Raw genomic sequence first — 115,343 nt, 5'->3', positions numbered from 1 at the left:
TGGATTTACGAGGGGTGCTTGATAAACAAAGTTTTGCAAGTTTACAGGCACAGATGAAAATATTAGTGCCAAATTTTACATATATTTGTGAAGTGGTCGAAACTTGCCATGAGGTTTTTCAGTCTGAACAAGAAGATATTTTTGTATTTTATAGTCTGGGTGTATGCGTTGAAAACTTGGATCATGCTTTGCGGTTGGGGGAATCATCGCTGCATATTTTTAAAGAAATGCAGTGGCTGATTGATTGTTTACAACAAAAAGGTTGGTCCACATTAAATAAACCATGGCAGTTGTTAAAAACTGATTTTAATCAGGCAAGCTTTCACCAATTTTGCGATCAAATCCAATATTTATTTGAGGTAGATGTATGAAACTTATGATCAATCATCAGACACATTATCAATATACGGATTATGCAAAAAATAGTATTCAATACATCAAAATGATGCCACAGAGTAATGCTCATCAACAGGTTCTGGCTTGGGATATCAGTGTGCCTGGTGAAAAAACGCTAAATCGTGATGCTTTTAATAATCTTTGGGTGACTAGCACACAAAGATTTTCTTATTTGCAAATGGTGATTATGGCACAAGGAATTGTTGAAATTCAGCCTAATAGTGATTCTATTTCACATGATTGTTCACTCAATCCATTGGTTTTTTTGCAACCTACATTAAGCACCTTCTTTAATCAAGAAATGCATGAATTTGCACTTAAATATGTTCCCATTACCAATCGGAAAAACTTGATTTCGTTGGCTCAAGCCTTATTGGCATATATGCCATATTCGAGTTTTAGCACCAATGTACATACTTCTGCAATTGATGCATTTCAAGCAAGACAAGGAGTGTGCCAAGACCATAGTCATGTGTTTATCGCGATGTGTAAGTCACTCAACATACCTGCACGTTATGTTTCAGGGTATTTGTATGTAGAGGATAAAACACACCTTGCGAGTCATGCATGGACTGAGGTTTATCTGGATCATTCATGGTATTGTTTTGATATTAGTAATCAGCTATTCACTCCTAGTTCACATATTTATGTGGCAATAGGGCGCGATTATTGGGATGTTGCACCAGTACGTGGGGTGCGACAAAAAGGGGGGATTGAAAGTATGCAGTCGATTGTGCAAGTGCTTCCTTGTTAATTGATTGATATTTTTAATATTTCATGAGAATAGTTTTAGTTAATTTCAACTGCTTTATAGCATGGATGAAGGATGTCTTATGACGTATTGTTGTGCGCTACGCTTAAAAGAAGGCTTGGTTTTTATTAGCGACACCCGTACCAATGCAGGTGTGGATCACATTTCGGTATTTAGAAAGCTTTATACGTTCGGAATTGCTGGAGATCGATTTATTACGATCCAAACTTCTGGGAATTTAGCGACAACGCAGTCTGTCATTGGGCATCTCAAAAATCAACTCGATACTCATCAAGAACAGAATCTTTACAGTGTCAACACCATGTTTGAAGTGGCTGAATTGGTCGGGAAAACACTGAAAGCGATTATTTCTGATGTGACCGCAGACACCCAAGACCAGAGTAACTATTATTGTAGTTTGTTGGTCGGTGGTCAGATTAAAAATCAAGAGATGCAACTTTATAATATTTACCCTCAAGGTAACTTTATTTGTGCGACGAGCGATACGCCTTATTTTCAGATAGGTGAAAGTAAATATGGTAAACCGATTTTGGATCGGGCATTGCGTTATGATATGCCACTTGATGAAGCATTGCGTTGTAGTTTGATTTCTTTTGATTCAACTTTGCGTTCGAATGTTTCAGTTGGGATGCCTTTAGATGCTTTGATTTATCACAAAGATCGTCTAAATGTGCCAATCGGCAAACGGATTTATCAGGAAGATCCGTATTTTGAAAATATTAGTAAAGCATGGTCAGATACTTTAAAAAAAGGGCTACAGGATTTACCAGTGCCAACAGCTGATTATTTTGAATAATTCTTTTTACTAACTCATGAAGAATCCAAGCCTAAGCTTGGATTTCTTATACATGTTTAAAATACGGCTTAAAGTTTTTTACGAATTGGGCGAGCGCTCATACGACAAAGCAATTCATAGCCAATCGTACCATTGGCTTCTGCAACGTCGTCCACTAAACGGTCTTTACCCCATAGTTCAACGACGGTACCAAGCGGTGCTTTCAATCCAGTAACATCAATAGCGATCATATCCATCGCAACGCGGCCGATTACACGAGTGGCTTGACCATTGAGGCTGACATAGTTTTGTTTTGGAAATGCACGAGGGTAGCCGTCACCATAACCAATCGAAACAATGGCAATATCCATTGCTTGATCGGCAACAAAAGTAGAACCGTAGCCGACCGACTCACCCGCTTCGATATGGTTTAAAGCAATAATTTCAGCTGTAAAAGTCATGACAGGCTTAAGATCAAGCTCATGGACTGACTTATCCGCAAAAGGAGAAGCACCATAAAGCATGATACCGGGACGGACAAAGTCAAAATTTAACTCAGGCCATTTTAAAATAGCTGCAGAGTTACAGCATGAACCCATGATCGGTGCACAAGCTTCTTTCACGTGTAAAAACTGGTTTTTTTGTTGTTCATTTAATGGATGATGGTCGGCATCAGCATTGGCAAAGTGCATCGCAAGTACGCAATTAAAACCTTGCTGTTTTAGATCATTAATCACTTGAATAATCTCAGGAACTTTAAAACCTAGACGATTCATGCCGCTATTGAGTTTGACCCAAACTTTTAGATTTTTTGCGAGATATTGTTCTTTGTTTGCGAGTAACCAGTCTAGTTGAGCTTGATGATGTACAATAACTTCAATTTCATTTTCAATGACTTGAAGCATTTCATCAGCGCTAAAAATCCCTTCAATTAGCGTTATAGGTTGGGTGTAACCTAATTCACGAATTTCTAAGGCTTCTTCTAGGCAGGCGACACCGAAGGCATCTGATGAACTTAAGGCGGCTAAGCAGTCCTTGACTCCATGACCATAAGCATTGGCTTTGACCATGCTGACGATTTTTGCTTTGGGTGCAAGTTGTTTGACTCGGTTTAAATTATATCGAAGGGCTTCGCTATCGATATAAACAGTTGCTTGACGCACCTTAATTGCTCCTTGAGGCATGATAGGTCGCTGAAATATAGAGATTCAGCGTAAAAAACTCATTAAACCTAAACATTACATTTAGATATGTTAACGACGAAATATTGTAGTCCTATCAAGCCTAAATAAACATAAACATTTAACGAATGTTAAATGAAAATTTAGATGAAAAAGGAGAGATATTAGATTTATCTCATTGAGAATGTTTGAAAATTGGACATTTTAAAAATTAAATATGCATTTGATGAGGGCAAATGTCTTATCAAAATTTACGTGGGTTTGGAGGTTTTTTTTAATTAGAAAATATATCCAAGATGGTAGGAAGTATAAGCTGTAAATTATCTGAAAAATTGATTAAAAATTCATTCAAATAGTCTTATTTATTTTTAGTATGCTAAGTATTTTGTATAAAAATCAATAAATTATAGCCAAAATAAAAGCCCCTAATGTGTAGAGGCTTTTAATATTTATGTTACATTTGCTTTGCCTTAAGCATAAGGCTAGGGCGACCGTAACAGTTCAATGTTGCATTAACTCTTGGAGGTCGACGATGCGACAGTTCGGAACCATCGTTATCGTTCTGGTGCTTATATTGATTTCTCAATCAGTGTATTAACCTGAACGGATTGGGTAGTTACAGCTACTCAATCTCTCCAAGTAAATCATAATACAAACAAAATTTGTATGCAATATGATCATTTGATTGGCCTTTATTCTTCATCATCATACTGAGCATAGTACTCAGGCGATAAGTTACTAAAGCGGGTGTATTGACCTTCAAAAGCAAGACGAACAGTACCAATAGGGCCGTTACGTTGTTTACCAATGATGATTTCAGCAGTTCCTGCTTCTTTAGATTCTTTGTTATAAACTTCATCACGATAAATAAACATGATCAAATCGGCATCCTGCTCGATCGCACCCGATTCACGCAAATCTGACATCACAGGGCGTTTATTTGGTCGGTTTTCCAGAGAACGGTTCAACTGTGAAAGTGCAATAACAGGGCACATCATTTCTTTGGCTAAAGCTTTTAAACTTCGTGAAATTTCACCAATCTCACCAACACGGTTATCACCCATGCCTGGCACTTTCATCAATTGTAGGTAATCGATCATGATACAACCGAGTTTGCCCCCATGCTGCTTGGCTATACGTCTCGCTCGTGCTCGAACTTCCGTTGGAGGTAGGGCAGATGAATCATCAATATATAGATGTTTTTCTTGAAGTTGTAAAATGGTGCCAGTAACTTTAGACCATTCATCACCATCTAATTTCCCTGAACGCAAATGCCCTTGGTGGACTTTACCGTAAGATGAAATCAGACGCATAGCAATCGAATCTGCTGGCATCTCCATCGAAAATACCAGTGCAGGTAAGTCGCAGTTAAATAAGACACTTTCTACCAGATTCATGGCAAATGTGGTTTTACCCATCGAAGGACGAGCAGCGACAATAATCATATCACCCGCTTGCATCCCTGACGTTTTATTATCTAACTCAAGGAAGCCCGTCGTTAAACCAGTAATATTGCCTTCCATTTGGGAAAGTTCATTTAACTTATCAAATACATCTGCCACGACTGAAGTAATCGCTTTCGGACCTTGCGCCTTGGCATTGTTGTTATGTTGTTCAGCGATAGAGAAAATATTGGTTTCTGCCAAATCCAAAATTTCACTGACTTCACGACCTTTGGTGTCATAAGCATTTTGTAGGATTTCATTGCCGACTTTGATCATGCTACGTAAAGTCGCAAATTCCTTAATTTTATTGGCATAGGTTTCAAGATTATAAAAACTTGATGGAGAATCAGCCATCAATTGCATTAAATATTCTTCGCCACCAATCGCATCTAAGAGATTTTGTTTGATTAGCCAATCATTTACCAAGACCGCATCATAGGGCGAACTTTCTTGGGCTAATTTTTCAATTGCACGATAAATGTATTTATGTCTTGTTGCATAAAAGTCATTTTCATTTAATACATCACTGACTTGTTCAAATGATTCGGCAACTGTCATCAATGCTGCGAGTACCGCTTGCTCAATGGCTAGGTTATGCGGTGGTGTGCGAAATTCCTTCAATTGATTGGAAGTTTCATTATTCTTATTGTCTGATTTTGAAGAAGATGGAGCTGCTTTGGCAGTTGCCTGTGACATATAAAACCTTAAATAATGAGTAATGCAAAATTCAGTGGGAACTGAACTGACTATCTTAATGCAAAAGCTGCGAAGTTTCTAATTGAAAAGTCTGATATGTCAAAGTAAAAGTATTTTAAAAGAGCATCTTTGTATTTATGTGATTTAGAAACTATTTTAAATGTCATGCAAATGAATATTCATGCTAGAAATAGCGATTTTATCTCGTTTTATATTCATTTTTGTATTAAGTAAAATGGTGAATAAGTTGTATTTTGAAATAGAAGGGCTTTCGGCCAGATGAAAGCCCATCAATCAATAGCTCATCAGTGATGATGAACTATTTAAAATCTATTAGTTGGTTTTATTTTCAAAGATCATGATGACTTTACGATCTTGATTTAAAAACTCAAGTTTATCGTCAGAAGCTTTATAGCTTTGTACGTCGTTCAGTGCAACTTTGAATTTTTCAGGCAAATCAGTTGCATTTAAACAGGCTTTAGCTGTTGAGCTGATACTTGAAAATTTGATTTTTTGACCTTTAACAGCATAACCGCCATTAAAAGAATTACATCCGTCAGTACCACTCATTTGCAAATTATTGAAAGTGATTTGCGGTACGCTTGATTGATTTGGATCAGCTTTATAAGCTGTGCCACCAAGTTGGCTCAATACCCAATTTTTATTTTGCAATTGGTTAAGATTACGTTCTGTAGAAGGATTCACGCTTGCACAACCAACCATGCTTACTGATGCAATTAAACCAGTTACGATTAAAGTATTTTTTAACATAGATATCACTCCTCATAATTGGCTGGCATTATAAATATGTGATATTCATCACAAAATATCTTTTAATATTTGTTTAAGAAAAATCACATTTGAATGGTTTAGTGAATACAATTAATTACATATGAGAGGGTATGTTTATTTTATTTATAGCTGATGTAATGTTGTTTTAATCATGAATTATTTATGTGAAGAATCTATTAAAAAAAGTAAAAAGCAGTTGAACTACTTTTTACTTTATTGAAGCGGATACAGGATTAGCTTGCCATTGCATCGACAGTAAGTTCAGCAACCGTTGGCTTTGCTTTTTCAGCTTTTAAGCCGAGTTTAGAAAATAATTGGCGATCTTTACCTTCACCAGCATTAGGAGTCGTTAACAGCTTTTCACCTGAAAATAGTGAATTTGCACCAGCCATAAATGCAAGTGCTTGATCTGAATCAGTTAATGATTCACGACCTGCGGATAGACGGATATAACTTTTCGGCATAATGATACGTGCTACTGCGATCGTACGAATCCAATCAGTGACATCTAACTTTTCTACATCTGCAAGCGGTGTACCTTCGATTGGCACGAGCATGTTGATTGGCACTGATTCTGGATGAATAGCAAGTGTCGCAAGTTCATGCAATAAACCGATACGATCACTTTCATTTTCACCTAATCCAACGATGCCGCCACTACATACTTTCATACCAGCTTTACGTACAAAATCTAGAGTATTTAGTCGGTCATCAAAAGTACGGGTACTAATAATGTTGCTATAGTATTCACGAGAAGTATCTAGGTTGTGATTGTAATAATCCAAACCTGCATCTTTTAAACGCGATGCTTGAGATTCATTGAGCATGCCCAGCGTCATACATGTCTCAAGACCTAAGGCTTTAACTTCACGAACCATTTCTAAAACATAAGGCATGTCGCGTTCATGCGGGTTACGCCAAGCAGCGCCCATACAAAAACGAGAAGAACCCGAAGCTAAGGCTTCTTTTGCTTCACTAATGACTTTATCTACAGCGATACGCTTTTCAGCTTCAAGCTTTGAGTCGTAGTGTGCTGATTGTGAACAATATTTACAGTCTTCAGGACATTTCCCTGTTTTGATCGACAGTAAGGTACTGACTTGAATCGTATTTGCATCAAAATATTGGCGATGAACTTGCTGTGCTTGGAAGACCAAATCCATAAATGGCTGATTATAAAGTGCCTGAATTTCTTCACGACTCCAATCATTGCGTACTTGCATGTTTTATCCAAACTTATTTTAAGATTAATAACATCTTACCCGAATATTTTTTTGAGAAAAGGGTAAATCATCTCAAAATACATCAATTTTACTGATTGAAAATTGGAAACTTTTAGATAAAAACTATTCAATATTTATTTGCAATATTTACCATATATTGCGATATTTAGTCACAATATATGTTTTTATAAAAAATTAAAATTTCTATATTTGTTGCTAAAAGTCATAAAATTTGCAAATTTTGTAAGAAATAGGTCAGTTGATTTCTACACGCAGTTTTTTGCACGTTCCTTACAAAGTTTGTTTTAATTTGAGTTGCTGTTCTTGTAGAGCCCAGTCAACATGGACTTGCACAATATCATCATGAGCAGGGAAGTCTTGCTCTAATGCCTGAACAATTTCTTGTGAAAATGGCGCATTTCCCAAGCCAATCGCAATATTACGTTTAAAGCTTTGAAAGCCAGTACGTCGTATCGGGCTACCTTCGGTGCAGCTTAAAAAAGTTTCTTCATCCCACTTCCATAAATCCAAAAGTGAAACCTGATCCAGACCATGCCGTGGATTGAAATCCTCAATACTGGCTTTTTTGGCAAAACGATTCCAAGGGCAAATGAGTTGGCAGTCATCACAACCAAAGACCCGATTGCCAATGCCTCTGCGTAAATCTTCAGGAATAATGCCTTTATATTCAATGGTGAGGTAGGCAATACATTTTCTGGCATCCAGCATATAAGGTTCAACGATGGCCTTTGTCGGGCAAATGTCGATACAGGCTGAACAGGAGCCACAGTGTTTCGTTGCAGCTTGATCGAATGGTAATTCAAGTGAAGTGAACAGTTCGCCCAAAACAAAAAAAGAGCCTGATTTTTTGTGGATAAGTAAAGTGTGTTTGCCCGTCCAGCCCATTCCCGCATTTTCAGCCAAAGATTTTTCAAAAACTGGCGCAGAATCTGCAAAAGGACGAGATTCAAATTCACCTACTTTTTCACGTATTTTTGTTGCTAATGTTTTTAAACGTCCACGCATGATTTTGTGATAATCACGTCCACGCGCATAGCGTGCGATAATCGCTGAATTGGGTTCATCTGGAACAAAGCGGGGCTCAGGTTTTTCTACTAAATAATTCATCCTGACACAAATCACACTTTTTGTACCAGGTACAAGCAGTGTGGGGTCAGCACGTTTTTCTAGATTTTCCTCTAAAAATTTCATATCACCATGATATCCACGTTTAATATATTCTTTAAAACGTGGCAATTCTGCTTGAGCATCTGGCTTGGCAATGACACAATCAGCAAAGCCTAATGCTAAGGCTTCAGCTTTAATCCATGATTTTAATGCTTCTGGATCAATAAGTTCGCTGATGAGTTTTTTAGAAGATGAAGATGCCATAAATCAGATCAAAAGGAAAAATAATGCATCAACAAGTTTATCATAGCCAGCAGATACAAGCATGGGAACGTCGTTGGTTTGAGCAGCAAAATAGTTCCTATGGTTTGATGCAGCAAGTGGCTTGGAGTATTGCTCAGCGCCTGCATGAGCAATTTCAATTACTCAATATTAAAAAAATCGCAGTGTGGTGTGGTGCTGGAAATAATGCGGGTGATGGTTATTGTATTGCGACTTATTTAAGTCAGTGGGGATATCGGATTGCAGTTTTTGCAACTGAGCTCGGCACATCCAAAGATTTACATGCAGCCTATGAAACAGCACTGCAAAATCAGGTCAATATTCACAAGATTAATCTATCAAATGATCAGTTCGATCATCACTTGGATCAGCAATTCGATTGTCATATTGATGCACTATTTGGCATTGGTTTAAACCGAGATTTGGATGAGAATTGGCAGCGGATCATTCAATGTGTAAATCGTCAGGACGGTTTAAAAGTTGCGATTGATATCCCAAGTGGGCTTAACGCAAATACAGGGCAAACCCTACCGATCTGTATCAAGGCGGATTTTACATTTACTGTTTTAGCATTAAAAGCAGGTCTTTTTACTGGAAAAGGCAAGGAATATGCAGGCAAGGTTTCGGTTGTTTCCTTGATTCCAAATGATAATGAATTAAGTCCAATTGCAAAGCTTGCACCTGAAAATGTCCATTTAGCCAAAAGAGCAGCTTATGGGCACAAGGGAAGTTATGGTCATGTTTTGGTGGTGGGTGGTCATGCTGAAATGGGTGGAGCGGTGATGATGTCCGCAGAAGCAGCCTTTGCCTCTGGTGCTGGTAAGGTCACTGTCGTATGTGATGCTAAACACCATCAAGCGATTCTTTCTCGTGCGCCGAATATCATGCTTCGCGATATCAATCTACTTGAAAAACAAGAGATTGAAGCTTTGTTGGATCATGTCGATGCCGTATGTTTTGGCATGGGGCTTGGTCGCGATGATTGGGCTGAAAGTCAGTACCATCAATGGTATCCACTGATTCGTCAGGCTAAAAATTTAGAAATCGTTTTGGATGCTGATGCACTTTGGTTTTTGGCTTTAAATCCTGAACTTTTGGATTCGCATTATTATTTGACTCCTCATCCGGGGGAAGCTGCAAAATTACTGGATTGTTCAATTGGTGAAATCGAAAATAATCGTATAGATTCGATTCATTTATTACGTGAAAAATATCAGGGACAGTGGGTACTTAAAGGCTCTGGTAGTTTAACTTATGATGATGAGTTATGGATTTGTACTGTGGGAAATGCAGGGATGGGTACAGGTGGAATGGGGGATGTGCTCGCGGGTATGATTGCGAGCTTAAAAGCGCAGTTACATACAGAAATCAGTTTACATGATATTGTGACTTTACATGCTAAAGCAGGCGACATTTTAGCAAAATCAGGACAGCGCGGTTTGCAAGCGCATCATATGAATAGTGCAATTTATCAGGTGGTGAACTGATGAAAACCATTAAATTGATCATCCGTGGGCGTGTTCAGGGCGTGGGTTATCGCCGTTGGTTTGAACAAAATGCTCAAAACATGTAAAAAACTTGGAAAATGGTGATGTAGAAGCTGTGATCCAAGGTCCAGAAGCTGATTTGCAAGCGATGATTAAGCTGAGTTATATCGGTCCACTCCGCGCGAATGTGGAAGGTATCGCCCAAGAAGTTCTATCAGATGCTGAACCATTTGCGCATTTTAAAATGCTTCGTTAGTTCTTTTGTCGTTATCTTATAAAGGGGAAATAGGTGGATAAATATGTGATTATCGGTATCGTTTTAGTGCTTTGTGTGCTGATGGTGATCTATACCCAAACTGGAGGGAATAGCACTCCAAAACTGAGCCTGAAACAACAAATTGAAAAAGCTTTTCCTCAATATAAAGTGATTGATAAGTTTAATGGCGTGGCGATCTGTAAAGAAGACTCACGCAAGTTTTTAGAAGAATTGGTGATTATCCGAGTTGATGCTGAACAGAGTAAAAATATCAGAGATACAGGTATAACCAAGATTTTAACCTATTCTAAACAACCATCTTTGGCGCAAATTCGTAAAGATATAGCAGGGCATCTCAGTTAATTTTTAGTCCTAAATATAGCTTTTTAAAACCGAGATTAGCGTCTACGTCCACTATAACGACTGCGTCCTCGTGCCATGCCCCCTAATGAGTTGAGTACTGCGAGTTTGCTCATACTTCCAGAGGCATGTGCATGACAAATAGCTGCTGCAAGTGCATCGGCAGCATCGGCTTGTGGGCGAATAGATAAATCTAATAATTTCATCACCATCATTTGCACTTGCTCTTTATCGGCAGCACCGTAGCCAACCACAGATTGCTTGATTTGGCGCGCTGTGTATTCAGCAACTTTTAGATCAAGATTGACCAATGCAGCAATGGCAGCACCACGTGCTTGTCCAAGTTTAAGTGCAGAATCTGGATTTTGAGCCATAAAAACTTGTTCAACGGCAGCTTCCGTAGGACCATGAAATTTTACAATACGATCAACGCCTGCAAATATTCGTTTGAGCCTTTCAGGAATTTCAGTGGTTTCGGTACGAATCGTACCAGCATCGACAAAGCGTAGTTTACTACCGTCACGTTCGATAATGCCGTAACCTGTTAAACGTGAACCTGGATCAATACCAATAATCAATGACATAGTAAAACTTTGCGAAAAATAACCAGTCTATTGTTACATAAGATTTGTGTTATATGCATGTCATATTTTCAAGCTATAAAATGCGAATGGATTTTATGCTTTAAAATTAGACAAAATTGATCCTATTTGCTTCGAATAATAAACAATTAAAGAGGTGTGCTATGCAAATACAAGGTTTTGAAGATTATTCTGCGCAAGCTTTAGCAGAACACATCAATCAATGGATCGCTGGTCGTTTACGTGACGGTTATCGTGTGCAAATGCGTAATATAAAATACCAAACGATGGTCAATAGTGAAGGGCTCAATATCTATTCAGCATTGGTTGTTTTTGATATGGAGAAAGTCGCGTAGAAAAGGTAGCAAAGAAAAAGTAGCATAGTTATCGAACTGTATTACAAAGTGAGTTAGATATTCACTCTTGAAACTAAAGAGCATCTTATTATTAGATCACTTGCATAAATAGATATTAAATTAAAATTAGGTTTTACAATGAAATCCACTCTCCTTTTTAAAGGATGAGGAAGATATTCCGCAAGAGGGTGAGGATTCTATCCGAAATTTCCCCTCATTCTAAGCTTTTCCCGAAGGAGAAGAGATATCCAACATCCACTTTCAAAATAATGAATGATCGTATATTTTCGATTTATGAAAGAGATCTATTGATCTAAAAAATGCGAAGCTATGCATCGTCATGATTAAAGAATCGATAAAAGTTTGTGAATTTTCTCGAAAAAAACTTGAGTTCGTAAAATTCGTACCCATAAACAATATTGTCTGTTTTATTTTAACAGATCGAGCAGCTTGAACAGCGGTAAGAGTTTAGGCTGAGCATTTTCAAATTTATAGACGATAGACATTCAATGAAATTATTTCCGCTTATTCTAATCTACTTTATTTTAGAAATTGCTGTATGGATTGGTGTAGCACAATTCATTAGCGGTTGGTACGTCTTTTTCTCGTTCTTTATCACATTCTTTATCGGTTTAAGTATGATTCGCTCAAGCACTGCGACCATTATGCCTCAGATGCAACAAATGCAAATGACAGGCCAAATGGGAATGGATGCAGATGTGAGTAAAAAATTGACCGTAGCGATTTCTGGTTTCTTATTGATGATTCCGGGTCTGATCACAGATGCTTTGGCGATCATTATTTTGATTCCAGGTGTACAAAAACTCGCACGTAATTTTGCGATGAATATGATTGCAAAACGCCAACAAGCCATGATGAACAAAATGATGGGTGGCATGATGGGCGGATCAATGGGAGATATGGGCGGTCAAGCTGGACAAAACCCATTCGCTGATTTGATGCGTCAAATGCAAGATATGCAAAATCAACAGGGCGGTGGTCAATACCGTGATTCTTCAATTATTGATGGTGAGGCACGTGAAGTAGAGCCTGAACGCAAACAAATTGAATTGAAAGACGTCAACCAAAAATAAGAAATTGTATAAAATACGGCCGAATCATTGATTCGGCTTTTTTATTTGTTGAATAATTCTCACATGATGATGATTTAGCTTTTATACTATTGGCACATTTTTATTCATTAAACGCTTATGTCAGTTTTATTGACGATATGTGCTTTACATTTTATTGCACAGTTAAGTCCTGGTCCAGATGTGCTCTTGGTTGCAAAAAGCTCAGCTTCAACTACTCGTAGCAATACCCTAAAAATTATCTTAGGAATTTCTGCCGGTGTCGTGGTTTGGGTTGCATTGACATTACTTGGTTTTACTGTGTTGATGCAGAACTGGCCGTGGATACAACAGATTCTCATGTTGATCGGTGGTTTCTTTTTGGCAAAAATGGGCTATGCCATGCTAAAAGGTGGTCTTGCTTCTTTGAAAAATGAAGCCCAACTCGATGGCACATTGGCGGAGCAAAAAAATTATTTTCTTATGGGATTGTTTACCAATCTTGCCAATCCGAAGATTTTAATTTATTTCAGCAGTGTTTTTTCATTGGCGCTGAGTTCTACCGCGAGCGAACACCTCAAACCATTGTTAGCCGTGATTATCCCAATTCAAACATTAGTGGTCTTTTCTTTGTTGATGATGGTGATGTCGATTCCTAAAATTAAGGCTTTGTATCAACGTTCGGGGAGTTATATCGATATTTTGTCAGGGATCTTATTTTTGTTTTTTGCCATATTTTTATGGTTTGATGCGATTAAAATGCTGGGCTTCTTTTAAAAGTAAAATATTTGAAATTTATAAAATCTGAAATGAATATTGTACCCGCAGTTCAATCTTGAGTTTTATTTTCTAACTCGGCTTGATTTGATGAGGTTTTTGAAGGCGATGTTTGATCATCGTCTTTTTTTTGTTGTGGTTGATAGCTATTTGGATTGAGTACTGTTTGTTGGTTTTCAGACTGACCATATTTACGACTACGATTGGCACGTTCGCGAAAACCACCTTTATTGATCAATTGTACCATGATGAGCAAGCCCTAAATTGTCATGAAATAGACTGTATTCTGTCATATAAGTGATAAATAATGCCATTATACTAAAAAAATATAAAATGAATTGGTTTGAAAATATTCACATTTTTTTTGATTTTCTCATTTGTTTTGTGATCTGGTTGACAAAATATTCGGCTATAGCTAATCTTAAAGCATGTCATTGGAGTTGGATATTTCGATTCAATCAATTTGGAAAATTGATTCGATGACGGTCAAGGAATATTGAATAAACAACCAATAAATATAATAAAAGGAGATCAATGATGATATTACGTTACCATTGTGCTTGTTGCGAACATGTGCTGACAAATGCGCATAAAGAATGTCCTCATTGTGGTTCACATCACATTCGTAGTCCCATCAGTATGTGGATTTTTTGTGTCGTGGCTTCACTCGTTGTCGTTGTTACACTGAGTCTGATCCATGCTTATATCAAAAATCATGAAGATACGCCTAGACAGCAATCACTTCTAGAGTTTTTAAATCGTGATAAAGCAATGCAAAATCATGATTCAAATTAAAAGAAATCCTGCAAAAAGCAGGATTTCTTTTGTGAAAAATTATCGTTTTTGATAGGCAAAACAGGGCTTGGTTTTGTTTAGATTATGATTAAAATGATTTCAAACTCAGCGATGAAATGTACACATGGTTTTTTCATTTACAGTATTTTCTCACGCGCGTAATTCGTAATTTTAGTCAGTACTACAATTTCAGTTATGATCTGAGTGCTATGATTAATAGTTCTGTAACGGGATCAGCTTTTAAATTGGTGCGTGATTAATCTTTGAAAGTTCTTGATTAATTTCGAAAATTTTAGCTCGAATATCTGTTAGACCAAAACTTTCTAAACGTGCTGTATGCATTTTTAAATAAGTTTCTGCATTGGCTTGATTATCAAATAAATACACGCCACCAGACTCTAATGTTTCGCTATTTTCAGTCCAAATTTTCCAAATCATTCCATTTTCCAGATTGATGCTTTCAGCCAATGCCTTGAAAGCAATCGCCATCTCTTGTTTAAATGGACCTTGGCTTGGGAAATCAACTTGCAGCAGTACAGCCATTTTGCTCATCCTCAAATGAAAATAAGTATAACATCTTACAAAAATATAGCAGGGAATGGGGATTTTAAAGTGGCTTAGATTTGATATTTTTAAATTATTTATTTTATACATTTTAAAGATTTATCATTCGGCATAAAAAAGCCCGCAATAATGCAGGCTTTTAAAATATTTGATTTTACTGAAAAGATTACAGACCAGCAGATGCTTTTAATGCTTCAACTTTATCTGTTTTTTCCCAAGTAAAGGCATGATCAGAACCTTGACGACCAAAGTGACCATATGCAGCAGTCTGTTTGTACATTGGTTGAAGGAGATCAAGCATACGTGTGATACCAAATGGACGTAAATCAAAATGTTCACGAACCAATTGCACGATGACTTCATCGTCAACTTTACCAGTGTTAAATGTATTGATCGAAATAGAAGTCGGCTCAGCAACACCAATTGCATAAGACACTTGGATTTCACATTTATCTGCAAGACCAGCAGCTACGATATTTTTAGCCACATAACGACCTGCATAAGCAGCAGAGCGGTCAACTTTTGATGGATCTTTACCAGAGAAAGCACCACCACCGTGACGAGCCATACCGCCGTAAGTATCTACAATAATTTTACGACCTGTTAAGCCACAGTCACCTACAGGACCACCGATCACAAACAAACCTGTTGGATTGATGTGGAATTTGGTGCCTGCATGGAACATTTCACTTGGAATCACTGGTTTGATAATTTCTTCAATGATTGCTTCTTTCAAAGCAGTTTGAGTAATTTCAGGATCATGTTGAGTCGAAAGTACCACAGCATCTAAACGAACTGGTTTGCCATTTTCATAAGCAAATGTCACTTGGCTTTTAGCATCTGGGCGTAACCAAGGTAATGCGCCAGAACGACGAAGCTCAGCTTGGCGTTCCATCAAACGATGCGCATAAGAGATTGGAGCAGGCATTAAAACATCTGTTTCACGGCTTGCATAACCAAACATTAAGCCTTGGTCACCAGCACCTTGATCTTCAGGTTTTTGGCGATCGACACCTTGAGCGATTTCAGGAGATTGTTTACCGATCATATTGATAACGGCACAAGTTGAGCCATCAAAACCAAGATCAGTGTGATGGTAGCCAATACCGTTTACGGTTTGACGAACAATTGCTTCGAAATCTACATTTGCAGTCGTGGTAATTTCACCTGCAAGCACGACCGCACCAGTTTTTACTAATGTTTCACAAGCAACCCGTGCATAAGGGTCTTCTTTTAAGATTGCATCCAAAATAGCGTCACTGATTTGGTCAGCCATTTTATCGGGATGACCTTCGCTTACAGATTCCGAAGTAAAAACAGCGTACTCGCGCATGAAAGTCCTATTACAGTTATACAAAAGACGCGTTATGTTACATCGACTTCGGCTTAAGGACTAGCAGAACCTGACTAAAATGCATGAAAATATTTCAATTCGTAGACTTTTTAATTGATATGCTCATCAGAAATCATGATATAGAGCAGGGATTGTTGTGATAAAAAGTGAAAAAGATAATAAATTGATCAATTTCATGGATGAAAGAATAAATGATTAATTTAAGAAATTAAAAGTAAAAATCAAATGAAAATTATATTTTTATTAATGTACAATGTATCAAATTAAAATATTAATATGTGATATATATCAAATTAAAGCATTGTGACTAAAAATTTAAGTGATTAAAAAATAACAAGATTCAAAATAATTTGATTTATATTATTGTTATTTCATATATTTGTTATAAAATATGCTCATATTTTAACACTAAAATAGGCATTAATATCTTAATGAATCCTTTTTTAAAATTGATGGATCAACGGATAGATCAATTATTCAGTGATCATCGAATCTTAAATTGGAATCCGATTAAAAAGTCTATATTTGTCTTTGCTTTCTTTATTTTTATCAAAATTTTATGGATTTTATGGAAAGGGGTGATTTACTTTACACCCGAATACCATCCATTTATTCATTTGCCTGCGATGTTGTATCAGCTCAGAATTGAGTTGATTGAGATCGGTGTCGCATTTGCTCTCATTATTTTGGGCTTTTTTTGTATTGATCAAAGAAAATTTTATCATATAGCCCCTTATTTTACGGTACAAATATTTGGGCTAGCCCAGTTGTACGATGCCTATATGTCAGGCATTTTTTCAGCCAGCACCATTGTCAATGCCGCATGTTATTTATTTGTTGGACTAATTTTATTTAATAGTCGGATTATTTTTTCAGTGATTGTCTCAGTATCAATCGTTTCTGGGATCATTGGACATTTAACACTACAAAATCAATTGGTTTATGCGCCTCTTTTCAATTTTGAAAATATTGGACAGCCTTATTATCGAAACTCTCTTTGGTTGGGTACCATGGGGTACTTTTGTTTCCCAGTTTTGTTTATATCATTGTATTTGTTGAATATGATTATTAAGCAATGGCGTGAAAGAGAGATGTATATTGCGCATCTGGTGCAGTTCGATTCTTTAACGGGTGTCTATAATCGTCGCAAACTGACAGAGCTGTTATTGCAAATGGATGATGTTCAGCATCATGCAATTATCATGTTGGATTTGGATAATTTTAAACAAGTGAACGATCGTTATGGTCATTTGATTGGTGATCAAGTGCTGATTACTGTTGCAAATACGATTCAAGAGAACATTCGTGGTACGGACATTTTAGGGCGTTATGGCGGTGAAGAATTTTTGATGATTTTAAAAAATACGGACGAAAAAACAGCGCGGATGATCGCACAGCGTTGTATACGTGCTTTATCTGAAATTGATCATAGGCTTGCAAAAAATACGACTTTTAAAGTGACTGGAAGTATGGGCATTGCATTTATTCGCAATGATACTAAAGTGACTGAGGCTTTAAATGCGGCTGATATTGCTTTATATCAAGCCAAGGCTCAAGGCCGTAATCGAATTTGCTTTGCAGAAAATTTTGCTGAATAGCAGGGTGATTGCATTTTTTTGACTTAAGGTTGATTATTTTTTGTTCTTTTGTGTATAAGGACGTTAAATATAGATTATTAGTCTTTACGCTTTAATGATTTTTTAAGACAATAGACCCTCATTGAATTTGTATTCATCTTCCACATTTAACCAATTATTGGACTGAGATTTATGACAACCCCGCTTAATGAACGTCGTTTTGCCAACGCAATACGTGTATTAGCAATGGATGCTGTGCAAAAAGCAAATTCTGGACATCCAGGTGCTCCAATGGGGATGGCAGATATCGCTGATGTCGTTTGGCGTGAATTTTTAAATCATAATCCGCAAAACCCAAATTGGATTAACCGTGACCGCTTTGTGCTTTCAAATGGTCATGGTTCAATGTTGCAATACGCACTTTTGCATTTGACAGGTTATGATCTTTCTATCGAAGATTTAAAACAATTCCGTCAGTTACATTCTAAAACGCCTGGTCACCCAGAATTGGGTTATGCACCTGGTATTGAAACTACGACAGGTCCGTTGGGTCAAGGGATTGCAAATGCTGTAGGTTTTGCATTGGCAGAAAAAACTTTGGCGGCTCAGTTCAATAAAGATGATATCCAAGTTGTAGATCATTTTACTTATTGTTTCTTGGGTGATGGTTGTTTGATGGAAGGTGTTTCTCATGAAGCATGTTCTTTGGCAGGCACTTTAGGTCTTGGAAAACTTGTTGCGTATTATGATGACAATGGTATTTCGATCGACGGTGAAGTAGAAGGTTGGTTCTCTGATGATACAGAGCAACGCTTCAAAGCTTATGGCTGGCAAGTTCTCAAAGTTGATGGTCACGATGCTGATGCGATCCGTAAAGCAACTGTAGAAGCAAAAGCTGAAACAGCTAAACCAACATTGATCATGTGTAAAACTGTGATCGGTTTAGGTTCACCAAACAAACAAGGTAAAGAAGATTGCCACGGTGCACCACTTGGTAATGATGAAATTGCATTAACTCGTCAAGCATTGGGCTGGACAGAAGAAGCATTTGTTATTCCTGCTGATATTTATGCTGCATGGAATGCTAAAGAAAAGGGTGCGACATCTGAAGCGAATTGGGATAAAACATTTGCTGCTTATCAAGCAAAATACCCAACTGAAGCTGCTGAATTGCTTCGTCGTGAAGGTGGTGTGTTACCTGCAGACTTTGCTGCGAAAGCCGATGCTTTTATTGCTGAAACAAATGCTAAAGCAGAAACAATTGCAACACGTAAAGCAAGCCAAAATACTTTGCAAGCATTTGGTCCATTACTTCCAGAATTGTTGGGTGGTTCTGCTGACTTAGCCGGTTCAAACCTTACACTTTGGAAAGGTGCGAAAGGTGTAGAATCAGATCCTGCTGGTAACTATGTTCATTATGGTGTACGTGAGTTCGGTATGACTGCAATTGCCAATGGCGTAGCATTGCACGGCGGCTTCATTCCTTATGTAGCAACATTCCTTATGTTTATGGAATATGCACGTAATGCCGTACGTATGTCAGCATTGATGAAACAACGTGTGATCCATGTCTATACACATGACTCAATTGGCTTGGGTGAAGATGGTCCTACACATCAACCTGTAGAACAAATTGCATCTTTACGTGGTACGCCAAACTTAAATACATGGCGTCCTGCGGATACTGTAGAAACAGTTATTGCATGGAAATCTGCGGTACAACGTAGCGAAGGTCCTACTGCGTTGATTTTCTCTCGTCAAAACTTACCATTCCAAACACGTACTCAAGCGCAAATTGAAAATGCTGCGAAAGGCGGTTATGTATTGGCTGAAGAAAAAGGCGAATTGAAAGCAATCATTATTGCAACAGGTTCTGAAGTTTCATTGGCAATGGAAGCATATGCACAATTAGAAGGTGTACGTGTGGTTTCTATGCCGTGTGCTGAAGAATTTGTAAAACAAGATGCTGCTTATCGTGAAGCAGTTTTACCTGCACATATCCGTGCTCGTGTTGCAGTTGAAGCAGCTCATGTTGACTACTGGTGGAAATTCGTTGGTCTTGATGGCCGCGTGATCGGTATGACAACTTATGGTGAATCTGCACCTGCCAAAGATTTATATCAACACTTTGGTATCACGACTGATGCAGTGGTGAATGCTGTGAAAGAATTAACAGCTTAAAATTTAATAAACCGAAAAAACGCTCCATTCGGGGCGTTTTTTTATTGTGTAAAATTGATCGACGTTTAACCAAATTTCACTGGCGATTTTGAATAAAAGGTATATAGTTGTGCCATTCATTCTGTATGCATGAAATATGGTGAAACACATACCATAAGTGAGGAAAATATGAGCCTTTATGATCAAATTAATGATGAAATTATTCTCATGGATGCGGGCGAACAAAAGTGGATTGGCCCTGATCTACCTCTAGAATCGATGATGGCAGTTGAGCTGATGTTGCAAGACTTGCAAGAAGATAAAGTCATCAAAATTCGTCGTAAAAATCACGAGAAACATTCAGGTTTGAAACAAGTTGATCGTGTGTTGGTTGAAAAGTTATAAAATGCTGTTTTTGTAATAAACCTAAAGCTCTCACTAAAAGAGGGCTTTTATCATTTTGCGATGTCGTGTTTTTGAAACGGCTAACTTTTAAATCGTCTTACTTTTGTGTTGTTGTAATCAAATCATCAAGATTATATCCGAGTGACTTTGCATAATCTAAATATTCATTGACGATAGATTGATCAGGATGAGCATCACGACTGAGTACCCATAAATATTTCTTATTTGGGCTACCCACAAGTGCGGTTTGATAGTTTTCATCAATTTTTAATATCCAGTAATCCCCGCGACCGATAGGAATCCAACGAATTGCACTTGGCAGAAAACTCACTTTTAAAATAGAGTTTTGCGGTGCATTTTTTACATAAGCCTCACCAATCGATTGTTTCAATTTATCGTTTTTATCAAAACATCGATTATCGACTTTTATATTGCCATTTTCTTTTAGTGAGTAATTCGCAGTGACATTATGATCACAAACTTTTTGGAAATATAAAGGCTTACGGGCGACCTCATACCATTGACCTAAATACTTTTGTAGATCAATTTGTTGTACAGGTTGTATAGAGTTATTCGATTTATTTTCAGCTTTTGCAAAAGTTACAAATGTTGCAAGCGCTACTCCGACAATCGCTATTTTTGTAAAGTTAATTTTCATATTTTACAACCGTATAAAATCAAATAATTCACATGATAAATCTATAAATGAGCTTAAAGCGTAATCATTTGTTGGTTTTAATTTCAAGTGATTTGCTGTATCTATATATCCTCAATGGCCCCAGTTGGGGCTTTGGGCATTGTCTTAAAATTTACGATTTAACCAGTCAAACAGATTTTGATAAACGTTATGTCGAACATCTTTAGCAGATAAAACTAAATCGTGTAAGCCATTTTGAATTGGGTTAATGGTGACATCACCATCAATTTTTTTTGCATATTTAGCAATATCTTTCACATTTAAAATAATGTCACTGGAGCTTGCATCTTCACACCATTTTTTAGGTGATTTAGTCTGACTCGAATGCATAACTAACGCTGGGATCGTCAAAACTACACCTTGGTGAATTTCTTTTTGCGCCTCAACAATTGCATGAATAAAACTGAGTGAAACGAAAGGATAATCTTTGGGTTTCCACGCTAGATTGAAATCCCATTCACCATAAAAATCATGATGCAAACTAGGAACATACCATTTATTTAATCCACCGGGAAAACTCAATTTAGGAAAAACTTTACCAACATGGCTGATTTGGGGAAGTGCGAGCTTTTTGGTCAGTAAATTCATATTGAAGTCATAAAATGGACTATTTACCCATAAGCCTTTGATTAATGGGTGGTTGGGATAATGTGCTGCAAACAGGGTTGTAATCAATCCACCAGTAGAATGTCCCGCAAGCAAAACACGGTCATGACCTTCATGGGCAATAATATCGAGGGCTGTATGAATTTCAGCTTCATATTCATTGATGTCGCGCACATTATAAAATTTTTGATGTGCTAGATGAGAGCGACCGTATTTTCGTAAATCTAATGCATAAAAATCAAAACCTTGTTGATTAAACTGTTCAGCCATTTCTGTTTGAAAAAAATAATCAATAAAACCATGGATATAAAGCACAGCTTTTTGAGTAGTTGTCGCAGATTTTTTTCGGACTAAAGTTGCCGTGACTTTTCCCTCATAATCGTCAGGGAAATTTAAAGTCATTTGCTGATATTCAGCACCTAAAATGTCTGGGAAATAGTCAGAATGTTGATTATTCATATTCTTTACTCTAAAAAAACGTGATTTTTATATAAAACATGATGCGCATTATGCAAATTCGTCCAAGATCTTACCGGTCAAATTGCGATTATAAATACGAGTTTAGTAGCTTCTGTGTTGTATCAAATAATGTTTGGGCGAGAGCAGTATTTTTTGCTTTCGATGATTGGAAAGCGGGTGTTTGCACACTGGCATATTGTCCATTTTTATTTGCCCATTTTGAATCTAAAGCCATTTCGCAAATCAGTTTAGTAGGCTTCGATGGCGGAATAAGTACTAAAGAAACAAACATATATTGATATTTGGGTAGCTGGCGATAAAGTTCAGAGTCAACTACGCCTGGGTGTAGGGCATTGCTCGTTACATTTGTGCCTTCAAGTAGTCGAGCCAAATGGTGACTAAACAGTAAATTGGCAAGTTTGCTGTTGGCATAATAAGGGAACGTATGAAAATGTTTGATATTTTCTGCTTTAAATTTATTTGGATTGATCGTTCCACCCAAATGGGCAATCGAAGAAAGATGAATAATACGTCCTTGTTCAGCATTTTTCAGTAGTGGTAATAGTTTCATTGTCCACAAAAAATGTCCTAAATAATTGACACCAAAATGCTTTTCAAATCCATCCTCAGTTGCTTCTAGTTGAGTGTTAATCAAGCCTGCATTGTTGATGAGGACATCGATGTGGTCGAGGCGATTAATCAGTTCGTGTGCTGCTTGTGTGACTTGTTGCAGGCTATTAAGATCAAGTTGAATGATTTCAACTGGTTCTTTGCCTATAGCATCTAACTGTATTTTTGCTTGATTTGCTTTTTCTAGATTTCGACATGCAAGGATAACCCGATGACCAGCAGAGACGAGCGACTGTGCTGTTTCAAATCCAATTCCCGCATTTGCCCCTGTGATGACAATATTTTTCATTTATAAATCCTCAAGCTGATTTAACGTTTATAAACGAGTTAGAGAAGAAATAACGTTGAAAACTGTAAATATTTTTATCAAAGCTCTAAAGCACATTCTTCTGTATTTGTGAATTTAAGCAATAAAAAAAAGAGCCACAATTGTGACTCTTTCTATTAAGACTTACATGAATTACATTGCAGCTTCAAAAATCGCAATCACTTGTGCATCTGTTGCTTTACGTGGGTTAGTCAACATACAAGCATCTTTTTGTGCATTCGATGTCATTACAGCATGATCAGCTGCTTTCACACCAAGCTCAGTTAAACCTGAAGGGATACCGATAGACGCAGATAATTCACGGATTGCAGCAATTGCTTCGTAGCCTGCTTCAGTTACTGTCATGCCTGTTGTGTCAACACCCATGAGTTGAGCAATTTTTGCAAAGCGATCTGGACATGCGATGAGGTTAAACTCACATACGTGCGGAAGTAAGATTGCATTACAAACGCCGTGTGGCAAGTTATAGAAACCACCTAATTGGTGTGCCATTGCATGAACATAGCCGAGAGATGCGTTGTTAAATGCCATACCTGCAAGATATTGTGCATAAGCCATTGCATCACGAGCTTCGATGTTTTCGCCATTTGCAACTGCAGAGCTTAACCATTCACTGATCATGCTAATTGCTTTTTCAGCACATGCATCGGTAATCGGGTTTGCTGCTGTAGAAACATAAGCTTCAACTGCGTGAGTCAATGCATCCATACCTGTAGCTGCGGTTAATGCTGCAGGCTTTGCAATCATCAGTTTAGGATCATCAATCGCTACAAGCGGAGTACAACGCCAGTCTACAATCGCCATTTTAACGTGTGTATCTGTATTGGTAATGATACAGAAACGTGTCATTTCTGAAGCAGTACCCGCAGTTGTATTGATCGCAATAAGCGGAGTCATTGGTACAGAACTCTTGTCAATGCCTTCGTAGTCACGGATATTACCGCCACCAGCAGTCACTAAACCAATACCTTTAGCGCAGTCATGTGATGAACCACCACCAAGTGAAACGATAAAATCACAACCATTATCGTTATATGCTTGCACGCCATTTAATACGTTGATATCAGTCGGGTTTGGTTCAGCACCAGGGAACACGTGACTGTCAACGCCAGCATCTTTTAAATAACCAACAATAATGTCAGCAACCCCAAATTTAAATAAGCCAGCATCTGTTACGATTAATGCTTTTTTTGCACCTAAATTCTGTGCTTTCGCGCCAACTTCTTTGGCACAACCAGGACCGAAAAGCGATACGCAAGGGATATAAAAGCCATTTGTTTGGTCTGCAAGATTTTTAAAAGCCATGGGTCGATTCCTTCTACCATCATTTATTTTAGAATAGGTATTATTACCTGTGCTTTGAGTATCTAAAGATCAGTAGAATTTTTATACCTACGAAATACCTACCAAAAAAATGATCAATTTATTTATTGATTTTGAACAATTTTTAAAAAAACAAACGATTTGTATTTCCCCTTTTTCGTTAAAGTCGTTAAGCTATGCAGTGATTTTATAAACTGACCATTTTATTTATATATGAAACAAGAAACTGCCCTGAAATTGATGAAATCTGGTGAAAATGTCTTTTTAACAGGCTCAGCAGGTGCAGGTAAAACGTATACGATTAATCAATATATTAATTATCTAAAAGCGCGAAAAGTTCCTGTTGCGATCACGGCTTCGACAGGTATTGCAGCTACGCATATGAATGGGATGACCATTCATACTTGGGCTGGGATAGGCATTAAAGATGCTTTATCTGAAGATGAACTTAAGCGTATGAAAGAACGCAAATATTTAAAAGAGCATTTGGAAAATGCCCAAGTTTTGATTATTGATGAAATTTCGATGTTACATGCTAGACAACTTAATCTGGTCAATCAGGTTTTAAAGTTTTTCAAAGAATCTGATGAAGCATTTGGTGGCATTCAAGTCATTGCATCGGGAGATTTTTTTCAGCTTCCTCCAGTCGGAAAAAATGAAGAAAAAAACCGTGATAAGTTTTGTTTTATGTCAAATGCTTGGGTCGAAGCAAAATTCCGTGTGTGTTATTTGACTGAACAACATCGTCAAGATGATTCGGCATTGAACGGTATTTTAAATGCCATTCGTGCTCAAAATATTCAAGCAAGTCATATCGCAGCTTTAAAGGGTACACGTCATCAAGATATTGGTGAAACATTCACACGTTTATATACGCATAATATGGACGTAGATAATATTAATTTTCAACATTTAAATGCGATTGATGGACATGAGCATAAATTTGCTGCCGTGTGTGATGGAAATGAAAAACTGATCGAAACTTTAAAATCGTCAGTACGTGCGCCTGAAGAATTAAATCTCAAAAAAAATGCCAAAGTGATGTTTGTCAAAAATAATTTTGATGTGGGCTATATCAACGGTAGTTTGGGTGAGATCATCGGCTTTGAAGAAGATGATGAATTTGGGATTTTACCGAAAGTTAAATTGACTGATGGCACTGTATTGGTCGTAGAACCTGAGACGTGGTCTGTAGATAATGAAGCCGGGAAAACCATTGCGAGCTTTCAACAAGTTCCATTGCGTTTGGCTTGGGCGATTACGATTCATAAATCACAAGGGATGACGCTTGAAGCCGCTGAAATCAATCTCAGCCATACTTTTGAAAAAGGTCAGGGCTATGTTGCGCTTTCGCGCTTACGTTCATTGGAAGGCTTAAGATTGTTAGGTTTTAATGATCAAGCGCTTGAACTCGATTCACTTGCGATTAAAGCAGACAGACGTTTTCAAGAACTATCGACTGAAGCTGAAGCACATTTTGCCGATCAAGATTTAACTGTGCAGCATAATGCCTTTATTCGACATTGTGGTGGAACTTTAAATGCCACAGAAATTGAACGTAATGAAAAGAAAATCGCACGTAATGCGGGCAAATCCAATTTTGGTTCTGCAACATTGGATGAAACACGTGAATTATTTGAAAATGGTTATGAAATTCAAGATATTGCGGTAGAGAGAGGCTTAACCCCAGCTACAATTATCAATCATTTGGCACGTTTACACAAAGAGCAAGGTTTGGATATTTCAATTGCAAGTCCGGGTGAGGAAGTGGTTGAGCAAATCCGAAAAATTTATAAAAAATTGAAAAAGCGCCAAGATCCGAGCCATTTCAGTGAAGATGGAGCAATTAAGTTACGTCCGATCGTTGAGTCAACTAGTCCACGTATGGGATATGATCAGGTACGTTTAGCTTTATTGTTTATTGAATAGAGAAAATGAAATAGATGGATCAATTTCCTAAAAAATTAATTCAGGCAAATTTAGCAGTATTGTCAAAATCTGATGATTTATATGGGCTAAGTTTCCAATTGAATCCATTTATTTTAAATAAAGAACTGGTCAATTCGAGTATAAGTTTTGAAGGCTTACAATTGCCATCATCAAATTTGAAAGATTTAGTTCGGCTTAAGTTAAAATTTGATGAAGAACAATGTCAAGATTTCAATGGCTGTTTCACTTTGGATGGTGTACACAATCCAGTTGATTTGCATCAGATCGAATTTATAGAAAGCCGTAGTGGTTATTTGACAGTGCTTGCAAAGATAAGCATTGATTTTGAATATGAAATGCACGATTGTTATGAAAATCTTGATTTAGTAATCAATAGCATGGTTGCTTCAGTTATTCTTGAATAATATTTTTTATTTAATATCTAGGTAAAATCGCATGCCACAAATGATCGTAGAATATTCAGATAATATTCGAAATTTACAAAAACAACAGCTGCTGCTTGATTTAAATCAAGCATTATTTGCTACCGGCTTAGTTGATTATCCTAAAAATATTAAATCACGAATCCGAGAAAATCATGATTTTTTAATCGGTTTTGGTGAGGATGCACAAGCATATATTCACGTGCATATTTATATATTAACAGGGCGTAATGCAGCAGAGAAAAAGCAAATTGCAGATGCTTTGAGTGATGCATTAACAGCCTTTAAAGCTTATCAAGCAAAAGATGTGGAAATCCAATTATGTGTAGAATTGACGGAAATGCCACTACAAGACTATCGTAAAGTGTCAATTCGTTTCTAATCTGATGGCATCATCAAGAGCTGGTTCGCTAGCTCTTGTAATAAAATAAAAAAGCAATCTCGGTCAAGACGAAAAAAATATACCGAAGGATAATAACCTTATCAAGCAACGCAGAGCTTATATGAACATTGAATATAAAATAAAAGCGGTGAGTGACTATATTCAATTGCATTTAGATGATGAACTAAATATTGATTTATTGTGTGAAATAGCACATTTATCAAAATTTCATTTTCATCGAATTTTTTCCAGTTATACGGGAATTACACTCGCAAAGTACATTCAAATTTGTCGTTTAAAAAGGGCATCATTTCAATTGGCTTTTGATTTGGATCGAAAGATTATTGATATTGCTTTTCAAGCAGGATTTGAGAGTCCAGAAGCTTTTACACGTGCGTTTAAGCGTTGCTTTGATCAAACGCCAAGTACCTTTCGGGAGGAACCTGACTGGCAATTTTGGCATCAGCAGTTTAATTTTATTTTGCCGAAAATTGAGAAGAATATGATTGTAAATATAGTTGAAAAATCAAGTGAAAAAATTGCTTATATCCGGCATCATGGCGCGCCAGAACGTGTCTATGAAACGGCTGCGAAGTTTATTGAATGGCGCAAAACGACAGGCTTATCGCCGATTAAAACGAGTCATACTTACGGTATCCCTTACTCGGACCCAGAGTTGACATCTGCAGGACATTTTGTTTTTGATATTGCGGGTCAAATTGATCAAGAAGTACCAGAAAATGAGTTTGGTGTAAGTACTGCCAGCCTACCTGCTGGAAAATATGCGGTTGTTCGGCATTTTGGTAGTCATGACCAACTTAAAGACTCTGTACTCGTATTTAGAAAATGGTTGCCTGAACAAAATTATGAAATAGGAGATTTTCCAATTTATTTTCATTATTTAAATTTCGTTCATGAAGTTAATGAACACGAATTGATAACAGATATATATTTGTTATTGAAGGATAAAAAATAGATTGTATCAGTCGCTTGTTTATTGAAATACAATGCCGAGAGAACTTGGGCATTGTATGAAAATATCATTTGAATAACTGGTGTTATGCACTTAAAAAAGATGTTCCAATTTTATCGAGAAACAAAAGATATTTTGATGTTACTGTCTATCATCAGTTATGAACTCAATATCAGCATTTTTAATCAATAATTCACTATTCATTTCATATAAATAATCAAGAAAAGCGACATTAAAACTACCAACACTTTGTGCTTTTTTATAAGCCAATTTACCTGCGACTGCAAAATGGACATGTGCTGCTACAGTCGCAATTGTTGGGGGAGAGACGGCACTATATGCAGCAATCAATGCACCTAAAGCACAACCTGTTGCTGTGATTTTCGGTTGTAAAAAACTTCCTCCATTGATCTTAATCACGCCATTTAACGGTCTGGATAAAATAAAGTCAGATTCACCTGAAATGGCGATACATTCAGCGTATGCCAATAAACTTTCTGCTTGTTGATACACTTCATGGCTTTCCAAAGTGCTATCTACGCCTTTGGATTGGACTTGATTACCTGCTAGAATACTGATTTCAGAGGCATTCCCTCGGATAATGGTTGGGTTAAAGCTCAGTAATTCATCCACTTTTTCACTACGCCATTGTAAAAATGGACCATAGCCGACTGGGTCAAGCACCCAAGGTGTATTTTTTTCAGTGACAGTTTGTGCAGCAATGCTCATCGCTTGCATCTGCTCAGATGTTGGTGTGCCCACATTGATACTCAAAGCTCCACAAATCTCAGCGAAAGTTCTGGCTTCAAATGGGTTATCAATCATGGCAGGCGATGCGCCACAAGCGAGTAGAACGTTGGCGGCATAATTGCTTGCAACACTATTGGTGATGCACTGTACCAGAGGTTGTTTGCTTTGCAACTCAGTCCAAGCCTCGATAACTTTTTCAAGTAATGTACCCGTTTGACTGAGTAATTCATCAGTTTCTTGATTGAAATTTGCTGGATAATTCATGCTATCCCTTACTTGGTAAAATAGTGATCTTGGTGTTTACAGTTGCGACAAAATAGACTGACATAGCTTTCAGCATCATAATCTACATCGAGTTCATTTGAACCACAGTACATACAACGTTTCACCGAATAGAAACTCAGACGAGGTTCGATTTTTTTCCAAGCGCGCCAAACTGGTTGGAAAAAGATACTTTCATCGTAACCTAAAAAGCGGAAAAAAAGAATTTCACTCATTTTGCTGAGAGGAATATTAGGCGGTCTTGGTAAGGTTGAAGTTTCCCATTTTTCAGCTAAAGTACGTTCACGATATTGTTGTAACGTTTTCTTTAAAATATTGGTATTGATAAAGTTCTCATTACGGATTTGCAGTGCTTTTTTTTGATAGAGATATTCAAGAGCAGTTTGGATGAGATAATAGATCTGACCGACTGCCAATGAATCAAGTAATTGGTAACAAAAACTTTGAAAACCTTTATTGCCTGATATTTGAATGCCCCAAGTACGGCAATAATGCTGTGTGAACTGGACAATTTCTTGATAAAGAACCACATATAATACATTTTTAACTTCATCAGAACTTTTGAATGGGATCCCCATACTTAAGTTTTCATAAAACCATTGACGCAGTTGATAGGTAATACTAAATAGACTCGGTTCTGAATATCCATCCAATCGAACATTGATATAAAACTGAGAGGCTTGATCTGAAAAGCTTTTCGAAATTAAAACATTGTCCTTAATCAATTGATTAATCAATTGACTTTGAAAATAATAATTAGGTGTTATGTGATGGTATTTTATTTTTTCCCAATCAATAAATTCTTCAAATTGCTGACCTTCTTGGACTTGATTATCCAAAAGGCTCAATAAAAATAACTTGTGTAAAAAACTTAACTGATCGAGGCTAAGCTCATATTGTTCTTTTGCTTTGAAATGTCGCTTTTCTTCTAAGCGCGCTTCTTTGATCAATTTTTTACGCTTACTAGTGCAGTTTTCACATTGGCAGCTGCGTTGATTGTTTTGAAAAACTTGATGATGGCAGTGGCTACATTCATAAAATTCGAGTTCTTGTTCAAACTCTTCTGCCTCAACCAAATACATACTCGCCTGACAAAGCGGGCAGAAGGTACTTTCATCGAGTTGTTTGCGAAGAATTTGTAGCAGCATAAAAATCTTAAACTTATGTGATGTTTAAAGTGATTATACACAAAGCCACTCTACAATACTTGAGCGGTCATTTTCTTTCATATTTACAGCTTATTTTTGGCTGAAAAATAGTCATGTTTGAAAAAAGTGCCAATTCCAAAACAAGTAGAAATCAGTAGTGTAGATGGACCTCGATATTTTATAAATTTCTCCAAGCTACATAAGCAAGAGGGAAATCAGTTAGGAGGGGGCTTATGGCACATTTAACCAGATTTTTTTCAATGCTTGTTTTTATGATTTTAACTCCATGTGTTGATGCAAAGGATAACCAAATGACAAGTTATACAGAACAAAATGTGTGGCAGGAAATACAACAATTTTTACCTGAAAAATATCGTTTAAATTCAACCAATGTCCCCACTGAAGAATGGTGGGATTGGAATGGTAATAAACTGCATCTTGATACCTACCGCAATCCTCATGCGAAAATAAAAGTCATTTTATTTCATGGTGTTGGGACAAATGGTCGGCAAATGTCACTCATTTTAGGGCATCCTTTGGCTGAGAAAGATTATGAAACAATCGCAGTTGATATGCCAGGCTATGGGCTGACACAAGTTGCAGCTACGCAGACGATTCGCTACGAAGACTGGGTGCAAGCGGGGAGTGATTTGATTGATGCTGAACTTGCCAAAGATGATCGTCCGATTGTTTTATATGGCTTAAGTGCAGGGGGAATGCTGACATATCATGTGGCATCAAAAAATAAAAAAAGTAAAAGCAATCGTTGGTATGACTTTTTTAGATACAGAGTCTAAGCAAGTCAAAAATGCGGTTTCAACCAGCCCCTTTATGGCACAAGTCGGTGGATTTTTTGCAGGAATTGGAGCACATACGCCATTTAAACGTATGAATATTCCCATGAAAATGGTGAGTAAAATGGATGCATTGGTCAATCAGCCTGAAGCGTTAAAGGTTTTTCTTAAAGATAAAACGTCAGCAGGCAATTCTGTTTCAGTGGCATTTTTACACTCCTATCTAAACTATAAACCTGAGGTACAGCCTGAAGATTTTAATATTTGTCCTGTTCTTTTGACTCAACCTGAAAATGATCATTGGACACCATTAAGTTTGAGTACACTATTTCTAAATCGAATCACTCAAGTTCCAGTAGAAATAAGACTTTTAAAAAATGCAGGGCATTATCCGCTTGAGCAACCCGGATTGGATGATATGGTGAATATTATTGATGAATTCTATAAGAATAATGCTTTGAAATAATTTTAGAGTTAGGCAGCTTGTGTGTAGCTGCCTGAAGCATTTTATTTGCAATAGTAATCAGTGCTTTTTAGTTTTGAGTTGATTTCAGCTTTTTGCTTTGCCGTTAAAGGAGTGGAAAAGCTGATAGTTTTATTGTTTCGTTTATTAAAATAGATGACCGAAACAATCCGATGATTACGTGAAACGGTTTGATATTGTCCTGTGATTTTTCCATTGACAATTTCATCATAATTATCATTCATGACCATGTCAGTATGCTCATCTCCAAACCCTACACCGCCACCACTTGATATTTCAATCTCTTTTAAATACGGATAATACATCAAAGGGTTAAAGTCGATTGCTGCATTTTTTTCATCGAGTGTGGTCATCAAGATATTTTTGGTTTCCCCAGAAGCTAAGCATAGATATGCTTGACGATAGTCTGCAAAACTGTTTTGCGCACAAAGACTTGCGATAAAAAGCAGAAAAGTTATAGATTTATTCATAAATTTGCCTAATTTTTTTGTGAAGTATTTTATTTGAAGTTTATAAAAGATGCTAAGCCATATAGATGTTTGGCGTGATGTTTAAAATAGCATATTAAAAAAGCTTGTTTTGTAGTCAATTCATCAAGTCAGATTAAATAATCAATTGAAAAGTCACTCAACAATCCCCATTACATTTTCTAAACGAACAGTACGGACAGTTGCTCGAAGTTGACGTATGATCAATGTTATTGATGCTATCTCTGATAGAAAATCAAAGTCATGAATCACTATAAATAACTGTCTAGCATAGACTTTAAATCAGGACTTTCTATGAATATCGCGGCAAATCCAGTGGTCGAAGCAGATCAAACCGTTTATTTAAAAGATTATCAAAAACCAACTTTTGAAGTGCTATCTATTGATTTAGATATTTCTGTTTTTGATGATCATACCCAAGTTAAATCTAAATTATTGATGAAACGCCAAGCGGTTGGTGATTTGGTTTTGCTCGGGCGTGATCTTGAATTAAAGAGTATTCACTTGAATGATCAAGCTTTATCTCAAGCGGATTATCAACTTGATGCTGAAAAATTGGTGATTAGCAATGCACCAGATGCAGTTACGCTTGAAATAACGGTAGTCATTCATCCTGAAACCAACACCATGCTTGAAGGTTTATATAAAGCTGGTGATTTGTATGTGACTCAAAATGAGCCTGAAGGTTTCCGTAAAATCACCTATTACCCAGATCGTCCCGATGTTTTGTCAGTCTTTACTACACGTGTAGAAGCGGATAAAAAATATCCTGTTTTATTGGCAAATGGTAATTTGCTCGAAACAGGTGAGGCTGAAAATGGTCGTCATTATGCGATTTGGCAAGATCCAACCAAAAAACCAAGCTATTTATTTGCTTGTGTGATTGGTGATTTGGCTGTTTTAAAAGATCATTATGTGACTTCTGAAGGGCGTAATGTTGCTTTGGAAATTTATGCGATCGAAAAAGACATTCCAAAATGTCATATCGCTATGCAAGCATTAAAACATTCTATGCAATGGGATGAGGAACATTACGGACGACCATATGATCTTGATAATTATATGATTGTTGCTGTAAGTCAATTCAATATGGGGGCAATGGAAAATAAAGGTTTAAATATTTTCAATACCTCATGTGTTTTAGCCGATGAAGAATACACCACTGATGCTGCGATTATGCGAGTTCAGTCAGTAATTGCACATGAATATTTCCATAACTGGACTGGTAACCGAATTACATGTCGTGATTGGTTCCAATTGTGCTTAAAAGAAGGATTGACTGTTTTCCGTGATCAATCATTTTCAGAAGACTTACAGTCTGCTGCTGTACAACGTATCGACGATGTAGCTGTACTTAAAGCACATCAATTTCCAGAAGATGCGGGTCCGTTATCACACCCACCACGTCCAGATCATTTTGTAGAAATTAATAACTTCTATACTGCAACTGTGTATGAAAAAGGTGCAGAAATTAACCGTATGATGTCGACACTGCTCGGCAAGGAAAAATTCCGTAAAGGTACGGATGAATATTTCCGCCGTCATGATGGGCAAGCGGTGACAGTTGAAGATTGGGTTGCAGCATTGACTGCGGGTTCTGGTGTTGATTTATCAGCATTTTTAAAATGGTATAACCAACCGGGTACACCAAAGCTAGAAGCACAAGGTGAATATGATCAGGCGACACAAACTTATCGTTTGACATTTAAACAAAGTTTGAAAGCGCATGCTAAATATCCAAACTTACAAGCAGTACCGATTCCAGTTGCACTTGCTTTGTTTAATGCAAAAACAGGTGAGCAATATACACTTCATTCTGAAAGTTTATTTGAAAATGCTGTTAAAGATGGCGTGTATTTGTTTGATCAAGCTGAGGCAAGTATCGAGTTTACAGGTGTAAGTGAAAAACCTGTGGTTTCATTACTTCGCAATTTCTCGGCACCAGTCAATTTGCAATTTAACTATTCTGATGAAGAATTGGCATTTTTATTGAAATATGAAACCAATGGTTTTAACCAATGGCAAGCGACTCAGACCTTGCTAGAGCGTATTTTGCTCGAAGGTCATGATGCAAAAGTGTATTTGGATGCGATCCAACAAACTTTACCATTTGTGATTAGCAAAGATCCATTGTTGGCTTCACGTTTGTTTGATGTGCCTACTGAGGGTTATTTGGGTAGTCGAATCGATGAAAATTATCAGCCAGAAATAGTACATGAAGCACGTGAAACTTTACTTGAATCACTTGCACGTGGCTTGGGTGATTTTTGTAAGGAGACCTATCTTGCGCTTGATCCAGTCGCTCAGAAAGATTTCTCTCAAGCGATGGGTGTGCGTGCGCTGAAAAATATTATGTTGAGCATGATGGCACGTCAAGGTGATCCTGAAGCATTTGATTTGGCCACAGCTCAATACAACGAAACAGGCAATATGTCTGAACGTTTAGGCGCTTTACGCGTACTTGTATGGAATGACGCACCACAAGCGAAAGAAGTGCTACAAGACTTCTATAATCGCTTTAAAGATGAACCTTTATCACTCGATCAATGGTTTATGTTGCAAGCTGCACATCCAAATGCTGGTCCTGAAACAATTCAATACTTAACCAATCATGTGGATTATGATCTAGGTACACCAAACCGTATTCGTTCAGTGAGTGGTGGGCTCAATGCCAATCCAGTCAATGCATGGGGTTTTGGTATTCAGCATTTTATTGATTTAGCAAAATATTTAGATGAAAAAAATCCGATCGTAGGTTCTCGTTTGTTGCAAGTATTGACGCGTTGGTACACTTTGGCTGAGCCTAAACGTAGCGCGGTAAAAGCACAGCTAGAGGGGCTCAAGTCAGAAGTGAAATCTAAAAATGTGGTTGAGACGCTAAATAGCATGTTAAATGTATAGGTTTTATTGATCTTTTCAATGTGTAGTTATTGAGTTTAGAAAAGTGCTGCTGACTTGATTGTTTGAGTGAGCAGCATTTTTTTGTTTATAAAAAATACATAATAAAAATATAGAACCAAGCAAATTATAAATTTCTACAAAGTCAGTTATAAATCATGATCTAACCCCAAAAATCTTAGATAAAAAATTTAAATAATCCAAAAAAACACATTTATATAAATACTTATAGATTCGCAAATTACTATTTAGACGATGCCCAATTGCTAAGAAAGGCTGTTATGTACTTGCTATATTGAGATAAAGCTGGAGGTACATGATGAAAGTTGATAAAAAAATTAAGCAAATATACTTTAGACAAGGTGAACATCCGATGATTTTGTTGTCTATATTTATCTATAGTGCAAAAAGACAAAATTGGCATTTTAATGAGATTAAAACAGTGGTTACTGAAGCCAGACGCAAAGATTATGCACACTTAGTAAAGACATTAAAATCCTATGCATGATTCAAATTCACATTAAAAAAATTAAAATAAATCCTTTTTATATTTAAAAGGATTTATTTCTTCAAATTAGATATTTTTTATTTCACAAAAATATCTCAATGTATTGAGTAAATGTAAATAGTCATGTTTTCTCGCTTCACAGATAACCTGCTGTATTTCATCAGAAGTCCAATTTTGTCTTTCTGCTGCATGTGCAAATATACTGAGTAGAACCATATGATGTTCTCCATTTCTAAAATAAACATTTTTTACTTTTTTGAGTGGGAGATCTGTCTTCATAATAGTTCCTCGAGTTAATGTGTGAACATATTTATATGATTAATAAAAGAAGATTAAGTAACAATTTGTAATTTTTTATAGTGGTTTATTTAATTTAAAATTAATGATTTTTTGATAAATTTTTATATTTGAATATAAAGATTAAATTTCGCAGATTCAAATCCCAAGTGCAACACACTTGTAGTTAGTTGAAAAAGTTAGGTGTATTCATAGAATCATTAGACTTTTTCAACTCGCAATTGGAAAGCACACAATGAAGAAATACACCCAACTTTCTCAAGATGAAAGATACGAAATTTATGCTACTTTGAAAAGTAAAAGTTCAATCGCTAGCCTTGCTCGGGAGTTAGGGCGTTCACGATCAACCATCTACCGTGAGTTAAAAAGAAATACTGGGCAACGTGGATATAGAGCTCAACAGGCAGCGAAATTTGCAAGTCAAAGACGGTACCATCCTTCATCATCCATGACAGCATTTGCCTTCGCTTATATTGATTACTTAATTGGCTTAGACTGGTCACCAGAACAAATTTCAGGTGCTTTAACACAACGCGGTTGGCTGGATGTACCTTCACATGAGTGGATTTACCAGCACATTTATCAAGATAAATCACAAGGAGGTAACCTCCATCTACACTTAAGGCATCAGAAGAAATATCGAAAACGAGGTTACAAAAACACGGATCGTAGAGGGCAAATCATTGATAAAACAAGTATTCATTGCCGAGACCAGGTCATTGATCAGCGACAACGTTTAGGAGATTTCGAAGGTGATACGGTGATTGGTAAACATCATAAAGGAGCTTTATTAACCCTCGTTGATCGAAAGAGCCTGTACGTACATATTGTTCATTTAGGGTCAACGAGAGCATCCTCTAAAACGATTACTTGTGCATTAGATCGTTTACGAATGAGCCATGCTTATAGTGTAACATTTGATAATGGAAAGGAATTTGCCGAACACAAAAGAATTACTGATGTCGGCATAGATACTTATTTTGCTGATCCTTACAAGTCTATTCAGCGAGCTAGAAATGAAAATACGAATGGTTTAATCCGGCAATATCTGCCAAAATCATCATCGTTTGATGACGTGTCAAACGATGAAATAGAGCAGATAGAATTTTCACTCAACCATCGTCCTAGAAAAACACTAGGCTGGTATACGCCAAGTGAAGTTATGGCTGGTTTTTATACTGTTGCACTTGCTGCTTGAATCCGCCTTTAAAAAAAAGTATAAATATTTAAATAAATAAAAAACAATATTGTTTTATAAAATATAAATAAATATATTGATAGAAAGGATTTTATAACTTATTTTAGTGATTTATTTTGCATTATTTATAAAAATGGATGATAGAGTTTTAATGGTTTAAATAGTTATTATATTCACTATATATCAAATTTTGTATATTTTTAAATCATTTTTATTTTTTTAGGCTTGATATTTTAAAAATAACAAAAATACCGAAATATGAAATTGAAAAAATGCCTAATATATGTACTGAATTTAAATATCTTATATATTTTTAAATGACTAAAAAGTGAGTTTTATTTGAGCTGATTGGCACGTATTTGCAAGAAAATAATCAAAATTTTTTTATTATTCATATGAATTCAATATTTTTGATGCATACTAACAACGATCGCGAACTACAAAAAGAATTTTCAAAGATGCAATTACAATTCATGCAGCACTTTAGTGTCTCTAATACGGTTGATACCTTGATTAGCTTATTTACAGCCTTTGTCTTGGGCGGTTTAATTGGCTTTGAGAGACAATATCGTCAGCGTACGGCAGGGTTAAGAACCAATGTTTTAGTTGCAGTTGGTGCTGCAATTTTTGTGGATATTGCAAATAATTTGTCGGGTGCTGATGGTGCTGTAAGAGTCATTGCTTATGTGGTATCTGGAATCGGTTTTTTGGGCGCAGGCGTCATTATGCGTCAAGAAGGCAGTATCCATGGTTTAAATACAGCAGCAACGTTATGGTGCTCGGCAGCTGTAGGTGCGGCTGCTGGTTCTGATTTAATACTGGAAGCGTTACTTGCAACCTTATTTATTATCGCTGCAAATACGTTATTGCGTCCTATTGTACATATGATTGATCGAAGTCCTCTTGATGATGAGTCAGAAGTACTTCACGTGATTTATATTGTTTGCGATAAAATGGCAACCAAGAAAGTGATGGATGAATTGAATTTGGCACTGACCCGTCATCATTTTCCTGCAAAAGATATCAATGTTCATCCTTTCGGGGAAAAAGATGTTGAAATTGAAGCGATGCTGATAGCAAGCTCAATTGAAACCGAGGAAATTCAACCAATTATAGAATTGTTAAATGCGATGCCTGAAGTTCGACAAGCTTTTTGGGATAAAAATACTATAGATTAGTTTTTGATATTAAAATTTCATGAAATATAACGTAAATATTCTCATTTTATTTGCGCAATTTTTTAACAAACTTATACTATCGCCATTGTCGTATTTTAAAGAGAAACTTGATGAATCCAGTAGTATTAGCCTATATCTATCTTGGTTTTGCCATTATTTCTGAAGTTATTGGATCAACTTTTATTGTTAAATCTGAAGGTTTTACAAAATTACTTCCTTCGATCGCTGTGCTGTTCTTTTATTGCATTGCTTTTTATTTATTATCACATGTGGTTAAAGTCATTCCTCTTGGTATTGCTTATGCGATTTGGGCTGGGGTAGGTATTATTTTGACAGCTATCATTGCATTTGTTGTTTTTAAGCAGAGTTTGGATTTGCCAGCAATGATTGGAATAGCCTTGATTATATGTGGAGTAATCGTGATTAATTTATTTTCAAAAACAGCTGGGCATTGATACCTAAATGATCAAGATGAAATGCTGGAAATATACTGTTAATAAAGGATGTTTTCAGCATTTTAAAATGAGTGAAATAATCGCTTGATGATTTGAATTAAAACTTTATAAAGTGGAGGTTGCGAGTTTTAAGCCAAAACCACAAAATAATATACCGACGCACGCTACACCAATAGCAGCAATTTTATATTGTGTATTAAAGAAATTGGCTAGTTTGACCCCCGAAAAAATTAAGATGGTTAGATAGGTCAAACTAATAATCTGTAAAATAACAGACAATGCAGCAAAGCTTAATGCAGGATAAGTATAGTTAGGATCTACAAATTGCACAAAAAATGAAAGGTAGAAGAAAATTGCTTTAGGATTTAAAATACTAATTGTAAGTGCAGTGCGATAAGGGTGTGCTTGTTCAAGGCTTTGCGTTGTTTGACTTGATGTGATTTTTTGTGGTTTATGCTGCCACGTTTTTACACAGGCAATGAGTAATTTGATTCCAAGATAAGATAAATAAGCTGCACCAACAACTTTTAATAAAACAAATAGCCATGGAAAAGCATGTAATAGTGAAGCAGCACCTAATACCGTGCATAATATTAAGATAAGGTCACCTGTAAATACACCAAAGGCACCTAAGTATCCAGCTTTAATCCCGAATCGCGAAGCAATCGACATGACGTATAGTGAATTTGGACCCGGTAATATCACAATAAAAATAGTACCGATAATATAAGTCGCGATATCCGTTATGCCGAACACGATATACTCTCAAATGTTGATGTAAGGACACAGCCAAATAAAAAGCCGAGAATGTTTATGATAACAAACTCAGCTTTTTAGTGCGCTATTTTGATGCACAAATTAAGGATTAATTTGATTTTTTATAACATTAATCACTTATTGAAGCATCTAAGCCAAAGGATTGGCGGAGTAATACGGCCAATTGTTCACGTGCTTTGATAAAACCGTCGACACCACCTTGTAAAAGCTGAAATGCCATCAAGTCATGTTCGAGTTCTTGTCTAAATTCATCTTTAGAAATTGCTGCACATGGATGTTCTTGATGCGCATGTGCATGTTCAGCAGTCAATTCAGCTTTAATTTCACGTGAATCTTGTGCTAATTGTTGTAAAAGACTTGGCGATACAGTCAATAAATCACAGCCCGCCAAACCTAAGACTTGGTCGGTACTGCGGAAACTTGCACCCATAATTTCAGTTTTGATTTGGTGTTGTTTGTAGTAATGATAAATTTGTTTAACTGAAAGCACACCAGGATCTTTATCAATTGGATATTGATCGACATTTTCAGCTTTTTTAAACCAATCTAAGATGCGGCCAACAAAAGGAGAGATCAGCGTTACATTTGCATCAGCACAAGCTCGAGCTTGGTGTAAACCAAAAAGTAGAGTCAAATTACAGTGAATGCCTTCTGCTTCAAGCGCGCGCGCCGCTTGGATACCATCCCATGTTGATGCAATTTTGATTAAAATTCGATTTTGATCAACACCATATTCTTTATATAGCGCCAATAATTCTTTGGCTTTAGCAATGGTAGCTTCGGTATCGTAGGAAAGCGCAGCATCAACTTCGGTCGAAACACGACCTTCTACAATTTTTAAAATTTCAACACCGAGTTTGACAGTTAAAATATCGATCGTGCGTTCAACCAGCGCATCACCTGTATAGGCTTCAGATTTTGCTTGTATATAAGCTGATTCGATCAGATCTTTATTTTCAGGCTGTTCAGCAGCAGCCGTAATTAAAGATGGGTTTGTGGTTGCATCTAATGGGCGAAACTTTTCAATTGCTTTTAAATCGCCAGTATCCGCAACAATGGTAGTAAATGCTTTTAATTGATCTAATGCTGATTGAGTCATTGCTATTTAATTCTTAGTTAAAAATACTTGTGTTTTATTTATACCACAAAGTTTTTGTAGCGAAAGTTAAAAGGGGGCTGGAATAAGGGTTATTTTGTATGAATTCTTTGATTTCTGATGTGATCAATCAAAAAACGAGCAGCTAAGCCAAGATCGCTTTCACGACTCCAAACTAAATCTACGTAATATTCAAACTTCGGTGTGAAATCACTCAGGTGAAGTACTTTGAGTTTTTTTTGTAAATGAGGATTCTCATCAAACATTTCTGCAGGCAAAATGCCCCAACCAAGATTTTTAAGCATCATCATACAAGCTGAATGGTGATTGTCTGTGCGCCAATAATTCTTTGAATATAGCAATTCTGGTTTGATACTTTTATCACGACTTGCGACCACGATTTGACGACATTTTAAAATATCCTCAAAACGAATCACATCTAAACTTGCTAAAGGATGTGTTTTAGAAACAACGGGGACAAGGTTTTCTACGCTCAATTCAACAAATTGTTCACGTGATTCTAATACTTCTCGTTCAAACATCATGGCAAGTTGTGCGGTTTTATTCATCAACATTTTCAAAGCATCTTCTTGCGGAGCTGTAAAAATATTGATCTGCAAACTTGGAAATTTTTGCTCTAATAGAACGACGTAATCAGTCCATTTTGTATATAAAAGTTCAGTGACAACGACGATATTCAGTGATGACTCTAGCCCTGAACTTAAAGCATGAGCATGCTGTTTCCATTGGTTAATCTCAACCAAAAGTTGTTCTGTTTTTTCATATAAAATCATGGCTTGAGCAGTTGCTTTAGGCTCACGGCCAATACGATCAAATAGTTTTAGATCTAGATCAATTTCCAAGTTTGCGATAGACATACTGACAGCAGAAGGGACTTTTCCAAGTACTCTTGCTGCAGCTGAGAAGGAACCTGTCTCGATGACAGTTTTGAAAATCAGTAATTGTTCTTGATTGATATTCATAAGTTAACCCTAATCACTTGCTTTTAATCTATCAAAAATATTGAAAGGATCTGATTCGATTTATCAAAATTATAAAAATAAAATAAGCATCAATCAAATTTTAAAAGGTTTTATTTCATGTTGATTTCAAAAAGAAGGCTGGTACATGCTTTGAGCTATGAAATCATTTTGTTGATCATCATTGCCATAGCATTGAGTTTTATCTTTGAAGTCCCGATGGAAACAACGGGTAGTTTAGGTATTGCTATGGCTGTGACCTCTGTACTTTGGAATATGTTATTTAATCATTATTTCGAGAAAGCTGAACAAAAATATAAGTTTAAAAGAACTATTCCTATGCGTATTGTGCATGCAATCGGCTTTGAAGGTGGTTTGATGCTTGCGACGATCCCGATGGTGGCTTATGCCATGCAAATGACTTTGCTTGAAGCGGTGATACTCGATTTTAGTATGACCATGTGTATCTTGGTTTATACATTTATATTTCAGTGGTGTTATGACACGATCGAGCAACATTTAGGGATTAAAGCAATATCATAAGATCGATTGAAGCTTTTATAAAATTCAAAGCAAGGACGCGCTGAACCTAACTTTAAATTTAATCTTGCCTAATTTCTTTTTGAAAAATGGAATAATAATTAAATAAAAAATCATGGGAAAATTGAGCTTTACATTACAAATAAAATATGTGATTTGTATCACAAAATATTTGTTCTGGTTATCATTTTATACCAAATTACTTAGATTTTGTTTCTATGAGTAAATATTATATATATATTGTAAGTTTCTGAAAAATATAAATATGACAAATAATATTAATGCTTTTCATGTTTGATAAGGTCTTGAAAAAATACAAAAAGTGTCTACAGGACTGGCTTTATTGTGTATGGTAAAAATGCATTTCATAGATGATTAATGCGACTTTTTACAAGGAAAAAAATATGAAAAAAAGTACATTCGTTAAAACTTTATTAAGCACTTCATTGATTCTGGTTGCAGGGAATAGCTTTGCCGACGGGTTTAAACGTTTTTCGGTTTCTGCTGGTTGGTTGCATGTCATGCCACAAGGAAAAGCGAATCCTTTTAATATCAATACTGCTGTTGCAAATGGGCAAAAAGCAACAGTAGGGGAAGTGAGTCCGGACGGATTTTTAAATTCTCTTGATCCAAATGCGACAATTAAGGAAGGTGATAAGGAGGCAAATCTAAAAGAAACAGTCTCATCCCTTTTAAATAGCCCATTTGGTTCGTTAATCCTTAATAAAGAAACAGGAAATGTCTCGGCTAAAAATACTGGTACTGCGACTTTAAATGGTCTAGATGCTTGGCAGGCAGGAGGAACAGGGCTTGAAGCAGATGATGTTGATACATTAGGGCTCATGTTTAACTATTATATTAATGACAATGTCTCGCTTCAGATGATTGCAGGTTTGCCACCAAAAGTTGATATTAATGGTAAAGGTGAAATCGTGGCACCAATGTCAGGCACAGCTTTTCCTGGTGGGCTTGCAGGTTCGTTATTTCCTGAGCTAGCTTTAAAACAAGATATTCCAATTACAAATCTGGGTAATAAATCTAAAGCTGCAACGGTTCGTGCATGGACTCCTGCAATCGAAGCGCAGTATCAATTTGGTAAATCTGGGGTGAATAAGTTCCGTCCTTATGTTGGAGCGGGATTGATGTATTCACATTTTAGTAATATCAAATTGAATGGTCAGGTTAGGGATGATCTCATTGCTGCTGGACATATGATTCAAAATATTTCAGATGATCAGGCAGGGGCAGCGCTTGATGGAAAAACTTCTAGCGCAAATCCTTTTGTAAAAGTGAAAACCACCGATGCGATTGCCCCAATTGTGAGTGTGGGGGCAACGTATGACTTCACAGAAAACTGGTATGCGGTTGCTTCAGTGTCATATGCCAAACTGAATAACCAAGCAAAGATTGATGTCATTGATGCAAATACAGGTAAACGATTAATCCATTCGACCACTAAAGTTGATATTGATCCTCTCATTACTTATCTTGGTGTGGGTTATCGTTTCTAAGGTTTTAAAGATAGTGTGCTGGTATTTGAAGTCGATAATTTGCTCGATAAAACCAAGTATCTAAGTCACAAGCTAAAGCAATTATACTTGTATGATTGCTTTAGCTTTTTTTATCTTTTTGGCTCTATTTTTTTATTTGATGGGGGTGATGGATTTGTTTTTAATATATTGATTTTAAATATTTTTTAATTTTATGCTCGTTTATTTTTTTATTAACGATATTAATTTTTAAATAGTTGGTTTTAGGGGGAGTTTCTCAATATATTTTTATATATAAAACATATTGATTATTTTATTTGATAAATCAAATTGGATTTATTTTGTATGATTTTATGTTGAATCATAATTTATTTAATTTACTCGCAAAGTAAATTAAATTCCTCATGGCAAATGTGCCTGTATAATAATTTTTACCCAAATACCAGATCATTTTTAATTTTTGAAAAATGTCTAATAAGGTTAAATTTCGGGGAATTAGAATATTTAGATATTTTAAAAATATTGGCTAGAAAAGCTAAATAATTAATCGTATTTTTGTATGAAAATATCGTAAATATTATATAAAAAATATATCAAATTTAATTGTCATTATAATATAAATATGTGATTTAAATAGCATAATTAAAAAATAAGTTATATTTAAAAATTATTTTATTTAGATTTTGTTTCTATAAATAAATATTATATTTATTTTGCAAGATTTTGAAAATTATATAAATGGAAAATTGAATTAATTTATTTAAAGTTTGATCAGGCGCTAAGAAATTTTAAGACGTATCTACACAAATGATTTTATTGTGTATGTTAAAAATGCATTTCATAGATGAATAATGCAATTTCAAATAAGGAAAAAAATATGAATAAAAGTATGTTTGGGAAAATCTTAGTAACGACATCATTCATTCTTATCGCGGGGAATAGCTTTGCCGATGGCTTTAAACGTTTTTCAGTTTCTGCTGGTTGGTTACATGTGATGCCACAAGGTACAGCAAATCCTTTTAATATCAATACAATCGTTCCAAATGGTCAAACGTCCAAAGTCGGTACGATTAGTCCACAAGGATTTATGAATGCATTAGATCCAAATGCAATCGTCCCTGATTCAAATATAACTTTTAAAACGATGTTAACAGAAAAGATGAAAGATCCAGCATTTGCTAAAATCTTGTTAGATAAAGATAAGAATGTTAATGCGGCAGTAACAGGGGCTACGGATATCCATGGGCTAAATGCTTGGAGAGCACAAGGGACAGGGCTTGAAGCTGAAGATGTAGATACGCTTGGTTTGATGATGAATTATTACATCAATGATAATGTTTCACTGCAATTAATTGCAGGTTTGCCACCAAAAGTGGATATTAGCGGTAAAGGGGAGATAACTGCACCCATGTCGGGTATGGCGCATACAGGACTAGGTTTGGAGATTCCTTTAAAACAAGATATTCCAATTACAAATTTGGGTAATAAATCTAAAGCTGCAACGGTTCGTGCATGGACGCCTGCGATTGAAGCACAATATCAATTTGGTAAATCTGGGGTGAATAAATTGCGTCCATATGTTGGTGTAGGGGTGATGTACGCACATTTTAGTCATATCAAATTAAATGGTGAAATCAATAATGATTTGGTTGCAGCTGGGCACATGATTCAAAATGTAATGGATAATAAGGCCGGGGCGGCACTTGATAGAAAGACCTCTAGTGCAAATCCTTTTGTAAAAGTGAAAACTACTGATGCGATCGCGCCAATTTTCAGTGTTGGGGCAACTTATGACTTTACGGAGAACTGGTATGGGGTTGCTTCGGTGTCTTATGCGAAACTAGATAATCAAGCAAAGATTGATGTTATTGATGCAAATACGGGCAAGCGATTGATTCATTCAACAACCAAAGTGGATATTGATCCGATTATTACTTATGTCGGTGTGGGTTATCGTTTCTAATCATTTTATAACAATTTTAATCATTGATAAAACAAAGCCCCGAAAAATCGGGGCTTTGTTTTAGATGTTATATGCGAAGAAAATTATTTTTCTACAATCGCTGTAACACCTTGACCACCAGCAGCACAGATTGAAATCAATACACGACCTGAGCCTTTTTGACTAATCAATTTTGCAGCAGTTGCTAAAATACGACCACCTGTTGCAGCAAATGGGTGACCCGCTGCGAGTGATGAACCTTTTACATTGAGTTTCGTTAAGTCAATTGAACCTAACGGTGCATCTAAACCTAGACGTTCTTTACAGAATTTTGGATCTTCCCAAGCTTTTAATGTAGATAAAACTTGTGATGCAAATGCTTCATGGATTTCATAATAATCAAAATCTTGCAGTTTAATGCCTGCACGATCAAGCATACGTGGTACTGCATAAGCAGGAGCCATCAATAAGCCTTCTTTTTTATTGACGAAATCTACAGCGGCAGTTTCAGAGAAAGTTAAATAAGCCAAAACTTCATGACCATTTGCTTTAGCCCATTCTTCTGAAGCTAAAAGTACAGCAGAAGCACCATCTGTTAATGGTGTAGAGTTACCTGCAGTCATGGTTGCAGTTTCGCCTTTACCAAAAGCAGGCTTCAATTTTGCAAGTTTTTCAACTGATGAGTCAGCACGTAAATTGTTATCTTTGCTTAAGCCCATAAATGGAGTGAGCAAATCGTCAAAGAAACCTTCGTCATATGCTTTAGCCATTTTTTGATGAGATGAAGCAGCAAGTTCATCCTGTGCTTGACGAGAAATACCCCATTCAAGAGCAGTAATTGCTTGGTGATCACCCATTGATAAACCTGTACGTGGCTCACCATTTTTTGGTGCATCAAGTAAGTCTTTAACATTGATTTTTGTCAAAGCTTTTAAGCGATCTTTTGCAGTTTTTGCAACATTAAGCTCAAGTAAAGCTTTACGTAAGCCATCACCAAATGCAATCGGTGCATCAGAAGTGGTATCCACACCACCTGCGATACCGACTTCGATTTGACCCAATGCAATTTTGTTAGCAACTTGGAATGCCGCTTGTAAGCCAGTTGCACACGCCTGTTGAATATCGTACGCAGGAGTTTCAGGAGCAAGTTCTGTGTTCAGTACACATTCACGAGTCATGTTAAAGTCACGGCTGTGTTTTAAAACTGCACCTGCGGCAACTTCACCTAAACGCTTTCCTTGTAGATCAAATCTTTCGACCAAACCATTTAAAGCAGCAGTTAACATGTCAATATTTGAAGCTTTAAAGTAAGCGCCGTTTGAACGTGCAAATGGGATACGGTTACCGCCTAAGATTGCGACACGACGAACTGTATTTTGACTCATGGTTTTATCCTGTTGAACAGAAGATGATGTTGAAGTTTTTGCTGTTGTTACAGCTTTTTTTGTAGTAGATGCTGCTGTACTTTTGGCACGTGGAGTAGTCGTGCGAGTACGCGTTGTTTTGGGTGCATCTGCTGCTGTCGATTTTTGTGTATTCGCAGTTTTAGAAGCAGGTTGTGTAGTCTTACGAGGACGAGTCGTCGTTTTTGATGGTTTTGACACTGCTTCTTGTGCAGAATTTTCGACTGTTGGATTTTCTTGAGTTGGTTTGCTCATAAGGCTTTTCCAAGCATGTAGATGGTTTTCTTAAAGCATACATTAACATAATACATAAAACCCTGAATTGACTATAATGACATTTGATAAGGCAGTCAGGTCAAGACATCGTGAGTTTAACTCAAGTATTATTTACCTGAATCAAATGGAACTAGAGAAGTATAAATAGCTCATATTTCATAGTGCTTAAATGAAATCTTTAGCTTCATTTATAAATTAATTTGCAAAGAGATAATAAACATGGCTGATCAATACCAAACATTCTCAAAATCTCCGATTGGTAAATTTGTCATCAAAAATTTAGGTTTACCATCACCGATTGAATTAGACCGTTTTGAATCACCAACACCCGTGATCAAAGGTGCAGTATTACTTGGCGCAGCTCCAAATAGCATTTTGTCAGAATCAATCGCGCAAGTTTTAAGTAATATTCATGCAAACAGCTATGCAGGTAACAATGCACAGCTTCAACAAGCTGCAGCAAAATCTGGCTTAAACCTCAGTGCTTTTAATGATGGTGATAAAGAGTCAAAATTTAAAGCAGTGGTATTCGATGCATCAGGGATCGAAAGTTCAGAACAATTAAATGAATTGTATAAATTCTTCAATCCTATTGCGCGCCAAATCCAAACTTCTGGTCGTGTCATCGTAGTGGGTTTGACACCTGAAACTACAGGTTCTATCAAACAAGCGATTGCACAACGTGCTTTAGAAGGTTTTGTGAAATCTGTCGGTAAAGAGTTTAAAAAAGGTATCGCTGCCAATTTGGTCTATGTTGATAAAGATGCAGCAGCAAACCTTGAATCGACTTTACGTTTTGTACTTTCACCACGTTCGGCTTATGTTTCAGGTCAAGTGATCCGTGTATCGAAAGCTGAAGTATTAGATATTGATTGGGCAAAACCGCTTGCAGGAAAAACAGCATTGGTTACAGGTGCGAGCCGTGGTATCGGTGAAGCAATTGCACATGTATTGGCACGTGATGGTGCACATGTGATTTGTTTAGATGTACCGCAACAACAAGCTGATCTTGATCGTGTAGCTTCAGAAATCGGTGGTTCAACTTTAGCTCTTGATATTACAGCAGCTGATGCTGGTGCAGAAATCAAAGCGGCAGCAGCAAGTCAAGGTGGCTTAGACATTATCGTACATAATGCTGGGATCACTCGTGACAAAACTTTGGCAAATATGAAACCTGAGTTTTGGGATTTGGTGATCAATATCAACTTATCTGCGGCTGAACGTATCAATGATTATTTACTCAATAATCAAGGTTTAAATGCCAATGGTCGTATCGTATGCGTATCTTCAATCTCTGGTATCGCGGGTAACTTAGGTCAAACCAACTATGCTGCATCTAAAGCAGGTGTGATTGGTTTGGTTAAATTTACTGCGCCATTGTTACAGCAAGGGATTACCATCAATGCTGTTGCACCAGGTTTCATTGAAACTCAAATGACTGCAGCGATTCCATTCGCAATCCGTGAAGCAGGTCGCCGTATGAACTCAATGAGCCAAGGCGGTTTACCTGTAGATGTTGCTGAAACCATTGCACTTTATGCATCTACTGCATCTACAGGCTTAAATGGCAACGTGGTTCGTGTATGTGGTCAAAGTTTATTAGGCGCTTAATAATTAAGACTTAAAGTTAAAAAATCCAAGCAACCCTCTCCTTAAGGAGGGGGTGTTTTATCTAGATGGTTTTGAGTTTAAATGTTCAATAAGTTTAAATGTTCAATATGAAATGTGATGAAACATTTTAATGATTGGATAATGTAATACTGAAAATCATGGGCTAGATTGTCCGATACACTAAAACGATATAGAAAATAGCAAGAGATATAGGTCAAATATGAACACACGCCATTTTAGTCAATTGCCAAAGCCATATCTGGCGTATTCAAAAGTGATTCAAGGCTTAGTTTTTAAAAAGCCAAAGCTAGAAAAAGTTTTGCCACAAGTAGAATATGTGGTTGATGCTCTAAAAATTGATGAGAAGCATCTAAAAGCCTATAACAATGTTTGTGGTTTTAAAAATAACGGTCGAGTACCTGCGATCTACTTAGCTGTTTTGTCGCAGAGCTTACAAATGAGCATGATGACTCAAGAAGCTTTTCCATTTGCATTGTTGGGATTGGTACATATTCGTAATGTCATTACACAAAATCGTCCAATTTGGCAAAATGAAACGATTACTTTGTCGTGTGCATTTGGTGAATTGAAACCGCATGATAAAGGTTTACAATTTGATTTTATCACTACGGCAAAAATTGCTGATGAAGTAGTGATGCAAGGCGTTACCACTTATTTATCACGTCAAAAAGTGACAACGCCAGTAGAGAAAAAAGCTGAAAATGCATCTGCTACACATGCGCCAGATTTGCAAGTTCAAGAAGTTTGGGATGTCAGTGAAAATACTGGGCGTCGTTATGCAGCGGTATCAGGTGATTTTAATCTGATTCATATTCATGCATTTACTGCAAAAGCGTTTGGTTTTAAACAAGCGATTGCACACGGGATGTGGAGTAAGGCACGTGCTTTGGCAAGTTTAGAATTGCCTGAAGCATACGAGGCTGATGTGCAATTTAAATTACCGATGTATTTGCCATCTAAAGTTGAGTTTTTGACAGCAAATGAGTCAAGTCAAACTGATTTCTTGATTCGTAATCAAAAATCTCAAAAGCCACATGTAGCAGGCATCGTAAAATCACTATAATATGTTCAGCCTAAATCGTGAGATTTAGGCTTTTTTTTGCCCATTCAAAATAAAAAGGACATTGGTATGAGCGGTTTCAAAGATATTATTTTTGCAAATACTGAAAATTATCAAGGCTATGTAAATGAGCAGTTTCAGGATTTGGCAAATCAATTTAGTCGTTTACAAGATGGACGTACTGAATTTGGCGGAGCTGCTTTAGTTGTTTATTTCAAAGGTCAAAAAGTTGTCGATATTTTTACGGGGAAAAAATCTGAAACTGAGCAATGGCAAGAAGATACCATGTCGGTTTGTTATTCGACGGGTAAGGGGATTTTGGCAACGCTAGCGCATATTTTAGTGAGTGAAGGTCTGGTCGAATATGACCGAAAAATTGCAGAATTTTGGCCTGAATTTGCTCAAAATGGCAAAGAAAATATGACACTTCGCCATATTTTAAGTCATCAAAGTGGTCTGTACGATATCCGAAATATGATTGAAAATGCTTCGGAAATGGCAGATTGGCAGCATATGTTGCAAGTTATGCAAAGTGCTACGCCACGTTTTGCTATTGGTTCTGATATTGCTTATCAGGCGCTGACTTTTGGCTGGCTTGTTGGTGGTGTTTTGGAAAAAGCGACAGGGCGTCATTTAACTGATTTATTTAAACAATATCTGGTCGAAGCTTTACAATTGGATGGCGCATATTTTGGTGTGCCGACAGAGCAATTATCTCGTATAGCCAAACCATTTCCAAAAGAAAAACCAGCTCAGAGTAGCGCAGCGGCTAAGCCTAAAAAACATAAGAAAGCCAATTTTTCAGATAAATTAATGCAACTTAGTGGGCAAAATCCGCAAGACTTCTTGGATGCGATGGTTCCGCATAATATGCGAGATTTTAGTTTTTTTAGCCAACAAGGTTTGCAAGCCATTATTCCCGCTGCCAATGGTGTGTTTACTGCGAGAAGCTTGGCGAAAGTGTATGCCATGCTTGCCAATGGAGGCACATGGCAGGATCAGGTTCTGATCAAAGCAGAAGTATTTAAAGAATTAAGTCAGATTCAAAGTATCAAACGTGATCGTGTCATGCCTATTCCTATGAAATGGCGTTTGGGTTATCACCGTGTGATTACCATGGGGAAACGTGCCAAAAAAGGCTTTGGACATATTGGTTACAACGGCTCAGGAGCTTGGTGCGATCCAAAACGTGAACTAAGCTTTGCCTATACTCACAATTTCAATATAGGTTCTATAACAGGCGATTATCGTTTATGGGGGCTGACTCAGGAAGCACTGCGCTGTGCAGATGCAGAGTTAAAAGGTTCAAAAGGTTGGTGGTTTTAAAAAGGCGGATCGCAATTCAGCTATGAAATGTCAACAGATCCTAGATATCTGCTGACATACGTAGCTTGATTTCATCAAAGCTGGCTGATCTTTGAAAATAAAATACAATTAGAATGCTTTCTAAGCGTTTTTATTTCACTCTACCTTAAAAAAACAGTATGCTTAGACCTGTAATGAGGAGCATTCATGTATCAGGTACTTGCACGTAAATATCGCCCACGTAATTTCAACGAGTTAGTTGGTCAAAACCATGTTTCTCGTGCTTTGACAAGTGCTTTAGATCGTGGACGTTTGCATCATGCCTATCTATTTACAGGCACACGTGGGGTGGGTAAAACCACGATTGCACGTATTTTGGCTAAATGCTTAAACTGTGAAACAGGCGTAACCTCTACACCATGCGAAGTCTGTGCAACTTGCCGTGCTGTCAACGAAGGTCGTTTTATTGACCTGATCGAAATTGATGCGGCATCACGTACCAAAGTTGAAGATACACGTGAACTTTTGGACAATGTGCCTTATGCGCCAACGCAAGGTCGCTATAAAGTCTATCTGATCGATGAAGTGCACATGCTTTCTACGCATTCTTTCAATGCCTTGCTCAAAACATTGGAAGAGCCACCTGAACATGTCAAATTCCTTTTTGCGACCACAGATCCACAAAAGTTGCCGATTACTGTAATTTCTCGTTGTTTGCAATTTACTTTGCGACCACTTGCAGTCGATGAAATCACCGCACATTTGACAAATATTTTAAGCCAAGAAAGTATTGATGCTGATCAAGATGCTATTTGGCAAATTGCGGAATCAGCTCAGGGTTCACTTCGTGATGCTTTATCGCTGACAGATCAAGCGATTGCCTATGGTCAAGGCGCGATTCATCACCAAGATGTAAAAGAAATGCTTGGCTTGATTGATCGGACGATTATTTATGATTTGATTTTAGCCATTCACCAAAATCAACGTGCTCGGGTGAGTCAATTATTATTACAATTTAGACAGCAAGCACTTGATGTATCCATGGTTTTAGATCAATTTATTTCAACCTTGCATGAACTGGCAATGTTGCAATATTTACCAGATTTAAGCCTGAAATATAGTGCTGAAATCAATCAAAAAATCATGCAATTATCCAGTCATATTTCTGCCCAAGATTTGCAGTTGTATTACCAGATTGCGTGTAAAGGACGTGCCGATTTACAACTTGCTGTGACACAAGAGCAAGGCTTTGAAATGACTGTATTGCGTTTACTTGCATTTAGACCATTGCAAGCCAATGAAGTCGTGGTCCATCAGGCGCAAGCAAATGTGATTGCTTCTCCTGCGATCCAAGCTCAGCAACAGCAAAATACAGTAGAACAGCCTCGCTCAGAGATTCAGCAGGATTTGCCTGTAGAGCATGCTTCTGAAAATACAGCTGATGAAACTTTGGAAAATATACAAAAAGAACAGTCATTTTCACAAGAAAATGCACATGTTGTGGCTCAAGTTGCAGTTGCTGAAGTTCAGCCTGAACCCAGCAGTGATGATTATTTAGATGAACCTTTAACAAGCGTTGAAACATCTGAAAATGTTGATGATCAAAGTGCCCAATCTCATCAAGATCAAGTCAGTGCTGTAGATTCACAAAGCCAGCAAACATTTTCAGCACCTGAACAGCAAGAAAATGAAGCACCTGCGTTGACCATGTTTGATGATGGTCAAACACCGCAAGCTCCAGTCAAGGCTGAGAAAAATATCGTTGAAAGTGAAGATATTTTCTTTTTAAATCCTGAACAAGTTGAGCCTGAAACTCCAAGTTCTGCATCAGTGGAAGTTGCTGTTGCACCAGTCGCAACAGAGATAACAAAGACACAAAATGAAAGTCTAGTTTTAGCACAGACTGAGCAGCAAACGCTAAGCAAAGTTTCAACATCTTCATCGGATCGCCAAACACCACAGCAAATTTTGACTTTGCAACAGCAAGATCTGCAAGGTGAATGGACCGTAGATAAGTGGGAATTTTGGTTTAGAAATAGTGGCTTATCGCCTGCGGTACAAGAGCTTGCACAGCATGGGGTGATGAAAGGTCATATTGATAGTGAGTCATTCTTCCATATTCCGCAAAAATATGAAAAATTACTCAATCAATTGCAACATGCTTTAGAAGATGCATTAAAACAACAATGGTCGAATACCAAGTTTTTTGTGCAATATGAAGATGTAAATGAAACCACACCATTTCAAATGCAAACTGAGCGTAAAGCCCGAGCATTTGAGCGTGCTGCTGAGATGTTACAGACCGAGACCGTGGTCAAAAACTTGATCAATATCTTTGACGGTGAATTGCAAAATATTCAATTGAAGTAATTTGTGCTTTATATTTTTAAATAGACCTTCGGGTCTATTTTTTTTAGATCATTGATTTGCAATATAAATGACACTGAGTTGTCATACGGTCTGTCTAATGTGTTGGCATCTTTATAATGGATGGTCAACATGTTTTTGAATAAAATTAAGCGATTACGATCGTGTGTTTTAATTTTTCCTGTTTTGCTTGCGCTTAGCGCATGTAATGACTCAAAGGATGATCAGGGTGCGACAAAGCCCGATGTTTCTAATAAACCAGTGATGCGCTGTGCACCCTAAATCATTAGAATCAAAGGAGAATAGATCGTGATCAATCGTCGTCAGTTTTTAGCAAATACCATTAAAACCAGTTTTGGCGCAGCAGCACTGTCTGCATTTCCAGCCAGTATACAAAAAGCGCTGGCTATCCCTGCAAATAATAAAACAGGCACCATACAGGATGTCGAACATGTTGTGATCCTGATGCAGGAAAATCGTTCATTTGATCATTACTTTGGGACTTTAAAGGGGGTACGAGGATTTGCAGATCGTATTACCATTCCACTTTCAAATGGTCGTACTGTTTGGCAGCAACAACGTAGTAATGGTGCGGTTTTAACGCCATTTCATTTGGATGGCACGAGCAATAATGCACAGCGAGCACCCGGCACGAATCATACTTGGGTCGATAGTCAAAAGGCTTGGGACAATGGGCGACTGTCAAAATGGCCAACCTATAAAACCGATTATGCGATGGGTTATTTTAAGGAACAGGAAATTCCTTATCAGTTTGCTTTAGCAAATGCTTTTACCATTTGTGATGCCTATCATTGCTCGATGCATACAGGCACAGATGCAAATCGTTCATTTCATTTGACAGGAACCAATGGTGCAGTGCCGACCAGTACCGCCTTTGTCAATAATGAATGGGACTGGATTGATGGTGATCCAAAAAATGTCGATGTGGGTTATACGTGGAAAACCTATGCTGAACGCTTAGAGGAAGCAGGCATCAACTGGATTTGTTATCAAAATATGCCTGATGAATGGGGCGATAACATGTTGGGTGCATTTAGAACATTTAAAAAAGCTAACATTGCTTCTGGTTATCCAGTCTCTAGCGGTGGTGCGCCAAATAGTCCATATAACGCAGCAGCTCAAAAATTGCCGTATAAAGCTTATGATGCTTCAACTGATAATGCTCAAAATCCATTGTATAAAGGGATCGCAAATACATTACCGGGCAATAAACCTGAAGAGTTTTTAGATGCCTTTAAAAATGATGTAAAAACTGGAAAATTACCGCAAGTTTCATGGATTAATGCGCCTTCGATTTATTGTGAACATCCAGGACCTTCAAGCCCAGTACAAGGTGCATGGTTTATTCAAGAAATTTTAGATGCATTGACGGCTGTACCTGAAGTTTGGAGTAAAACAGTATTTTTAATCAATTTTGATGAAAATGATGGTTATTTTGACCATGTTCCTTCACCTTCAGCACCGACTTTACTAGACGATAAAAGTTATGCAGGTAAATCGACCTTAAGTGAAGCGGATATGCAATATGAATATTATCAACATGATGCACCGCTTGGCAGCACCAGCCAGCCGAAAAAAGACAATGCTGTATATGGACCGGGTCCACGTGTCCCATTATTTGTGATTTCTCCTTGGAGTCGTGGTGGTATCGTCAATTCACAAGTATTCGATCATACCTCTGTGCTGATGTTCTTGGAAAAGCGTTTTGGGGTAAAAGAAAGCAATATCAGCCCATATCGCCGTGCTATTTGTGGTGATTTAACTTCTGCATTTAACTTTAAAAATCCAAATGAAGATGTTTTACCCGAATTGAATGGTAAGCAAAGTCGTGATCAGGCTGATCAATTACGTTCAGCACAGCAAAAATTGCCAAATGTTCCAATTCCAACAGATTTGAAAATGCCTATTCAAAGCAGTGGTATTCGCCGTTCAAAGGCATTGCCTTATGAGCTACATACCAGTGCACGCTGTCAAAATGATGGTACGGTAAAATTGCTATTTTCAAATACAGGGACGCAAGGTGCAGTATTGCATGTTTATGACAGATTGAACCTAGAACAAGTACCGAAGCGCTATATTCTTGAGGCAGGGAAAACACTAGATGATGTTTGGAATGTCAAAAAAGACAATCAAGGTTTATATGATCTTTGGGTAATGGGACCAAATGGTTTCTTACGACATTTCAAAGGTGATCTCAATCGTAATCAAGATCTGCAAATCAATCCTGAAATTCGTGTTTGTTATGATATCGCCAATGGCAATGTTTATGCAGATTTCAATAATACAGGCACAAAAGATCTAGAGTTGAGCATTAGCCCTGTTGTATATCGAACAGATGCACCTCTAAAAATCACAGTGAAAGCGGGGCAGACTCTGAGCCAGCATTGGGAATTAAAAGAATCTTGGCAGTGGTATGACTTTGCTGTGACTTGTAGTCAAGATGCAAAATTTTATCGCCGTTTTGCAGGTCGTGTGGAAATCGGTGAAGACTCGGTCAGCGATCCAGCTATGGTTTAGGCTGTGTTGAAATTTGATAGTGATGTTTAGATCAGAACAAATGAGCATTCATTAGAGTTCTTGCATAAGTCATCTTTTGCGTAAATTTATACTCTAATTATTTTGCTTCAAAGTGTAATAAAAATTGTAATAAAGGCAGGATGCCGTCCGTCGAACAAGGGTTACAGGGATGTATGCCCATTTGTTCGACAATGGTTTTCTTGCGCAATATATTTCTCATTTGTCCGAAAACAAAGTAAGAAAGATTGTCTACGCAAGGTAAATTAAATTATTCACGGCAAATGGGACCGTATGATACTTTTACCCAAATACCTGATCATTTTTATTTTATTAAAAAAACGCTATTGTCTATTTTAAAAAATAGATTTTGAATGCTGATTTTCAGGTTACTTAATTTGAAATTTTGTTAGAGCATCTCGCATTTCTACGGGGATCGGGGTGCTTTTTCGTGTTTCACGATCAACAAATACATGGACAAAATGTCCTTGTGCAGATGCATCATTTTGACCTTGTTTAAAGATCGCCAAATCATAAGTTAAGGATGTTGTTCCTATTTTTTTGATTGCAACGCCAACTTCGATGATTTCTGGATATGACAGTTCTTGCAAAAAACTACAAGCAGAATCGACAACCAAACCGATAATTTTAGAATTTCTAAGATCAAAAGCAGCTTTTTGAATCAAAAGTGCATTGGCTGCTGTATCGAAATAACTATAGTAGGTGACGTTATTGACATGCCCATACATATCGTTGTCTGCCCAACGAGTTTGGATTGGAAATAAAAAATGATATTGTTCACGTGTTTTAATCGCTGGTTTCATACTGATTCATTATAAAAGTTTTTATCAGCATAGATTTTTAGTTGTTTTTATTCAATGATATTTCCATCAATTTTCAGCTAAAAAAGACGATTAGGGTCTGTTGACATTTGTTGCCTAAAAAAATAGCGAGATAGTAAAATTAAATCGCCAAACCCAATTTTACCCCCGCTATGCCTCGTACAATGCTGAATGATCAACACTGGTCTAAGTTACTTTCTATTTTCCGTCACTTTAATATTTATCTCAAACTAAATTTAAGAAATTTTATCGAAGCTATTCTATTTCGTATCAGAACAGGTTGTCCTTGGAGAGATTTACCTCAAGAATTTGGTAAGCCAAACTCTATCTTTAAGAAATACAATCGTTGGTCTAAAAATGATAAGTTTATGAATATTTTTAAATTATTTAGTAAACATGCTGATAAAGAATGGATATTTATTGATGGTAGCCACGTACGGGCACACCAGCATTCTTCAGGTATTAATAATCAAGATATTTCCAAAAGTATCGGTGGTAATAGTTCAAAAATACATTTAGCAGTTGATTCTAATGGTAATCCCATTGAGTTTATTATTTCAGATGGAACTTCCCATGATATTAAGATAGCCCCTGATCTGGTATCAAAATTAGATTTAACTGAATCAGAAATATTATGTGCTGATAAAGGTTATGACTCAGACAACTTCAGGACTCAAATTGAGCAAACAAAAACTAAGTCAAATATTCCTAGAAAATCAAACACTAAGTCTAACAATGATCATATGGATTGGCATATCTATAAAATCAGGCACTTAGTTGAGAATTCATTCTGTAGGTTAAAACAATTTAGAGGAATTTCAACTCGATATGACAAGCTAAAGCGTAATTATCAAAGTGCTGTCGCTCTTGCTTGTATATTTATTTGGTTACCATTGTAGGTTAAGTTCCATACTGCAAATGTCAACACACCCTAATAAAAAAGGCTACTCATGATGTATAAGTAGCCTTTTATGCTATGTATCCAAATTTGGATTAGAAGCGGTAACCCAAACCGAGGTAAGTTACGATCGGGTTGATTTCGATTTCACTTTGACCAGATAAAATAGTGGTATTGGTTAAGCCGCTATTTACATTGATTTTTGCATTGGTTGAAAGGTGTGCATAAGAAACAGATGCTGTAGCAAACCAATCTTTAGTGATGTTGTAGTCGGCACCAAGTGTTACAACAGGAGCAACAGCATCATCAACTTTTACTTTACCTAATGTTGGTTTTAAACCTAAACCTTGTGAACCCAATACAGAGTTTTCAAGCGCTGTATTTAAAGCACCGTCAGTTTTTACATCTGAGAAATGTGCATACATAATCCCAGCACCGACATAAGGGCGGAATTTGTTGTTGATCGAACCGAAGTGATAACGACCTGTAAATGTTGGTGTATAAGCATCAGTTGTAGCCGCTTTACCAAAATTGTTGAGGTTGAGCACATCTTTGCCTAGCGCTGTGATGTGACCTTTACCAGCAAGTTCCATTTTAGGTGGTGCACCTAAAACAAGCTCCAAAGACACATTGTCATTGACAAAGTAGTCAAGCATTACACCGCCAGTATCTGCATCTTGAACTTCAAATCCTGCACTTGGTGCTGAAGGATAAGAAACAGGAAGTGGGGAATGTGTTTCACCATATACGCCTTGGGCAGAACCTTGTGGCATAACATGTAACCAACCCGCAGAAACTGCAAAAGTTTTACCGTCTGAAGTTGCTGCTTGAGCAAGACCCGCAACTGATAAAAGTGCAACAGGGAGAAGTACTTTAAGAGTTTTCATCTTGTTATATCCGCTGTGAAAATAGAAATAATCCGTGTATTTAGCGAAATTTTAGAGTAAATAGTTTAATTTTAAAATAAAAAAATGAAGTCGAGTTGGGGGCATTAAGCTGCCATTTTTTAGTAAAATTAAATATGCTGAATATATACAAATGCTTACATTTATTTTCAGATATGTGAAATTACAAAAAATGAACAACTTAATGATTAGATTATAGGCAATGTATTTTCATCATAAGAGAATACAGCGACTTATTCATAGATTTCTTGATAAATTTTCAATGCATCCGCATTTGCTAGTTCTCTCGGATTATTTTGCAATAAACGGGTTTGTAACATCGCATCATCTGCCAAAATCTGAAGTTTATCTTTGGGTACACCCAGTTCTTTCAATTTAAGTGTTAAGCCACTTTCATCCAAATGGCGTTGCATATGATCCACAAATAAATCGCATAGCCCATCTGTACTGCCTTTGCTAAATGGATCGAGCCATTGCATCAATTCGGCATAGTGTTGTTTGGCATTTGGCGCATTAAATTTGAGAACTTCAGTTAGGACTAGCGCATTGGTATGCCCATGAGAGAGATGAAAATGTCCACCCAAAGGATAGGCGAGTGCATGAACAGCGCCGACGGGTGCATTGGCAAAGGCTTGTCCTGCAAGCATTGAGCCGATAAGCATATTTTGCCGTGCCTCAAGGTCAGTGCCATCTTTTAATACACGTTTGAGGTTTTTATTGAGCAGTTGTAAAGCCTGTTTGGCGAGCATATCTGCATAAAAGTTCTTTTTTATTTTTGAGGTATAGGCTTCGATGGCATGTACCATCGCATCAATGCCTGTAGCTGCTGTGATTTGAGCAGGCAAATTTTGAGTAAAAGTTGCATCTAAAATCGCAACATCTGCATATAAAATCGGCGAAACTATGCCTGTCTTGGTGGTTTCACCTGTGGTGACGATGGAAATAGGTGTGACTTCCGAACCCGTACCCGCTGTGGTTGGAATTAAAATCAAAGGTAGACGTGGTGCTTTGGCGTTGTTAACACCATAAATATCTTGGATGTTTTGATTTTGTTTAGGATCAGCCAAGATTGCGATGATTTTGGCAACATCCATCGAGCTTCCGCCGCCAAAGCCGATAATTACATCAGCTTGTTGTTGCTTCGCAAATTCAACAGCACTGAGCACGATATGTTCAGGAGGATCGGCTTGCACATCAGAATAAATCGCATAGGGCAATTTTACGGCTTCAAAAATTTCCAATATCGGTAAATGCAATTGGTGCTGAACCATGCCCGGATCAGTGACCAATAGTATTTTCTTAAAACTTTGTGCGGTTAAAATATTTTTTAATTCTTGAACAGTACCAAGACCCGAAATAATATTTGACACAGTTTGAAATTGGAAATGGCTCATCTGCTTTATCCTTGATCTGTCATCTTAAAATAAACATTATTGTTTTTGCGCGCTATAGGATTCGTTGCCTAAATAACTTAACATAAGCATTCATAAAATAAATGTACTTTTGAGGTCGTTATGTCATCCCAAACGCCATATAAGGTGTTATGTGTGTGCTTAGGAAATATTTGTCGTTCGCCGACGGCAGAAGTGATTTTGCAACATTATTGTGATGATCATCAGCTCAATGTTGAAGTAGATTCTGCAGGGACCAGCAACTATCACCCAAATGCAGTGCCTGATCAGCGTAGTCAAAAACATGCAAAAAAACGTGGTTATGATTTATCAGCCTTACGTGCTCGCCAAATTCAGCTACAAGATTTTATTGACTTTGACCTGATCTTGGCGATGGATATGGAAAATTTATCTGATATAAAATTACTTGAACAAACCGCTTTACAGCAATTTTCATCAAATCAAATTCGAGCCAAAGTTGCCTTGATGAGCGAGCATGATCAAGATTATCCAAAACAAGCTTTGCCTGATCCTTATTATGGCGGTGAAGATGGTTTTGAACGAGTGATCAATCAATGCGAATCAAGTAGTTTGGCTTGGGTTCACATTTTTAAACAGCAGAGCAAAGCATAAGGTTAATGAGATGAATATTTTAAAAAAGGTGCAACTCAAACCTTTTAATACCTTGAGTTTGGATGCTATTGCTGAATTTTATGTGAAAATTCAATCAGAACAAGATCTGCTTGATGCTCTACAATTTGCTCAACAACAACAATTAAATGTTTTAATTCTTTCAGGTGGTAGCAATATGTTGTTACCTGAACATATTCATGCTTTGGTTATACACATGGATATTCAGGGGATAGAAGCACTTGCTGAAGATGGTCAAAGCGTCACTTGGCGTGTGGGCGCAGGTGAAGTTTGGCATGATTTTGTACTCTATAGTACGGCTCATCAGGCTTATGGCTTGCAAAACTTGGCTTTGATTCCCGGATTGGTGGGCGCATCTCCAGTACAAAATATTGGTGCTTATGGTGTAGAAGCGGGTGAGTTTATCCAATCTGTTGAAGTATATGATCGCGTACTCGAAAAATTTAGTTCGATTTCTGCTCAAGATTGTGCATTTTCATATCGCCACAGTATTTTCAAAGATGATCCAAATCGTTATGTGATCTGTCATGTAACATTTAAACTCTTGAAAAAAGCTCAATTAAAGTTAAATTATGGTGATTTAAAGCAAGCTGTGGGGCAAGATGAAACGGCAGAAAACTTGCAAAATCAAGTCATTAAAATTAGACAAAGTAAATTACCCGATCCTAAAGAATTTGCCAATGTCGGAAGCTTTTTTAAAAATCCTGTGATTTCACAAACTGATTTTATTGAACTGTCAAAATCACATGAAAATATGCCTCATTATCCTCAGCCACATGATCAAGTCAAAATTGCTGCAGGTTGGTTAATCGACCAAGCTGGCTGGAAGGGCAAGACACTTGGAAATGTAGGGATGTTTCATAAACAAGCTTTGGTTTTAGTCAATTATGCCGATGCTAAACTTGAAGATGTCAAAGCAACTTATCGTGCTGTACAAGATGATGTTTATGAGAAATTTAATATAAATTTGGAACCTGAACCTGTTTTATTTGACTATTCAGGTTTGATTCAACCCCACAAGAGATAATTTATGAAACAGCATTGGATGGTACGTTTAGTTCGGATAGTTGCGATACTATTTGTACTATTCGGCTGTTTTATTGTTTTTTTATATACCCCTTTTTATTCAAATCTCATTGTCAAAGCTTTAAATACCTTTGTTCCTGTTGAAGTCGATAAAGTTGCGGCTAAAAGTCAGGAAAATGCGGCTTTGACCGAAATACAAAATTATGAGCCCGGTTCAGATCTTTGGATTGCACGTCAGGCTTATCTAAAAGTCATGGAAGAATCAATCAAAAATCAGCAGGCGCAAGATCTCACCATTTTGCATGCACGTTATTTGGATTTGCAAAAAAAAATCAATGACGAAGCAAAGGAAGATGAAGAAGAACAGGATAAACCTGTTGTGCCAATGCTCAATAAAACAACTCCAAAACTTTCTTTTGATGCGCAAACGGCTATTTCAGCCGCAAATATTTTGAATAATTTGCAAGATTTGCTTGATGTTGAGAATGAAGATAACAAAGAATTGATGAAACAATATGAGCATTACCTAAAAACGCATAAAGTTCAAAAAGAACAAGAGCATGCTGTAGATAGCCAGATATACAAGGATATCGCTTATATCAATCAGCAAAATAATGAAAAAACTAAAATCGAAAATAAACCTTATGCTATCGTGGTATTGGGTGGTGGTTTGACTTTGGCAGACAACCAAAAAGATATCGTGATCAATAAATATACCCGTTTGCGTTTAGAAAAAACCTTAGAAGTGGAAGCAAAAACTCATTTACCAATTGTATTGAGTGGTGTTGAATCTCCGTATATGCAGGCTTGGTTAGCAAAGCGTGGAGTCGATGCCAATTTATTAGAAAATCGAAGTATGAATACCTGTGAAAATACTCGATTTAGTTCTTTATTATTACAAAAACAAGGTGGTGCACCGACAGTACTTTTGGTCACAGATCGTTATCATATGCCTCGTACTCGTCGTTTGTTTGCTTTAAATGGAATTGAAACCATTCCAGTGATTGCAACTATGCCAACCACATTGACATCATGGCTTCCGAGTGAGCAAAACTATGATCACAGTCGTCGAGCTAACTATGAAATGTTGGCAACGATTCGTGATGTCATGTTTGGCTCAGGCGGTTGTCGAGAGGTGCCTTAATGCCTGATATTCCTTTTTTAAATCCGACGATTTTAAAACAACTTGATTTACCTGTACCCAGTCGTGATGAAACTCCAGCATTACTTGAGCTTTTAAACTTAAATCGTCCGTATTTGCCGAGTAAAGAGATTCAAGCCTATCAGCGCTTATATGGTTTAGATCAGCTTGAAGCTGAGCATTGGCAGGGCTTTGTTGAAATGCCGTTGTTTAAACTGCATGTGCAAGTGTTTAAACCACGTCTTGATCATGTGAAAGGTAGTGTTTTTTTACTGCATGGTTATCTTGAACATAGTGGGATTTATCAACCGATTATTCGTGAATTGCTAGATCAAGGTTTTAGCGTTTTGACCTTTGATTTGCCTGGTCATGGCTTGAGTAATGGTTCTCCAGCAAATATTCAAAATTTTGATCATTATCAACAAGTTTTACATGCTGTTTATCAATACGTTAAACAAGCGGATCAGTTACCTAAACCGTGGTTGGGTATCGGTCAAAGTACAGGTGGTGCGATTTGGATGCATCATTTACTCGAATTTGCAGAACAACGCCGTAACCCGATTGTGCAACGTGTATTGTTATTGTCACCGTTGATTCGCCCTGCAAAATCGGCTTGGTGGCACAACTCGATAGGGTTAGGCATTATTCGTCGTATCAAAAGAGAAGTGCCACGACATTTCCGCCGTAACAATCACAATCCTGAATTTCTGCGTTTTGTGCGTTTAAAAGATCCTTTACAGCCTCGTATGATGGGTATGGATTGGATTTTAGCCATGTCGCGATGGATGCAGGAAATGGAAAATCGCCCAGCTTGTCGCATACCTGTCTGGCTGGCTCAAGGTGCACAGGATCAAACTGTGGATTGGCGTTATAATATTGAATTTATTCGTAAAAAGTTCAGATTACAAACTTTGCTTATGCTAGAAGAAGGCTCTCATCAATTGATCAATGAACGCCCAGATATACGAGCTGCATTGACGGGGCTGATTCCTGCATTTTTACATGCACAATCTGCTGAAGATTATTATTGATCTTTAAAAGATTGATGTTATTTCAATTCAAATAATCAAAATAAAAATGGCGATTCATATGATCGCCATTTTTGTATTTATACTTTATGTCTGTCACATACTAGCGAGTAAAACTGAGTAAAATCCAATACAGTGCTGCTGATAAAATCATGGCACAAGGTAGAGTCAGAATCCAAGCCATCAGGATACTTTTCACAGTTGACCATTGTAGCCCAGATTTGTTGGCGCTCATGGTCCCCGCGACAGCACTATTTAAAACGTGAGTGGTACTGACAGGTAAACCAAATTTATCGGCTGCCATAATCGTTCCCATCGCAACCAATTCGGCAGAAACACCTTGGCCATAAGTGAGATGTGTTTTACCAATTTTTTCACCGACAGTCACTACGATTCGTTTCCAACCAACCATCGTTCCAAGCCCTAGTGCCAAAGCAACGGCTACTTTTACCCATGTTGGAATGTATTGAGTCGCTTTGTCCAACTGACTGCGATAATCTTTAATCACGGCTTTATCAGCAGTGCTCATTTGATCAAATTTATGATTTTTATCTAATGATTTTAATGTTGCGCTGCTGAGATACATGTCATTACGTAAGTTAACTGTTTCATCTTCAGGCACTTTAGACATAGATTTATAGCCGCTTACAGATTGACCTAGACTATTGGACAAGCTCGCTACAGCCGAAATCACTTGAGGGTTATCTTGATGCGTTTGAATATACGTGGTCAAAATCTGGCGTGCTGAAGCATCTTGCATCGATGTTTGATTTTGAGACAAGATTAAAGCAGTTTTTTCAGATGCATTGACAAAGGCTTGTACATCTTTGCCGTCCATGGTCTTATTGAGTGAATAAGCGAGTGGCACAATCCCAATCAAAATTAGCATGATCAGTCCCATACCTTTTTGACCATCATTTGAGCCATGTGCGAAACTTACCCCAGTACAAGTGAGGATCAACATTAAGCGGGTAAAAAATGGAGGTGGCTTATTGGCTTCAGGTGCATCAAATAATTTTTCTTGTTTTTTCTTTAAAAAGAATTTTAAAACGATAAACAAAAGCCCCGCACAGATAAAGCCTATGAGCGGTGAAAATAACAGTGCTTTCAGTACTTTAACGACTTGTTCAAGATCAACACCACTGACACCAGTTTGACCAGAATTGATAATTTGGTTCATGATGCCGACTCCGATGATTGAGCCGATCATGGTGTGCGAACTTGAAGCAGGAATACCAAAGAACCATGTTCCCAAATTCCAGATAATCGCTGCCAATAAAAGCGCGAAAACCATTGCAAAGCCTGCGGCACTGTTGACATGCAAAATCAATTCAACAGGGAGTAAGGCTATAATTCCATAAGCAACTGCACCAGAAGCGGCGAGTACGCCGACAAAGTTAAAGAAACCAGACCAAATCACCGCAATAGGAGCAGGTAGGGCATTGGTATAAATAACGGTAGCGACTGCATTTGCGGTATCGTGAAAACCGTTTACAAATTCAAAGCCTAGAGCAGTGATCAGTGCTAAGCCCAACATCAGAAATGAAATTGTACTGAGTGGCGGGACATGAGTTAGATCTTCAGTTAAATGTATACCAATATACGTCAATGCAACAATAATCACTGCTGCAAAAAGATATTTAAACCATTTGGGCTGTGGTCGATTGACATTGATTGCAGGTGGAGTGTGATCTGTTAAAGTTGTGGGGGATGATGCTGATATTTGATTATTCATTTTTGTCATCAACTGCTGTTAAATCTGTAGCGCAGTTTGATCCTGATTTATGACAGTTATATTACGAAAATGTCATATAGCATCTAAAAATGAGATCTAGATCAAAGTATTTAAAAAAATCAAATAATTAATAAGGCATTATTTTTGTTAAAAAGCACATGAATAAGATCACAAAATTGCGCTTAAACATGTGCTTTAAAATTGTCTTTTAAACAATGGTCTTGTTCAATTAGGCTGTTAAATTAAAACTTCTCAGCTGAAGACATATTCCACATACGGAAATAGAAATTTTCTTCATCTTTATTTTCACAACTTAATAGCTCGCCTTGCTTCAAAAAGAAATGCAATTGAGCGTAGTTTTTAATTTCGCGATCATTGACTCGTTGTGCCAAATTGTGTGGTTTAATTTCTGACGGATGTTGCATACCAGCGGCAGCAATCAACTCAGCCAAAGCTTTTAAAGTGTTCTTTTGGAAATTGTAAACACGTTCCGCTTTGGTTGGCACATCGAGTGCTTTTTGACGCTGCGGATCTTGAGTTGCTACACCGACAGGGCATTGATTGGTATGACAACTTTGCGCTTGGATACAACCCACGGCAAACATAAAGCCACGTGCGCTATTGACCCAATCGGCACCAATAGCAAGGGTACTGGCAATATCAAAAGCCGAAATAATTTTACCACTGGCACCGATACGCACTTGATCACGTAAACCAGCACCGACGAGGGTGTTATGTACAAAAAGTAGACCTTCTCTTAAAGGTGTACCCATATGATTGAGGAGTTCTACGGGTGCAGCTCCTGTACCGCCTTCAGAACCATCGACAACGATAAAATCAGGAACGATTTTGGTTTCTAACATTGCTTTAACAATGCTCATAAACTGCCATGGATGACCGATACACAATTTAAAACCAATAGGTTTACCACCAGATAAATCACGTAATTGTTTAATAAAATGCATCATTTCAATCGGCGTGCTAAATGCAGAATGTTTAGCTGGAGAAATACAGTCTTCATCCTTGCTTACGCCACGAATTTGTGCAATTTCATCTGTGATTTTATCTTTTGGTAAAATACCACCATGACCCGGTTTTGCGCCTTGAGAAAGCTTGATCTCAATCATTTTAATCTGAGGAAGTGCAGCTTGTTTTTTAAATTTCTCAGGATCGAATTTACCATCTAAAGTACGACAACCGAAGTAACCACTGGCAATTTCCCAAACGATATCCCCACCATTTTCAAGATGATAAGGGCTTAAACTTCCTTCACCTGTATCATGATAGAAATCACCCATCGCAGCACCTTTATTTAAGGCACGAATCGCATTGGCACTTAAACTACCAAAACTCATAGCAGAAATATTCATGATCGCAGCACTATAGGGTGCCGTACATTGATCATTACCGATACGAATACGGAATCCAGCAGGATCAGCTGGTTGGCAAGGCGTTAAAGAGTGGGTGAGAAAACGATAATCTTCTTGGTAAACATCAATGATAGAACCAAAAGGTTTATCTGCATTTTCATTTTTTGCACGTTGATAAACGAGACTTCTTTGCGAACGTGAAAAAGGGAGAGAGTCCTCATCATCTTCGATGAAATATTGACGAATTTCAGGGCGGATTTCTTCAAAAAGAAAGCGGAAATGTCCCATAATTGGATAGTTTCTGAGGATCGAATGGTGGCTTTGCAGCACATCATAAAAACCCACAATTGAGAGCACTATCGTAATCAGCCAAATGACATTTAAGAATGTATCTGAAAAGAAATAGTAAATATAATGGCTTTCATGAAAGAAAATAATCCATGTTAAATACAGTGCAATAAAGATGCACAAGAACCAAACAGAATGTCGTGAAAAAAAAGTATTGAGCAGTTTATGTCGTATCGATTGCGCAGGGCTTGCCATTTGATTTAATTATCCTTACGTATAAGTCGCTATGATGACCAACAATATATGCTTAGCTCAAGTGATGATTTGTTAGTGTTAAGAATTATTCTTTATTATATGCAAATGCTTAGCGAGTATTTATGTATTGAAGAATACGATCTTAATGTGATTTGAAAGAGCAAGAAGTGCTTGAATGTTTGATAATAAAAAAATATAAAGCAATGGCGAGCATCTTTGCCCGCCATTGGAGATCTAATTAAGCTTCTTCTGGGGGTAAAAGCATCAATACCGATTCATTAATCAGTTCTAAAACATCTTCTAAAATATCAGGATCATTGAAATTCTGATCAAATTTTAGGATTTTTCCATCAGCAATATCTTTTAGTTTGTCTACAGAGTTTTCAGATAGGCATACCGCATCACCATTTGCCCAGAACAGGATTTGGTGGTCTTGTTCTGTATACAATAAACGTGAAGCAGGTTCCAATAAAATCTCGTAACCTTCATTTAATATTTCAACTAAATCATCGATGATGATTTCATCTGGTTCAGGAATATTTTCAGGATATTTCGGCTCTGACATTAAACTGATAATGGCATCATCAAGTTCAGTGGTATTTTGTAGACGTTGAATGATTTCAGCTTTCAAATATTCGAGTTCGTTTTGGGTAATTTCACCAATTTGAGAAATTTTATCACGTGAAATATCAATCAAAGGACGCTTAAATTGGTCTTTATCTGCCAATCTGTCACAGGTCCGATCTAACATTTCTGCGATATTTGGCATACGGAAGCCAAAAGAAAATGTTAAACAGTCATTTTCAGCTACGCCGTAATGTGACAAACCCGGTGGCACATAGAGTAAATCGCCTGGATTGAGCACTTCATCAAAATTGACATCCATCTCAGGCAACAATTTTAAAGGTTGGTTTGCAACGAAATCAGTATCTCCATCACACATTTGACCGAGTTGCCAACGACGTTGACCATAGCCCTGTACTAAAAATACATCATAAAAATCAAAATGTTTACCTACAGAACCACCTTTAGGTGCATAAGACACCATGATGTCATCACGTCGCCACTGTGGAATAAATGGAAATTTTTTCCAAAGTTCAGCCAAATCGAAAGAGTAGTGATCAACCGCCTGTACCAACAATGTCCAAAGTTTTGGTATTTTTTGGAAATCGCCTTTGGTCAGTGGAGATGTTTTCACACTCCATTGATTTGGGTCTTTGTCTTTTTGTTTGATTAAACGAGCGGTGATATTTTCATCGAGCGCCAATTCTTGCACATCATTTGGCTCTAAGATATTGATGATTTCTGGGAGAGCATTGCGGACGAGTAATGGTTTTTTTTGCCAATATTCGGCAAGAAATTGTTCAGCGGTGATTCCACCTAAAACATCAAGTGCTTGGGACATAGAAATAGCCTAAGTAAATTTAAGTATCGCAAAGTTATGCTATTGTCACTTTTGATTGAAGTGGAAGCAAGTTGCAATAGTTGTTTATTTTTCGGATTGCTTTAAATGATTAATTATTTTTTCTTCGATAAGTTGTTCTTGATCTTCAATTTTATTGCCGAGTTCAAATAATTCAATTTGCTCCTCAGTATTTGGGCTCTGATTTTGAACGATTTGATTCAGTAATAGAACATCTTTGATTTTGAGATTGATGAGTTGATGAATTTCAGTCGTTTTGGGTTGTAAACTAGATAAGCGTCGAACCGTTTTTTCTGACGAATCATTTATAGATAGTCTAACCTGTTCGAGGTTAAGGGCATTTTTTTCTAGCATACGTTGTTGGTTATCTTTTTTATTATCATCAGAAATTTGTTGTATGGTGATTTTATACTCAAGCCAATCATTTAAATAACTTGAATTTTGTAGCTTATTTTGGAGATGGTAGTGCAAAAATTTAGTTTCAATTTTATTGGCTAAATAATCAACTTTATTTTGGAGCTCACTCAGATTTTTTAAATGTGCCTGATTTATCAAATGATGGTTAAAATCAAGATCTAATAAATAATTTGCATCTATAAAAGATCTATAAACAGAAAAGAGCTCTTTCATTTCAAAGGTTTGGGGATGAGATTTTTGGATTTCCTGCAATAGAAAATCTCGTGAACTTTTAAGTTGTTGATCAACTAGAGTTAAAATTTCGGGTTCATCATCTGTAATTTTATTCTTTTGGATAAATGCTTTATTCTCTTTTTGCTTTTTTATGTATTGGAAATTTAAGATTTTATAATCTAGCCAATCCTCTGATATGTTTTTTTCAAGATTGATTTCTTGCGTAATTTTTTCTTTATTTTGAGCTGGATCATTTAGAGCTGCATAAGCTGAGTTGAATAAAGTTAGGATTAGCAATGATAAGAGCGTAAATTTATTCATTTTAAATCTAATTCAAATAATTGATATTTATAAGTAACTTTACCTTAAACTTTTTTGGTAATTGAGTACTCTTAGCTCCATTTCCGATTTCATCTCGGTAATTTGTTCTACTAATACTTCGTATTGTTTAACTAGAACTTGCCTTTCAGGATTTGGACTTTGCTTGCTTTCGTCATATTTGGGGTTGAACATCAGCTCTGAAGTGAGATCTAGGTAGCGCAATTCAAATTCAATAATAGTCCGCATTTCGGCTGTACGAGGCTTCATTTGCTGATAACTATTTTTGTACTGCTGTGTATACTGTTTAAAATCTTGTTGAATGTGTTCAGCATAAGCCTCAGTATTTGGATCGTTAAGGACAGCTGCAGGAGTTTTTTGTTGATTTAAATATGCATCCATTTGATATTCAATTAATTTATAATCTACCCAATCATCAATTAAATTTTGTTTTTCTGATTTTCTGATTTTGTGATTTTTGTTTCGAGCTGATTTTGAGCAAAGCTAGCTTCTATTGAAAAACTTAGACAGGACAACAAGATACTCAAACTAAGTAATATTTTTTTCATAAAAGTGTAAATTTGAATTATTTATGGTGATCAATATAGGGTAAAACAAAGTATAGCTCAAGGTAGAGCTATACTTAAGTTTCGAAGTATTTTACACAATTGGATCATTGGCATGCCCATCAATGTTGTTTGATCCTGCCCAATCATTTGTTCAAATAAACTAATCCCTAAACTTTCGCATTTAAAACTACCAGCACAATGTAAGGGTTGGTCTAGTTGTATATAACGTTCAATTTCTTCATGTGAAAGGTCACGAAATTTAACATGATAATGTTCAACCAAAGTCTGCTCAAAACCAGTCGATTTCTGTTGGACACTGAGCGCTGTACTAAAATATACATTTTGACCAGAGTTGGCTTTAAGCTGTTGAATGGCATTTTCTACGCTTAAAGGCTTTCCGATAAAGCATTGTGGCGCATGCTCTCGCCAAGCTACTTGATCAGAGCCGATGATGATCGCATCAGGAAATTGCTCCGAGATGACACGCGCTTTTTCAAAAGCCAAGCGCTGCGCCAAATCATCTGCATGACTTTCCCCTTGAGGAGATTCGTCAATATCAGGTGAAATACAACGGTAACTGAGCTTGAGACGATCCATTAAATCTTTGCGGGTCTGGCTACTTGATGCCAAGATGATGTCAGGTATTTGCATTAGACGGCATATTCCATGATCACATCTAAAGGCACATAGGACAGCATCGCTTGGTGACAAGCTTGAACTTTCACTGGTGGCGCAAAACCTTCTTGGTAAGCTTCAACCCAACGCGTAACGCAGATACACCAAAAATCTCCCGGTTTTAGACCTGGAAAGCCGACTTCAGGTAATGGTGTAATCAAATCATTGCCAGTTTTTTGTGAAAAACTTAAAAATTCTGAAGTCATTTGTGCGCAAACCGTATGTTGACCAAGATCAGTGGTCGCAGTATGGCAAAACCCATTGCGGAAATAGCCTGTAATTGGATCAAAACAGCAGCTAGACAATGGTTCGCCCAAAACATTTAAACGGTTAATGGCTGGATCTGGATGTATAGACATAACGATGTATTATTGGAAAATTCACTCTATCATAATCAAATCCAAAAATTTCTACAGCATTTCTACAAAAGTAGCTAACCTTTTTTAGCATAATCATTTAGAATCTACGCGATTTTTAAATCTAATAAGAGAGCAATACATGAATTTTCAGCGTATGACTGACCTCGATTTATCAGGCAAGCGTGTCCTTATTCGTGAAGACTTAAACGTCCCTGTTAAAAATGGTGAGATTACTAGCGATGCGCGTCTGCGTGCGGCATTACCGACAATTAAACTTGCACTAGAAAAAGGTGCAGCGGTAATGGTTTATTCTCACCTTGGTCGTCCTGTTGAAGGTGAACCAAAACCAGAACAATCTTTAGCGCCAGTTGCAGCGTATTTAACTCAAGCTTTGGGGCAAGACGTTAAACTTTTTACTGATTATTTAGATGGTGTAGATGTTGCACCAGGTCAAGTTGTTTTACTTGAAAATTGCCGTTTTAATGTCGGTGAAAAGAAAAACAATCCTGATCTTGCAGCAAAATATGCAGCACTTTGTGATGTATTCGTGATGGATGCTTTTGGTACAGCACACCGTGCAGAAGCTTCAACTGAAGGCGTTGCACGTTTGGCAAAAGTTGCAGCAGCAGGTCCTTTGCTTGCAGCAGAACTTGATGCGCTTGGCCGTGCACTTAAAACACCTGAAAAACCAATGGTTGCGATTGTTGCAGGTTCTAAAGTTTCAACAAAACTTGATGTTTTGACTTCACTTTCAGATATTTGTGATCAATTGATCGTGGGTGGCGGTATTGCCAATACTTTCTTGGCAGCTGCTGGATATAACGTCGGCAAATCATTATGTGAAAAAGACTTGATCGACACTGCAAAAGCAATCGCTGCAAAAGTTTCAGTTCCACTTCCGACTGATGTTGTTGTGGCTGATGCTTCTGAAATCAATTTTGATGATTTCTTGGGTTCATTGGCTCAAGCTAAAGCGACTGTGAAAAATGTTGCAGACGTATCTGATAACGACATGATTTTAGATGTTGGTCCTGAAACTGCTCAAGCATTTGCTGAAATTTTAAAAACTTCAAAAACAATTCTTTGGAATGGTCCAGTAGGCGTATTTGAAGTTGATCAATTTGGCGAAGGGACTAAAACATTATCGCTTGCGATTGCTGAGTCAGAAGGATTCTCGATTGCTGGTGGTGGCGATACTTTAGCTGCGATTGATAAATACAATGTTGCAGACAAAATCGGTTATATTTCAACTGGTGGCGGTGCATTCTTAGAATTTGTTGAAGGTAAAACTTTACCTGCAGTTGCTGTTCTTTTAGAACGCGCATAAATTCGTAGAATAAAAAGTTTTATTAGATTCAATCTGATCAGCTTTTTATCCATACAATGAAAATGTCAAATTTGAATTTTGAGTCAAATATGACATTTAAGTGAAAAGGCTAACGTTCGAGTTAGCCTTTTCATTTTGGAGTCATAAAAATGTCATATATCTGAAATAAAATTGGTGACATTAAATCACCAATCTCGGACAATGTGATGAATTTAAAACTTATATTTGCAGCTACAATTTTTGCATCAATGGCTTTGACTGCATGTTCTAAACAAGATAAAGCGCCTGCATCTGAACAAGCTTCTGCTGCAGTTTCTGATTCAGACCAAGTGACACCAGAACAACAAAAAGCAATCGACTCACTCGATAAGCCTGTTCTTGATGAAAAGAACCAAGATGTACCAGCTTCAATTGCTGATGCTCCAGCTGAAGAGGCGACTCCAGCGACTGAAGCTGATGAACCAAAAGCAAAATAATGACCACAAAATAAGCTGATTTGTTGTTATTTGTAAAAGTCCCTGCAAACGCAGGGATTTTTTTTGAAATTTGACGAAATGTTGCTGAATTGAAATACATCACAGGGTAGAATATGCGGCATTACCTGGGAGGATATTATGGCTCTTATCTCATTGCGCCAGCTCTTGGATCACGCCGGCGAACACAACTACGGCGTACCAGCGTTTAACGTAAACAACTTAGAACAAATGCGTGCCATCATGTTAGCCGCAGATGAAACCAATTCACCTGTGATTGTGCAAGCATCGGCAGGCGCACGTAAATATGCAGGCGCACCATTTTTACGCCATCTTATTTTGGCAGCGATTGAAGAATGGCCACACATTCCAGTGGTAATGCACCAAGATCATGGTACAAGTCCAGATGTATGCCAACGCTCTATCCAATTGGGTTTTAGCTCAGTGATGATGGATGGTTCTTTAGGCGCTGATGGTAAAACACCAACATCTTATGAATATAACGTTGATGTAACTCGTCGCACAGTTGAAATGGCGCACGCTTGTGGTGTTTCTGTAGAAGGCGAAATCGGTTGTTTGGGTAGCCTTGAAACAGGTATGGCAGGCGAAGAAGATGGTGTCGGTGCAGAAGGTGTACTTGACCATTCTCAACTGCTTACCTCTGTAGAAGAAGCTCGTCAATTTGTAGCAGATACAAATGTTGATGCTTTGGCGATTGCAGTGGGTACTTCTCACGGTGCATATAAGTTTACTCGTCCACCTACAGGTGATATTTTGGCGATTGACCGTATTAAAGAAATTCATGCGGCACTTCCAAATACTCACCTTGTTATGCACGGTTCTAGCTCTGTTCCTCAAGAATGGTTAGCGATCATCAACCAATACGGCGGTGATATCAAAGAAACTTACGGTGTGCCAGTTGAGCAGCTTGTAGAAGCGATCAAACATGGTGTACGTAAGATCAACATTGATACTGACTTACGTTTGGCATCTACTGGCGCAATGCGTCGTATGATGGCTGAAAAACCAAGTGAGTTCGATCCACGTAAATTCTTTGGTCAAACCATTGAAGCGATGAAACAAATCTGTATCGATCGTTATACAGCATTTGGTACAGCTGGAAATGCTGACAAAATTCGTCCAATTTCTTTAGAGAAAATGGTTGATCGTTATAAATAAGTCTGTAAATGCTAAATAAGCAGCACTTTTTATAATAGAAAGCCCACGTTTGTGGGCTTTTCTTTGATTTAAATTTTCTTTAAATAGAATACCAAGTAAAGACCGAGAGTATCATGACCCTGATTTTCGCAGCAGCACTATGCAGTGTTTTCGTTTCCATTTTACTCAAATTTGCAAAAAAGCATGGGTATGATGCATTGCAAATGATTGCATGGAACTATGCGATTGCAAGTGTCATGTGCTTTGCATGGTTTAAGCCTGATTTGGCGCATATTTCGATTGCTGATACACCGTGGTGGTTGATTGCAGTATTGGGTATGGTATTACCGAGTATTTTTTTGGCACTGGCAAAATCACTGCAAACAGCAGGTATATTAAAAACGGAAATCGCTCAGCGTTTATCCGTGGTCTTATCTTTACTCGCAGCTTATTTTTTATTTCAAGAACAATTTAGCCAACTTAAAATCATTGGCATCATTTTAGGAATAGCAGCAGTACTGTGTATTTTGTTTGCACACTCAGGTCAAGAGCAAGTAGCAACGCGCAAAGGAAGTTTATTTTTACTGAGTGTTTGGGTCGGCTATGCACTGGTTGATATTTTATTAAAATACACAACAAATTTAGGTCTGCAATTTGCTGTTAGCTTAAATCTAAGTTTTATTTTTGCTTTTGTTATTTCAATTTTATTTTTGATTATGAGCAAAACGGTTTGGCAAGTAAAAAACTTATATGCAGGTCTATTTTTAGGCTTGTTAAACTTTGCTAATATTGCGCTTTATGTCAAAGCACATCTTTTACTTAAAGATTCACCAGCTGTTGTTTTTGCGGGCATGAATATTTTAGTGGTGTTATTTGGCGTAGTTGCAGGTTTATTTATATTTAAAGAAAAATTGAAAATTTCAACTATTTTGGGTTTATTGCTAGGTTTAGCTGGGGTGCTATGTTTATCGATGGTAATTTAGAGTCGATATAGCGCAAGCAAAATTTAGATCGAGATTAAAAATAACATGATCAGTTTTATAGTATTTTCATTTTAAAAATATAAAGAACAATGATTTAAATGCGATTTGGGGAATATGAGAGTGAATAAGACTATTTTTTTAGCGTCTTTGACTTTATTTTTAACTGCTTGTGGAGGAGGGAGCTCTTCTTCCGATACCACAAGTCTAAATAATGGGGCGGGTGGAACAGATACAAATGTCGTTACACCTGTGGCATGTAATAAGGGGATTCCGACAGGGCTGAGCAAAATTAATGATGCGGGGATGTTTTCTGAAGCGCTTTATAAATTTGAAAATGATTATCCTGTGTATGAAATAATGATTCAAAATCAAAACACAAATACGCAGTACTTAAATTTATATACTTATACGTTGAGTAATAATATTTTTTATGAAAATGTAAATACTTTGGATTTGCCTGATACTGATCCAAGTGCATTTTACGAAAACTTTTTTCAATATGCTTTGAACGATAATGGTCTGTTTACAAGTAATGATGCTGTGCGTACAAGTTTGGGTTGGCCTTTAAAATATGTGCAGAGTGTAGAAAATACTTCGCTGACTTTTTCAAATTTTAATGATCAATGTAACTTGGCTGTAGCTTCGTCACAAATGGCATATAACAAAGTCGATGTTTCTGGACAACCGATTTCTATCATTTTGGAACGCGATCCAAATGTTACATATATAGGTTATAAATATTTGCCTAATAGTTTTGGTTATTATTTGGATACCACTTCTACTTATATGCCTTCTGATAAAAAAATTGCTGCATATAATGCACTTAGAAATACCACAGCGGTATTCCCTGAAGGTTCTTATATTTATTTACTCAAGCAATATACTTCAAGTGATAATACGATTTTCTTTGATGATAAATCCATTTCGGACAGTACTACGCTACAAGATTGGGCTGCACAGACCTATTCATCACTCAATCAAAGTGACTGGAAGCTTGATAAAATAGCGGGCTATAACGTGATTTATGCAATAAATCCAGATGGTAGTCATTATGAAAAATATGTAGATCCTGCTGTGCAAAAAGATGGCAAAATCTATGATGCAGAATGGCAGTTTAAAGGAAGTCAGATCGATTCACATTCTCAAGGTGAAGATTCTTTGATGAATAAGACTGCAAAAGATGCAATTTTGGCTCAGATTCAAAATTATTTTAATTAAACGTAATGCATTATTGTTGGATGGACGGTTTAACAATAAAACTCTTCTCTAAACAATTCAATCAGTTCAGGCGGCACTCGTGTCGTCTGGCTGTTGGTTCGCATATAAAGCTCACCTTTATAATAAAGTGGTCGATCGGCTTTATTGCATTTAAAGACTAAAATTGTTTTATCTTTGATTTTTATATCTTCCAAAATGGTATAGATATTTGAAATTTTTTGGCTTTCATGCGCGAGTTTGTCGATCAAACTACGTTTCATCAAATCCAATGAATTATTGAAATGGTCTTTTAATTCTTGTTCTACACCGACGATTTGTTGATCGTCTGAAATGCCGATGAAAACATAACCTTTGCGGGTATTCATAAAACCAAAACATGCTTTTACCCATTTATCCGATTTCTTATGGGTCAATAAATCGGTGGTTCTTTCTTTAAACTCGATTCGATGATTTTCACTTTCTTGAATCAGCGCTAAGTATTGATCTGCTTTACTTTCTTGCTGAAAGCAGGAAAGTGTATAGGCAATTTTTTCTAAAGACTTATATGCTGAAACCGTTTCTAGATTTTGAATGTCTTGCCATTGATAAATGAGCTTATTTTTTTGCTCAATATGAATATTTTTATCGCTTAGATAAGCAAATGTGATCTGTAATAAATCATGTATTTCACTATAAATTTGAAAGCTAGAATTTGGCAGTGCGATTTTTTGGTAGATATCATGGAGATGTTCTATTTTCTTTATGACTTCAGTCGGATGCTGATAAAAAGATAAATATTTGAGTTCATTCAAAATTTGATGATAGGGGCGGTGAAATGAATTTGGGAAAAGTTCTTTGGTTGGTATTTTTATATATTTTTCAATACGATGATAATAATAACTGAGGGTCGGGTAGTCCAAAGATTCTTTAATTTTTATATCAAATCGTTCAATCAATTCTAAAGTTGCGTAGGACTGAAAAAACAACAATGTTTGAATTTCTTTATATTTATAGGGGTGAGTCTGCCAATGGGTTTCTAGGTATTCATTAAAATTTTTAAATTTGTTGATGATATACGTATTGAGATCCATATCCACACCTGATATCTAATCCTAAAAATATGGTGTTTCATTTGCTTAGTTCACTGAGTTTAATATCGCATTCAATTAAGAAATTTATATGACAATTTATGATGTATACAAAGTTAAAACATTTTTTTACTAAGTAATAGGTTTTTCTATTTCTTAGCTAATGGTTTTTTTATCAATCGAAAATATATAATCATTTGTTATTTTGAAAGCTTAGGGTCTGTTGACATTTCACAACTGAATTGCGTTGTTAGCTAAAATTGAGCAGGCAAGGCACGAAATGCAGAGAATGGCGAGACCATTTTCAAATTTCGTAACGAAGCCTGAGAGAATTTTAGCTACAACCCTGTGGGACGAGAGTATTTTTTGATGCTATTTCGTTGTAGCTTGATCATTTAGATCACTAAATTTCTCAATCTACGCCTCATATCATCTAAAAAATACTCAGCGTCGCAACCAATTTGAAATGCCAACAGACCCTATATAAAAGTCCTTTCACCTTTTGGGAGAGGCTTAGGATGAGGGTAAATTTCTAATAAAATCTTTACCCTCATACCCAACATATTCCTTAACCTTTAAAAGGAGAGGGAACAACTTCACAGAAGCAGGATTTTATAAACGAGTAAAAATCTCTTCAGGATTTAAGCGTGATTTAGGCAATTTTGCATTGAAATCTTTCTCACTGCGATAACCCAAAGTCATGATGACAGACGGAATAAGTCCTTGTTGTTGCAGGTCAAATTCTTGTGAAATAATTTCTTCGTCAAAACCACCAATCGGAGTCGCATCAATACCTTCAATACCAGCAGCTAACAACATTTGACCCAATGCGATAAAGGTTTGATTTTCAGCCCAACGTGAAATATCACCTTTTTCAGTACGATAATAATGCACATAACCTGTACGGCTGTCTTTTTGACCTTGTTTCGCTGTATCATCTTTAAAGCGACCACTGAGATCATCGCGATTTAGTAAGTTAGCTAAATGTTGTTCATCGATATCAGCTTTGGTACAAAATAAAATAGTATGTGAAGAATCAAGTACTTTTGGCGCATTATAAGCATATTTACCGACCAAAGCTTTGGCAACACGCTGTTTCGCTTGATCTGATTCAATAATGAAAAAATGCCATGGTTGAATATTGATAGAAGAGGGAGTTAAACGCAGGATTTGTAATAAACGTTCAAATTGTTCTTGCGGAATTTTTTTTGAAGCATCATAAGCTTTGGTGGTGTAACGTGTTTTCGATACGTTTAATAAATCCATATTTAAACCCAATATTCTGTTTGATGTATGTTTTATTATATTCTCATAATATAAATTTTAAGCGCAGATAATTGTCATTAATTATAAAATATTGTGCAATTAATAGTCTAAATTGAGAAAATTAAGCAATTTGCCATTTTTTGAATTGCCATTGCCCCTCTTCATTCACTTCTAAAATCATAGCTTCAGACGTTTTTTCTCGCCAGTCACCGAGTACGATACGTGGTTTTCCATTTACATCATGAATGTGTGGTCGATGTGTATGCCCGTGGACGAGAATGTCGACATTTTCCATCACTGTTTCTACAGCATGTTGATTGACATCCATGATGCTATAAGGCTTTGCTTGGGTTTTTTCTTTGCTTTTCTTACGAAAACCGTTGGCAAGTTTGCTACGAAAACTTAGCGGAGTTTTTCTTAAAATAGAGAGGAGGAGTGGATTACGTATAACTTTTTTAAATCGTTGATAAGAAATATCATCGGTACACAGTGCATCACCATGCTCTAAACGAAAATGAGTATTTGCAATATCAAGCTGATAAGTATCAGGAAGCAGTTTGCCATTAAATTGATTCAGGAAACCTTTATTTAAGGCGAAATCACGATTACCGACTTGAAAATAGACTTGATTGCCATTTTGATTAAATTGTTGCAGAGCAATGACGATTTGATCTAACCATTCAGCATGATAATCATCACCAATCCATGCGTTGAACCAATCTCCCAAGATATAAAGTTGGGTATTTTTATGCTGATAAGCTTTTAATAACTCAAGAAAACTTTGAATTAGGCGGGGGTGTTCTTGCGAAAGGTGTAAGTCAGCGATAAAAAGATAGGTCACGGGGTGTTCCTTGCGTTCCCTAAATTCCCTCATTAATGAGGGAATTTATCTTTCATCATGTCGTTTTAAAGCAGTGCTTTAAAACTGAGGAAAGCCTGGGAGTAGGTTTTTTATTCAGAAATAATTTTAGCTGATTCAATCACAACATTTTCTAAAGGAACATCAGCATGATAACCACGGTTACCAGTACGAACGCCTTTGATTTCATTCACGATGTCTAAACCTTCAACAACTTTACCAAATACTGCATAACCCCAACCTTGCGCTGTTTTACCAGAATGGTTAAGGAAAGAGTTGTTGCTTACGTTGATGAAGAACTGTGCTGAAGCAGAATGAGGTGCTTGAGTACGAGCCATCGCAACAGTACCGATGTCATTGCTTAAGCCGTTGTCAGCTTCGTTTTCAATAGAATCACGAGTCGCTTTTTCTTTGAAGTTTTCGTCCATGCCACCGCCTTGGATCATGAAACCATCAATAACACGGTGGAAAATTACGCCATCATAAAAACCATCACGGACATATTCTAAGAAATTAGCGACAGTAATAGGCGCTTTTTCAGAATTAAGTTCTAGAACAATGCGACCTTTATTGGTATTTAATTCGACTTGAGGAAAACTCATACATAAACTCCTAGTCATGGACAAAAAGCCATGGTTTTTTGGTTGAGAGAAGCATAAGCAAACTGTAAACTACATAGCAAGCAAAAACGTTAATTTCTTTGTTAAAATAATCAGATTAACGTTTAGACGGTTGTAAAAAGCTCGATATTGGGCGTTTTTTAATCGCAATCCTATTTTTTTTATATAAAAGTGATTTATACATTATGAAGCCGAATGATGTTGTTTCATCCCTGCCAAATACCCCGACAACTCAGACTCAACCTGTCGATGCCGCGCAGCAAGAACAACAGCCCGGCTTAGATTTTGTGCGTCAAGTCATCACTGATGATTTACAAGCTGGGCGTACAAAGACTGTGGTGACTCGTTTCCCACCAGAACCAAATGGTTATTTGCATATTGGTCATGTTAAAGCGATCTGCTTAAACTTCGGTATAGCTGAAGAATATGACGGTTTATGTAATCTGCGTTTTGATGATACGAACCCAGATGCCGAAGAACAAGAATATGTTGATGGTATTGCCAATGATGTGAAATGGTTAGGTTTTAACTGGAATGGTGAACCTCGTTATGCATCAAGTTATTTTGATCAATTACATGCTTGGGCAGTTCAATTGATTGAGCAAGGTGATGCATATGTCGATTTGCAAAGCCCAGAAGAAATCAAACTGAATCGTGGTAATTTTAAAGAACCAGGTAAAAATTCACCACAACGTGAAGCTTCTGTTGCAGAAAACTTGGCAAACTTTGAAAAAATGAATAATGGCGGCTTTGGCGAAGGTCAAGCTGTGCTTCGTGCAAAAATTGATATGGCATCACCAAATGTGCATATGCGTGATCCAATTTTGTATCGTGTACTTCATTCTGAACATCACCAAACAGGTGATAAATGGAAAATGTACCCGATGTATGATTATGCACATCCATTATCAGATGCGATTGAAGGCATTACGCATTCACTTTGTACACTTGAATTTCAGGATCACCGTCCATTTTATGATTGGGTGGTTGAAAAAGTACATTCTCAAAATGTACCGCATCAATATGAATCAAGCCGTTTAAATATCGATTACACCATTACCTCTAAACGTAAATTACGTAAACTCGTTGAAGGTAATTTTGTACAAGGTTGGGATGATCCACGTATGCCTACAGTAGTGGGAATGCGTCGTCGTGGCTTTACGCCAGAAGGCTTGCGTGATTTCTGTAAGCGTGTAGGCGTGTCAAAAACGGATGGTATTGTAGATGTTGCAATGCTTGAGTTCTGTATTCGCCAATCTTTGGAAAATACAGCAGCACGTGGTATGGCTGTACTCAATCCACTTAAAGTGACTTTGACCAATCTTCCAGAAGCAATGGATTTGGCACATGCTCGTCATCCAAACGTGGATATGGGCGATCGTATTATTCCTTTAACTCAAGAAATCTATATTGATCGTAAAGACTTTGAAGAAGTACCACCAAAAGGCTTTAAACGTTTGATTCCTGAGGGTGAAGTACGTTTACGTCATGCTTATGTAATCAAATGCGATGAAGTTATCAAAGACGCCAATGGTGAAGTGATCGAGCTTAAATGTTCAATTGATCCAGAAACATTGGGTAAAAATCCTGAAGGTCGTAAGGTGAAAGGCGTTATTCATTGGGTTTCTGCGAGCAAAGGTATTCCTGCAGAAGTTCGTATTTATGATCGCTTATTTACTGAAGCAGCACCTGATGCTGATGATGATTTCTTGAAATGCTTAAACCCAGAGTCATTGAAAACTGTTCAGGCTGTGATTGAACCTGCATTGGCAGAAGCAAAACCAGAAGATCGTTTCCAATTTGAACGTGAAGGTTATTTTGTTGCTGATCAATATGATCATAGCGCTGAAAAACCTGTGTTTAACCGTATTCTCGATTTGCGTGATAGCTTTAAACCCGGTAAATAAAATCAAAAGTTTTTAAAACTTTGATAAGAAAAACCCTCCGATTGGAGGGTTTTTTATGATAAAAATTTAAAGCGGGCTATCTATACCATGCATATTGATTTTTAAAATAATTTTCTAAATATTCTAAAAACATCCTAACTTTCGCAGGAACATAGTTTCGATCCGCAATGACTGCATAAATTGCAGTACTTTGTATCGGAAAATCTTCTAAGACCTGTATTAATTTTCCAGTTTTTAAATCCTGTTCTACATGCCAAATTGAGTGATTAGATATACCCAAACCTTTTAAGGATGCTTGGCGGATTGCCTCACCAGAATTGGAAATAAAATAACCTTCGATTGCAACTGAAAGAGTCGAGCCATCGGCTTGAGCAAAATCCCATGTATCAGTTAAACCGTGTGCGTGTTGTTGTAAAATACAACGATGCTTTTGTAGCTCTTGTATGCACTTAGGAATACCAAATCGTTCTAAGTATGCAGGTGAAGCACAGAGTAAACGGCTATTTTGAGTCAAGCGTTTTGCTACGAGTGAAGAATCTTGTAGTTTTCCGATTCGGATTGCGAGATCTATGCTATTTGTAATTAGGTCTTGATTTTGATCATTAAGATCTAAATGAATCTTAAGTTCTGGATATAACAATGAAAAATCAGCAATGACAGCAGTTAAAACCTGCATACCAAAAGTTGCTGATGCTGTTAGTTTGAGTGTTCCAGTAAGTTTTTGATCCTGCACGATTAAGGATTCATGCAGTGTTAAAAATTGTTTGATCCATGTCCTTCCTTGGGCGAGCAAAATTTTACCTTCGTCTGTTAGCTTGAGCTTACGCGTTGTACGGTGAAATAAGCGTATATTAAGCTGTTGTTCTAGACGCTGGATTCGCTGGCTGGCGACTGAAACGGAAATATTGTCATGTTTTGCAGCTTGAGTAATAGAACCCAGATCAGCAACACGAATAAAAAATTGAAAATCTTCGGTATTCATAGTGTATTTCTAATTATCAATAAAAACAGAAAAGTCTTTCTTGATTGTCCTAGTTTTTTAAATAATAAAGCAAGTCTATTGTGTATTGAATCTTTAAACGAATAGGTGCGAGATGAAATACAATTTTTTAGGTCATTCTGGATTAAAAGTTTCAGAACTTGGATTTGGTGCAGGAACTTTGGGTGGAAAAGGACAAATCTTTTCTGCTTGGGGGCAGGCTAGTCAAGCCGAAGCGAATAATATGATCAAGCTTTGTCTAGATGCAGGTGTCAATTTTTTTGACACTGCGGATGTCTATTCAGAGGGTGAATCTGAACGTATGCTTGGTAAAGCATTGGCAGCACAAAGATCCAATAATATTATTTCTACGAAAGTTAGTATTCGTACATCAGAGCACATAAATCACGTTGGTTTTAGCCGAAATTATTTGATTAATGCAGTAGAAGCTTCTTTGAAAAGATTAAATACAGATTATATCGATGTTTTACAATTACATCATTTTGATAGTTTTACAGCACTTGAACAGCTGATGAAAACACTGGATGAATTAGTTAGAAGTGGCAAGGTTCGCTATATTGGGGTTTCCAATTTTTCAGGTTGGCAATTGATGAAGGCCCAAGCGATAGCAGAGCGTTATGGCTATGAAAAATTTTTTGCAAATCAAGTGTATTATTCATTGGCTGGACGTGATTATGAGTGGGAACTCATGCCTTTAAATCAGGATCAGGGTATAGGTGCAGTCGTTTGGAGTCCATTGGCTTGGGGGCGGTTAACGGGTAAATTTGATCGTAAAAACCCGATACCAACTGCTAGTCGATTACATGAAACGGCACAGTTTGCTCCGCCAGTACAAGAGGAATATTTATATACAATCTTAGATGTTTTAAAGGCCATTTCATCTGAAATAGGCGCGAGTATTCCGCAAATTGCTTTGCAATGGCTGCTGCAAAGAGCAACAGTATCAACTGTTCTGATTGGGGCGAGAAATGAACAACAGCTCAATGATAACCTGAAAGCTAAAGACCTTCTATTGTCTGATGAACACATTCAACAGCTTGATCAAGTTAGTGCGGTTTATCCTATTTATCCATATTATCCCTACTGGAATGGACAATTTACTGAGCGATTTAAGGCTTTACAGAAGTCACAGTTTGTAGCAAATTAATTTTCAATTGACCCTGAAAATTACTGCATTGATACCCAATTTTTTGATAGTTGTGGTATCAATATGATGAAATGTAAATCATTTGGATAACAAGGAATTAAAATAAAATGCCAGTCATCGAAACACAAATGTTAATACGTAAACCTGTGCAAGAGGTATTCAATGCATTTATTGATCCGAAGTTAAGCAGTAAATTTTGGTTTAGCCATTCTACAGGCAAGTTAGAGCAGGGCAAGACAGTTCAGTGGACTTGGGAAAAATATCAGCATCAAGCTGAAGTCGTGGTTTTGGCGGTTGAACAAAATAAGTTGATCAAAATTTTGTGGGGCTCACCACGTACGGCTGTTGATTTTATCTTTGAAGAAATTGCACCAGCACAAACTTATGTCAAGATTCGCAATTTTGATCTACCATTTCAAGGTTCTGAGTTGATTGCTTATATTATTGATAGCACAGGCGGATTTACTACAGTTTTGGACAATCTCAAAGCTTACCTCGAACATGGCTTGGAACTCAACTTGGTCAATGACAAGTTTCCTCCGTTTAAATAGTATTTTTTTATATAGAAAATTGTTTTATATAGAAAATTGCAAAAAAAAATATCGATTTATCATGATGAAAATAAACTTCTAATCGATTTAGATTAATGCTTGAAATCAGGGTTGCTTTTTATGATCCTGATTTTTTAGGAAAATATAGGTTGGCATACGTAATTTTGCTTGAGCACGTAGCTTGAGTTTGATATAGAAAACCAAAGCAAAACAAGTCGTTGCGATCGTGAGCATTAAGCCATTCATATAGCTCATGACGGAACTGATATAGCCAATCGTGGTCAAACGATTCATCATTTTGATCACTTGAGGGCTACTTTCAACACCTGTAATTGCCCATGAGCATAAATGTTCACAATTATTAATAATCAAATGATAGTGATTTTCGTGCATTCTTAGACGCATACGTCGCACGATTTCACGGCCTTTAAATTTAGGCTGTTCATAGTGGCGAATGATAATGTTTTTGCCATGCGCAAACTTTTCGAGCGTGGTCATCTCGATCGGTTGTTTCTTAAAGAAGTGAGCAAAACCTGAATAATGGATAACACGACCTCGCCCAGCGTATATGCCGTGATGGCTATAGCCGAAATGAGTCACAATCAGATGCGCACCAATAGGATATTTTTTAAAGCTTCTTTGCATATTCCATATTTTCCAATAAAGTGTACAGGTGTATTTTTATTGAAATGTCATCGGATTATACCTAAAAATGACATAGGCTGTGTATCAAATACGATAACATGCATTTTTTCTGAAAAAAACTGATCAGTAGCAGATCAGACAGACGCATATATGAGTAAGGATAAACTTGGCAAAGTTGCTTAGGAAAATTTCAAAATGAAAATGTTTAAAAAATTGTTATTTTCAATGCTGATCAGTCAGCAACTCATACAGCTTGCCCATGCAAATACGGAATATTTTCATTATAAAACCCCACAGAATGTTGATGCAGATGTGGTTAAAGTCAGCAATTTAAAAGATCTAAAGTTATTTTTAAATGATGCAAATCATCAGCCTTATCAGAACTTTAGCAAGATCAAACAAAACTTAAAAAAATGCCAAAATATGCTTTTTGCGATGAATGCAGGGATGTATCACGCCGATTATTCACCTGTAGGCCTTTATATTGAACATTCTCAGACGATAAAAAAACTCAATACAGATACAGGTTTTGGCAATTTTTTTATGCAGCCAAATGGTGTGCTGGCGTGGAACGATAACACTGCCAAAATTATATCTACTCAGAAATTTGCTCAGACGAGTTTTAAAGCCAAATATGCAACACAATCAGGACCGATGTTAGTGATTGATGGGAAAATTAATCCACAATTTGAAGCACAGTCGAATTCTTTAAAAATCAGAAATGGTGTCGGGATTAAAGATAATCAGCTTTATTTTGTGATTAGTAATAACAAAGTGAATTTTTATCAATTTGCTGCTTTTTTCAAAAATGCGTTAGGTATAGAGCAGGCTTTATATTTGGATGGTTCGATTTCAAGTGCTTTTATACCTCAAGCAAAGCGGATGGATCAGCGCTTTGGTTTAGGTCCAATGATTGCAGTGATTAATTCAAAGCAATGTAAATAGCCTAAGCAGATTAGACTATTTACATTGTATTAACTCATCATTTAAGTGTTATGCGTTTAGGTCGATATATTAAACTCAAATTTTTAAGCACTTGCACGTCGACGATCAACTTCAGCAGCAGGCGCTTGCGCTTGATCATGCACCAATTGGAAGTCAAAAGTGATCTGTTTAAATGGTTTATCTACACCACGACGAGAGATTTCGGCAGGATCATTGACATCAATAGCTGTCGCAATCAGTCCATCGCGTGTTGCAAAAGCAAAGTCATCCCAAAGATATTGATCACCATCGATATTGAACTGGGTGGTTAACTTGCGATAGCCAGGTGCTGAAACAAAGTAATGTACATGTGAAGGGCGCTGTCCATGACGACCAAGTAGATTTAACAAAGCTTGGGTTGTGCCTTCGGGTGGGCAGCCATAGCCAACGGGCATTGTCGTTTGTGCAACATAACGGCCGTCATTGTCAGTGAAAATAGTACGACGTAAATTAAAATCTGACTGAGATTTGTCAAAGAAAGAATAGTTGCCTAAACCATTGGCATGCCATACTTCGACTTTTGCATTTGGAATGATTTTGCCATCTGTATCAGTCACTACACCTTCGATAAATAAGGTATCAACCTGCTCAGATTCGCTACCATCATCCATACGCGCAAAGCCAACAGATTCGGGTGCACCAGCGACATAAAGTGGACCTTCAATGGTACGTGGTGTACCACCTGCAACACCTGCTTTGGCATCGGCTTCATCAGCACGTAGATCTAGATAATGTTCCAAACCTAAGCCTGCTGCGAGTAGCCCCAATTCATTTGATTTACCCGCATCAGCCAAATATTCTAAGCCTTTCCAAACCTCAGATTGGCTTAAGTCCAAATCTTCGATGGCTTGAAAAAGATCTCCCAATAAACGAACTACAACTTGTTGAACACGTGGATTAACTGTTTTTGTGGCTGTATCCACGTTCATTTCTTTAACTAATTGATCTATTTCTTGACGGTTCATCATTATCATCCTTTGATTAATGGTCTTTTGATTATATGCACTTTTATATTGAAAAGTGAATTATTTTTTGATCAATTTTGAATGATCTGGAACGGACATGAAACAGATCATTCAAAAACAGAGTTGTTAAATCTGGAATATTTAATCATTCAAATCAAAAGATCGTTTCAATATCACTAATTTTCGATCGTTATTTCCAGTTTTAAATATGCTTAAACAATGCTGAACGTGCATTACTATTTGCACCATCAGCCGCACTCAAGAAGCGTTCAGTATGGATATCACGTTCAAACAAACGGCTTTGCATGAGTGTTGAAATTGCAGCATCAATCATCGGTGGTGGTCCACAGAGATAAGCTTTATGACCTGAGCATTTATTTTCAAAATAATCAGCTACAGCTTCATGGACAAATCCAGTAAATCCTTGCCATTGGTCTTCTGCTTTTGGCGCATTCAATGCGGGTATATATCTAAAGTTTGGATAGTCTTTGACCAATTGTTCAAATTTATCACGGTTATACAACTCGGACACATCACGAGCACCTTGGAATAGGTAAATGGTGCGTGTATCACCTTGCTCTAGCATATCAATAATCATTGATTGTGGGCTTGAAAGTCCTGAACCACCTGCGATAAAAATGACATCTTGGGCATCAGATTTGCGCACAAAAAATTGTCCATAAGGTCCAGAAAGTTCAAGTTCATCACCGACTTGCAGTTCATTATGTACATAACTTGTGGCAGCTCCTCCTTCTACTTTACGGATATGTAATTCGACAATATTGGCTTCACTTGGTGCATTTGCAATAGAAAAGGCACGTGTGCCTTCGATCTCTGGCAATTGCAGATTGATATATTGACCTGCTTGGAATTCCATTGGACGGTCTATTTCAAAACGAACGCCTTTAATCGTCGGTGAAAGATCTGTTATTTCAATCACTTTAGCTTGATAATCTTGTACTAAATAACCGAGAAAATCCTCGTCTTCATCGACGTCTGCTTCAATGACCATATCCGATTCTGGCTTACAGCAACATGCTAAGACCTTGTTTTCTTCACGTTCCAAATCCATTAATGCGAAGGGTGATGCATCACCTACATCATAAAAGCCATCAGTGACTTGGACTTTGCATGTGCCACAAGTCCCGTGACCGCAAGCGAAGGGTAGCCATACACCTTGGCGCAGTGCTGCATCTAAAATCGTTTGATCTTCCTCTACGTCTATCGTGGTTCCAATCGGTTCAATTGTTACTTGATAAGTCATGTATTTTCTCCTTAAACAAATGCGCCTTTATAGCCTTTGAGATCAGGCGTAATAAAACGTAAGAGAGATTTATGATCAAAACCAAGTTCTGTTAATGTCTTGGAAAAATCGACTTGTTCTAAGGGGTGATTGTTAAGATTAAACTGTACTTTTGACCAATCAATGTTTTCAAAATCAGGATGTTGTGAGAAACCCGCTTGTATTTGCCCATCGATCAGCTCTTGCAAAGTTTGTTGTGGTGAAACGACAAAGGCATGTGCAGAACAAAATAGGGTGTGATGATCCCAACCAATAAATAGCAACATATTTTCGCCATAACGGCTTTGTTGATCTAAAGGTTCAAATTGATAATTTTCAACAATTGCTTTTACTGTCATGAGGAAACTCCATAATTTTTTTAAATTCAGTCCTTGAGCTTTACGCTTGGGTGATGATCACTAGATCGATCATTTGCAGGATCGATCTCAACCGAAATGTTTGTGATTGAGATCAGATCCACATCAATTGATCATTAAGCAGCGTCGCCTTTCCATTTTTTCCAACGCTGTTGATCAGGAGAACCTTCGATATCGAGGTTATCTGCACCCACATTAAAGTTGTAATAGTCACGTAAAATACTTTCTAAATCTGGTCCACCACAGTTGCCTTGTAGGATTTGGTGTACTGGGAGCCATGCTTGGATATATTTTTCAGGTTCACGCTCGAAAATATCATGACAACCATCCGAGCAAGTGTGATAGCGTTCGCCTTTATAGACTGACTGACGATAACTAAACATGGTTTGGTCGCCATCCATTTCTGTAAAGGTCATTGGAATTTGACAGATTTGGCACAGTTGCGGTAAGCCTGCACTGTAGAAACGCTTGCCCTCAGCTTCCATTTTGCGTGCCAATTCCCATTTTGGACGATAGTATTTATCAAAAGTATCTGGATATTTTTCAGATAACCAATCCATTTCTTCATCGGTTGGGATCCAAGTGTGGAAACCTGCAGCATGACCAAAGTTATAGAAAATCCACCATGCTTGGTGTGAAACATGTTCTTTTTCTTTGGTAATAACGTCGCTGTATTTCGGCATACGGATACCGTAGCGACTTAGGTCTTTAAATAATGCGCCACCAGCTTCTTCAAAGTAAGTTTCCCATGCCTCTTTCCATGACATGACTTTATTTGGCAGCATGTAGTCCATCATCATACCGACGATTGAGAGTAGGCGAGTGCCACGCCAGAACCATTTATCGATCCATTCTTGGACGATTGGTACGTTATCTTCATGCTGCTCAAGTAAGAATTTAACGATTTCTAACCCGAGGGTCATGTGACGAGCTTCATCGGATTGTGCACTAAAGCCAAATGTGACTGTTGCCATGTCACCGTTGTAAGCAGCTCCCGACATGAAAGGAACAAACAATAAGTTAGTTAGGACATATTCAAAGGCAAAACTAATCGCCAATAAAAACTCAAACGGACCTGCCGAGCGAGCATCTTCAAAGAATGACTTAGGAACAGAGAGATACCAAACACGATCGTGCATATGTGCCCAATCTTGGAAGCCATCAAAGAACTTGTTGTAATGACTCATCGCATGAATCTGAGTTTGTACGTGACGAAGCTCATCAATAGACTGCATTTGTGAAGCAATGCGCGCACCAATACCACTAAATTGGCGACCAACATGCGCATAGCCTTGGTAGGCTTGATATTCAAGTGGTGTTACGGCAGTTAAAAATAATTTGATCGCATTGAGATAACGTTCATTACTGACATTCATTTGCCCATTATTTTGAGAAAAAGCATCAAAAATGGCATACAGTTTTTTCTCTTTTTCAGCTTGGTATTTCCAATATGAATCCATGGTTAGGCGAAATGGATCTTCCCATTTTGACCAATCGGTGATTTTAATTCCTTCAAACTCTTCATAAGGAAAGGCATCTTTACGATCAGCATAAGAAAAGTCCCAATCCAAATCACGAGTGAGCATACGATAACGATCTTTGGCATTGAGTTTTTTATTTGGTGTTTTAGCTTGACTATTCATGAGTATATTCCTTTAAATTTTAATAATTTTTAATTCCATTTAAGCGTGAAAGTGTCATCATCTTCATCGACATTTCCACCAAGCGTAATCATATTGAGTTGTAATTCTTGGATATCCCAATCTTGTCCCAGTTTTTCAGAAACCGTCTCAGCTCGAATGATCAATTCACCCTGACTTTCAACTCGAATCATGGCTGGTAAATATTGGATTGTGGCTTCTGGATTATCTTGTTCAATCGCTTCAATGATGTAGCGTGAAGTATCATTGTCTTGAAGCGCTAAATATACTTTTGATGTCATGATGCAATTCCTTATGCTAAATCTAAACCGGCTTTTTTACTGCGCTCTAAAACGAGTTGACTTGCGTTTTCAATGTTTGAGTCGCCAAATGCAAGTGATGCCCAACTAGAAAATGCGGCTTCGACTTGTGGGCTAAGCTCATTGATCCAAGCGTGGATTAAGTTTTTATTTTCAGGTGATTCGCTGATCGCTGTTTTTAAAACTGTATCCGACCATTTACGAAGGTCAGTAATACAATCTTTCATAAACTCAGTAAGCATTGCGATATCACGAGCTTGATGATCGACTAACCATATATCGAGTTGTCCATAAACAAGGTCTTGCAGCATGCTGTCGATAAGTAAATTTTGTAAGACATAGAGCTTGAACCAATCTTGTTCAGTGAGGCTCAATTCACAGAGTTTACGGAGTGGTTGCCAAGCGGCATCGTTCATCCAGACATTTTTTGCTTGTTCTAATGATTCACCCGTATTGCCATCAATCATCAAGCCAATACGTGAAATATATTGCGCCATACCAAGGCGATCCATCGCAGCGAAAATACATGCTTGTGTAATGACAGTGCCATAACCATACGCACTACCTGACATCATATGCAGATTGGCTGTTTGCTCAACATAACGAAATGGCAACAAGCAAGTGATGATTTTTTGCGTAACTTCTTCACTTAAATTTTCAACTAAATTACGCTTTTCAAAGAAGGAAAAATTACTTTCCGCAGTATCTTGTAAACGTGCACGATGCTGAACATATGCACCATAATAAAATTGACGAGGATCTTTAAAGACATACCAATCTTGCATGACTAGTGCAGTATGCGTTTGATCATTTAAAGACTTTTCAGGTTTCCATAATGGACGATAATGAAAGTTAGTCGCTCCCTGAACATCAAAACTGACTTCTTGATAACGTGTTGCTGGTTTATTACCAAAGCGACGCTCGATATAAGCATAAGTTTGTCGAATCGGTTGCAGATTTGACGTTTTAATTTCTAAAGTCATGTGGATCTCCTTATAGACTTAAATCTGATCGTCTTGATCTAAATTTTTACGTGAATTTGAAACTAAAGTAGGTTCTTCGCCGTAGCGCCATTTATTTTCTTGGGCATCATTTGCAGCTTGTTGTTCTTCGGTCATTTCGACGACATGATTGATTTCGCAAAAATGTTGAAATGCGGCTTGAGGTAAAACCAATTCAACATAGAGGCTAGGATCATGTATGGCAAAATCAAACTCTACGAATTTGGCAGCACGATCATTGGTCACACGTATATATTTGACGAGTTGTGGCGTTTCTTCGGTATTGACCATTTGACATTCCTTTTATCAGTACCTAAATACTTAGTGAGCATCATGCTCAATCATTTTATTTGTTTTATATATTCCAAAAGTCGTGCCAACTTTTATATATTGATAAAATACAAAAGGTTATAAAAATTTACTCAAATATTGTTATTTTAAAATTCATCATTTGATGAAATATGCTATTTTGATTTAATGAAAAAGTGAAAATCAAAAAACTCTACTGAAATTACAAATTTAAAATTTAATAAAATGGATGTTTAATTGTTTAAAAATATTTAAATATATGAAATTAATCAGATTATAAAAATTATGCCTTTAAGGTATATTTTTATGAGAATAAGGTAGTAAAGCTTTTTGCTCGGAATTAGGTAATATCAAAGCTCAATAGCCAAAGACATATAGCCAAGGATGGATATCATGCCTCAAGCCAATAATGTAAAACTGTATAAGCAAATCTTGGAACAACACACAGATATTCAGGATTTGTTAGATAAAATTGTATTTGATAGTAAACACGGACAAATATGGTTTGATGAAAATCGCATGCTGTTAATGCATACCAGCATGATGGGATATTTGCGAAAAGATTTGCATCAAATGCTGGGACTAGAAAGAACTAAGCATTTTTTTATTCGCTGCGGTTATCAGGCAGGGATGCGTGATGCCGAAGTCACTTCGATTTTGCGCCCAAATTTAAATGAAGCAGAAGCATTTATGGCAGGTCCACAGATGCACGGCATTCGTGGTATGGTACAAGTCGATGTCAATGAACTGCAACTAAGTCATGATTTAAAACAATTTTATGCGGATTTTAATTGGCTAAATTCATTTGAAGCCGAAGTGCATTTAAGTGAGTTTGGTCCATCAGAAGAACCTGCTTGTTGGATGCTTTTGGGTTATGCCTGTGGCTACAGTAGTTTTGTGATGGGACAAACGATTATTTATCAAGAAATACAATGTGTTGCAAAAGGTGATGAGTGTTGTCGAATTATCGGAAAGCCATTACAAGAGTGGGAAAATTCAGATGAATTAATCCGCTTTATGTCACCAGATCCTGTATCCGATGAAATTATTGCCTTACAGGCTGAACTCAATGAATTAAAGAAAAATATCTATACGGATGCTGAGAATGATTACGCATTATTTAATGCAATTGGTGAATCTGCGGCATATCGAAAAGTATGTGATTTGTTGATTAAAGCTGCAGGGAGTAAAGTTGCTGTCTTGTTACAAGGTGAGACAGGTGTCGGTAAGGAAGCATTTGCACGTGGTATTCATGAAAATAGTCAACGAAATACTTCGCCATTTGTTGCGGTAAACTGTGCATGTATTCCACCAGATTTGATTGAATCGGAACTTTTTGGCGTTGAAAAAGGGGCATTTACAGGGGCGACGCAGACCCGTATTGGCAAATTTGAACGGGCGGATCAAGGCACCATTTTTTTAGATGAAGTCATTGAACTTTCACCACGAGCGCAAGCAGCTTTACTTCGTATGTTACAAGAAGGTGAGTTTGAGCGTGTTGGGGATACCAAGACCCGTAAAGTTGATGTCCGTATTGTTGCAGCTACAAATGAGGATTTACAGCAAGCGGTAAAAGATGGAAGGTTTCGTGCAGATTTATATTATCGCTTGAATATTTTTCCTGTGATGATTCCACCTTTACGTGAGCGCCGTGAAGATATTCCTTTGTTGATTAATCATTTTCTGAGTCGTTTTGAAAATTTGTATGACAAAACACTCAAAGGATTAAGTGATAAAGCGAAGAATTTTGTGATGAAATATGAGTGGCCGGGCAATATTCGTGAGCTTGAAAATTTACTTGAAAGGGCAACTTTATTAACGGATCATCAGCAAGAAATTAAACTGAGTAGTTTATTTCCACAATTAGATGAACAAGAACAGGCAAGTTCAAGTGATTATGATCATGTTGATGCCTTGTTTACCGAGCAATTTTCACTTGAAAAATATGAGCAGCAAATTATTCGCACAGCCATGCAAAAAAGTGGACAAAATATCTCTGAAGCTGCTCGAATACTGGGAATTAGTCGAGCAACTTTAGATTATCGTTTGAAGAAAATGGTTTAAGTGATCATTTTTGATCAATAGATGATGTGATATATGGATCAGTTATTGAGCTTTTCCATGACACTGTTTTGAGCCTTACAGTTTGAGTTGGCTTGGTCTTTAGGCATATTCGTAATTTGTTCTTCAAAAGCTTTTTTCTGATTTTTTAAAGCTTCATCTGGAATGCCACTACTTTTAGCCACTTTTTCAATATTTTCCCAAGTTTTTTGACACTCTGATGGCATCTTGCTACAAGATGCCAGCCCTAAACTTAGGCATCCAGCCAAGACCAACATGATTTTTTTCATTGTTATTCCTTATGATGATTTCATTATCATTTATTTAGCATAGCTTTTTTGTGTGAATAATAAATGACTTTTAAGTTTTGATTTTAAGAAAATGTGTCGGTAATAAGACCATATTACTGAACTTTTTTGGTCTTCGGCACAAAGAACATCCAAATAATTCCCCAGATAAACGCAATTAGCCCAATCAAAAAGGATTGAGTGAGTGAAGCACCATTTTGCATCATCCATTTTGCCAATCCTGGGCCGAACAGTTGCGCTCCTGCGTAGATAGTAATCATCGCCGCAGAAAGTTTAGGTCCTTGATGAGGTTGGAAATAGCGAGCCAAACGTTGAGTACACATGACTGAGCCTAAAAATCCTGCGCCAACAAAGATGGCACAGATTAAAATACCAAAAGTATTGGGGAAAATAAGCACAGCCAGTACTCCGAAACCTTGCACCCAATAGGATAAAGATATTGCAAAACGGTCACCAAATTTTGCGCCGATTTGATTCCAAAATACTGTGAATATTAATGATGAAAGTGAAGTAATTACCCAAATATTATTAGCGATAAAAGAACCTTCATGCAGTACGCTATGGCTTAAGGTCGGTAAAAATGTCATGGGTAAAATATAACCAAGACCTGCGCCGATATAAGCTAAAAACAAAGGTGTACTGTTTCGATCAAATAAAGCAGTTTTGGTCTTTGTATTAGTACTAGCTTCAGTTTTAGTTTTATCTGCAAGATGAGGGTTGGGTTGAAGTTGGATTTTAGCTAGATAGTAAAGGCTATATATTGTCATTGGAATCGCTGCGATAGCGATTGGAATCCAGCGGGATTGGGCATGAAACATATCAGCAAATGCGCTGACTAAAATTCCACTTAAAATCAAGCCACCGCTGACCCCAAAATAGACCAAACCACTTAGATTAGACTTACCTTTTTCATGTAACCATTCAAGGACTAAAGCAGGGGCCAAGACAAAAACAATGCCATTGGTAATCCCATTCAATAGCCTAAGCAAAAGGACCCATTGAAAGTCGGCAATAAAACATTGCGCGATCGTCATACAGGTGTTAATGACCAAACTGACCAGAAGAAATTTTTTAAGCTGCTGTGGTGTTGAGAAAAAAATAGCAGCCAAAGCACCCAATAAATAACCTAAATAGTTGCTTGTGGCTAAATCAGCACCTTGAGAAATGCTAAACAATTCATCTGAAATAAAGTAAGGTAAAAGTGGAGTAAATGCGAAACGACCCAAGGAATGCACGGTGGCTAAGGCAAGAATTGCCGCCAAGATATATTGTTTAATCTGTTTGGACTGATCTGTATGGTTTAACGGTTGTTGTTCTAAAGTGCTTCCATTCATCGAAAACATCCCAATTCTATTTGAGTTTATTAAATCCTATCTTGATTATCAGGTAAAATGATTTAGATTGATATATGGTATCTTAAATTGAGATAGTGCTTGTGCAATTCAAATCTTTAGAAATTTTTTTGGCAGTTCTAAAATACGGCAGTTTTTCTCATGCTGCACAGCATTTACATACAGTTCAATCCAATATTACCAATCATATCAAAAAGTTAGAAAATGAACTGAATTGTGAAATTGTCACTCGACAGACACCTATACAGGCCACCAGTGCGGGTCAGGATTTGTTGAGATATGCCGAACAAATTGTCCGCTTGCATCATCAGGCAAAGGCGCATTTTTTATCTGACGATCAGCAAGCCTTTGCTGTAAAAATGGGCAGTATGGAAACTGCTGCTGCGATGCATTTACCTGCATTATTTCAATATATTTTTCAGCACAATTCACGTTTTCAATTGGATTTGCATACAGCACCTACGCGTGAATTAATTGATTTAGTTGAAAACTGGAAAATAGACTGTGCTTTTGTTGCACATAGTGATCCAATCGAAAATTTGTTTAGTATGCATGTTTGGACTGAGAAACTGGTACTGGTGAGCTCTAAACAAAGTGAAATAGAGTTGAATGCAAAATCATTACACAATTCACGGTTTATAGCATTTAAACAAGGGTGCTCATATCGTCGAGTTATTGAATTATTTTTACAAAGCCATCATGTACCTGCTTCTCAGATTATAGAAATGGGAAGCTTGGACGGTATTATAAATTGTGTATTGCTATCGATGGGCTGTGCGATTTTGCCTGAGCGCTATATTTTGCAATCACCGTATTGTGATCAATTGAAAATCTTTGAATTGGATGAACCTTTGGCATTTTCAAAAACTTATTTGATTGCCAATCAGCCGAAAACATGGAATAAAAGCTTACAGATGTTGGTCAAATTTATCGAGCAATATTCAAATGAATTTTATGGTAAAAATAAGTCGTTGGAGCCTTAAGTTTCATTCTAAATACTAGGGTTTGTTGACATTTTACAACTGAATTTAGTTATCAGCTAAAATTGAACAAAACCTAGTAGTTGATCAGAAAGCACGATAAATTTTTCTGATCAACTTTTGCTATCAACAAAGTTTAGAATCGGTAACCAATTTTCAAACCATAAGCCATCGCATAATTATCTTTAAAATCTGCTTGTTCCGCGATAGGTTTGATACCCGGAATAGGGAGGTAATATGTACCATCTTCAGCAGTTGCATCACCTAGCCAAAGATACTTCACGCCAGCCGCAATAAAATAATTTTGTGCAGGGTTAAACTGCACACCCAAGCCAACACCGACAGAACCCTTCGTTGGGTTGAGGGTGGAAGCAGGATTGCCCGTACCAGAGTCCCAACTGACTTCTCCTGAAGCGCTCCATTGTTGATTGAATTGGTGTCCTAGACCTAAGGTAATGCCATATTGATCTTTTTGATAACCATCAAGATTAAAACCACCATCATATAAGCCCTGCGTCATTTCCCCAGTTGCCATTTCAGTCATCGCGCCAAACTGGGTAGGACGTATCACAAAATCTTTCCAGTTGACCCAACGTAAATTGGCATAGGCCAAAGTATCTTTATAAACACCTGTTTGAAAATCGATATTGACAGATTGCGGTGTACTAATTTTAGTTTTATTGGCTTGAGTTAGTTCTAGGGCTTGTCCATAGATGCTTTCACGGGCATCAATATCATGGTCTATTTTTGAGCGATAGGTAATAGCAGCTTTTAAGGCAATCTCAGGAATTTGATAGGACAGTCCTGCTAACCAACCAAATGCATGGTCTTCTTTAAAATTGGCATCATAGCCACTGAAAATACTATAAGAATTACCCCGAAGCGCAACATTTCCCTTTACAGTTTGATAAACGGGTCCTGCATAGACTTGGAAATTTTTGACTGGAGAATATCCCAATATCAAATTGACGTTTTGTGTATCGACATTGACTGAGGTGGCTTGCTGACTTATTTCATTATCTGAAAAAGTATTATTGGGCTTCATCGGGTAGCGAATATCCGCTCCATAAGGCTGATCATAGATCAGTCCAAAGGCGAATTGATCGTTCAATTGCAATTTGAGTGCAGCATTATAATATTGAAAATTATTCCCCATATTGCCTGTACTTAGATCTTGGCTATCACCGACCAAATCAGCACGATTACGGACTTGTCCTGAGATGTGGGGATCAACTGCGGTTATACTGGCTTCAAAATAATTATTATCTTCCAGAAAAGCTAAAATCGACTGTCCTGATTGGTCGAGTGCGGCTGCATGTATATAGGCACTGGGCAATAAGCTAACTAAACTTAAAATGACGGGCTTTAATTTCATTGCTCACGATCCTTGTGTGATTATTTTATATTCATTGTCATTCATTTTTATATCTGAGCTATTTAAATTCACGGTGCTATGTCTGTTCTTCCCGAACAGAAAATAATGAGAATATCATTTTGAATAAATAACTTAGACATGATGAGTGAATCATATTTTTAATGATCAAAAAAAGGGGGCAATCGGCATATTTAAGGGGGGATTTTCGGTCATTGGCTTCGCTTAGATCAATTTTTTTGAGATGAAGGAAAATATGATCGTGCTTAGCAAGATATTAAAATGAAAATAAAAAAGCACTTAGAGGTCTAAGTGCTTTTTGTTGCCATCCATGACTATTGAATAGGTGGATGCAGAAGATCGTTTAACTCTTTTTTATTAAAGCCTCGCGACATTAATACTTTTTTAATTCCAGCAATCACATCTTCATCATGTGCATTTAACAACGCTTTGAGAAGCTGATCGTTAGACTTACAAGAGCAATCATTTTCAACACAAGCAATTTGATTTTTATGCTCGTTATGCTGTTGATTTGCCATAAACAGCTTTTGCCAAAAACTCATAGAGCCTTCATACATAGCCAAACATAGTTCGAAATATAGCCAATATAAAATAAAATACAAGTCTTGCATGATGACCTTATGCGTTCAAATGCTTCAATTTTGCGCATTAAAACAAGTGTATGACAAAATAATGACCAGTATCTTATAAAAGGGTCTAATTAACTAAATGATTTACTTATGAATATATCGTATAAAAATGCCACATAAATAATATGGCAATTTTTACAATGAAATAAATTGTTTAAATCTTTTGTAGCAGTACGCCAGATTCGACATGGTGGGTATATGGAAATTGATCAAATAACGCAAATTTTTCAATTTTATGCGTTTGTGTCAGTGTTTTTAGATTTTCAAACAAAGTATCTGGATTGCATGAAATATATAAAATACGATCAAAATCTTGTAATAATTTCAATGTGTCATCATCGATCCCTGCACGTGGAGGATCGACAAACACGGTATCAAATTGATAACTTTGGATATCAATTTCCGCTTCTTGTAAACGTCTAAATTCACGTTTACTTTGATAGGCTTCAGTAAATTCTTCTGCTGATAAACGTGCAATCTGGATATTATCAATATGATTTTGTTCGATATTCCATTTTGCAGCATAGACTGAAGACTTAGCCAATTCGGTTGCTAAAACACGCTTGAAATGTAGCGAAAGTGGAAGGGTAAAGTTGCCATTTCCGCAGTAGAGTTCAAGTAGATCTTGATTTTCTCCAGCGACAGAATTACATGCCCATTCCAACATTTTTTGACAAACTTGAGCGTTGGGTTGAGTAAAGCTACTTTCGATTTGTTTATATTTAAATGTACGATCAAAAACCTGTAATTCTTCAACCACAAACTCGTCACTCAAAACGAATTTTTGCCCACGGCTACGACCAATCATTTTGATATTTAATTTTTCTGCAAGCGCGGTCGCTTTGGGTTGCCAATCTTCGTCAAGTTTGCGGTGATAAATCAGTGAAACCAGTGTTTCACCTTTTAATGTCGTTATAAAATGCACTTCAAAAAGTCGCTTAGATAAAACTTCATCGGCTTTAAGTTCATTTAAAAGTACAGGCATTAAACGGTTGATATTTTCATCAGCAATAGGGAACTGATCAATACGAATCACTTTTTTCTGTTGATCTTCTGTATTGCGTTCAAACATTGCATAGAACATATCATTTTCAGTATGCCAAATGCGAAACTCTGCACGCATACGGAAATGTTGTTCAGGCGATTGGAACACTTCGAGAGCAGGTGGATTAAACTCTGAAAATTGTTCAGTAATTCGATCGATTTTGGCTTGAAGCTGTTGTTGATAAGATGCAGTCATAAAACAGAAAAATCACAAACATAGTGCAAAAGAGCATGGTATCAAAAAAACATGTTTTTAGCTTGGGAAAGTTTTCATTTGCACGATGATTTCAAATTTATCTTTTACTGAAAACTAATTTAATCGCAAACGCAAAAAATATAATGCCAGTCACTCTGTCCATGTTTTTAATGAAATTTCTACTTTTCAGTAAATGATTTAATTTTTGCGAGAAAAATATTAGAAAATTGCACCAAGTAAAACCAATAAATACATGTAAAAAGACGAGGAACATGATCCATAAGCTTGGATGTGTCGCATGTGTCGGTACAAATTGTGGTAAAAATGAAATATAAAAAATGCCTATTTTCGGGTTCAGTAAATTGCCAAATAGCCCACGCAGAAACCAATTTGGATTTGATTTAAGTGTTAAATTTGCTTCGATATCAATATGCTGTTGAGGATGTATGAGAAGTTTTATTCCGATCCATGCCAAATAAGCTGCACCACACCATTTTAAAATTGTAAATGCGATAATAGATTGCTGCAAAATGGTTGCCACACCAAACGCCACAAGTATGCCCCACAAGATACAGCCTAAGTTGATACCGAGTGCTGCTTTTAATGCAGTTTGTTTATTTTCAACGGTCGCAGTTCTAATAATCAGTGCAGTATCTAAACCTGGCGTAAGGGTTAATAAGGTGACTGCAATAAGAAAAGGAATAAGAAATGTCAGCATATTTTTATAAGCATCGGGAAATATTGAGTATATTTAAAAGCCAAAAAAATTCCAAGCCATGTCATTGGCTTGGAAACGCTGAAGTGGGTATTTCTTTATTTTCTTAGATTTTATTTATGCATCATCTAAAGTCATTAAACTCGCATTTCCGCCCGCAGCAGCCGTATTTGTACTGATCGCACGCTCAAAGACTAAACGGTGCAGGGCAATGGTTTCATCATCTTGTTGCAAGTGATAAATACCGATGATTGCTCCATCACGATTGGCGATTTGTGTTTGCAAGTTTTGTAGTGAGCTTTGTGATCCACGGTGTAATACCACATCAAATTCACCCTTGCTTATATCTGCGATGACTTTGAAACTTTGTTTGAGTTTCGTCGGCATGCTATTGAGATATTTCAAAACAAAACTGTTTTCAGCGAGTACAACTGGCGTTGTATTGAGCGCAAACACAGCATTGAGTTGTTGAACAAAATCATCATCTTGAGCAGAAATACATAAGATTTGATTGCGCGGTACAATCGCATAATGGTTGGTCTCGCCCGTTGGTGTTGGCAAACGGTAGATACCGACTGGATTGTGCGTATGATCCTGCAATTTAACTTGTGGAAATTTCGTCGCCGCCCAAGTTTTAAATTCTTGATGAAGACTTTGCTCAGGCACAGCATTGAATTTTTCCAATGTCCCAAAAGCTTGTGATTTAAGATCAGGATGTGCTTGCATGAGTTTGTGTAAATACAATGATCCGCCAGCTTTAGGACCTGTACCAGACAGACCTTCGCCACCAAAAGGTTGCACCCCTACGACAGCACCTACGATATTGCGGTTGATATACAAATTGCCCACTTCGGCATGCTGGCTTACATATTGGATCGTTTCATCGATTCGAGTATGTAGACCCATGGTCAAGCCATAACCTTTAGCATTGATATTGGCGATCAATTTGTCCAATTCACCATATTTATAAGTAATTACGTGTAGCACAGGACCAAAGACTTCTTTTTGTAAGTCATTTAAATCTGGTAGCTCAATCAATGTTGGGCATACAAAAGTACCTGCTTGCAAGCTTTCATCATTGGCATTGCGAGCCAATTGGAAAACAGCATGACCTTTGCTTTTCATTTTTTCAATATGTTGGTCGATATTCTGTTTTGCTTCCAAATCAATCACAGGACCGATGTCGGTTTTTAAATAAATTGGATTACCAACAATCAGTTGCTGCATCGCACCTTTGAGCATGTTGATCAGATTTTTTGCATTATCTTCTTGTACGCAAAGGAGACGTAATGCTGAACAACGTTGACCTGCACTGTCAAAAGCAGAACTTACGATATCGAGCACAGCTTGTTCAGTTAATGCTGAAGAATCTACGATCATCGCATTTTGACCACCTGTTTCTGCGATAAGCGGAATAGGGCGTTGCTCATGGCTGAGACGAGTAGAGAGTGTTTTTTGCAAAATTTTAGCGACAGCAGTAGAACCTGTAAACATGACTGCTTGGATTCGAGCATCTTGACTGAGTGCAGAACCAACGGTTTCACCTTGACCAGGTACAAGTTGTAAAACGGCTTTAGGTACACCAGCTTCATGTAAAATTTGTACAGCAACAGAAGCAATCAGCGGAGTTTGTTCAGCAGGTTTTGCAAGAACGGTATTTCCAGCGAGCAAAGCAGCTGCAATTTGCCCTGTAAAAATAGCCAATGGGAAGTTCCATGGACTAATACAAAGTACAGGACCCAATGCTTGGAAATTTTGCTCAGTTGATAATGATTCAGTTTGTGCTGAGTAATATTTTAAGAAATCAACAGCTTCTCGAACTTCAGCGATACCATTGCTATAGGTTTTACCACTTTCACGATTGAGTAAAACCATCAATTCTTGGATACGTGCCTGCATCATGTTCGATGCTTTTAGCAAGATAGCTGCACGTTGTTGGCGATCTGTTTGATTCCATTCGATAAAAGCTTGTTCTGCTTGAGTTAATGCAGTATCAATTTGATCCAATGCTGTTTCTTTTACAGTACCAACGATGTCGGCATGTTTTGAAGGATTACGGATTTCTTGAGCGATGATGTTGTCAAAATCTGCATCATTTAGACCTGCGATTTCAGGTTGGCAAGTCCACGTATGTTGGATGTATTTTTGTACTTTATCATTTAACTCTTTGAGCACTGAATCATCAGCTAAATCAAGACCTGCTGAGTTTTCACGTACAGGTTGATAAAGATCTGCTGCCAAAGGAATCGCAGGGTGCTTTCGACCCACCACACCTTCTTTTTTTGCTGAAGCTTGGATTTCTTGAACAGGATTTTCAATCAGATCTTCGAGCTCGATGGTTTTGTCTGCAATACGGTTAACAAATGATGTATTTGCACCATTTTCTAATAAACGTCGCACTAAATAGGCGAGCAGGGTTTCATGGTTACCGACTGGCGCATAGATACGACATGGAACACCAAGTTTTTGATCAGCAACATTACCAACCACTTGTTGATACAATGGTTCACCCATGCCATGTAAGCATTGGAACTCGTATTGACCATTATAATATTTTTCAGGATTTGCCAACTGGTAGATTGTCGCCAATGTTTGAGCATTGTGTGTTGCAAACTGAGGGTAGATATTTTCAGGGGCTGCCAAAAGCTTTTTCGCACAAGCAATATAAGACAAATCTGTATGAACTTTGCGGGTAAATACTGGATAATCCGTCATACCGTCAATTTGCGCTTTTTTGATTTCGCTGTCCCAGTATGCGCCTTTAACTAAGCGGATCATGAGGCGTTTTTCACTGCGTTTCGCTAGATCAATCACATAGTCAACGACGTAGAAGCAACGTTTTTGGTAGGCTTGGATCACAAAGCCAATTCCTTTCCAATCACTGAGTGCAGGTTCAAAGCATAAGCGTTCTAAAAGTTCTAGAGAAATCTCTAAACGCTCAGATTCTTCAGCATCGATATTGAGACCGATATTATAATTTTTAGCTAAAAGCGCTAAATTTAAAATCTTAGGATAGAGCTCTTGATGAACCAAATCAGTTTGGGCACGGACATAACGAGGATGCAGTGCTGAAAGTTTGATTGAAATACCCGGACCGTCATAGACATCTTTGTCTTTTGACGCTTTGCCGATTGCATGAATCGCATTGGTATAGTCATCAAAATAACGATCAGCATCATGGTCGGTGAGGGCCGCTTCACCTAACATATCATATGAATAGCGGAAGCCTTTATCTTCAAGTACTTTGGCATGATCAAGCGCTTCTTCGATGGTTTCGCCAGTCACAAACTGTTCACCCATCATACGCATAGCAACATCGACAGCTTTACGGATGATACCGCGTCCACTACGAGCCAATAAAGACGTCAAAATACCTGAAAGGCTATTTTGTTTAGGGGTTTCCATCAATTTGCCTGTGAGCATCAAGCCCCAAGCAGCTGCATTGACAAACATTAAGCTACTTTGACCCAAATGGTCTTTCCAGTTGCCTTGGTTAATTTTGTCTTTGATCAGAAGGTCACGGGTTGCAGTATCAGGGATACGCAATAAAGCCTCAGCAAGACACATCAAAGCGATACCTTCTTGAGAAGATAAAGAAAATTCTTGCAGTAAGCCTTGTACGATGCCTGCTTTGCCAGAAGCACTTTTTTGTTCTCTTAAGCTGTGTGCGAGGTCAAAAGCTAAGTCATGAATTTTTGTATTCAATTCATCGGGAATATTGGCATTGGCAAGTAAATTTTCGACGCATTCAGATTCTGGGCGACGCCACGCGCTATTGATGGCTTCTTCAAAATCATTCTTTTCTTTAAATTCAGTAATATAGTCAAAACTCGGGGGAGGGAGGTCTGATTGCAAAGTGTTATCCAACATATTCATGTCAACATCCTGTGACGAAAAAGGCTTGAGATAAAAATTAATCTTGAGTGGGATCTAGTATTTAATTTATGATTACAGAATAAATGCCGCAGAACTCACTAAAATTGAGGCATCTTTTAGAGATATATTTCATGACAAGTGCTTTTTTAACCCTAGATCGCATAGATATTCGGATTTTAGATATCCTGCAAAATGACGGTCGAATTTCCAACATCAAATTGGCTGAAGCCGTTAACCTATCGCCGACTGCGGCACTGGCTCGTGTGCAAAAATTGGGGAGTGAAGGATTTATATTGGGCTATGAAGCCAAGCTCAATCCTGATCTGCTCAATGCCAGTTTTGTGGTCTTTGTTGAGATACTTTTAGATAAGACAACACCCAATATTTTGGATGATTTTTCACACGCTGTTGTGCAGTATCCAGAGATTGTGGCATGTCATATGATCAGTGGGGGATTTGATTTTTTAGTCAAAATACGCTGTGCAAATATGGAAGAATTCCGCCGTATATCAGGGCAGGTGTTGTGGCAATTGCCAGGTGTTAAAGAAACACGTAGCTATCCTGTGATGGAAGTCATCAAGGAAAGCAACCAAGTCAATTTAAATTTTAAAACAAAACCAAAGAAATAATGAATTATTGCGTGATTTTGAAATTAATTTTTTGATTAATGGCGTGATATTCATTTTTTTGAAACTGCTGGGTATATAAATTTGGGTATTTGTTCAAACTGGTTTTGATGTAATAGATCTCCATATCATTTGGCGTTTTATTCTGATTATTTTGATAAATATAACTCAGCATTTTTTCGGTATCTGCTTGGCTTGGATATTTGAGTTTTTGTATTTTAAAAATGAAATAACATTGTTATTTCATTTTTATGCTTGGTCAATATACTCATATACATTAAAAAGCCCAGTGAACACACTGGGCTTGGTGGGAGAATTGGATTAAATCAATCCATATTTAATTCAGTTTTAGGATTAAAAGCTGGATTTTTCAAATTTTGCATTTCAGTTTTATAAAGCTGATCTGCTTTTTCAAAACGATCAATGACATCTTGTGAAGGCGCTTTATCGAGTAAGCTCACCACAATGATACTGATCAGTGAAAGGAAGAAACCTGGTACGATTTCATACAATCCAGTAGATTGGGCAAAATAGTTTTTCCAGATAATAACGGTAGAAGCACCTAAGATGATTCCGACCAATGCTCCGTTTAAAGTCATGCGTTTCCAGAACAAAGACAAGATAATCAATGGTCCAAATGCTGCACCAAAGCCCGCCCATGCATAAGAAACTAAACCTAAAACTTTACTACTTGGGTTAAGTGCAAGGAAGATTGCCAAAACTGAAATGGCAAGAACCATTAAACGACCGACCCACACCAACTCACTTTGAGTGGCATTTTTACGGACAAATCCTTTATATAAATCTTCAGTTAAGGTACTTGAACAAACCAAAAGTTGACAACTCAAAGTACTCATTACTGCTGCTAAAATCGCAGCAAGAACAATACCGGCAACCCATGGATTGAACAAAATTTTGGTCAATTCCATAAATACCGTTTCAGGGTTTTGAGTCACTGCAGTAGCCAAATCAGGATGAGCTTGGAAATACGCAATCGCAATAAAACCAGCACCTACAGCACCACCTAGACATAAAATCATCCAAGACATACCGATTTTACGTGCCATCGGTATAGAGCGTACTGAATCTGCTGCCATGAAACGGACCAAAATGTGCGGTTGACCAAAATAGCCCAAACCCCAAGCACAAGAGGAAATAATCGCTACAAAACTCAATCCAGTCAGCATATTGGTTGCATGTGGGCGTGCAGTTTCCAATAAATGTGCGAATTGGCTAGTATCACCTAAAGCCAAATACGTGATGATCGGAGTGAGTAATAAAGCAAAAATCATTAAACCTGCTTGGAAGGTATCGGTCCAACTGATTGCCAAGAAGCCACCGATACACACATAGCTAATCGTTGCAATTGCACTGATCCAAAGCGCTGTTGTATAAGACAATCCAAAGATACTTTCAAACAAACGAGCACCAGCCACCATGCCTGAAGCACAGTAGATCGCAAAGAATACCAAAATGACCAAAGCAGAAATAATACGTAAAACTTTTTTATGATCACCAAAACGACTAGTGAAATAGTCAGGCAATGTTAAAGCATTATTTTGTACTTCAGTATGCACACGCAGTCGACCTGCAACTAAGAGCCAGTTTAACCATGCACCGATGATTAGACCTATGGCAATCCAAGCTTCAGAAAGACCAGATAAATAAATCGCACCAGGCAAACCCATGAGTAACCAACCACTCATATCAGATGCACCAGCGGATAAAGCAGTAACAAAACTTCCTAAACTACGACCACCCAAAATATAATCTGAGAAGTCTGAGGTTGATTTATATGCATAGAGTCCAATACAGACCATTGCGATGATATAAAAAATAAAGGTAATAACGGTCGGGTTTAAAAAATCCATAAAAGGTATCCTTTTTCCATTGGATCTATATTCCAAGTTTATTTTTATAGTGATTCACTAATGCCGAGATTCAACCACAAAATCAAAAACAAAGGATGTAATTTTTATAATGTGTTTATGAGAGCCTTGTGTTGCAAAATGTACATTTCTTTACAAAGCGATTTTTTAATAAATAAATGCGCTTTAATTAAAATAAGTGATAGTATTTTTTAAAATGATTAATCTTCATTTTATATTTTAAAATAATATGATATGTTAATATATAAATTACACAAAGTTACAAACTAAACAATAGAATATATAATCTTAATAATGTATTGCTAAAATATATAAATTAAATCTAGATTCTGTATATCGAAGGTTTAACATTTTGTTACTGCACCATGATTGTGCATATTGTGAGTATTTAAAGTGGAAACGGTTCAAGCGGCGAAAACAAGAATAGAAAAAGATCTCCTAGGTGCTAAAGAGGTGCCTGTAGATTGTTATTATGGTATTCACACATTACGTGCTTTAGAAAACTTTAAAATTTCTACGCATACAGTGGGTGAGCAACTACATTTTATCCGTGCTTTAGCCCAAGTCAAAAAAGCTTCAGCACAAGCCAATCTCAAATTTGGCAAAATTTCTGAACAAATCAGTGAGGCGATTCAGCGTGCATGTGATGAGTTGATTGCACAACCTGAAAATTGGGGAAGTTCATTTCCATCAGATGTCTTCCAAGGTGGAGCTGGTACTTCAATCAACATGAATACCAATGAAGTCATCGCCAATATTGCACTGGGCTATTTGGGCTATGAAAAAGGTAGTTATAGTATTATTCACCCAAATGATCACGTAAATAAATCTCAATCAACCAATGATGTTTATCCTACAGCATTACGTTTGGCGACGTTCTATGCTTTGGATGGATTGATTCAACAAATGAATAAGTTGATCCATAGCATCATCGACAAATCAGTCGAATTTCAAAATGTCTTAAAAATGGGGCGTACCCAATTGCAAGATGCAGTGCCGATGACCTTAGGTCAAGAATTTCACGCATTCGCGACTTTGTTAAAAGAGGATGTGCGTCTGATCCAGCGTACGCGTAATTTATTACTTGAAATTAACTTGGGTGCAACAGCGATCGGTACTGGGGTCAATACACCGCATGGTTATGCCGCTGAAGTTGGTGAAAATCTTAAACAAATCACAGGATTAAATCTGACGGGTGCTGAAGATTATGTTGAAGCAACCAGTGACTGTGGTGTATTTATTATTTTATCGAGTACCCTAAAACGTCTAGCAGTAAAACTTTCAAAAATCTGTAATGACTTACGTCTTTTGAGTTCTGGTCCTCGTACAGGGCTTGGAGAAATCCGTTTGCCTGAGCTTCAGGCGGGTTCATCAATCATGCCTGCAAAAGTCAATCCTGTTATACCTGAAGTAGTCAATCAGATTGCTTTTAAAGTCATCGGCAATGATTTAACGATTACCTTTGCAGCAGAAGCAGGTCAGTTGCAATTAAATGTTATGGAACCAGTCATTGCAGTTTCAATTAATGAATCCATCAATTTATTGATCAATGGTATTCAAAGTTTGGATGAAAAGTGCATACAAGGTATCGAGGCAAATGTTCAGTCTTGTCATGATGCTGTGATGCGTAGTGTCGGTATCGTGACATTATTAGACCCGATTTTAGGACATGCGAAATGTGATGAAATCGGTAAGCTATGTATTGCGCAAAATAAAACAATACAAGAAGTGGTACTTGAGCAAAATCTATTGAGCAAAGAGCAAATGGATGAAATTTTCTCATTTGAAAATCTTGTATCTGCAATTGCTGTTCGCCCTTATGAAGAAATGAATCAAGTGGGCTAATGGGCATGATGAACTTTTTATAAGTACTAAGTGCTTGATTTTAATAAGGCGATAAATTTAATATTTGTCGCTTTATTATTTTATTGAAATAAATTAAAAAATTTATATACTTATTTTTAATAATTCAATTCTATTTCTATAATAAAGTGAACAAAATGCAAAATAAATCGATTGTACTTACACTCCTTTTAATTAGCTTAATTTCTGGTTGTGCAAAAAAGGAAGCGGCTAGCGATGCGTCAACTGATGCTCAAGCTGCCGATGCTGCACAAGTTGCAACAGACAGTGCTACACAAGCTGAAGCTGTGCATGAACCGAATACTACGCCAGCGACAGAACAAAAACCTGAAGTCATTTTAAATACACAAGTCAATCCTGCAGAAGCTACACGTCGCATGGTCAGGGAAGCAAATGTTGACTTCACTGCCAAAGATGTTGTTAAAACAGCACTTGATATTGATAAGTTGACTTTTGATGCAGGCGGTTTTGTTGAACAAAAGAATATCGACTTCACCGTTGTTGATACTCAATCTGAAAAAATTGCTGATGGTAAAATTAAAATATTTGAGAAAGTAAATCCGCGTGCAGATATTATCGTACGAATTCCAAGTGAAAAAGCGGCGGGTTTTGTCAATGCGTTATTGCCTTTGATGTATTTTCTCAATCAGCAACAATATACGGCTAAACGATATGAACTACGGTTATTGGAAGAAAAAATAAGCCAAACACAAACCGTTCCTAGCGACTCAAAATGTCCAGAATTAAATGAAATTGCACGTTTAACCAATATGGAAGTACAAGATCGAGTACGCTATAGCACGATTCACCTCATCGTAACTCAACCTGCGACTGTACGTGAAAGAATAGATGTTGATATAGATGCGGTTGCACGTTTGAATGGTGATAGTTTCTGGAAACGTGCTTGGAATGGCGTTTTATATGGTTGGCAGTTCATATTGGATTTATTGGTTATTTTAGTGACGATTTGGCCTCTTTATTTAGTTATTTTTGTAGGAATTATCTTATATAAAAGCGTTCGTTCTTTGATGAAACGCTTTATTAAATAAAAAATTTCTTCTCATTCTATTTTTTAAAATAGCCCTATTTTCGGGCTATTTTTTTGAGCTGACAAAATGGAGATATTTAGGTCTGCAACTGTTTAAATAACAACTTCATACCCTCAGTTGCAGTCATATTTAAACATTGATACAGATAAGGAACACGGCTGGCATCCGCTTTTGGATCGATATAATAAGCATCACAATATTCTGGAATACCATGTACCAAACCAGCAACAGGGTATACCGAAAGCGTTGAACCGATCACGATGAAAATATCTGCATCGTGAATGAGTTTTATGGCTTCTTCATAGGCAGGAACAGCTTCTCCAAACCACACCACGTGCGGACGAAGCGGATATCCTTCTGGGCATTTGTCTTTTTCAAGATCAAGCTCAGTACCTTCTATAGGATAAAATTCTTGAGAATATTGAGCATCGGGTTTAGAGCTTTTTGCTAAACGAATATTGCCATGTAAATGTAGAACATTTTGACTGCCAGCACGTTCATGTAAATCATCAATATTTTGCGTAATGACGTGCGTATTATAATAATTATCAAGATCAGCAATGATCTTATGTGCAAGATTGGGCTCAGCGTCTATGATATTTTTACGCCTTTCATTATAAAATCTTTGAACCAACGCAGGGTCTTTTTGCCATGCTTCTGGTGTTGCAACTTGCTGAATATCATAGTTTTCCCAAAGCCCATCATGATCACGGAAAGTACTGATACCACTTTCAGCACTCATGCCGGCACCTGAAAAGATTACAAGTTTTTTCATCATTTGTTTTAAATTATTGTTTAGAGTATCCACTATAACAAATGTGATGTAATACAACAATTTAATTCAGAACTTTTTCATTTTATAAATTAAAAAAGGTCTATTGAAGACCTTTTTCAAATAATTATTTATGCTTGTAAATTAATCTGCTATTGAGTGCAAAATTTAATCATCATGATGTAAATATTTTGGTTTTTTCGGAAGTTTAGAGCTACAGAAAATACAAATAAGAAGCATAATAATCACATAAATAAAGAATGTATTTTCATGTCCTACATTTTTGAACTGTAACGCTACAGCTGGAGCTGAACCACCAAATATGGCATTACCAACAGCATAAGCAAAGCCTACGCCTAGCGCACGCACATATGGAGGGAACATCTCAGCTTTCACAATACCGCTGATCGATGTATAAAAACTCAAAATCATCATCAAGAAAATGAGTAAAAGTGTCACAATCACAGGCGAATAACTGAAATGGTGCATACCAAAAACCATCACAGGATAGATAAAGATCGCAGATAAAATACTAAAGCTCAGCATAGATGCTCGACGCCCGATTTTATCGGAAATGATCCCGAAAATAGGCTGTGCACACATATATACAAATAAGGCAATGGTCATCATATAACCGGTGATTTTATCGCTAAAGCCTAGACTTGAAATATAGGTTTTTGAATAAACGGTGAGTACATAAAAGACCAGTGAGCCTGCTGAGGTAAAGCCAACGACTAATAAAAAAGGACGCCATTCTTTGGTAAGCATTTCTTTTAAGCTACCAGAGCCTTCTTTTTTAGAGTCTTCTTCTGTTAAGGTTTCTTTGAGGTGACGACGAGCAAAGAAGGATAAAATGGCTACACATCCTCCGATGATAAATGGAATACGCCAACCACCATCTTGAAGTTGTTCTTTACTCATGAGCGCCAATAAGATCACTCCAAGCAGGCTAGCTAATAACTGACCACCAGAAAGGGTGACATATTGAAATGAAGAATAAAAACCACGTTTACCTTTTTGAGCGACTTCGCTCATATAGGTTGCGACAGTACCGTACTCACCACCGACGGATAAGCCTTGTAACAAGCGAACCGCAAGTAATAAAAATGGTGCTAAGGCACCAACCTGCGCATAGGTTGGCAATGCAGCAAAGAGAAATGAACTAATCGCCATTAAGGTAATCGAAATCGTCATAGAGGTTTTACGACCATAGCGATCACCAATCCAACCAAATAGCCAACTCCCAATCGGACGCATAAAGAAGCTTGCAGCAAAGACCCCCCAAACATAAATTGCTTTAGAGGATTCACTCATATTTGGATCGGTGAGGGCATGTTGGAAATATATGGCAAATGAGGCATATATATAGAAATCAAACCATTCAACCAAATTCCCCGAAGCTGCTCCGACGATCGCTTTGACACGACTGGCTTGGTAATACCCCCATTTTTAATTGAATTAATGGGTAGAAAATCTAAAGCCTTGTTATTGTTTAAAAATAGGTGGACAACCATTTACTGACATATGAGGTCGTTCATGATTATAAAAGTACTGCCAGTCAGTTGTATAGTCCTGCACCTCGCTCAGATCTCGAAATAAATATTGATTTAGACACTCATAACGTACTGTACGATTAAATCGCTCAACATATGCATTTTGCTGTGGATTGCCTGGTTGAGTAAATACATGCTCAATACCATGCTGATCACACCACTTTTCCATCAGCTCACTTATATACTCTGGGCCATTGTCGGTTCTAATGCGTTTAGGTTTACCTCGCCATTCAATGAGCTGATCAAGTCCTCTCAGCACACGTTCTGCTGGCAACGAAAAGTCAATCAATATATCCAATGACTCGCGATTATAGTCATCAATCACGTTGTGAACTCGATAACTACGTCCATCACTGAGTTGATCATACATAAAGTCCATTGACCATGATTCATTCTTAGCTGTCGGTACTGCAAGGGTTTCAGGCTGTTCTCGTTTAATCCGCTTATTAGGCTTGATTCTTAAATTAAGCTCAAGCTCCTTATAAATGCGATAGACACGTTTGTGGTTCCATTTGTATTTTTTAACATTACGCAAATACAGGAAACAAAGCTTGAAGCCCCATGTTTTATGATCATTGGTTAATTGAATCAACCATTCGGCAATCTGTTGATTCTCTTCATCTAAACGAGCTTTATAGCGATAACACGTTTGACTGACTTTAAAAATTAAGCAGGCCATGCTGATTGAAATCTTAAATTGCTCAGTAGCTTGCTGAGCAAGTGACTTTCGCTGAACAGGCCTTAAAACTTTTTTAAAAGTGCATCTTGCAAGATGTCTGACTTTAGCCGCTCATCAGCATACATGCGTTTTAAACGGGCATTTTCAGCCTCAAGTTCTTTAAGCCGCGTCATCATTGAAAGATCCATGCCGCCATATTTGGACTTCCACTTGTAGAATGTAGCAGAGCTCATACCATGTTCGCGGCACAAGTTCGGTATGGGTGTTCCTGCTTCAGCTTGCTTCAAGATACTCATGATCAAGCTGTCTGAATACTTAGATGTTTTCATAGAAAATCTCCTTAAATCAAGGTTATTCGATTTTCTACTTTTAAACTCAATTATTTTTAGGGAGGATTACCGCTTCATCATGTAACTCTGCTTTTTTTGCTGAATCCATAAAATCCCTATCCATTTCACATTATTGTAATTCAAAGTTTTGTCACTTATATATTTTAAAATTTAATTTAAAAAGTAAGGCTTGTATTCAACAAAAAAGCACACAGAAGAAATAAAAGTATTATGAAATCAATATCATTTTATAATTGCTTTATCTCTCAAAATATGAGAAATAAACTCGATGTTGTGCGGGGAAATGTATTGAATTGTATGTAATTAATCATTTTAAAGTTTTGCATTTGGCTAAATATTTGAATATTTTTTAAGTTATAAGTATAAAAAAAAAGCTATATTTTATGCTAGATTAAGGACTTCAATGTTTTTGAGTTTTTCGCTCTTTATACGTTTATTTAAACTTTTAAATGACTAAAAAACATAAATGATGATAAGGAAAAAAGATGACTAAATTATATTTTATTGCGAATAATCAAATTCATATTTATGAGAATAATAAGACAGTGACTATGCCATGTCAGGCAATTGATCAATATAAAAAAAATCTGGATGAAATTCGACAAAGAAAAGAATGGAAAATGAAAGGCACGGGGGCACAGTTTATGGGGCTCAATCGCTATGATGAAGATGAGGGCTATGGTCTAGCCTATGCAACAGATGCTGTGGTTTTGGATTCAGAAAACATTATATATAGTGCAAGACTGGACGACGGGATGGCAATCAATATCAAACCCATCCAAAATCTACAAGATACAGAAGGTTTAGTACTCCGAAAAAATGATTTTATTGCCCAAGATATGGCATTTGATCATTTTAAAAAGCGTTTGGTCTTATCTGTTCAAGAACAACAAGGTTATGGGACGCATTTGTGTATTTTACCTTTGGATTCAAATCGTTCCCAATTTATCACTGAGGGGGAGTGCATTGATGCAAATCCAATCTTTGATCCACATCATGTAGACCAAATTTATTATGATTCTTGCGGGTTAGGAGGTGGTGAAAACGGTGTATTCCTTGGTCCTCGTGAAATTTTTCATTTGGATTTGAGTACTGGTGAATTAGAAACGAAATTTGCAGATCCTAAATATGATTTTCTAAAACCTCAGATTGATCAGCAGGGTTCTTTGTATTTTATTCAAAGACCTTATTTAAGGGCAGGGCAAACGGAGTCATCTTTTGGATTTTTTAAAGATATTATTCAAGCGCCGTTTAAAATTATCCGTGCAATCGTTGGTTGGTTGGACTTTTTCACACAACGTTATTCTGGTGAGTCACTTA

Annotated in this window: 106 protein-coding genes and 1 pseudogene (2 of these 107 only partly in view); 52 read left to right on the top strand and 55 right to left on the bottom strand. The window is 37.1% G+C overall.

All coding sequences use genetic code 11. The features are described 5' to 3' along the window. The 3 genes from F960_RS13815 to F960_RS13805 all read left to right on the top strand — a co-directional run. On the top strand, nt 1-371 hold the 3' portion of the coding sequence (locus F960_RS13815) for a hypothetical protein (protein ID WP_004866216.1). Its footprint begins 232 nt before the window's first position; the window shows 371 of its 603 coding nt (coding positions 233-603); the start codon falls outside the window, past its left edge; it ends in the stop codon at nt 369-371. Beyond that, a complete protein-coding gene (locus F960_RS13810) occupies nt 368-1,150 on the top strand; it encodes a transglutaminase family protein (protein WP_004866213.1) in 783 nt (260 codons plus the stop codon). The genes F960_RS13815 and F960_RS13810 overlap by 4 nt, the downstream gene beginning before the upstream one ends. A gap of 79 nt (nt 1,151-1,229) precedes the next feature. Next, a complete protein-coding gene (locus tag F960_RS13805) occupies nt 1,230-1,964 on the top strand; it encodes a proteasome-type protease (protein ID WP_004866211.1) in 735 nt (244 codons plus the stop codon). Nucleotides 1,965-2,032: 68 nt separating this feature from the next. On the opposite strand, the gene alr is transcribed toward F960_RS13805, so the two are convergent. From alr to queG, 5 genes are all read right to left on the bottom strand, one after another. Further along, on the bottom strand, nt 2,033-3,106 hold the full coding sequence (gene alr, locus F960_RS13800) for an alanine racemase (protein WP_020846707.1): 1,074 nt from the start codon (nt 3,104-3,106) through the stop codon (nt 2,033-2,035). A gap of 710 nt (nt 3,107-3,816) precedes the next feature. Further along, nucleotides 3,817-5,265, bottom strand: coding sequence for a replicative DNA helicase (gene dnaB, locus F960_RS13795; RefSeq protein WP_004866204.1), 1,449 nt, complete (start codon nt 5,263-5,265; stop codon nt 3,817-3,819). Nucleotides 5,266-5,598: 333 nt separating this feature from the next. Beyond that, nucleotides 5,599-6,036: an META domain-containing protein gene (locus F960_RS13790; RefSeq protein ID WP_004866200.1), complete on the bottom strand. Its 438-nt coding sequence runs from the start codon at nt 6,034-6,036 to the stop codon at nt 5,599-5,601. A gap of 254 nt (nt 6,037-6,290) precedes the next feature. Then, entirely contained in the window at nt 6,291-7,280 is a 990-nt protein-coding gene (gene bioB / locus F960_RS13785; RefSeq protein ID WP_004866195.1) for a biotin synthase BioB, read from the bottom strand. Between the two features lie 291 nt (nt 7,281-7,571). Further along, nucleotides 7,572-8,672 carry a tRNA epoxyqueuosine(34) reductase QueG gene (queG, locus tag F960_RS13780; protein ID WP_004866192.1) on the bottom strand — a complete coding sequence of 367 codons (1,101 nt, stop codon included), beginning with the start codon at nt 8,670-8,672 and terminating at the stop codon, nt 7,572-7,574. A 23-nt stretch (nt 8,673-8,695) separates the two neighbouring features. On the opposite strand from queG, the gene F960_RS13775 reads away from it, so the two are divergent. The 3 genes and pseudogenes from F960_RS13775 to F960_RS13765 all read left to right on the top strand — a co-directional run bounded on the left by F960_RS13775 (nt 8,696) and on the right by F960_RS13765 (nt 10,796). Next, nucleotides 8,696-10,177 (top strand): bifunctional ADP-dependent NAD(P)H-hydrate dehydratase/NAD(P)H-hydrate epimerase, encoded by a 1,482-nt coding sequence (locus F960_RS13775; protein ID WP_004866189.1) that lies wholly within the window; start codon nt 8,696-8,698, stop codon nt 10,175-10,177. Beyond that, nucleotides 10,177-10,433, top strand: a pseudogene (locus F960_RS13770) (acylphosphatase). Before F960_RS13775 ends, F960_RS13770 begins: the two are co-directional and overlap by 1 nt. A 33-nt stretch (nt 10,434-10,466) precedes the next feature. Then, entirely contained in the window at nt 10,467-10,796 is a 330-nt protein-coding gene (locus tag F960_RS13765; protein WP_004866186.1) for a hypothetical protein, read from the top strand. Between the two features lie 35 nt (nt 10,797-10,831). Here the strand turns inward: F960_RS13765 and ruvC are convergent, their stop codons facing one another. Then, complete coding sequence (ruvC, locus tag F960_RS13760) at nt 10,832-11,377, bottom strand: crossover junction endodeoxyribonuclease RuvC (protein ID WP_004866182.1); 546 nt, start codon at nt 11,375-11,377, stop codon at nt 10,832-10,834. Between the two features lie 161 nt (nt 11,378-11,538). Between ruvC and F960_RS13755 the strand changes: the two genes are divergently transcribed. The 3 genes from F960_RS13755 (at nt 11,539) to F960_RS13745 (ending at nt 13,577) form a co-directional block, all read left to right on the top strand. After that, entirely contained in the window at nt 11,539-11,730 is a 192-nt protein-coding gene (locus F960_RS13755; protein WP_004866180.1) for a hypothetical protein, read from the top strand. A 509-nt stretch (nt 11,731-12,239) separates the two neighbouring features. Beyond that, nucleotides 12,240-12,824, top strand: a complete 585-nt coding sequence (locus tag F960_RS13750) for an FxsA family protein (RefSeq protein WP_004866179.1) — start codon at nt 12,240-12,242, stop codon at nt 12,822-12,824. Between the two features lie 117 nt (nt 12,825-12,941). Next, complete coding sequence (locus F960_RS13745) at nt 12,942-13,577, top strand: LysE family transporter (RefSeq protein WP_004866175.1); 636 nt, start codon at nt 12,942-12,944, stop codon at nt 13,575-13,577. 52 nt (nt 13,578-13,629) lie between these two features. Here F960_RS13745 and F960_RS13740 read toward each other — a convergent pair whose 3' ends face one another. After that, a complete protein-coding gene (locus tag F960_RS13740; protein WP_004866172.1) occupies nt 13,630-13,824 on the bottom strand; it encodes a hypothetical protein in 195 nt (64 codons plus the stop codon). Nucleotides 13,825-14,114: 290 nt separating this feature from the next. Here F960_RS13740 and F960_RS13735 point away from each other — a divergent pair, with 290 nt between their 5' ends. Continuing rightward, a complete protein-coding gene (locus F960_RS13735) occupies nt 14,115-14,372 on the top strand; it encodes a hypothetical protein (protein WP_004866170.1) in 258 nt (85 codons plus the stop codon). Between the two features lie 240 nt (nt 14,373-14,612). On the opposite strand, the gene F960_RS13730 is transcribed toward F960_RS13735, so the two are convergent. After that, nucleotides 14,613-14,915 carry a monooxygenase gene (locus tag F960_RS13730; protein ID WP_004866168.1) on the bottom strand — a complete coding sequence of 101 codons (303 nt, stop codon included), beginning with the start codon at nt 14,913-14,915 and terminating at the stop codon, nt 14,613-14,615. 187 nt (nt 14,916-15,102) lie between these two features. Continuing rightward, nucleotides 15,103-16,269 carry a methionine adenosyltransferase gene (gene metK, locus F960_RS13725; RefSeq protein WP_004866166.1) on the bottom strand — a complete coding sequence of 389 codons (1,167 nt, stop codon included), beginning with the start codon at nt 16,267-16,269 and terminating at the stop codon, nt 15,103-15,105. A 452-nt stretch (nt 16,270-16,721) separates the two neighbouring features. Between metK and F960_RS13720 the strand changes: the two genes are divergently transcribed. The 3 genes from F960_RS13720 to F960_RS13710 all read left to right on the top strand — a co-directional run bounded on the left by F960_RS13720 (nt 16,722) and on the right by F960_RS13710 (nt 20,432). Continuing rightward, entirely contained in the window at nt 16,722-17,888 is a 1,167-nt protein-coding gene (locus F960_RS13720) for a GGDEF domain-containing protein (protein ID WP_004866162.1), read from the top strand. Nucleotides 17,889-18,059: 171 nt separating this feature from the next. Next, complete coding sequence (tkt, locus tag F960_RS13715; RefSeq protein ID WP_004866160.1) at nt 18,060-20,048, top strand: transketolase; 1,989 nt, start codon at nt 18,060-18,062, stop codon at nt 20,046-20,048. A gap of 168 nt (nt 20,049-20,216) precedes the next feature. Next, nucleotides 20,217-20,432, top strand: coding sequence for a hypothetical protein (locus F960_RS13710; RefSeq protein WP_004866157.1), 216 nt, complete (start codon nt 20,217-20,219; stop codon nt 20,430-20,432). 97 nt (nt 20,433-20,529) lie between these two features. Here F960_RS13710 and F960_RS13705 read toward each other — a convergent pair whose 3' ends face one another. The 4 genes from F960_RS13705 to mdh form a co-directional block, all read right to left on the bottom strand. Next, nucleotides 20,530-21,090 carry a lipocalin family protein gene (locus F960_RS13705; protein WP_004866154.1) on the bottom strand — a complete coding sequence of 187 codons (561 nt, stop codon included), beginning with the start codon at nt 21,088-21,090 and terminating at the stop codon, nt 20,530-20,532. Between the two features lie 144 nt (nt 21,091-21,234). After that, nucleotides 21,235-22,194 carry an alpha/beta hydrolase gene (locus F960_RS13700; RefSeq protein WP_004866151.1) on the bottom strand — a complete coding sequence of 320 codons (960 nt, stop codon included), beginning with the start codon at nt 22,192-22,194 and terminating at the stop codon, nt 21,235-21,237. Nucleotides 22,195-22,282: 88 nt separating this feature from the next. Next, complete coding sequence (locus F960_RS13695; RefSeq protein WP_004866147.1) at nt 22,283-23,113, bottom strand: SDR family NAD(P)-dependent oxidoreductase; 831 nt, start codon at nt 23,111-23,113, stop codon at nt 22,283-22,285. Nucleotides 23,114-23,284: 171 nt separating this feature from the next. Beyond that, nucleotides 23,285-24,457: an iron-dependent methanol dehydrogenase gene (mdh, locus tag F960_RS13690; RefSeq protein ID WP_004866143.1), complete on the bottom strand. Its 1,173-nt coding sequence runs from the start codon at nt 24,455-24,457 to the stop codon at nt 23,285-23,287. A gap of 231 nt (nt 24,458-24,688) precedes the next feature. On the opposite strand from mdh, the gene F960_RS13685 reads away from it, so the two are divergent. The 4 genes from F960_RS13685 to F960_RS13670 all read left to right on the top strand — a co-directional run bounded on the left by F960_RS13685 (nt 24,689) and on the right by F960_RS13670 (nt 28,205). Next, nucleotides 24,689-26,404 carry a DEAD/DEAH box helicase gene (locus tag F960_RS13685; protein ID WP_004866140.1) on the top strand — a complete coding sequence of 572 codons (1,716 nt, stop codon included), beginning with the start codon at nt 24,689-24,691 and terminating at the stop codon, nt 26,402-26,404. 14 nt (nt 26,405-26,418) lie between these two features. Next, entirely contained in the window at nt 26,419-26,829 is a 411-nt protein-coding gene (locus F960_RS23020) for a hypothetical protein (protein WP_004866136.1), read from the top strand. A 31-nt stretch (nt 26,830-26,860) separates the two neighbouring features. Then, nucleotides 26,861-27,229: a 5-carboxymethyl-2-hydroxymuconate Delta-isomerase gene (locus F960_RS13675; RefSeq protein ID WP_004866132.1), complete on the top strand. Its 369-nt coding sequence runs from the start codon at nt 26,861-26,863 to the stop codon at nt 27,227-27,229. 121 nt (nt 27,230-27,350) lie between these two features. Further along, entirely contained in the window at nt 27,351-28,205 is an 855-nt protein-coding gene (locus F960_RS13670; protein ID WP_004866130.1) for an AraC family transcriptional regulator, read from the top strand. Between the two features lie 138 nt (nt 28,206-28,343). Here F960_RS13670 and thiM read toward each other — a convergent pair whose 3' ends face one another. Together thiM and F960_RS13660 are read right to left on the bottom strand one after the other, a co-directional pair. Beyond that, nucleotides 28,344-29,216 (bottom strand): hydroxyethylthiazole kinase, encoded by an 873-nt coding sequence (gene thiM / locus F960_RS13665; protein WP_004866126.1) that lies wholly within the window; start codon nt 29,214-29,216, stop codon nt 28,344-28,346. Nucleotides 29,217-29,224: 8 nt separating this feature from the next. Beyond that, the gene (locus F960_RS13660) at nt 29,225-30,382 is read right to left on the bottom strand and encodes a hypothetical protein (RefSeq protein ID WP_004866123.1); all 1,158 of its coding nucleotides are present in this window, start codon (nt 30,380-30,382) and stop codon (nt 29,225-29,227) included. 311 nt (nt 30,383-30,693) lie between these two features. On the opposite strand from F960_RS13660, the gene F960_RS23230 reads away from it, so the two are divergent. Continuing rightward, nucleotides 30,694-31,179, top strand: coding sequence for an alpha/beta hydrolase (locus F960_RS23230; RefSeq protein WP_020846710.1), 486 nt, complete (start codon nt 30,694-30,696; stop codon nt 31,177-31,179). Then, a complete protein-coding gene (locus F960_RS23225; RefSeq protein WP_004866117.1) occupies nt 31,154-31,642 on the top strand; it encodes an alpha/beta fold hydrolase in 489 nt (162 codons plus the stop codon). Before F960_RS23230 ends, F960_RS23225 begins: the two co-directional genes overlap by 26 nt. Before the next feature lie 41 nt (nt 31,643-31,683). On the opposite strand, the gene F960_RS13650 is transcribed toward F960_RS23225, so the two are convergent. Further along, a complete protein-coding gene (locus tag F960_RS13650; RefSeq protein WP_004866115.1) occupies nt 31,684-32,130 on the bottom strand; it encodes a hypothetical protein in 447 nt (148 codons plus the stop codon). A gap of 312 nt (nt 32,131-32,442) precedes the next feature. Here F960_RS13650 and pepN point away from each other — a divergent pair, with 312 nt between their 5' ends. Next, nucleotides 32,443-35,049 carry an aminopeptidase N gene (pepN, locus tag F960_RS13645; protein ID WP_004866111.1) on the top strand — a complete coding sequence of 869 codons (2,607 nt, stop codon included), beginning with the start codon at nt 32,443-32,445 and terminating at the stop codon, nt 35,047-35,049. A gap of 316 nt (nt 35,050-35,365) precedes the next feature. After that, nucleotides 35,366-35,554 (top strand): hypothetical protein, encoded by a 189-nt coding sequence (locus F960_RS13640; RefSeq protein ID WP_004866108.1) that lies wholly within the window; start codon nt 35,366-35,368, stop codon nt 35,552-35,554. Nucleotides 35,555-35,620: 66 nt separating this feature from the next. Here F960_RS13640 and F960_RS13635 read toward each other — a convergent pair whose 3' ends face one another. Further along, a complete protein-coding gene (locus F960_RS13635; RefSeq protein WP_004866105.1) occupies nt 35,621-35,833 on the bottom strand; it encodes a hypothetical protein in 213 nt (70 codons plus the stop codon). A gap of 253 nt (nt 35,834-36,086) precedes the next feature. On the opposite strand from F960_RS13635, the gene F960_RS13630 reads away from it, so the two are divergent. The 3 genes from F960_RS13630 to F960_RS13620 all read left to right on the top strand — a co-directional run bounded on the left by F960_RS13630 (nt 36,087) and on the right by F960_RS13620 (nt 38,682). After that, nucleotides 36,087-37,049, top strand: coding sequence for an IS30 family transposase (locus tag F960_RS13630; RefSeq protein WP_004854881.1), 963 nt, complete (start codon nt 36,087-36,089; stop codon nt 37,047-37,049). 458 nt (nt 37,050-37,507) lie between these two features. Further along, the gene (locus F960_RS13625; protein WP_020846527.1) at nt 37,508-38,227 is read left to right on the top strand and encodes an MgtC/SapB family protein; all 720 of its coding nucleotides are present in this window, start codon (nt 37,508-37,510) and stop codon (nt 38,225-38,227) included. A 110-nt stretch (nt 38,228-38,337) separates the two neighbouring features. Continuing rightward, nucleotides 38,338-38,682: an SMR family transporter gene (locus tag F960_RS13620; RefSeq protein WP_004866099.1), complete on the top strand. Its 345-nt coding sequence runs from the start codon at nt 38,338-38,340 to the stop codon at nt 38,680-38,682. A gap of 105 nt (nt 38,683-38,787) precedes the next feature. On the opposite strand, the gene leuE is transcribed toward F960_RS13620, so the two are convergent. From leuE to aceR, 3 genes are all read right to left on the bottom strand, one after another. Beyond that, nucleotides 38,788-39,438, bottom strand: a complete 651-nt coding sequence (gene leuE, locus F960_RS13615) for a leucine efflux protein LeuE (RefSeq protein ID WP_004866095.1) — start codon at nt 39,436-39,438, stop codon at nt 38,788-38,790. Nucleotides 39,439-39,568: 130 nt separating this feature from the next. After that, nucleotides 39,569-40,558 carry a transaldolase gene (gene tal, locus F960_RS13610; protein ID WP_004866093.1) on the bottom strand — a complete coding sequence of 330 codons (990 nt, stop codon included), beginning with the start codon at nt 40,556-40,558 and terminating at the stop codon, nt 39,569-39,571. A gap of 89 nt (nt 40,559-40,647) precedes the next feature. After that, a complete protein-coding gene (aceR, locus tag F960_RS13605) occupies nt 40,648-41,538 on the bottom strand; it encodes an HTH-type transcriptional regulator AceR (protein ID WP_004866090.1) in 891 nt (296 codons plus the stop codon). Nucleotides 41,539-41,655: 117 nt separating this feature from the next. On the opposite strand from aceR, the gene aceI reads away from it, so the two are divergent. From aceI to F960_RS13590, 3 genes are all read left to right on the top strand, one after another. Further along, entirely contained in the window at nt 41,656-42,078 is a 423-nt protein-coding gene (gene aceI, locus F960_RS13600; RefSeq protein WP_004866088.1) for a chlorhexidine efflux PACE transporter AceI, read from the top strand. A 401-nt stretch (nt 42,079-42,479) separates the two neighbouring features. Then, entirely contained in the window at nt 42,480-43,586 is a 1,107-nt protein-coding gene (locus tag F960_RS13595; protein WP_004866084.1) for an OmpW/AlkL family protein, read from the top strand. An 856-nt stretch (nt 43,587-44,442) separates the two neighbouring features. Then, nucleotides 44,443-45,528 carry an OmpW/AlkL family protein gene (locus tag F960_RS13590; RefSeq protein WP_004866082.1) on the top strand — a complete coding sequence of 362 codons (1,086 nt, stop codon included), beginning with the start codon at nt 44,443-44,445 and terminating at the stop codon, nt 45,526-45,528. A gap of 83 nt (nt 45,529-45,611) precedes the next feature. On the opposite strand, the gene F960_RS13585 is transcribed toward F960_RS13590, so the two are convergent. Continuing rightward, complete coding sequence (locus F960_RS13585; RefSeq protein ID WP_004866080.1) at nt 45,612-47,165, bottom strand: acetyl-CoA C-acetyltransferase; 1,554 nt, start codon at nt 47,163-47,165, stop codon at nt 45,612-45,614. Nucleotides 47,166-47,405: 240 nt separating this feature from the next. On the opposite strand from F960_RS13585, the gene F960_RS13580 reads away from it, so the two are divergent. The 5 genes from F960_RS13580 to F960_RS13560 all read left to right on the top strand — a co-directional run bounded on the left by F960_RS13580 (nt 47,406) and on the right by F960_RS13560 (nt 56,088). Next, on the top strand, nt 47,406-48,797 hold the full coding sequence (locus tag F960_RS13580; protein WP_004866078.1) for a 3-oxoacyl-ACP reductase: 1,392 nt from the start codon (nt 47,406-47,408) through the stop codon (nt 48,795-48,797). A gap of 220 nt (nt 48,798-49,017) precedes the next feature. After that, nucleotides 49,018-49,881: a MaoC family dehydratase gene (locus F960_RS13575; RefSeq protein WP_004866075.1), complete on the top strand. Its 864-nt coding sequence runs from the start codon at nt 49,018-49,020 to the stop codon at nt 49,879-49,881. A gap of 66 nt (nt 49,882-49,947) precedes the next feature. Next, complete coding sequence (locus F960_RS13570; protein WP_004866074.1) at nt 49,948-51,204, top strand: serine hydrolase domain-containing protein; 1,257 nt, start codon at nt 49,948-49,950, stop codon at nt 51,202-51,204. A gap of 186 nt (nt 51,205-51,390) precedes the next feature. Further along, entirely contained in the window at nt 51,391-53,553 is a 2,163-nt protein-coding gene (dnaX, locus tag F960_RS13565; RefSeq protein WP_004866072.1) for a DNA polymerase III subunit gamma/tau, read from the top strand. Between the two features lie 306 nt (nt 53,554-53,859). Continuing rightward, complete coding sequence (locus F960_RS13560; RefSeq protein WP_004866071.1) at nt 53,860-56,088, top strand: phosphocholine-specific phospholipase C; 2,229 nt, start codon at nt 53,860-53,862, stop codon at nt 56,086-56,088. A gap of 386 nt (nt 56,089-56,474) precedes the next feature. Here the strand turns inward: F960_RS13560 and F960_RS13555 are convergent, their stop codons facing one another. Next, nucleotides 56,475-56,909 (bottom strand): acyl-CoA thioesterase, encoded by a 435-nt coding sequence (locus F960_RS13555; RefSeq protein WP_004866070.1) that lies wholly within the window; start codon nt 56,907-56,909, stop codon nt 56,475-56,477. Nucleotides 56,910-57,079: 170 nt separating this feature from the next. On the opposite strand from F960_RS13555, the gene F960_RS13550 reads away from it, so the two are divergent. Further along, nucleotides 57,080-57,826, top strand: coding sequence for an IS5 family transposase (locus tag F960_RS13550; RefSeq protein WP_004855273.1), 747 nt, complete (start codon nt 57,080-57,082; stop codon nt 57,824-57,826). 94 nt (nt 57,827-57,920) lie between these two features. Here F960_RS13550 and F960_RS13545 read toward each other — a convergent pair whose 3' ends face one another. Further along, complete coding sequence (locus tag F960_RS13545) at nt 57,921-58,712, bottom strand: OmpW/AlkL family protein (RefSeq protein WP_004866068.1); 792 nt, start codon at nt 58,710-58,712, stop codon at nt 57,921-57,923. A gap of 251 nt (nt 58,713-58,963) precedes the next feature. Further along, entirely contained in the window at nt 58,964-60,124 is a 1,161-nt protein-coding gene (locus F960_RS13540; RefSeq protein WP_004866066.1) for an iron-containing alcohol dehydrogenase, read from the bottom strand. Between the two features lie 120 nt (nt 60,125-60,244). Here F960_RS13540 and F960_RS13535 point away from each other — a divergent pair, with 120 nt between their 5' ends. The 4 genes from F960_RS13535 to F960_RS13520 are packed head-to-tail and all read left to right on the top strand — an operon-like array spanning nt 60,245 to nt 63,970. Next, nucleotides 60,245-60,754 carry a low molecular weight protein-tyrosine-phosphatase gene (locus F960_RS13535; protein WP_004866064.1) on the top strand — a complete coding sequence of 170 codons (510 nt, stop codon included), beginning with the start codon at nt 60,245-60,247 and terminating at the stop codon, nt 60,752-60,754. A gap of 10 nt (nt 60,755-60,764) precedes the next feature. Then, complete coding sequence (gene murB / locus F960_RS13530; RefSeq protein ID WP_004866062.1) at nt 60,765-61,799, top strand: UDP-N-acetylmuramate dehydrogenase; 1,035 nt, start codon at nt 60,765-60,767, stop codon at nt 61,797-61,799. A gap of 3 nt (nt 61,800-61,802) precedes the next feature. Further along, nucleotides 61,803-62,942 (top strand): YdcF family protein, encoded by a 1,140-nt coding sequence (locus tag F960_RS13525; RefSeq protein ID WP_004866060.1) that lies wholly within the window; start codon nt 61,803-61,805, stop codon nt 62,940-62,942. Next, on the top strand, nt 62,942-63,970 hold the full coding sequence (locus F960_RS13520; RefSeq protein ID WP_004866058.1) for an alpha/beta hydrolase: 1,029 nt from the start codon (nt 62,942-62,944) through the stop codon (nt 63,968-63,970). The genes F960_RS13525 and F960_RS13520 overlap by 1 nt, the downstream gene beginning before the upstream one ends. Before the next feature lie 100 nt (nt 63,971-64,070). Here the strand turns inward: F960_RS13520 and F960_RS13515 are convergent, their stop codons facing one another. The 7 genes from F960_RS13515 to F960_RS13485 all read right to left on the bottom strand — a co-directional run bounded on the left by F960_RS13515 (nt 64,071) and on the right by F960_RS13485 (nt 71,589). Continuing rightward, nucleotides 64,071-65,702, bottom strand: a complete 1,632-nt coding sequence (locus tag F960_RS13515) for an inorganic phosphate transporter (RefSeq protein ID WP_004866057.1) — start codon at nt 65,700-65,702, stop codon at nt 64,071-64,073. A gap of 242 nt (nt 65,703-65,944) precedes the next feature. Continuing rightward, nucleotides 65,945-67,615, bottom strand: coding sequence for an FMN-binding glutamate synthase family protein (locus F960_RS13510; protein ID WP_004866056.1), 1,671 nt, complete (start codon nt 67,613-67,615; stop codon nt 65,945-65,947). Between the two features lie 238 nt (nt 67,616-67,853). Continuing rightward, nucleotides 67,854-69,020 carry a ribosomal protein uL16 3-hydroxylase gene (locus F960_RS13505; RefSeq protein WP_004866055.1) on the bottom strand — a complete coding sequence of 389 codons (1,167 nt, stop codon included), beginning with the start codon at nt 69,018-69,020 and terminating at the stop codon, nt 67,854-67,856. Nucleotides 69,021-69,104: 84 nt separating this feature from the next. Beyond that, entirely contained in the window at nt 69,105-69,989 is an 885-nt protein-coding gene (locus tag F960_RS13500) for a hypothetical protein (protein ID WP_004866054.1), read from the bottom strand. Between the two features lie 39 nt (nt 69,990-70,028). Beyond that, on the bottom strand, nt 70,029-70,388 hold the full coding sequence (locus tag F960_RS13495) for a hypothetical protein (RefSeq protein ID WP_004866053.1): 360 nt from the start codon (nt 70,386-70,388) through the stop codon (nt 70,029-70,031). Between the two features lie 224 nt (nt 70,389-70,612). Beyond that, nucleotides 70,613-71,206, bottom strand: a complete 594-nt coding sequence (locus tag F960_RS13490; RefSeq protein ID WP_004866052.1) for a Maf family protein — start codon at nt 71,204-71,206, stop codon at nt 70,613-70,615. Further along, entirely contained in the window at nt 71,206-71,589 is a 384-nt protein-coding gene (locus F960_RS13485) for a DUF2237 family protein (RefSeq protein ID WP_004866051.1), read from the bottom strand. The genes F960_RS13490 and F960_RS13485 overlap by 1 nt, the downstream gene beginning before the upstream one ends. Before the next feature lie 139 nt (nt 71,590-71,728). Between F960_RS13485 and F960_RS13480 the strand changes: the two genes are divergently transcribed. The 5 genes from F960_RS13480 to F960_RS13460 all read left to right on the top strand — a co-directional run bounded on the left by F960_RS13480 (nt 71,729) and on the right by F960_RS13460 (nt 76,748). Further along, nucleotides 71,729-72,916, top strand: coding sequence for a phosphoglycerate kinase (locus tag F960_RS13480; RefSeq protein WP_004866049.1), 1,188 nt, complete (start codon nt 71,729-71,731; stop codon nt 72,914-72,916). Nucleotides 72,917-73,122: 206 nt separating this feature from the next. Then, a complete protein-coding gene (locus F960_RS13475) occupies nt 73,123-73,392 on the top strand; it encodes a hypothetical protein (RefSeq protein WP_004866048.1) in 270 nt (89 codons plus the stop codon). 138 nt (nt 73,393-73,530) lie between these two features. Beyond that, on the top strand, nt 73,531-74,568 hold the full coding sequence (gene fba, locus F960_RS13470) for a class II fructose-bisphosphate aldolase (protein WP_004866047.1): 1,038 nt from the start codon (nt 73,531-73,533) through the stop codon (nt 74,566-74,568). Between the two features lie 113 nt (nt 74,569-74,681). After that, entirely contained in the window at nt 74,682-75,530 is an 849-nt protein-coding gene (locus F960_RS13465) for an EamA family transporter (protein ID WP_004866046.1), read from the top strand. 120 nt (nt 75,531-75,650) lie between these two features. After that, on the top strand, nt 75,651-76,748 hold the full coding sequence (locus tag F960_RS13460) for a hypothetical protein (protein WP_004866045.1): 1,098 nt from the start codon (nt 75,651-75,653) through the stop codon (nt 76,746-76,748). 29 nt (nt 76,749-76,777) lie between these two features. On the opposite strand, the gene F960_RS13455 is transcribed toward F960_RS13460, so the two are convergent. From F960_RS13455 to F960_RS13440, 4 genes are all read right to left on the bottom strand, one after another. Then, on the bottom strand, nt 76,778-77,818 hold the full coding sequence (locus tag F960_RS13455) for an AlbA family DNA-binding domain-containing protein (RefSeq protein ID WP_004866040.1): 1,041 nt from the start codon (nt 77,816-77,818) through the stop codon (nt 76,778-76,780). 609 nt (nt 77,819-78,427) lie between these two features. After that, nucleotides 78,428-79,081 carry an oxygen-insensitive NAD(P)H nitroreductase gene (nfsB, locus tag F960_RS13450; protein ID WP_004866039.1) on the bottom strand — a complete coding sequence of 218 codons (654 nt, stop codon included), beginning with the start codon at nt 79,079-79,081 and terminating at the stop codon, nt 78,428-78,430. Nucleotides 79,082-79,202: 121 nt separating this feature from the next. Beyond that, nucleotides 79,203-79,922 (bottom strand): UDP-2,3-diacylglucosamine diphosphatase, encoded by a 720-nt coding sequence (locus tag F960_RS13445; protein ID WP_004866037.1) that lies wholly within the window; start codon nt 79,920-79,922, stop codon nt 79,203-79,205. Nucleotides 79,923-80,032: 110 nt separating this feature from the next. Beyond that, a complete protein-coding gene (locus F960_RS13440) occupies nt 80,033-80,542 on the bottom strand; it encodes a peptidylprolyl isomerase (RefSeq protein ID WP_004866036.1) in 510 nt (169 codons plus the stop codon). A 203-nt stretch (nt 80,543-80,745) separates the two neighbouring features. Here F960_RS13440 and F960_RS13435 point away from each other — a divergent pair, with 203 nt between their 5' ends. After that, nucleotides 80,746-82,467, top strand: a complete 1,722-nt coding sequence (locus F960_RS13435) for a glutamine--tRNA ligase/YqeY domain fusion protein (protein ID WP_004866033.1) — start codon at nt 80,746-80,748, stop codon at nt 82,465-82,467. 76 nt (nt 82,468-82,543) lie between these two features. Here F960_RS13435 and F960_RS13430 read toward each other — a convergent pair whose 3' ends face one another. Further along, a complete protein-coding gene (locus F960_RS13430; RefSeq protein WP_004866032.1) occupies nt 82,544-83,449 on the bottom strand; it encodes a LysR family transcriptional regulator in 906 nt (301 codons plus the stop codon). A 112-nt stretch (nt 83,450-83,561) separates the two neighbouring features. Here F960_RS13430 and F960_RS13425 point away from each other — a divergent pair, with 112 nt between their 5' ends. Beyond that, on the top strand, nt 83,562-84,614 hold the full coding sequence (locus F960_RS13425) for an aldo/keto reductase (RefSeq protein ID WP_004866030.1): 1,053 nt from the start codon (nt 83,562-83,564) through the stop codon (nt 84,612-84,614). 107 nt (nt 84,615-84,721) lie between these two features. Then, nucleotides 84,722-85,165 carry an SRPBCC family protein gene (locus F960_RS13420; RefSeq protein ID WP_004866028.1) on the top strand — a complete coding sequence of 148 codons (444 nt, stop codon included), beginning with the start codon at nt 84,722-84,724 and terminating at the stop codon, nt 85,163-85,165. A 105-nt stretch (nt 85,166-85,270) separates the two neighbouring features. Here the strand turns inward: F960_RS13420 and F960_RS13415 are convergent, their stop codons facing one another. Then, nucleotides 85,271-85,810, bottom strand: a complete 540-nt coding sequence (locus tag F960_RS13415) for a lecithin retinol acyltransferase family protein (RefSeq protein ID WP_004866026.1) — start codon at nt 85,808-85,810, stop codon at nt 85,271-85,273. A 195-nt stretch (nt 85,811-86,005) separates the two neighbouring features. Here F960_RS13415 and F960_RS13410 point away from each other — a divergent pair, with 195 nt between their 5' ends. Continuing rightward, on the top strand, nt 86,006-86,755 hold the full coding sequence (locus tag F960_RS13410; RefSeq protein WP_004866024.1) for a phosphodiester glycosidase family protein: 750 nt from the start codon (nt 86,006-86,008) through the stop codon (nt 86,753-86,755). Nucleotides 86,756-86,838: 83 nt separating this feature from the next. On the opposite strand, the gene catA is transcribed toward F960_RS13410, so the two are convergent. The 7 genes from catA to F960_RS13375 all read right to left on the bottom strand — a co-directional run bounded on the left by catA (nt 86,839) and on the right by F960_RS13375 (nt 92,670). Next, nucleotides 86,839-87,759: a catechol 1,2-dioxygenase gene (catA, locus tag F960_RS13405; RefSeq protein ID WP_035374019.1), complete on the bottom strand. Its 921-nt coding sequence runs from the start codon at nt 87,757-87,759 to the stop codon at nt 86,839-86,841. A gap of 202 nt (nt 87,760-87,961) precedes the next feature. Beyond that, the gene (locus tag F960_RS13400) at nt 87,962-89,023 is read right to left on the bottom strand and encodes an NADH:ubiquinone reductase (Na(+)-transporting) subunit F (RefSeq protein WP_004866021.1); all 1,062 of its coding nucleotides are present in this window, start codon (nt 89,021-89,023) and stop codon (nt 87,962-87,964) included. An 11-nt stretch (nt 89,024-89,034) separates the two neighbouring features. Further along, nucleotides 89,035-89,400 carry a phenol hydroxylase subunit P4 gene (locus tag F960_RS13395; RefSeq protein WP_004866019.1) on the bottom strand — a complete coding sequence of 122 codons (366 nt, stop codon included), beginning with the start codon at nt 89,398-89,400 and terminating at the stop codon, nt 89,035-89,037. A gap of 134 nt (nt 89,401-89,534) precedes the next feature. Then, nucleotides 89,535-91,061 carry an aromatic/alkene/methane monooxygenase hydroxylase/oxygenase subunit alpha gene (locus F960_RS13390; protein ID WP_004866017.1) on the bottom strand — a complete coding sequence of 509 codons (1,527 nt, stop codon included), beginning with the start codon at nt 91,059-91,061 and terminating at the stop codon, nt 89,535-89,537. A gap of 29 nt (nt 91,062-91,090) precedes the next feature. Beyond that, nucleotides 91,091-91,360 carry an MmoB/DmpM family protein gene (locus F960_RS13385; protein ID WP_004866015.1) on the bottom strand — a complete coding sequence of 90 codons (270 nt, stop codon included), beginning with the start codon at nt 91,358-91,360 and terminating at the stop codon, nt 91,091-91,093. A gap of 11 nt (nt 91,361-91,371) precedes the next feature. Then, nucleotides 91,372-92,361 (bottom strand): aromatic/alkene monooxygenase hydroxylase subunit beta, encoded by a 990-nt coding sequence (locus F960_RS13380; RefSeq protein WP_004866014.1) that lies wholly within the window; start codon nt 92,359-92,361, stop codon nt 91,372-91,374. 18 nt (nt 92,362-92,379) lie between these two features. After that, a complete protein-coding gene (locus tag F960_RS13375) occupies nt 92,380-92,670 on the bottom strand; it encodes a phenol hydroxylase subunit (protein ID WP_004866012.1) in 291 nt (96 codons plus the stop codon). Between the two features lie 411 nt (nt 92,671-93,081). Here F960_RS13375 and mobR point away from each other — a divergent pair, with 411 nt between their 5' ends. Further along, the gene (gene mobR, locus F960_RS13370) at nt 93,082-94,752 is read left to right on the top strand and encodes a phenol degradation transcriptional regulator MobR (protein ID WP_004866011.1); all 1,671 of its coding nucleotides are present in this window, start codon (nt 93,082-93,084) and stop codon (nt 94,750-94,752) included. 38 nt (nt 94,753-94,790) lie between these two features. On the opposite strand, the gene F960_RS13365 is transcribed toward mobR, so the two are convergent. Both F960_RS13365 and F960_RS13360 read right to left on the bottom strand, forming a co-directional pair. Next, complete coding sequence (locus tag F960_RS13365; RefSeq protein WP_004866010.1) at nt 94,791-95,039, bottom strand: hypothetical protein; 249 nt, start codon at nt 95,037-95,039, stop codon at nt 94,791-94,793. Between the two features lie 113 nt (nt 95,040-95,152). Further along, nucleotides 95,153-96,391, bottom strand: coding sequence for a YbfB/YjiJ family MFS transporter (locus F960_RS13360; RefSeq protein WP_004866009.1), 1,239 nt, complete (start codon nt 96,389-96,391; stop codon nt 95,153-95,155). Between the two features lie 101 nt (nt 96,392-96,492). Here F960_RS13360 and F960_RS13355 point away from each other — a divergent pair, with 101 nt between their 5' ends. Further along, on the top strand, nt 96,493-97,392 hold the full coding sequence (locus tag F960_RS13355; protein ID WP_004866008.1) for a LysR substrate-binding domain-containing protein: 900 nt from the start codon (nt 96,493-96,495) through the stop codon (nt 97,390-97,392). A 133-nt stretch (nt 97,393-97,525) separates the two neighbouring features. Here the strand turns inward: F960_RS13355 and F960_RS13350 are convergent, their stop codons facing one another. The 5 genes from F960_RS13350 to putA form a co-directional block, all read right to left on the bottom strand. Beyond that, the gene (locus tag F960_RS13350) at nt 97,526-98,764 is read right to left on the bottom strand and encodes an OmpP1/FadL family transporter (RefSeq protein ID WP_004866007.1); all 1,239 of its coding nucleotides are present in this window, start codon (nt 98,762-98,764) and stop codon (nt 97,526-97,528) included. Nucleotides 98,765-99,096: 332 nt separating this feature from the next. Continuing rightward, complete coding sequence (locus tag F960_RS13345; protein ID WP_035374023.1) at nt 99,097-99,324, bottom strand: hypothetical protein; 228 nt, start codon at nt 99,322-99,324, stop codon at nt 99,097-99,099. A gap of 241 nt (nt 99,325-99,565) precedes the next feature. Further along, nucleotides 99,566-100,651 (bottom strand): tRNA (uridine(54)-C5)-methyltransferase TrmA, encoded by a 1,086-nt coding sequence (gene trmA, locus F960_RS13340; RefSeq protein ID WP_004866002.1) that lies wholly within the window; start codon nt 100,649-100,651, stop codon nt 99,566-99,568. A 97-nt stretch (nt 100,652-100,748) separates the two neighbouring features. Next, a complete protein-coding gene (locus tag F960_RS13335; RefSeq protein WP_004866000.1) occupies nt 100,749-101,369 on the bottom strand; it encodes a LysE family translocator in 621 nt (206 codons plus the stop codon). Between the two features lie 114 nt (nt 101,370-101,483). Beyond that, entirely contained in the window at nt 101,484-105,242 is a 3,759-nt protein-coding gene (gene putA, locus F960_RS13330) for a trifunctional transcriptional regulator/proline dehydrogenase/L-glutamate gamma-semialdehyde dehydrogenase (RefSeq protein ID WP_004865998.1), read from the bottom strand. 131 nt (nt 105,243-105,373) lie between these two features. Between putA and F960_RS13325 the strand changes: the two genes are divergently transcribed. Next, nucleotides 105,374-105,871, top strand: a complete 498-nt coding sequence (locus F960_RS13325; RefSeq protein WP_004865997.1) for an Lrp/AsnC ligand binding domain-containing protein — start codon at nt 105,374-105,376, stop codon at nt 105,869-105,871. A gap of 323 nt (nt 105,872-106,194) precedes the next feature. On the opposite strand, the gene putP is transcribed toward F960_RS13325, so the two are convergent. Then, nucleotides 106,195-107,739: a sodium/proline symporter PutP gene (putP, locus tag F960_RS13320; RefSeq protein WP_004865995.1), complete on the bottom strand. Its 1,545-nt coding sequence runs from the start codon at nt 107,737-107,739 to the stop codon at nt 106,195-106,197. A 411-nt stretch (nt 107,740-108,150) separates the two neighbouring features. Between putP and aspA the strand changes: the two genes are divergently transcribed. Together aspA and F960_RS13310 are read left to right on the top strand one after the other, a co-directional pair. Further along, complete coding sequence (gene aspA, locus F960_RS13315; RefSeq protein ID WP_004865994.1) at nt 108,151-109,602, top strand: aspartate ammonia-lyase; 1,452 nt, start codon at nt 108,151-108,153, stop codon at nt 109,600-109,602. Nucleotides 109,603-109,757: 155 nt separating this feature from the next. After that, a complete protein-coding gene (locus tag F960_RS13310; RefSeq protein WP_004865984.1) occupies nt 109,758-110,669 on the top strand; it encodes a DUF4349 domain-containing protein in 912 nt (303 codons plus the stop codon). Nucleotides 110,670-110,745: 76 nt separating this feature from the next. Here F960_RS13310 and F960_RS13305 read toward each other — a convergent pair whose 3' ends face one another. The 3 genes from F960_RS13305 to F960_RS13295 form a co-directional block, all read right to left on the bottom strand. Further along, nucleotides 110,746-111,444, bottom strand: a complete 699-nt coding sequence (locus F960_RS13305) for an SIR2 family NAD-dependent protein deacylase (RefSeq protein ID WP_035374016.1) — start codon at nt 111,442-111,444, stop codon at nt 110,746-110,748. Between the two features lie 165 nt (nt 111,445-111,609). Continuing rightward, nucleotides 111,610-112,854 (bottom strand): MFS transporter, encoded by a 1,245-nt coding sequence (locus tag F960_RS13300; RefSeq protein ID WP_042073626.1) that lies wholly within the window; start codon nt 112,852-112,854, stop codon nt 111,610-111,612. A gap of 72 nt (nt 112,855-112,926) precedes the next feature. Next, nucleotides 112,927-114,002, bottom strand: a protein-coding gene (locus tag F960_RS13295) for an IS3-like element ISAba20 family transposase (protein ID WP_085945815.1) whose coding sequence is annotated in 2 segments (ribosomal slippage) — nt 112,927-113,750 and nt 113,750-114,002 — 1,077 coding nt in all. Because the reading frame shifts where the segments join, the coding sequence is not laid out codon by codon here. Between the two features lie 506 nt (nt 114,003-114,508). On the opposite strand from F960_RS13295, the gene F960_RS13285 reads away from it, so the two are divergent. Continuing rightward, nucleotides 114,509-115,343 carry the 5' portion of a hypothetical protein gene (locus tag F960_RS13285; protein WP_004865978.1) on the top strand. It continues 338 nt past the right edge of the window, so the window shows 835 of its 1,173 coding nt (coding positions 1-835); its start codon is at nt 114,509-114,511; its stop codon lies beyond the right edge, outside the window.

The sequence above is a fragment of the Acinetobacter gerneri DSM 14967 = CIP 107464 = MTCC 9824 genome (assembly GCF_000368565.1).
In the GTDB taxonomy this organism is placed as follows: Bacteria; Pseudomonadota; Gammaproteobacteria; order Pseudomonadales; family Moraxellaceae; genus Acinetobacter; species Acinetobacter gerneri.
Note: the sequence above shows the minus strand (reverse complement) of the source record. Positions and strands in the feature narration are given on the sequence as shown.

Coding starts and splice junctions, on each gene's coding strand:
- F960_RS13810 (WP_004866213.1), top strand. CDS start 368: ATGAAACTTATGATCAATCATCAGACACATTATCAATATACGGATTAT.
- F960_RS13805 (WP_004866211.1), top strand. CDS start 1,230: ATGACGTATTGTTGTGCGCTACGCTTAAAAGAAGGCTTGGTTTTTATT.
- dnaB (WP_004866204.1), bottom strand. CDS start 5,265: ATGTCACAGGCAACTGCCAAAGCAGCTCCATCTTCTTCAAAATCAGAC.
- F960_RS13790 (WP_004866200.1), bottom strand. CDS start 6,036: ATGTTAAAAAATACTTTAATCGTAACTGGTTTAATTGCATCAGTAAGC.
- bioB (WP_004866195.1), bottom strand. CDS start 7,280: ATGCAAGTACGCAATGATTGGAGTCGTGAAGAAATTCAGGCACTTTAT.
- queG (WP_004866192.1), bottom strand. CDS start 8,672: ATGGCATCTTCATCTTCTAAAAAACTCATCAGCGAACTTATTGATCCA.
- F960_RS13775 (WP_004866189.1), top strand. CDS start 8,696: ATGCATCAACAAGTTTATCATAGCCAGCAGATACAAGCATGGGAACGT.
- ruvC (WP_004866182.1), bottom strand. CDS start 11,377: ATGTCATTGATTATTGGTATTGATCCAGGTTCACGTTTAACAGGTTAC.
- F960_RS13755 (WP_004866180.1), top strand. CDS start 11,539: ATGCAAATACAAGGTTTTGAAGATTATTCTGCGCAAGCTTTAGCAGAA.
- F960_RS13750 (WP_004866179.1), top strand. CDS start 12,240: ATGAAATTATTTCCGCTTATTCTAATCTACTTTATTTTAGAAATTGCT.
- F960_RS13745 (WP_004866175.1), top strand. CDS start 12,942: ATGTCAGTTTTATTGACGATATGTGCTTTACATTTTATTGCACAGTTA.
- F960_RS13740 (WP_004866172.1), bottom strand. CDS start 13,824: ATGGTACAATTGATCAATAAAGGTGGTTTTCGCGAACGTGCCAATCGT.
- F960_RS13735 (WP_004866170.1), top strand. CDS start 14,115: ATGATATTACGTTACCATTGTGCTTGTTGCGAACATGTGCTGACAAAT.
- F960_RS13730 (WP_004866168.1), bottom strand. CDS start 14,915: ATGGCTGTACTGCTGCAAGTTGATTTCCCAAGCCAAGGTCCATTTAAA.
- metK (WP_004866166.1), bottom strand. CDS start 16,269: ATGCGCGAGTACGCTGTTTTTACTTCGGAATCTGTAAGCGAAGGTCAT.
- F960_RS13720 (WP_004866162.1), top strand. CDS start 16,722: ATGAATCCTTTTTTAAAATTGATGGATCAACGGATAGATCAATTATTC.
- tkt (WP_004866160.1), top strand. CDS start 18,060: ATGACAACCCCGCTTAATGAACGTCGTTTTGCCAACGCAATACGTGTA.
- F960_RS13710 (WP_004866157.1), top strand. CDS start 20,217: ATGAGCCTTTATGATCAAATTAATGATGAAATTATTCTCATGGATGCG.
- F960_RS13705 (WP_004866154.1), bottom strand. CDS start 21,090: ATGAAAATTAACTTTACAAAAATAGCGATTGTCGGAGTAGCGCTTGCA.
- F960_RS13700 (WP_004866151.1), bottom strand. CDS start 22,194: ATGAATAATCAACATTCTGACTATTTCCCAGACATTTTAGGTGCTGAA.
- F960_RS13695 (WP_004866147.1), bottom strand. CDS start 23,113: ATGAAAAATATTGTCATCACAGGGGCAAATGCGGGAATTGGATTTGAA.
- mdh (WP_004866143.1), bottom strand. CDS start 24,457: ATGGCTTTTAAAAATCTTGCAGACCAAACAAATGGCTTTTATATCCCT.
- F960_RS13685 (WP_004866140.1), top strand. CDS start 24,689: ATGAAACAAGAAACTGCCCTGAAATTGATGAAATCTGGTGAAAATGTC.
- F960_RS23020 (WP_004866136.1), top strand. CDS start 26,419: ATGGATCAATTTCCTAAAAAATTAATTCAGGCAAATTTAGCAGTATTG.
- F960_RS13675 (WP_004866132.1), top strand. CDS start 26,861: ATGCCACAAATGATCGTAGAATATTCAGATAATATTCGAAATTTACAA.
- F960_RS13670 (WP_004866130.1), top strand. CDS start 27,351: ATGAACATTGAATATAAAATAAAAGCGGTGAGTGACTATATTCAATTG.
- thiM (WP_004866126.1), bottom strand. CDS start 29,216: ATGAATTATCCAGCAAATTTCAATCAAGAAACTGATGAATTACTCAGT.
- F960_RS13660 (WP_004866123.1), bottom strand. CDS start 30,382: ATGCTGCTACAAATTCTTCGCAAACAACTCGATGAAAGTACCTTCTGC.
- F960_RS23230 (WP_020846710.1), top strand. CDS start 30,694: ATGACAAGTTATACAGAACAAAATGTGTGGCAGGAAATACAACAATTT.
- F960_RS23225 (WP_004866117.1), top strand. CDS start 31,154: ATGACTTTTTTAGATACAGAGTCTAAGCAAGTCAAAAATGCGGTTTCA.
- F960_RS13650 (WP_004866115.1), bottom strand. CDS start 32,130: ATGAATAAATCTATAACTTTTCTGCTTTTTATCGCAAGTCTTTGTGCG.
- pepN (WP_004866111.1), top strand. CDS start 32,443: ATGAATATCGCGGCAAATCCAGTGGTCGAAGCAGATCAAACCGTTTAT.
- F960_RS13640 (WP_004866108.1), top strand. CDS start 35,366: ATGAAAGTTGATAAAAAAATTAAGCAAATATACTTTAGACAAGGTGAA.
- F960_RS13635 (WP_004866105.1), bottom strand. CDS start 35,833: ATGAAGACAGATCTCCCACTCAAAAAAGTAAAAAATGTTTATTTTAGA.
- F960_RS13630 (WP_004854881.1), top strand. CDS start 36,087: ATGAAGAAATACACCCAACTTTCTCAAGATGAAAGATACGAAATTTAT.
- F960_RS13625 (WP_020846527.1), top strand. CDS start 37,508: ATGCAATTACAATTCATGCAGCACTTTAGTGTCTCTAATACGGTTGAT.
- F960_RS13620 (WP_004866099.1), top strand. CDS start 38,338: ATGAATCCAGTAGTATTAGCCTATATCTATCTTGGTTTTGCCATTATT.
- tal (WP_004866093.1), bottom strand. CDS start 40,558: ATGACTCAATCAGCATTAGATCAATTAAAAGCATTTACTACCATTGTT.
- aceR (WP_004866090.1), bottom strand. CDS start 41,538: ATGAATATCAATCAAGAACAATTACTGATTTTCAAAACTGTCATCGAG.
- aceI (WP_004866088.1), top strand. CDS start 41,656: ATGTTGATTTCAAAAAGAAGGCTGGTACATGCTTTGAGCTATGAAATC.
- F960_RS13595 (WP_004866084.1), top strand. CDS start 42,480: ATGAAAAAAAGTACATTCGTTAAAACTTTATTAAGCACTTCATTGATT.
- F960_RS13590 (WP_004866082.1), top strand. CDS start 44,443: ATGAATAAAAGTATGTTTGGGAAAATCTTAGTAACGACATCATTCATT.
- F960_RS13585 (WP_004866080.1), bottom strand. CDS start 47,165: ATGAGCAAACCAACTCAAGAAAATCCAACAGTCGAAAATTCTGCACAA.
- F960_RS13580 (WP_004866078.1), top strand. CDS start 47,406: ATGGCTGATCAATACCAAACATTCTCAAAATCTCCGATTGGTAAATTT.
- F960_RS13575 (WP_004866075.1), top strand. CDS start 49,018: ATGAACACACGCCATTTTAGTCAATTGCCAAAGCCATATCTGGCGTAT.
- F960_RS13570 (WP_004866074.1), top strand. CDS start 49,948: ATGAGCGGTTTCAAAGATATTATTTTTGCAAATACTGAAAATTATCAA.
- dnaX (WP_004866072.1), top strand. CDS start 51,391: ATGTATCAGGTACTTGCACGTAAATATCGCCCACGTAATTTCAACGAG.
- F960_RS13555 (WP_004866070.1), bottom strand. CDS start 56,909: ATGAAACCAGCGATTAAAACACGTGAACAATATCATTTTTTATTTCCA.
- F960_RS13550 (WP_004855273.1), top strand. CDS start 57,080: ATGCCTCGTACAATGCTGAATGATCAACACTGGTCTAAGTTACTTTCT.
- F960_RS13545 (WP_004866068.1), bottom strand. CDS start 58,712: ATGAAAACTCTTAAAGTACTTCTCCCTGTTGCACTTTTATCAGTTGCG.
- F960_RS13540 (WP_004866066.1), bottom strand. CDS start 60,124: ATGAGCCATTTCCAATTTCAAACTGTGTCAAATATTATTTCGGGTCTT.
- F960_RS13535 (WP_004866064.1), top strand. CDS start 60,245: ATGTCATCCCAAACGCCATATAAGGTGTTATGTGTGTGCTTAGGAAAT.
- murB (WP_004866062.1), top strand. CDS start 60,765: ATGAATATTTTAAAAAAGGTGCAACTCAAACCTTTTAATACCTTGAGT.
- F960_RS13525 (WP_004866060.1), top strand. CDS start 61,803: ATGAAACAGCATTGGATGGTACGTTTAGTTCGGATAGTTGCGATACTA.
- F960_RS13520 (WP_004866058.1), top strand. CDS start 62,942: ATGCCTGATATTCCTTTTTTAAATCCGACGATTTTAAAACAACTTGAT.
- F960_RS13515 (WP_004866057.1), bottom strand. CDS start 65,702: ATGAATAATCAAATATCAGCATCATCCCCCACAACTTTAACAGATCAC.
- F960_RS13510 (WP_004866056.1), bottom strand. CDS start 67,615: ATGGCAAGCCCTGCGCAATCGATACGACATAAACTGCTCAATACTTTT.
- F960_RS13505 (WP_004866055.1), bottom strand. CDS start 69,020: ATGTCCCAAGCACTTGATGTTTTAGGTGGAATCACCGCTGAACAATTT.
- F960_RS13500 (WP_004866054.1), bottom strand. CDS start 69,989: ATGAATAAATTTACGCTCTTATCATTGCTAATCCTAACTTTATTCAAC.
- F960_RS13495 (WP_004866053.1), bottom strand. CDS start 70,388: ATGGATGCATATTTAAATCAACAAAAAACTCCTGCAGCTGTCCTTAAC.
- F960_RS13490 (WP_004866052.1), bottom strand. CDS start 71,206: ATGCAAATACCTGACATCATCTTGGCATCAAGTAGCCAGACCCGCAAA.
- F960_RS13485 (WP_004866051.1), bottom strand. CDS start 71,589: ATGTCTATACATCCAGATCCAGCCATTAACCGTTTAAATGTTTTGGGC.
- F960_RS13480 (WP_004866049.1), top strand. CDS start 71,729: ATGAATTTTCAGCGTATGACTGACCTCGATTTATCAGGCAAGCGTGTC.
- F960_RS13475 (WP_004866048.1), top strand. CDS start 73,123: ATGAATTTAAAACTTATATTTGCAGCTACAATTTTTGCATCAATGGCT.
- fba (WP_004866047.1), top strand. CDS start 73,531: ATGGCTCTTATCTCATTGCGCCAGCTCTTGGATCACGCCGGCGAACAC.
- F960_RS13465 (WP_004866046.1), top strand. CDS start 74,682: ATGACCCTGATTTTCGCAGCAGCACTATGCAGTGTTTTCGTTTCCATT.
- F960_RS13455 (WP_004866040.1), bottom strand. CDS start 77,818: ATGGATCTCAATACGTATATCATCAACAAATTTAAAAATTTTAATGAA.
- nfsB (WP_004866039.1), bottom strand. CDS start 79,081: ATGGATTTATTAAACGTATCGAAAACACGTTACACCACCAAAGCTTAT.
- F960_RS13440 (WP_004866036.1), bottom strand. CDS start 80,542: ATGAGTTTTCCTCAAGTCGAATTAAATACCAATAAAGGTCGCATTGTT.
- F960_RS13435 (WP_004866033.1), top strand. CDS start 80,746: ATGAAGCCGAATGATGTTGTTTCATCCCTGCCAAATACCCCGACAACT.
- F960_RS13430 (WP_004866032.1), bottom strand. CDS start 83,449: ATGAATACCGAAGATTTTCAATTTTTTATTCGTGTTGCTGATCTGGGT.
- F960_RS13425 (WP_004866030.1), top strand. CDS start 83,562: ATGAAATACAATTTTTTAGGTCATTCTGGATTAAAAGTTTCAGAACTT.
- F960_RS13420 (WP_004866028.1), top strand. CDS start 84,722: ATGCCAGTCATCGAAACACAAATGTTAATACGTAAACCTGTGCAAGAG.
- F960_RS13415 (WP_004866026.1), bottom strand. CDS start 85,810: ATGCAAAGAAGCTTTAAAAAATATCCTATTGGTGCGCATCTGATTGTG.
- F960_RS13410 (WP_004866024.1), top strand. CDS start 86,006: ATGAAAATGTTTAAAAAATTGTTATTTTCAATGCTGATCAGTCAGCAA.
- catA (WP_035374019.1), bottom strand. CDS start 87,759: ATGAACCGTCAAGAAATAGATCAATTAGTTAAAGAAATGAACGTGGAT.
- F960_RS13400 (WP_004866021.1), bottom strand. CDS start 89,023: ATGACTTATCAAGTAACAATTGAACCGATTGGAACCACGATAGACGTA.
- F960_RS13395 (WP_004866019.1), bottom strand. CDS start 89,400: ATGACAGTAAAAGCAATTGTTGAAAATTATCAATTTGAACCTTTAGAT.
- F960_RS13390 (WP_004866017.1), bottom strand. CDS start 91,061: ATGAATAGTCAAGCTAAAACACCAAATAAAAAACTCAATGCCAAAGAT.
- F960_RS13385 (WP_004866015.1), bottom strand. CDS start 91,360: ATGACATCAAAAGTATATTTAGCGCTTCAAGACAATGATACTTCACGC.
- F960_RS13380 (WP_004866014.1), bottom strand. CDS start 92,361: ATGACTTTAGAAATTAAAACGTCAAATCTGCAACCGATTCGACAAACT.
- F960_RS13375 (WP_004866012.1), bottom strand. CDS start 92,670: ATGGTCAATACCGAAGAAACGCCACAACTCGTCAAATATATACGTGTG.
- mobR (WP_004866011.1), top strand. CDS start 93,082: ATGCCTCAAGCCAATAATGTAAAACTGTATAAGCAAATCTTGGAACAA.
- F960_RS13365 (WP_004866010.1), bottom strand. CDS start 95,039: ATGAAAAAAATCATGTTGGTCTTGGCTGGATGCCTAAGTTTAGGGCTG.
- F960_RS13360 (WP_004866009.1), bottom strand. CDS start 96,391: ATGAATGGAAGCACTTTAGAACAACAACCGTTAAACCATACAGATCAG.
- F960_RS13350 (WP_004866007.1), bottom strand. CDS start 98,764: ATGAAATTAAAGCCCGTCATTTTAAGTTTAGTTAGCTTATTGCCCAGT.
- F960_RS13345 (WP_035374023.1), bottom strand. CDS start 99,324: ATGAGTTTTTGGCAAAAGCTGTTTATGGCAAATCAACAGCATAACGAG.
- trmA (WP_004866002.1), bottom strand. CDS start 100,651: ATGACTGCATCTTATCAACAACAGCTTCAAGCCAAAATCGATCGAATT.
- F960_RS13335 (WP_004866000.1), bottom strand. CDS start 101,369: ATGCTGACATTTCTTATTCCTTTTCTTATTGCAGTCACCTTATTAACC.
- putA (WP_004865998.1), bottom strand. CDS start 105,242: ATGAATATGTTGGATAACACTTTGCAATCAGACCTCCCTCCCCCGAGT.
- F960_RS13325 (WP_004865997.1), top strand. CDS start 105,374: ATGACAAGTGCTTTTTTAACCCTAGATCGCATAGATATTCGGATTTTA.
- putP (WP_004865995.1), bottom strand. CDS start 107,739: ATGGATTTTTTAAACCCGACCGTTATTACCTTTATTTTTTATATCATC.
- F960_RS13310 (WP_004865984.1), top strand. CDS start 109,758: ATGCAAAATAAATCGATTGTACTTACACTCCTTTTAATTAGCTTAATT.
- F960_RS13305 (WP_035374016.1), bottom strand. CDS start 111,444: ATGAAAAAACTTGTAATCTTTTCAGGTGCCGGCATGAGTGCTGAAAGT.